Below are 93,882 nucleotides of genomic sequence, written 5' to 3' on the forward strand. Positions count from 1 at the left end.
GCCGCCATCAGCTCGTTCCTGTCGGCGAAGTAGCGGTGCAGCGTGCTGCGGCCGACCTGGGCGGCCTCGGCGATGTCGGCGAGCGTCGCCTTGCGGTCGCGGGCGAGCGTGGCGGCCGCGGCGGCCAGGATCGCGCGGCGCGTACGGCTTCGGGTGCCGGACTCCGTCCCGGAAGTACTCACTCCCAGACCCTAACATCATCGTTTGACTTTGGGACATTGACGTCTCACTCTAAAACAATGAACTCCTATTCTCTGGTCGCCGAAGGGCTGACCAAGCGCTTCGGCGACGCTGCCGCGCTCGACGGGTTCGATCTGGCCGTGCGGGAAGGGACGGTGTGCGGGCTGCTCGGACCCAACGGCGCGGGCAAGACCACGGCCGTGCGCGTCATGACCACGCTGCTGCGGGCCGACGGCGGCAGAGCCACGGTGGCCGGCTTCGACGTGGCCGCCCAGCCCGCGCAGGTCCGCCGGGTCATCGGCCTGGCCTCCCAGGAGCCCGCCGTCGACGAGATCCTCACCGGCAGGGAGAACCTGGTGATGTGGGGCAGGCTCTATCACCTCGACGCCAGGCGGGCCCGGCGCAGGGCAGACGAGCTGCTGGAGCAGTTCGGGCTCGCCGAGGCCGCGGACAAGCGGATCAAGCACTACTCCGGCGGGATGCGCCGCCGCCTCGACCTGGCCGCCACGTTCATCCAGGCGCCCCGGGTCCTCTTTCTCGACGAGCCGACGACCGGGCTCGACCCGCGCAACCGCACCGAGGTGTGGCAGGCCGTGCGCACCATGGTCGCGGACGGCTGCACGGTGCTGCTCACCACCCAGTACCTGGACGAGGCCGACCAGCTCGCCGACCAGATCGCGGTGCTGCGCGGGGGACGGGTGATCGCCGACGACACGCCCGACCGGCTGAAGTCCTCGATCGGCGGCGACCAGCTCGACCTGGTGCTGCGTGATGCGCGGGACCTGCCGGAGGCCTGTGACGTCCTGGCCGCCTTCGGCCCTCCCGCGGCCGACCCCGACACCCGCAGGCTGACCGCGCCCGTGACCGACCGCATGCACGCCCTCGGCGAGGTCATGCGCGCCCTGGCGGCCAAGGGGATCGAGGTCGAGGACGTGGCCCTGCGCCGACCCACGCTGGACGAGGTGTTCCTGAAGGTGACGGCATGACACACGCGCTCACCGACGGCTGGGTGATCGCCAGGGCGTACCTGCTGCACTGGGTGCGCAACCCCGCCGCCATCCTGTCCCAGCTGCTGTACCCGATCGTGATGGTGCTGCTGTTCGGCTACGTCTTCGGCAGCGCGATGGCCGTCGCGGGCACGGACGGCGACTACCGCGAGTACCTGATGCCCGGCATGTTCGGCCAGACGATGGCCGTCGGCGTCACCAGCACGCTGATCACCATGACCACCCAGGTCTCCAGGGGCGTCACCGACAGGTACCGCTCGATGCCGGTCTCGCAGACGGGCGTGGTGCTCGGCCGGGCCCTGTCGGACATGGTGAGCTCGGCGCTGGAGCTGGCCGTGCTCATCGCGTGCGGCGTGGCGGTCGGCTGGCGCTGGCACAACGGGCCGACGGCCGCGCTGGCCGCCGTCGGCCTGCTGCTGCTCCTGCGCTTCTCGCTCATCTGGGTGGGCATCTTCGCCGGGCTGAAACTGACCCCCGAGGCGGCGGGCGCGTCCTGGATGCTCATGCTGCCGCTCACCATGGTGGCCAACACGTTCGTCTCCCCCGCGCAGATGCCGGGGTGGCTGGGCTTCCTGGCCGAGTGGAACCCGCTCTCGGCGACGGTCGCCGCCTGCCGGCGGCTGTTCGGCAATCCGGGGTTCGCGGGTGAGTCGTGGGCGGCGGAGCACGCGCTGCTGCTGGCCGTCGCCTGGCCGGTGGCCATCACGCTGGTGTTCCTGCCGCTGTCGGCACGCGCCTACCGGCGACTGAGCCGGTGACCGTGGGCCGTGCCGTACCGCGCGCAGGTCGCGGTACGGCACGGCCGGCTCAGGGGGGGCTCAGGGGGGCTCAGGGGTGATGGCTCAGCCGGTACGGCATGGCCGCCGGCTCAGGCGTTCTCCTCCTCCCGCTGCCGCTGGCGGCGGGTGAAGGCCCAGTTGACCAGCCACAGCAGCACGCCGATGCCGAGCAGGACGCCCGCCGTGACGTACACGGTGCCCGGCCGCCCGGTCAGCGGGCTGGCCAGCACGGCCGCCATGACCGCGCCGATCACCGGCAGCGCGGTCGGCGCCCGGTAGTGGGCGTGCTCGACCTGCTCTCTGCGCAGCACCAGCACCGCGACGTTCACCACGGCGAAGACGCACAGCAGCAGGAACGCCGTGGTCTCGCCGAGCCCCGCGATCTCACCGGTGGAGATGAGACCGATGGCCAGCGCGGTGGTGAACAGGATCCCGACGACGGGGGTACGGCGGCGCGGGTCCACCATGCCGAGCCGGGCCGGGATGACCCGCTCGTTGGCCAGGCCGTACACCAGGCGTGAGGCCATCATCATGTTGATCAGCGCCGAGTTGGCCACGGCGAAGATCGCGATCGCGGCGAACAGCTGCGGCGGGAAGCCGAGCCCGCCCGCCTTGACCACCTCGAGCAGCGGCCCGTCCGACTCCTTCAGGACGCTGGCGTCGACCAGCAGCGAGGACGTCAGCGCGACCAGGATGTAGATGGTGCTGGTGATGGCCACGCCCAGGAAGATCGCGCGCGGGAAGTTGCGCGCGGGGTCCTGGGTCTCCTCCGCCATGTTCACCGAGTCCTCGAACCCGACGAAGGCGAAGAAGGCCAGCGCCGTGCTGCCCAGCAGCGCCAGCAGCAGCCCGCCGGAGTCCTCGGCGCTGATCTGCACCAGGCGCGACGGCTCTCCCGCGCCCGTCGCGACCGCGTAGACGCCGATCAGGATGATGATGATGAGGCCGGTCAGCTCGATCAGGGTGAAGACGATGTTGGTCTTGACCGACTCCGACACGCCCCGGTAGTTCAGCGCCGCGACGGCGACGATGAAGATGATGCCCACCACGACCGACGGCAGGGTGACGAACTGCTGCAGGTACCTGCCGCCGATGGCCCGCGCGGCGGCGCTGGCCGAGGTGAGGCCCGAGCACATGACCGCGAAGGCCACCATGAACGTCAGGAACGGCTTTCTGAAGGCGAGCTGGGTGTAGAGGGCGGCGCCCGCCGCTCTGGGGTACTTGGTGACGAGTTCGACGTAGGACATGGCCGTGAACAGCGCGATCACGAAGCCGATGAGGAACGGGATCCACAGCGCTCCGCCGACCCTGCCCGCGACCGTCCCGGTGAGGGCGTAGACGCCCGTGCCGAGGATGTCGCCGACGATGAATAAGACCAGCAGTTTCGGTCCGATGGCGCGCTTGAGAGACACCTGGGCTGGGGGTGTTGTCATGTGGATGCCCTGCCCGGCTCCGGTGATGTTGACACCCGCCAGTAATGTTGATACATCAACAACCATGGAATTCGGCCTCAACATCCCCGCCGACGCTCACCCGGGCGACGACCCCGTGCGCGCCGCCGTGCGCGCCGAGGAGCTCGGCTTCGACTTCGTCTCCACCAGCGACCACCCGTGCGGCGCCGCCCCCAGCTTCGAGACCTGGACGCTGCTGTCGTGGATCGCCGCCTCGACCTCGCGGATCCGCATCGCGACCAGAGTGCTCGGCGTGCCGTACCGGCCGCCGGCGATGGTGGCCAAGATGGCCGAGACGTTCGACCGGCTGTCGGGCGGCCGGCTGATCCTCGGCCTCGGCGGCGGGCACTCCGACGAGGAGTTCCGGGCGTTCGGGCTGCGGGTGCCCACCACCAGGGAGAAGATCGACGGCCTGGAGGAGGCGATCCACATCACCAGGGGGCTGTGGGAGCGGCCCGCCTTCACCTTCGCGGGCAGGCTCTTCCACACCGACGCCGCCGACCTGGAGCCCAAGCCGTCGCGGCGGATCCCGATCTGGCTGGGCACGTTCGGGCCGCGGGCACTGGAGCTGACCGGACGGCTGGCCGACGGGTGGATCCCCTCGCTGGGGTTCGCGCCGCCCGAGCAGGCCGTCGTCATGCGGGAGAAGGTGCTGGCCGCCGCCGAACGGGCCGGACGGCCGGCCCCCACGTGCGCCTACCACGTCGTCGTGCACGTCGGCGAGGATCTCGGGCGGCCCGGCATGGTCTCGGGCCCCGCCGAGGCGGTCGCCGAACGGCTGGCGGGCTTCGCCGCGATGGGGTTCAGCACGCTCAGCCTCGCCCCTACCGGCCCGGGGGATCAGGCCGGACTGCTGGCCGGCGAGGTCATCCCGCTGGTGCGCAAAGCCGTGCGCTGACGGTCCACGGTCACCCGGCCGGCGCGAGAAGCCGCGTCCCGCTCATCCCGCTGGTACGCGAAGCCGTGCGCTTCCGCCGCGCTCACCTGGCCGGCGCGACAAGCCGTGTCCCGCTCATCCCGCTGGTACGCGAAGCCGTGCGCTTCCGCCGCGCTCACCTGGCCGGCGCGACAAGCCGTGTCCCGCTCATCCCGCGGGGGTGGCGAGCCAGGCCGCGATCCCCTGCAGCAGCTCGGCCTTCAGGGCCTCGGGCGCGAAGGAGGCGGCGACGGTGGCCGCGGCCAGCTCGGCGAGCGTCTCGTCGCTGTCGCGGGCGTCGGCGTACTCCCGCAGCAGCGAGGTCTCCCCGTCGGTGTTGAGGGTGACGACCAGGCCGGCCTCGCGCAGGCGGGGCAGCGGGTGCTCGGCGCGCGAGGGCACGATGCCGAGCAGCACGTTCGAGAACGGGCACACCTCCAGCGGCACGCGACGCTCGCGCAGCTCGGCCACCAGGTCGGGGTCCTCGAGCACGCGGATGCCGTGGCCGATCCGCTCGGCGTGACCCACGTCGAGCGCCTCGCGCAGGCTGTCGGGCCCGGCGGTCTCGCCCGCGTGGTGCACCAGGTGCAGCCCCGCCTCCCTGGCCACCTCCAGCACGTCGGCGAAGGGCGCCAGCGGGAAGCTCTCGTCGCCGGCCAGGCCGATGGCGATGACCTCGTCGTGGGCGGTGGCCAGCTTGAGCGTCTGCCACAGGCGTTCCGCGGGGCGCCGCCGGGAGTGGTCGAGGATGAGCCGGCAGGTGATGCCGTGCTCGGCCTCGCCCTCGGCCAGCCCTTCGAGCACGGCCAGCAGCGGCATCTCCAGGTCGCCGAGCCGTTCGCCGTGGGCGGCGGCGGTGAAGGTGACCTCGGCGTAGCGGGTGCCCTGGGCGGCCTCGTCGGCGCAGAACTCGCGGGCGATCCTGCGGAAGTGGTCGGGGGTTCGCAGGGCGCCGCGCACCTGGGCGTTGAAGTCGGCGAACGGCCGGAAACCGGCGAAGACATCCGGGCGCCGCGCCTGGACCCCGAGCTCTCGCAGCGTGGCAGGGCGGACCGTGCTCTCCAGGTGGACGTGCAGATGGGCCTTGGGCAGCAGCGCGATGTCTCTTACCGGGTCTCTTGCTGGGTCTCTTACCGGGTCTCTTGCTGGGTCTCTCACTGGTGTGATCCTACGGAGCCCTCCTCAAGGCGCACACCTGCTTTTCCGGCGGTACGGCGGGACGTCAGCCGACGTAGTCGCGCAACGCCTCGGCGCGAGAGGGGTGGCGCAGCTTGGACATCGTCTTGGCCTCGATCTGCCTGATGCGCTCGCGCGTCACGCCGTACACCTTGCCGATCTCGTCCAGCGTCATCGGACGGCCGTCGGCCAGGCCGTACCGCATCGAGATCACCCCGGCCTCCCGCTCGGACAGGCTGCCGAGGATCTGCAGCAGCTGGCGCCGCATCAGCGTGTAGGAGACCTGCTCGACCGGGCCGGGCGCCTCCGAGTCCTCGATCAGGTCACCGAGCTCGGCGTCGCCCTCCTCCCCGAGCGGGGTGTGCAGGGAGATCGGCTCGCGGGCGTAGCGCTGCGCCTCCACCACCTTGTCGGGCTCCATCTCGACCTCGGCGGCGATCTCCTCCGGCGTCGGCTCGCGGCCGAGGTCGGCCAGCAGCCGCCGCTGCGCGGAGGCCACCTTGTTGATCACCTCGACCATGTGCACGGGGATGCGGATGGTGCGCGACTGGTCGGCCATCGCGCGGGTGATGGCCTGCTTGATCCACCAGGTCGCATAGGTGGAGAACTTGAATCCGAGCGTGTAGTCGAACTTCTCGATGGTGCGGATCAGACCCAGGTTGCCCTCCTGGATCAGGTCGAGGAAGAGCATGCCGCGCCCGGTGTAGCGCTTGGCGATCGAGACGACCAGCCGCAGGTTGGCCTCCAGCATGCGCTGCTTGGCCCACCCGCCGTCCTCGGCGATCCACTCCAGGTCGGCCCGCAGCTCGGCGGGCAGGCCCGGCTCGGTGTCGAGCCGCTCGCGGGCGAACAGGCCGGCCTCGATCCGCTTGGCCAGGTCGATCTCCTGCTCGGCGGTGAGCAGCGGGACCTTGCCGATCTGCTTGAGATAGTCCTTCACGGTGTCGCGGCTGGCTACGGCCTCGGCCGTCAGGGTCGCGGTCATGCGTTCCTTTCCAAACTTAGTATGGACATAAGATTAGGGTCAACCATAGATAGTGTCAACCTAAAATGATGTCGGACCTAAAAATTTGTGAGAGGGTGGTGCCCATGAGCACCGACGCGCTGGGTTTGAGGGAACAGAAGAAGCGAGAGACCAGGCAGGCCATCTCCGACCACGCTACCCGCCTGTTCGTGGAGCGCGGCTTCGAGCGGACCACGATTTCCGACATCGCCGCCGCCGCCAGGGTCGCGAAGATGACGGTCACCAACTACTTCTCCCGCAAGGAGGACATGGCGCTCGACCACCACGAGGAGTTCGTGGCCTCGCTGGCGGCGACGGTCAGGGGGCGGGCGGCCGGGCAGTCGGCGCTGGCGGCGCTGCGCGAGGCGTTCCTGGCGGCGGTCGAGCGGCGCGACCCGGTGATCGGGTTCGCGGGCGAGCCGTTCACCCGCATGATCGCCGACAGCCCCACCCTGGTGGCCCGCCTGCGCGAGCTGCACGAACAGCGGGAGGAGGCGCTGGCGGCCGAGCTGGGCGGCGACCTGGACGCCCGGGTCGCCGCCTCGGCGCTCGCCGGTGTCCACCGGGTGCTGTTCGCCGACCTGACGCGGCGCACGCTGGCGCACGAGGACCCCGACGCCGTCGCCGCCGCGCTGAAGGAGGCGGCCACGACCGCGTTCGGCCTGCTGGAGTCGTCGTTCGGCGGGTACGCCGTACGGGCGGTCTGAACGCCCGCCGCCGGCCGGGGCTTGCGGCGTGCCGACCGGCAGGAGGAGAAAGCTCCAGGTCAGCCGGGGTACCGTCCCATATGTAAGGATCCGGCGCCTCGGGGGTGGTGACTTTGGTGGGACGGTTCCCCCCTTCCGACGCTGTCGACGCCTTCGACGACGGACACGGCCACGACGGCCACGACAGCCACGACGACCACGACCTGATGGCCAGGGGCCTGACCGAGATGCTGGAGACGATCGGCGCCCACACCGGCGCGGTCTACCGTCTGTCTCCCGACGGCCAGGTGCTGGAACTACGGGTGATGCTGGGGCTGCCCCGGGAGTTCGTCCAGCCGTGGGAGCGGGTGAGCCGGTCCGCGCCGGTCCCGGTGGCCGACGCGCTGCGCGAGCGGCGCCTGGTGTGGGTGGGCAGCGCCCGCGACATGGTGCGCTGCTATCCGTCGATCGCCGTGGCCCTCCCCTACGACTACTCCCTGGCCGCCCTCCCGCTGTCGACCTCGGCGGGCGACTGGGGGGCGATGTTCATCGTGTGGTCGGGCTCCTATCCGCCACCACCGGCGCACATGCGCGACCGGCTCACGGCCGCCGCGGACACGCTGGCCCGCCGTCTGGAGACGGTCACCGCCGGCGGCCCCTCCCTGGAACGGGGCACCGGCTCGCTCGACGCGGCGCGCGCCGACCCGGCCGTCGCGCTCGGGGCGATGGTGGCCCGGCTGCCCGAGGGACTGTGCACCCTGGACGTCAACGGCCGCGTCACCTACGTCAGCCCGAAGGGGTCCGCCCTGCTCGGCGAGTCGCCGCTGCGGCTGATCGGCGCCCGGCCCTGGGTCGTGCTGCCGTGGCTGGACGATCCGGTCTACGAGGACCACTACCGCCGGGCGATGATCAGCCAGCGGCCGTCCTCGTTCGTGGCGCTGCGCCCGCCGGACCGGTGGCTGGCCTTCGACCTGTATCCCTCGATCTCCGGCATCACCGCGCGCATCACCCCGGCGCCTGCGGAGGCGCAGGCCGTCCCGGCCGCCACGCAGCCGATCGACGTGGCGCTGCCCGCCCGGGCTGGAGCGATCTACCACATCCTCCATCTGGCGAGCACGCTGACGCAGGCCGCCGGGGTGCAGGACGTGCTGGACCTGGTCGCCGACCAGATCATGCCCGCGTTCGGCGCCCAGGCGGTGGCCCTGCTGACGGCCGAGGACGGACGGGTGCGGGTCGTCGGCCACCGGGGGTTCCCGCCGCACATCATCGAGCAGTACGGCAGGCTGTCCCAGACCGCGCCCACCCCGAGCGTGCGCGCGATGGTCACCGGGGTGCCCAACTTCTTCGAGTCGCACGAGGCGCTGTACCGGGTCTACCCGATGGCCGTCGCGCCGGACGACGGCATGGCCGCCTGGGCGCTCATGCCGCTGATCGCCTCCGGCCGGCCCATCGGCACCTGCGTGCTCGCCTTCAGGGAGCCCCACCGCTTCACCATCGAGGAGCGCGCCGTCCTCACCTCGCTGGGCGGCCTGATCGCCCAGGCGCTGGAGCGTGCCCGGCTGTACGACGCCAAGGTGGAGCTGGCCCACGGCCTGCAGCAGGCCCTGCTGCCGCACGCCCTCCCCCACGTGCCAGGGCTGGCCGCGGCCGCCCGCTACCTGCCCGGCACCGAGGGCATGGACATCGGGGGCGACTTCTACGACGTCATCCGCCTGCCCGGCGACGCCGCCGCGGCCGTCATCGGCGACGTGCAGGGGCACAACGTCACCGCCGCCGCCCTCATGGGCCAGCTCCGCACCGCGGTGCGCGCCTACGCCGCGGCCGGCGCCGATCCGGGCGAGGTCATGACCCGCACCAACCAGTTGCTCACCGACCTCGACCCCGGCCTGTTCGCCAGTTGCGCCTACGTCCATCTCGACCTGCGGCTCCGGGTGGCGCGCCTGGCCCGCGCCGGTCACCCCGAACCTCTCGTCCGGCATCCCGACGGCCGCGTGGAGGTGATCCACGTGCCGGGAGGGCTCCTGCTGGGCGTCGACCACGAGGCGGAGTTCCCGTGCACCGAGATCGCCCTGGAGGCCGGCAGTCTCCTGTCGCTCTACACCGACGGCCTGATCGAGGTGCCGGGGCTCGACCTCGACGACGGCCTGGCCGCTCTCGGCGCCGAGCTCGGGCGTTCCGGCGACCTGCCGCTGACCGAACTGGCCGACATCCTGATGGGCGGCGCGCGCGGCGCCAACCGGCGCAGCGACGACGTCGCGCTGCTCCTGCTGCGCCTCACGGCCGAGCCGGCCTCCTAGCGCGCGACGGCGCCCTCCGCGGTGACCCTGATCTCCGCCTCCGGCCGTCCCGCGAAGGCGAGCATCCGGCCGGCCTCGGCCATGACCTCGGCCATGACCGCGGCGGGCAGCTCGCGGAAGGGCCGGATCTCCAGGCCCTCGCCGGTCAGCCACCACATGCCCGCGACGAACCCGTCGACCAGGATGACGGGGTTGGTGACCGCGCCGACGCACACCACCTTGCGGTGCTCGTCGGTCATCATGCGGGAGCGGTCGTCGTAGGCGAGGACCAGGTTGTCGAACCAGGGCAGGAACCGTACGGGGGCCGGGGCGTCCTCGGGGACCAGCTCGGCCTCGGGCAGGTCGTAGAGGGGGCGGCCGTTCTCGTCGGTGTAGCGGCGCAGCGGCATCCGCTCGACGACCTCGCGCAGCCTGGTCAGCCCCGACCAGACCTGGATGTCCTTCACGCCGGCCGGTCCGAACGCGGCCAGGTACCGCTCGATCATCCGCTCCACCGCGAGCTCGGCGGCCAGGGGGGCGCCGATCCACTCCTCGGCGAGCGTGAACGGCGTGGCGCCGCCCGTGCCCCAGATGCCGTTGGGCGGGGTGTGCACCAGGGGCAGCAGCGCCTGGGCCGACCAGCCGAGGGCCAGCGGCTGCACCTCGGGCCAGCGGGCGGCCAGCAGGTCGCGCAGCTGGGGGCGGGTCAGGGTCCGGCCGGTGAGCAGTTCCCTGGCCAGGGCGGCCAGCTCCTCCAGGTCGACGCCGCCGGTGGCCTTGCCGAAGGCGGCCTGGCGGGTGCGGGAGAGCGTGGCCTGCATGAGCGGGCGCAGCCACAGGTAGTCGGCGGCGGCGGTCAGGTGCTGGGTGCCGCGCAGCAGCGAGCCGCGCACGACCTGCCGGCCGTACAGCAGGCCGGACAGGTCGTCCTGGGTGAAGCCGGCCAGGCGCGACCACAGGCCGAAATAGGGGGCGTCGATCTCCTGTCCCTGCACCGCCACGAGCCGGCGGACCGCCTCGAGCGGCGTCGTCTGCGCGCGGCGCAGCAGGAGCTGGCGGTCGAGGGCGGTCCGGTTGAGTGTCCTGCGCGTCAGCTTCATACCGGTGACGCTAGGGCCTCTTGCGGAAGACTTCGTTCCTCAATTCGGCGAGCGCGTCCCTGAGACTGTCGGTGATCTCCCAGGCGTCGGGGATCATGTCGCGGTCGGTGACCACGCCGATGTTCAGGGCGCCGTCGTAGGAGAAGCAGGTGATGTTGACGCCGCCGCTGACGTCGGTGATCACGGAGACGGGGTAGAAGGTCAGCAGCCTGGCCCCGCACACGTACAGGGGGAACTGCGGCCCCGGCACGTTGGAGATCGTCACGTTGATCGGCGGCGCGGTGTGCCCGACGAGCTGGAAGGCCGAGCGGGCGGCCAGGCCCATGAGGGCGGCGGGCATGGACTCGCTGAACTCCCTCAGCCAGCGCGCCGGGGACAGGGAGAAGCGCTCCTTGATCCGGCCCATCGCCGCCTGGACCTGTTCCAGCCGCGCCACGGGATCCTCGACATGGACGGCCAGCGGCGCGGTCATGATCGTCACCTGGTTGCCCGGGCCGCGCTCGTGCAGCGAGAACGGCACGCCCGCCACCAGCGGCCGGTCGGGCACCCCGCCGTGCGCGGCCAGCCACGCGCGCAGCCCGCCGGCGCACACCGCCATCACCACGTCGTTGACCGTCACGCCGAACGCCTTGCGCACCTCCTTGATCTCCTCCAGCGGCAGCGACACGAACGCGACGCGCCGGTGCGCGGAGATCGGGCCGCTGAACGGGGTGCGCGGCGCGGGCAGGGCGGGCAGGGCCGGCGCGTCTCCGGTGCCCGCGAGCGTGCGGGCCAGGCCCGAGACCAGTTCCACGCCGGGCACCTTCGACACGACGGGGATCTCGTCCAGGTGCGGCACCGCCCGGGCGGCGAACTTCACCGCCTGCGCGGGGTTGGCGGCCAGCCTGGTCAGCGCCCTGCCGACCATCTCGAGGGGGCTCGGCGCCGGCTCGTCAGGCTCGGGCTCGACCTCGGGCGGCGGCGCCGGGACGGGGGTGAGGTCGAGCAGGACGGCCAGCACGTCCGCGCCGCCGACGCCGTCGACCGCCGCGTGATGGATCTTGGTGTAGAGGCCCGTACGGCCGCCGGCCAGGCCGTGGATCAGGTAGATCTCCCACAGCGGGCGGTTGCGGTCGAGCCTGCGGGCGTGCAGGCGGGAGACCTGCTCGGCCAGCTGCCTGTCGTCACCCGGCGGGGGCAGCCCGATCTCCCTGACGTGGTAGTCGAGGTCGAGGTCGTCCTCGTGCACCCAGTAGGGGTGGTCGAGACCGAACGGCACCGGCACCAGCTTGCGCCGCATCGCCGCCACGTGCGGGAGCCGCTGCGTGAGCAGGTCCTGCAGGTCGCGTCTGAGGAGGGGACCGTCGAGGACGGCCAGTCCCGCGATGTTGGCCACATTCGTGGCGGTCTCGAAGTTGAGGAACTGCGCGTCGAGAGCGGACAGTTGCGCCATACCAGGAAATTTACCGAGAATCGGCATTGCTGCAGAGACCATGACAAGCACTGCCGCCAGGTTGCTGGTCCGGGCGCTGGAGGCGGAGGGCGTGCGGTACGTCTTCGGCATCCCGGGTGAGGAAAACATCCATTTCGTCGACGCGTTGAACGATTCTTCGATCCGCTACGTCCTGGTCCGCCACGAGCAGGGCGCTGCCTTCATGGCGGAGATCTACGGCAGGCTGACGGGCAAGGCCGGGGTCGCCTCGGCGACGCTCGGCCCCGGTGCGATCAACCTCCAGCTGGGCGTCGCCGACGCCACCACCAACAGCACTCCCGTGGTCGCCGTGTCCGCGCAGGTGGGCCTGGACCGCATCTACAAGGAGTCGCACCAGATCGTGGACCTGGTGTCGCTGTTCAGGCCGATCACCAAGTGGTCGGAGCTGGTGCCGACCGCCGCCGCCGTTCCCGAGATGGTGCGCAAGGCGTTCAAGACCGCGCAGACCGAGCGGCCCGGAGCGGTGTATCTGGCGATCCCCGAGGACGTGGAGAAGGCGGAGGTCCCCGACGGGGTCGGGCCGCTGCCGGTGAACGTGGTGCGCCCGGTGGACCCGTCGGCCGCGCAGATCGCCCGTGCCGCCGACCTGCTGGCCACGGCCGCCCGCCCGGTGATCCTGGCCGGCCACGGCGCCACCAGGGCCGGCGCCCGCGACGCGCTCGTCCGCTTCTCCGAACGGCTCGGCCTGCCGGTGGCGACCACCTTCAACGGCAAGGGCGTCTTCCCCGACGATCACCGGCACGCGCTGGGGGCGTTCGGCTTCATGCGCCACGACCACGTGAACTTCGCCTTCGACGAGGCCGACGTGCTGATCAGCGTGGGCTACGAGCTCCAGGAGTTCGACCCGGTGAAGATCAACCCCGACCGGTCGAAGAAGATCATCCACATGCACCAGTTCCCCGCCGAGGTCGACGACCACTACCCGGTCGCGGTCGGCATCCAGGGCGACATCTCCAGGTCGCTGCACGCCCTCGGCGAGGCGGTGCACCGCCGCTTCACGCCCAGCCCGACGGTGGAGAAGGTGCGCCGGCTGGTCAGGGAGGAGTTCGAGCAGGGGCGACACGAGGACGGCTTCCCGCTCACGCCGCGCCGGATCGTCGCCGACATCCGGCAGGCGATGGGACGCGACGACATCGTGCTGGCCGACACGGGCGCGGTGAAGATGTGGATGTCGCGCATGTACCCCACCTACGAGCCCAACACGATGCTGGTCTCCAACGGGCTGTCGTCCATGGGGTTCGCGGTGCCCGGCGCGATCGCGGCCAAGCTCGCCTTCCCCTCGCGCAGGGTGCTGGCCGCCACGGGTGACGGCGCGTTCCTGATGAACTCCCAGGAGCTGGAGACCGCCGTGCGCGAGCGCGTGCCGATCACGGTGCTCATCTGGGAGGACGACGCCTACGGGCTCATCGACTGGAAGATGGGCCTCGAGCTGGGCCGCAGCTCCAACATCGCCTTCGGCAACCCCGACTTCGTGAAGTACGCCGAGAGCTTCGGGGCCAGGGGCTACCGGGTGCGCTCGGCCGCCGAACTGCTGCCGACGCTGCGCGAGGCGCTGGACGGCGACGGCGTGTCGGTGATCGCCGTCCCCGTCGACTACTCGGCCAACCTGGCGCTCACCGAGTCGCTCGCGGGCCTGGGGGTGACGCCCCCGGCCGGCGACGCGTGAGCCCGCGCGAGCGCGCCCTCCGGGAACCGCACCCTCTAAGATCGGGCCGATGGACGCGCCCGCCGTAGTCACCGATGGCCCGCGGCCGCCCGCCCCTGCCGTACGGCCGGCGGGCGACCCCTACCACGTCTACCTCGACTCCCTGGCCAGCGCCGAGTCGAGGAGGACGATGCGGGGCTGCCTCGACCGCATCGCGCGGGTGCTGACGGGCGACGAGGCGGTGACGGGCGCCGGGATGCCGTGGCACCTGCTGCGCTACGAGCACACCGTGCGGATCAGGACCGTGCTCACCGAGCAGGGCTGGTCGCCCGCCTACGTCAACAAGCACCTGGTGGCGCTGCGGCGGGTGCTGAAGGAGGCCTGGCGGCTCGGGCAGACCAGCGCCGAGGACTACGCCAGGGCCGCCGACCTGGCTCCCGTCACGCACACGCGGCTGCCCGCCGGCCAGCACGTGCCGCCGGAGGTGGTGGGGGCGGCGCTGGCGGCCTGCGACGACGCGCCCGCCGGGCGGCGCGACGCCGCGCTCATCGCCGCCCTGTACTCCACCGGCTGCCGGCGGGCCGAGATCGCCGGGCTCACGCTGGCCGACTACGAGCCGGCCGCCCGCTCGCTGCGGGTGCGCGGCAAGCGCGACAAGGAGCGGCTGGTCTACCTGACGGGCGACGCGATCGGCCTGCTGGAGCGGTGGCTGGCCGTACGCGGGCGGGCGGCGGGGGCGCTGTTCTGCCCGATCAGCCGGTCAGGACGGCTGCGGACGCGGGACGAGCGGCCGGTCGCGCTGACCGGGCAGGGCATCGCCGACATCCTGGCGCGGCGGCTCGGCGAGGCGGGAGCCGGCAGGCGGACCGCGCACGACTTCCGCAGGACGTTCATCGGCGAGCTGCTCGACGCGGGGGTGGACCTGGCCACCGCGCAGGCGCTGGTGGGCCACTCCTCCCCCGCCACCACCGCGCGCTACGACCGGCGGCCCGAGAACACCCGCCGCGAGGCCGTCGACCGGCTCCGGCTGCCGCAGGCCCGCCCCCTCCCCTGACGGTGGCGCGCCGCCTTCGAGCTCCCTGGCCGCCGCGCCGCGCCTGGCCGCGGGGATCTCACAGGCCGCGCACGGCGGCGATGGTGAAGGGCCGCTGCGGCGTCCCCTCGCCGAGCGGACCGCCCTTGTCGAACTGGGAGCGGACCACGTAGAGCGTTCCCCTGCTGCGCACCAGCGTGGTCGGGAACTGCAGCGCGTCGTCGGTCACCCGCCGCTCCAGACGGGCGGACGTGCCGTCGGCGGCGACGTGCCACCGGCTGACGGTGCAGGTGACGTTGTGGGCCACCCACAGCGTGCCGTTCCGCAGGTCCAGCCCGTCGGCGTACCTCATGTCCCCCCCGTTCAGGGCGGCCCTGCCGATCGCGCCCGAGGCGAGATCGAGGCGGTAGAGGTGGCCTCCGGCCATGTCAGCGGTCAGCAGGAAGCGCCCGGAGGGGTCGGCGACGATGCCGTTGAGCGTGTAGGCGCCCGGCTCGTGCGGTGCCAGCGCGTCCTTGAGGTCGAAGCGGGGCTCGAGCTTCCCCGGCCTGTCGTCGGCCGCGGCCAGCTGGGCGGGCGTGACGCGATAGACCACCGCGCGGACGCTGTCGGTGAGATAGGCGGTGCCGTCGGGGGCGATCGCGACGTCGTTGACGAAGCGGGGCTCGCGCCCCTCGACCGTGAAGGCGGCCAGCAGGCGGCGGCTGCGGGTGTCGTAGACGGACACGCCCGTCGTGGAGTCGGTCACCCACAGGCGGCCGAGGCGGTCCACCTTCAGCCCGTTGGCGGTGTCGCGCCCGTCCGCCCCCGCCGGCAGGAAGATCGTGGCGGTGCGCCGGCCTGGCGTCATCTTGAAGATCGTGCCGTCGGTGTACGAGCCGGCGTAGAGGTCTCCGGTGCGAGGGTCGGCGGCGATTCCCTCGGGGTAGACCCGCTCGCCGGGCAGCTCGTAGGCGGGGGAGATCCGCGCGTGCGCCGCGGCGTGGGCGGGTACGGCGGCGCCGGCCGTACCGGCCTGCGCGGGGGCCGCGCAGGTCAGGAGGGCGAGGGCCGCGGCCGCGACGGCCTGACGGAAGGGGGGCATGCGACTGCTCCTCAGATTGATAGGTCTCTATCGTTTGGATGAATACACACGATAATTAGAGTTCTAATGCTCGTCAACAGGCGAATACACAGGGCCGCTACCATGCGGAGATGACCTCGATGCCGGTTCCCGAGCGCCTCGGCAGCCATCTCAAGCGCGCCGAACAGGCGCTCATCGCGGCCAAGCACGCCGCGCTCAAGGGGGCCGGCCTGACGGTGCCGCAGTACGCGGCGCTGCTTCACCTGTCCGACAACCCCGGCATCTCCGCCGCGGCGCTGGCACGGGCCTGCGCGGTCACCGCGCCCACCATGAACACCGTGCTCAGGAACCTCCAGGACAACGGCCTCATCGAGCGCACCCCGCACGCGTGGCACAAGAACATCCTGGAGACCCGGCTCACCGAGAAGGGCGAGAGGGTGCTGGCCGAGGCCGACCCCCGCGCCGTGCGGGTCGAGCGCGAACTGGCCGCCGCGTTCAGCGAGGAGGAGCGGCAGACGCTCATCGCCCTGCTCGGCCGGTGCATCGACCACCTGCGGTCGCACGGGTGAGATCCCAGGGCGGAAGCCGCCGCCGCCGCTGAACGCGCCGAGCAGGGCAGGCCGCCCGGAGCCGAACCGGGCCGTCTTACAGATCAACAGCGCAGATGCGCTTATGCACCGCAGATATACCCTCAGTGTATAGTCGGCGGCCATGAGCGTCCCTCTTGCGCTGCTCGGTCTCCTTGAGCGGGAGCCGAGCCACGGATACGACCTGAAACACGACTACGACACCTACTTCGGCAGGGGCAAGCCGCTGCCGTTCGGCCAGGTGTACTCCACGCTCGCCCGCCTGGCCCGGGACGGCAAGGTCACCGCCGGGCAGAGCGAGCCGGGCGACGGACCGGACCGCAAGCGCTACGCCATCACCCCGATCGGCAGGAGCGAGGTCGAGTCGTGGCTGGCCGAGCCGGTCGCGGCTGAGCCGTACCTGCAGACCGTGCTGTTCACCAAGGTCGTGCTGGCGCTGATGCTGGGCCGCGACGCGGCGGGTTACCTGGATGCCCAGCGCGCGGCTCACCTGCGACGCATGCGGGAGCTGACCGAGATCAGGCGCGAAGGCGCGCTGATCGACGTGCTTCTCGCCGACCACGCCCTGTTCCGTCTGGAGGCCGACCTGCGGTGGATCGATGTCACCCAGGCCCGGCTGGGGGCGCTGGCGGAGACGGTGCGCGGCCGATGATCGTCAACGCACTGCTGCGGGCCGAGAAGGTCAGCCGCTCCTACGGCAACACGGCCGCGCTGGTGGAGGCCGACCTTTCGGTGACCGCGAGCGAGGTCGTGGCCATCATGGGGCCCAGCGGTTCCGGCAAGTCGACGCTGCTGCACCTACTCGCCGGGATCTTCACACCGGACAGCGGCGAGGTGTGGTTCGACGGGCGGCGGCTCGACACGCTGGACGACAGCCGCCGCAGCGAGCTGCGACGCACCGCCTTCGGTTTCGTCTTCCAGTTCGGTCAGCTCGTGCCCGAGCTGACCGTGGCCGACAACGTGGCGCTGCCGCTGCTGCTCGGCCGTACAAGACGCAAGGACGCCTACGCGCGGGCCGTCTCCTGGCTGGAGCGGCTGGAGCTGGCGGACCTGGGCGGCCGGCGCACCGGGGAGCTGTCGGGCGGGCAGACACAGCGGGTGGCCATCGCCAGGGCGCTGGTGACGCGGCCGAGGGTCGTCTTCGCCGACGAGCCGACCGGTGCGCTCGACTCGCTCACCGGCGAGCACGTGATGGACCTGCTGGTGGGCCTGGCCCGCGAGGAGGGCACCACCGTGATCGTGGTGACGCACGACGTCCGGGTCGCCGCCTGCGCCGACCGGGAGATCATCGTGCGCGACGGCAGGGTGACCGACCCGTACGCCGGCGGGGTCGTCCGATGATCCTCCTGGGCCTGCGGCTGTCGCTGCGCAGCGGCAGGGAGACGGCGGCCCGGCTGGCGCTGATCGTGGCAGGGGTGGCGGTCGGCGTGGCCGTGCTGCTGGCCACGCTGTCGCTCTTCAACGCCTTCCAGGCCACCAACGACCGCCCCTGCTGGGAGTGCACGCGCGGCACGCCGCCCAGCGGCTGGGTCCTGGACGCCACCGCCGACGGCGCGCTGTGGAACCTCCGCGAGGACTACTACGCGGGCCAGACGATCAAGAGGCTGGACGCGGCGGCGCTCGGCGCCCGGGCGCCGGTCATCCCCGGGCTGTTCCGCATGCCCCGCCCCGGCCAGTACTACGCCTCGCCCGCGCTGGCCAGGCTGATGGACTCGGCGCCGCGCGAGCAGCTCGCCGGCCGCTTCCCCGGCACGCGGGCGGGCCTGATCGGCCAGGCCGGGCTGTCCGGGCCCGACGAACTGGCCATCGTGGTGGGGCGGACGCCGCAGCAGGTCGCCGCCATGACCGGCACCCGGCAGGTCGACGCGGTCGCCACCGACCCCGCGGCCGATGGGAGCGCGGACGTCTACCGGTTCGGGTTCGGTATCGCCGCGATCGGGCTGATCGTCCCGCTGCTGGTGCTGGTGGGCACCGCCACCCGGCTTGCCGCCGCCCGCCGCGAGACCCGCTTCGCGGCGATCAGGCTGGTCGGCGCGACCTCCCGGCAGGTCAACGTCCTCGCCGCGGTCGACGCCGCGGTGGGCGCGCTGCTCGGCGCACTGGCCGGCGTCGCGCTCTTCCATCTGGTACGGCCGGCCGTGGCCGGCGTGCGGATCACCGGTTCGCGCTTCTTCCCCGAGACGGCCGTCCCGAGCCCCTGGCAGTACGTGACCGTGCTGGCCTGCGTGCCGCTCGTCGCGGCCGGCGCCGCTCTGTGGTCGCTGCGCCGGGTGCGGATCTCGCCGCTCGGTGTGGCAAGGAAAGCCGCCCCGCCACCGCCGCGGGCCTGGCGGGTGGTCCCGCTGCTGGCCGGCCTGGGGCTCTTCGCGGGCCCGGCGTTCACGAACGGCAAACCCAATGCCCTGTGGGCCGACGCCGGGATCGCGCTCATCATGGTCGGGCTGGTGCTGGCCGGGCCGTGGCTGACGATGCTGGCCGCGCGCCTGACGGCCCGGCTGACCCGCGGCGCGGCGACGCTGCTGGCCGCGCAGCGTCTGGCCGCCGACCCGAAGGCCGCGTTCAGGTCGGTCAGCGGGCTGGTGCTGGCGGTGTTCATCGGGACGACGATCGCGGCCCTGGTACCGGCGGTGGTCGCGGGCCAGCAGGCCGTGGCAGGCGGCGCGCTCAACAACGTCCTGGGCGCCTCGCTCTCCCGGCCGGGCGTCCCCGGCCTGCCCTCACGGGCGTCGGCGGACCTGCTCGCCCGGCTGCGCGCCCATCCCGGCGCGGACGTGCTGCCGATCTACGCCAGGGCGGACCTGGGGACCATCCGCCCGCCGTTGGACGGCCCGCCACCCGCGACATCCGTCGTCGAGTGCTCGAGCCTGGCACGCTTCCCCATGCTCGGTCGCTGCCCCGCGGGTGCGCAGGCCGTGATGGGCAACTTCGCCCGCATCGTCGGCGCCGACAACCCCCTCACCGTCGACAAGCTCCTTCCGCTGGCGGGGCCGGCCAGCGAGTCCGCCTCCGCAGCCGGGCTCGAACTGGAGGCTGTCATGATCGGCACGGGCGACGCGGCGACGCTGGAGCGGCTGCGCACCCTGCTGGCGGACTACACCGCCGAGGCGCCGATGACCTTCGCCGAGATCGCCCAGGCCAGAGCGGACCTGTACATCCGAGCGGAAAACGTGGCCCTGGTCATGGTCGCCCTCACCCTGGTCGCCGGCGGCTGCAGCCTCGTGGTGGCGGTCGGCGGCGGCCTGGTGGAGCGCAGGCAGCCGTTCACCCTGCTGCGGCTGGCCGGCACGCCCACGCGCACCCTGGCCACGGTGGTGCTGCTGGAGTCGGCGGTGCCGCTCGTGCTGGCCGCCGTGCTCGCCGCCGGAGCCGGTTTCGGCGTGGCCGAACCGGTCATCGACCAACTCGCGATGAAGGGCGCGTCCCTGGCGATGCCCGGGCCGGTCTACTTCGCGGCCGTCGGCGGCGGCCTGGCCGCGTCCCTCCTGGTGATCCTCACGGCCATCCCGCTGCTCAGGCGCATGACCGCGCCCGACAACGCGCGTTTCGAATAGGAGTCCCATGACGCTCATGCTGAGACTGGCAGGGTTGATCGCGCTGTCCCTGGTCACCGCGGTCGTGGTGGCAGTGCCCACCAGCGCGGCGGACTCCCGCTACTCCGCGCAGATCCGGCGCACCGAGTACGGTCTCCCGCACGTGTCCGCCAAGGACTATGGCGGGCTCGGCTTCGGGTACGGCTACGCCTTCGCGCAGGACAACCTGTGCGTGCTGGCCTCCTGGGTGGTGACGCTGCGGGGTGAACGATCCAGGCACTTCGGCCCCCAGGCGAAGTCCGACGACCCGGTCCGCCCGGTCGCCAACCTGGTCAGCGACGTCTACTACAAGAGCGTCGCCGACTCAGGCGTCGTGCGACGGCTGCTGGCCCAGCCGCCACCGGTGGGCCCGAGCGACGAGCTGCGCCGGCTCGTCGACGGCTACGCCGCCGGGTACAACCGCTACCTGGAGGAGACCGGGGTGGCGAACCTGCCGGATCCCACCTGCCGAGGCAAGGCCTGGGTCGGCCGGATCACCGCCACCGACATCTGGAACAACCTGCTCGACCTCGGTCGCATGGTCAGCAGCTCCCAGTTCAAGGAGCACATCGTCGGAGGAGCCGCGGCCGAGGGGCCGCAGCGGCGGCCCGCCGCGGGCAGCAACGCCTGGGCACTCGGCCGCCGGGCCACCCGCGACGGCCACGGCATGCTGCTGGCCGACCCGCACTTCCCGTGGAACGGCATCCGGCGCTTCTACCAGGTGCACCTCACCATCCCCGGCGTGCTCGACGTCTCCGGCGCCAGCCTGTACGGCACGCCGGTCGTCCAGATCGGCCACAACGCGGCTGTGGCCTGGACCCACACCGTCTCCCACGCCCAGCGCTTCAGCCTCTACCAGCTCGACCTCGTGGACCCCACCAGCTACCTGGTGGACGGCCACGCCGAGCCGATGAGCCGCCAGGAGGTGCGGGTCACCCTGCAGGACGGCACCACGGTGGCCCACACGCTCCACACCTCGCGCTACGGCCCGGTGCTGGCCGCCGGGCAGACCGACAAGGTCGCCTACGCGCTGGCCGACGCCAACGCCGCCAACCTGCGGGCGGCCGACGAGTGGCTGGCGATGGCCAGGGCGAGGAACCTCACCCAGCTCCGTGCGGCCCAGACCGCGCATCAGGGCATGCCGTTCGTCCACACGCTCGCCACCGACGCCGGTGGGACCGCCTTCTTCGCCGACACCTCGGTCGTCCCCCACGTCACCGACGCCCAGGCGGACCGCTGTGCCAAGCCCTCGCCCATGCCGGGCCTGGAGGCGTACGTCCTGGACGGCTCGACCTCCGCGTGCCTGTGGGGCAAGGACCGCGACGCCGTCGTGCCGGGCATCTTCGGGCCGGCCAGTCAGCCGAAGCTGACCCGCGCCGATTACGTGGCCAACTCCAACAACACCGCCTGGATGACCAACCCGTCGGCGCCGCTGACCGGCTACCCGCGCGTGTGGGGCGAGGCGCGTACCGAGCTGGAGCCGCGCCCCCGTGTCAGCCTGGACATGATCGCCCAGCGGCTGTCGGGGACCGACGGGCTCGGCGATCCGGGCTTCACCCTGCAAACACTCCAGGCCACCGCGCAGGGCAAGCGCAACCACACCTTCGAGCTCATGCGCTCGGACCTGCTGAAGCTGTGCCGTACCCACCCCGAGCTGACCACGTCCGCCGGCAGGCAGGTGAACGTGCGCGCGGCCTGCCGGACGCTGCGTGCTTGGGACGGGCGCGCCACCCTGGACGGCCAGGGGGCCGTCCTGTGGCGAGAATTCTTCGCTCGGCTGGAGCGTCCCACCAGGCCGGGGGACCCCGTTTTCACCCCCTGGCGGGTGCCGTTCGATCCCGCGCATCCGCTGACCACCCCTCGGGGGCTCAAACGCGACGACCCGGTGGTACGGCAGGCCCTGGCCGATGCCGTGCTCTACTTCCAGACCAACCGCATCCCCCTGGCTCTCACCCCCGGCCAGGCGCAGCACTACTCCTCGATCCCGGTTCCCGGCTGCACGGAAGGGGAGGGCTGCTTCGACAGGGTGCGCATGCGCGGCCGGCTCGGCACCGACGGGCGTTACCCGGAGGTGGACACCGGTTCCAGCTTCATGATGGCCGTCGAGCTCACCCGCGCCGGGCCCCGTACCCGCACCATCCTGACCTATTCGCTCTCCACCAACCCCGACTCGCCCCACCACACCGACCAGACCGTCCTGTTCTCGCGCGGCCAGTGGGTCAGCGAGCGCTTCACCGAAGCCGAGATCGCCGCCGACCCGCATCTGCGGACGACCACGGTGCGCGGGTGAGGCAGGCGCTCCCTACGAGAAGGCCCATACGGTGGAGCGGATCGCCGGCTGTCACGACCCGGGGCGCCGGCGAGCCCGGCGCGGATTTCCTTCCCGTTGCACAAAAGCCGACCAGAGCGCCGTGACCTGCGCTTTTGCCGTTTCTCATGGGTCCGGTGAGGCAAGTGCTGACCCAGTCTTGGGGCAGGATGGAATAGCGACCGCCGGATGTCCGTTAGAGTCGACAAGGCCGCTGTGGTCTGTGTCCCCCGGGCCGCAAATTACCGCCTTCACGGAATACCGTTCGGCTGGAGCCGTGTTGTGCATCTCGCCGAGGAGGCGACCGCCACAGCGGCCTTGAACGTGGAGACGGCGCCCCACCCCTCACGGGTGGGGCGCCGTGCCGCGTTGGGACGTGGGCCGGCGCCGGGCCCACTAGGGTGGGCTTCGCCGTCCCACGACCCAGGAGAGCCGTTGCTGTACCAGATGGTGAAGTTCGTCGCCGCGCCGATGGCGCACGTGATGTGGCGCCCGCACATCTCCGGCGCCTACCACGTCCCGGCCAAGGGACCCGCCATCCTGGCGGCCAACCATCTGGCGGTCATCGACTCCTTCCTGCTTCCCGCTCTCCTGCCCCGCCACGTGACCTTCGCCGCCAAGAGCGAGTACTTCAGCGGCAACCCCGTCTCGCAGTGGTTCATGCGCCTGGGCGGCAGCCTGCCGGCCGACCGCGAGACGGCCACCGCCGCCCAGGCTCTGCTCGACAGCGCGGCCGACCTGCTCGAGCGGGGCGAGCTGTTCGGCATCCACCCCGAGGGCACCCGCTCCCCCGACGGCCGCCTGTACCGCGGCAAGATCGGCGTGGCGTGGCTGGCGCTGAAGACGGGCGCGCCGGTCCTGCCCGTGGCGCTGTCGGGCACGGAGAACGTCATGCCGCCGGGAGCCAAGGTGCCGCGCTTCACCAGGATCGGCATCAAGATCGGCGCTCCGCTGACCTTCGAGGGCGACCACAGGAACGCCCGCGACAGGCGCAGGGTCACCGACGAGATCATGGCCGAGATCCAGAAGCTGTCGGGCCAGGAGTACGTGGCCACCTACGCCGCCAGCGTGAAGGCTGGCCGGTCGTGATCGGCCGACGCTAAGCTCGTGAGCCGTTCGAGGACATGGGGGTGACTCGTGGCGCGTGGCCGGACGATCGCGATCGTGTCGGGAGCCACCGTGCTGGCGGTGGGGGCCGCCGCGGGCGGTGCCTACTGGCTGCTGCACACCCGCGGCTCGCCGGAGGAGACCGCCCGGCGCTTCGCGGCGGCCTGGCAGGCGGGCGACACGCCGAAGATGACGGCCGAGCTGGTGGCGCCCCAGTCGCTGGCCGCCTACGACCAGCAGCGTAAGGGCCTCGACGTCGAGCGGATGGCGATCACCGTGGGCCGGGTCGTCGACCACGGCGACGACACCGCCACCGCCCCCTACACCGCCACGCTCACGCTCAGGCACATCGGCGAGTGGTCCTACACCGGTCAGATCGATCTCAAGGTCGCCGAGCGCGCGTGGAAGGTCGCCTGGTCGCCCGGCACGCTCCACCCGTCGCTGACGGGCGGCGCCGCCTTCAAGCTCAAGACCGACTGGCCGCGGCGCGGCGCCATCACCGACGCCTCGGGCGAGCGCATCGACACCGGCCAGGTCGGTGGGTCGGTGCAGCAACTGGTCGGTTTCCTCGACAAGGCCACCGCCAAGGACGTCGCCAAGCTCGGCCCCTCCTACCGTGTCGGCGACGCGATCGGCCGCGGCGGCCTGCAGGAGAACTTCCAGAAGCGGCTGGCGGGCACCCCCGCCACCGAGATCATGCTCGGCGACAAGGTGCTCGGCAGGATCGACGGCAGCAAGGGCAAGCCGCTGGAGACCACGCTCGACCCGCGGGTGCAGACCGCGGCCGTCACCGCGGTCCGCGACCTGCCCAAACCCACGTCCCTGGTCGCCGTACGGCACGCCACGGGCGAGATCCTCGCCGTCGTCAACAACCGCGGCGGCTTCAACCGGGCGCTCGACGGCCGCTACCCGCCGGGCTCGACCTTCAAGGCCGTCACCGCGCTCGGCCTGCTGGCCGAGGGCGTCTCCCCCGCCCAGCGGGTGACCTGCCCCAAGTACGCCACCATCGGCGGCCTGAAGGTGCGCAACTCCGAGCACGCCGAGTACGGCTCGCTCACCTTCTCCGACTCCTTCGCCTACTCCTGCAACACGACCATCGCCCCGATGGCCGCCGAACGGCTGGGCTCCGACAAGCTGCTGAAGGCCGCCGAGATGGTCGGCTTCAACCAGCCGCTGGCCGTCGGCGTCCCCGCGGCCAAGGCCAGCTTCCCCAGGACCCAGTCCGACGCCGAGCTCGCCGCCGCGTCCTTCGGCCAGGCCAGGATCACCGCCAGCCCGCTGACCATGGCCTCGGTCGCGGCCGCGCTGGCCGACGGCACCTGGCGCCCGCCGACGCTGGTGTCCGGCCTGAAGCAGAAGGCGGCGGAGGTGAAGCTGCCCGAGGACGTGGCCGAAGACCTGCGGTCGATGATGGCGGCCGTGGTCACCAAGGGCACCGCCAAGGCGGCGGGTCTGCCCGAGGGCACGCGCGGCAAGACCGGCACCGCCGAGTACGGCACCGGCCCCGAGCTTCCGTCCCACGCGTGGTTCATGGGCTACCGGGGCGACGTGGCCTTCGCGGTCGTCGTCGAGGGCGGTGGCGGTGGCGGCAAGGTGGCCGCGCCCGTCGCGGCGGCCTTCCTGCGCGGCCTGGCCGCTTCGCTGCCCTAGAAGCCGCGAAGCGGCGCCGGGCGCCGGCACGCGTCCACGAGCGCGGCCGGCCCCACCACCGCCCCGCGGACAGCTGCGCTGCGATCATGGGACGCATGCTGTCCCCGTCGATGAATGACGCCGCAGCCGACATGCTCCGGGTATTGGGCGGGCTGGCGGGCGTCGAGCCACCAGGCGGCCTTGCCGCGAGCCTTCGCGAGCGCGTCGCGGAAGGCATCGTCCGCCGCGGCGAGGTGCTCATCTGGGCGTCCTCGACGGGACATGCCGAAGGCTTGCCCTCCTTCCACGACCTCACCGGCTGGGAGTGCTCCGACAGTTCCTTCCACCTGGAGGACCACGTCCCGATCGACATCGTCAGCGTCGATGGCGCACCCATGATCAGCGACGATGACCAGCGGATCCTTCTCATGAACGGCGTCGCGTTCGCCCTGGAGTTCAGCCGGCTGGTCTACGCCCTCGACCCGCCCACCTCCGTGCGCTGCATCGTGAACGCCAATGAGACCAACGCGACTTTCAGGTTCCACCAGATCAGGCCTGGTGAGACCTGGAACGCCGCCGACCTCGACAGCTTCCGTCCCGACAAGATGATCGTGATCGACATCAAGCCCGCAAGGACCTGACGAATCACGCCGGCCGCGATCCTCGCCGGCGCGGAGAGGATCCAGCTGGTCGACGGCGAGGCGGGCTTCCCCGTCCGGGAGGTAGTCTCAGCGGGTCGGGCGAGGTTCGGCGCCCGCCGCCGGCGAGATCTTCGCACCCCGCCGAAGGCGAGCGCCGCCGCTGCCAGGCCCCCGTGTCCTACTCGCCGCCGGCCACGAGATCGGCCGGCGGGATCGGCGCGATCTCCTCCAGGTACTGGTTCGCCAGCAGCCAGCTCACCGGAACTTCCTGGCTGGTCTGCGGAGCCTCGGGAATGTACTTGCTGAGCACGTGGTACTGCGTGCCGCCGCCCGGCTGCTGGAAGGCGGGGGCGGCCGGGCCCACGTCGACACGGAAGGGCTTGAGCACCCGGAAGGCGTGGTAATTACATGGGTGCTCGGGATCCTGCGCGTTGGTGTTGAGGTTGCGCGGCGGCAGCCCGCGCCTGATGAAAAGGTCGCCCATCGGCGCCAGGTATGCGCCCCCGTAGCCGCCGAAGCGGTCGAGCCTCATGCCGATCTGCAGAATCGTCGTCTTGACCAGCAGCCTGCCGTTGGGGTAATTGCCGGACTGGGCGAATCCGGCGTTGGGCGGGTAGCGGTAGTCGTTCGTGGTGTAGTCCCAGTAGCGCGACAGGAAATGCTGCGGGCTGAGAGTGCCCAGCGGCACGTAGCCGCGCAGGAGCGCACCGAGATAGCCGGTCCGCGGCAGGAAGACCGGTCCGAGGTCCGGGTCGCCGGTCACGTACGGCGGTCCGCAGACCAGTTGGCCGCCTGGCGTGCTCCTGCTGTCGCTCTCGCCTTTACCGGGCGGCGGCGTCGGACCGAGATCCGCCGTATGAACGAGCCGGGTTTCGGACTGCAGAACGCTGTCGGCGTGCGCGGCCACCCCGCCCATGGCGCTGGCCATCGCGTATATCGCAGCGACCAGCATGGCGCTTCGTCGATAGAATCGCATGACTTTCCCGTCAATTGTGGACGACAAATACATGAAGGTTGACCACAAGCGATTCAGCGACGTACGCACCCGATCGCACCGCGACTTCTACCGGATCAGCCGCTTCGGCATTTCTCGTTCGAGAAGGGCGCTCCTCTGAGTGCATGCGGACATGAGTGCATTACGCACATGAATAATGTGATCGATCTCTACATTCCCGGCACCACTGGAACCAGATCACATCAACCGCAAGAGAAGAGCAAAGAATAGAGCAATGAACGCGGCAGTGCGCTATTTTCTGAATTTCCCCGCACATGCAATTTTGTATCGCCATGTCGGATATATGCGCCGATTGCACACTTTCCGGAGAATCCGCCGGCCGTGCTCGACGACGCGGCCACGCCGTCCGGCGGACCTTCCAGGGACGGCGCCGGTCATGGGCGACACGGCTCGAGGTGTGCGGGAGGCGGTTGCCTGGCGTGTCGTGCGTGCGTCGGCGGCGAGGTAGCGGTCATGATGGAGCATGAGTCGCGCCGACTCCATGTGACACGTTGAGAAGAGGGCCCCGGCATGTCGCCGGGGCCCTCGACGTTCGTCGGCCGCCGCATGTCCCGAAGGGGACCGCGCCACCGGAGCCGCGCCACCCGGGCCGCGCCACCGCAACCCCGCCCGGGCCCTGCCCGCTTCGCCCACCCGGTCGAGCGTGCCGCCTGGCGCCGGAACGGCCGGCGGCCCGGACAGGCGGGAGGCCGGCCTCAGCCGTTGGGCGGACCGTGGCGGCGGCCACGTGGACGGGTGTCCTCCACGGCCCCGGTGTCAGGATCGGCGGCCTCGTCGGCACCTGGCTCGTCGGCGTTCCCGATGGCGTCGGCGTCGGAGTCGGCCTCACGTGCGCTGTCGCCGTCGTCGGGTGCGGACTCCGACGCGGGACGGCAGTGCCCGGAGCAGCCCTCGAAGCGCTCCGCGTTCAGGGGCGTGAACCGCGTCGGCGGCACGCCCGTGAGTGCGCCGATCATCGTGTCCTTCCAGATCGGCCCGGGCAGGGTGGCCCCCTCCACCGTTCCGTAGTAGCGCCCGCCGATCGTCACCCCGGTCAGCTTGTACCGCTGGGAGCCGCGCGGGTCGCCGATGCTGACCGCCGACGCCAGATCCGGAGTGAATCCGGCGAACCAGGCGGTCGCGTAGCCGTCGGTGGTGCCCGTCTTGCCCGCCGCGGGGCGCCCGATGCCCCCGACGCCGCGCATCGTGCCCTTGGTGAACACGCCGGACAGCACCTCCGCCGTCGCGTCGGCGATCTCGGGGTCGAGTGCCTGGCGGCATTTGGGCCGGTACCGGGTGACCTTGCCGTCCCGGTCGGTGATCTGCGTGATCGCCATCGGCGCGCAGTACCGGCCGCGCGCCGCGATGGCCGCGTACGCGTTGGCCACCGTCACCGGATCCATCTCGTTGACGCCGAGCGTGAACGTCTCGACCTCGCGCAGCTTGCGACCGTCGGCACGCCGGACGCCCAGCGACTGGGCCGTGGTGACCGTGCTGCAGAGCCCTACCCGCTGCTGGAGTTCCATGAAGAAGGTGTTCACCGAACTCCAGGTGCCGGTTCGCAGCGTCTTCCACCCGGGCGAGCCCTCGTCGTTGGTGACCGTGTGCCGGGGGTCGCCGACCTTGCCGCCCGCGCAGGTCCTGAACGTGGCGAAGTCCGGCGCCCGGTAGCCGGCGCCGGCGCTCAGGCCGTCGTCGAGCTTCATGCCCCGCTGCAGCGCGCTGATCAGGGTGAAGGTCTTGAACGTGGAGCCCGCTTGGAACCCGATCCCGCCGCCGTGCGCGGCGTCCGCGACGACGTTGTAGGAGATCTCGTTCCTGGACTTGCGGGGGCCGTACGGCCGGCTCGCGGCCATGGCCCTGATCGCTCCAGTGCCCGGCTGGACCAGGGCCTCGGCGGCGAGGGGGCCGTCGGAGGCGCGCACGTACCGTCTGATGGCCCGGTCGGCGGCGGCCTGCATGGCCGGGTTGATCGTGGTCTTGATGGTCAGCCCGCCGCGGTTGAGCATCTTGAGGCGCTCGTCGGCGGTCTTGCCGAAGTCGGGGTTGCTCAGGATCTCGTGTCGGACATACAGACAGAAGTAGGTGTATTTGGTGGACTCGCAGCCGCCGGGGAGCTTCGTGCCTTTGTAGCCGAGCTTGGTGGCCTTCGCCGCCGCGGCCGCCGCCGGGGTGATCGCGCCCAGCTCGGCCATCCGGTCGAGCACCACGTCACGGCGCTTGCGCAGCCGCTCGCGGTACTTGCCGCCCAGGTTCGGGTCGGTGGCGTTCGGATCCTGTACGGCTCCCGCCAGCGTCGCCGCCTGCGCGAGTGTGAGCTTGCCGGCCCGGACGCCGAAGAACCGCTTGGCCGCCGCTTCGACGCCGTAGGCGCCGGCGCCGAAGTAGGCGATGTTCAGGTACTTCTCGAGGATCTGGTCCTTGGTGTAGGCCTTCTCGACCCCCATGGCGTACCGCAGCTCTTTCAGCTTGCGCGCGTAGCTGGCCTCGAGGGCGGCGTTCTGCTCGGCCTGCGTGTCGGCGGAGTTGAGCAGCACCTGCTTGACGTACTGCTGGGTGATGCTCGACCCGCCCTGGCTGACCTGGCCCGCCCGCAGGTTCGTGGCGAGCGCCCGCACCGTGCCCTCGAGGTCGATGGCGCCGTGCTCGTAGAAGCGGTAGTCCTCGATCGAGACGATCGCCTTCTTCATGACCTCGGCGATCTCGTCGAAGCCGACGGCCTCCCGGTACTGCTCGTAGAAGCGCGCGATCTCGTTGCCCTTGGCGTCCTGCACGGTCGTGACCTCGGCCAGCGGCGGTTCGGCGAGGGCGACCGGCCTGAGGTCGACCTGTCCCACCGCCGACATGAGCCCCAGACCCGCGCCCCCCGTGGCGGGGAAGGCGATCCCCGCCACGACCACGCCGGCCGCCACGCTCGCGGCGGCCAGCCGGACGACCTTCGCTGTCCGTCGCGCCATCAGAGCTTGCCGAGCCCACGCGCCAGGATGGCGGCGGTCTTGGCGATGACCGTGTTGTCGACGGCGGGCGTGCCGCGGTTGGTGTAGACGGCCATGATGATGGGCGCCGCCGCCTTGCCCGGCCAGATGACGGCGAGGTCGTTGCCCGCGCCGATCTCGGTGTTCGTGCCGGTCTTGTCGCCGATGGTCCACGTCTTGGGCAGGCCGGCACGGATGCGCTCGTCGCCGGTCTCGCTCGCGATGAGCCAGGCGTTGAGCCGTGCCCGGTCCTTGGGGTGCAGCGCGTTCCCGGTCGTGATCAGGCGCAGGTCGCGGGAGATGGCCGCGGGCGTGGTGGTGTCGCGGTTGTCCTTGGGGGTCCAGTCGTTGAGCTCGGTCTCCCAGCGGTCCAGGCGGGAGATCGGGTCCTTCAGCGAGCGGAAGTACCTCGTCAGCCCGGCCGGCCCGCCGATCTGCTTGAGCACCATGTTGCCCGCGGTGTTGTCGCTCAGGGTGATGGTCGCCTCGCACAGCTGGGCGACCGTCAGGCCGTCCTCGACGTGCTTCTCGGTGGTCGGCGAGTTGGGCTTGAGGTCGGCGGCCGTCCACGTGACAACCTTCTCCATCAGGCCGGGCTCGGAGGTGCGGGCCTTGTGCAGCGCGGCCGCACACAAGGGCGCCTTGAACGTCGACAGCAACGGGAAACGCTCGCCCGCCCGGTATGTCACGGTCCTGCCGGTCGCGGTGTCCACAGCGTACGCGCCGATGCGGCCGTCGAAGGACGCCTCGAGCTCGCGCAGTTCCTTCCCGACCTGGGCCTGCGCCGAGAGCGGCCGCGCCGCCGTCACGGTGGCGGCCGAGGCCGTGGCGATGCCGGGGGCGGCCCCGGACAGGAGGGAGATCGCCAGAGCGGTCGCGGGCAGCGCGGCCGAGAGCCGGCGGGCGCGCGGGTTTCGCATGTCACATCCTTGCGTCGGCTGTCAGAAGCAAGGAGCAAAGCAGGCCCGGCCCGGTGCAGTCCAATAGCGATATGGGCGATCAACCAATATCAGTTTCGATATGAGAACTGGTGATGTCGCGTGTCGCAGGCCGGTGCCAGACGGAGGGGCGGGCCCGCCGCATCAGGAAACGTGATCTTTCCGTGCCATGACCAGCCCTGTCGCACCGCCGGCGGAGCGGGGACGCCGCGCGGCGCTCAGCGTTTTCGTAGCTTTTGACCGGCACTTTCCTCGCTCGGGAGACTCCGGCGTGGCGTGTCGTCACAAGACAACCCGCGACGACTGTAAGCATCCTCATTGTTACGTTGAGTCACTCAACGGACGAGCGTCGGCCGTCATCCGGCCAGCGAGTCAGTCGCGGCCCCGCCGCGATCCGAGAGGGAACGGATTTTCTCTATGTTCACGAGTCCCCGAACAGACACCACACCGACACCGCCGGCGCGGCACAAGCCACTGAGGAGGGTGGCGACGCTGACGCTGGCGGGATCCGTCTCCATGGCGCTCGGCGCCAGCCTGTGCTCACCGGCCATCGCGTCCCCGACCGTGGGGAGCGGGGCCTCCGCAGGGGTCGCGGCTTCGGATCCCCGTCCCAACGGTCGCCCCACGCTGGCTGAGGAGGCCAGGAGGAAGTGCAGGCCCAGGAGCTTCTTCCGGTTCCACAACTTCGAGCCGAGGAACTTCTTCATCCCGCGTAGCCGCTTCATCGACGGCCCCGGCGGCGAGATCACGGCGACCGTCAGGCGCCAGCACCGCGTGTACTGGGAAGTCGAGATCGAGCGCGAGAAGGGCAGCGAGATCCAGATGCCCTTCAACCAGGACTCTCTGATCCGCAGGCTGCGCAACAACGTGAACCCGCTGCTCGCCGAGGAGAACGTCGTCGAGGCGGGCCACGAGTACACCCACACCATCAGCAAGAACATGTACGGCAACCTGTGGTACCGCGTCTTCGGCTACCGCATCGGCTTCTCGGCCTGGCGGCAGTTCCCGAACTGCGACGTCCACCCGGTCGCCAGCGGCTTCGCCAACGTCCCGTCGAGGGTCGAGGGCTGGAGGTACTGGGAGACCAAGCGCCCCATCTTCAGGGGACGCGTCCTGTCGGCCAAGTAGCACATCGACGGTGACCGTATCGCGTAGGCGCCCGCCTGCACCCACGGTGACCGAGTATCCGGCGGCCCGGGATCCGGGCCGTGCCCGCACGGTCGGGGATGCCGTGGGACGTGCGGGAGCGGCTGCCGGCGGCCGAGCTCCACGAGCTCCCGCCGGCGGCGGCGCACCCTGAGGGCCGTCGCGACGATGCGGCCGCCGGGGCGGCCTAGAAGGCCAGCGCGGCGGCCTCCTGGCGGAGGACCAGCACCAGCAACGTCGCCACCAGCGTGGCGATCAGCACCCAGCTGATCACGATGATGACCGTCGAGCGGCGGAGGTGGCGCCTGGCGGGCTGCTCGCCGTTGGCTCTGGCCGTCCTGCGGCGCTCGGACTCCTCGCTGCGCCGTACGCGATCGTTGAACGACTCCAGCCGCGCGACGAGTCGCGGATCATCGTCGACGAGGTGGCGCTCGATCTGTGCCAGCATCCGCTCCTCGTCCTGCGACCAGGCCATCGTGCACCTCCGAACGCAAGCTCTGTGCACCGTTTCCTGCCCAACCGTGAAGATCATTATCCGTTCCTAGGGCAGCGAATTGCAGAGTCTTTCCTGTTGCGATCATTGTCGAACCTGCGTTCTAATCATGTCATGCGCTGGGACAACCTGCGTCTGACCGACGCCGGCGGCGACGATTCGGCGCTGCCGCTGTTCGCCCGTGGCGCGGTGACCCGCACCTTCGACACCCCCGAGTTCCGGGGGATGACCTTCTACGAGATCCACGCTAGATCGATCATCAACAAGGTGCCGGCCGCCAGTCGCGTGCCGTTCTCCTACACCATCAACCCCTACCGGGGGTGCGGCCACTCGTGCGTCTACTGCTTCGCCCGCAAGACGCACGAGTATCTCGACCTCGACGCCGGCCACGACTTCGACTCCAGGATCGTGGTGAAGGTCAACGCCGCGGAGCTCGCCCGCAAGGAGCTCGCCGCGCCGCGCTGGGGCGGCGAGCACGTCGCGATGGGCACCAACGTCGACTGCTACCAGCGCGCCGAGGGCCGCTACCGGCTGATGCCCGGCATCCTGCGGGCGCTGGGCGAGGCCGCCAACCCTTTCTCGATCCTCACCAAGGGCACGCTCATCCTGCGCGACCTGCCGCTGCTGGTGTCGGCGGCGCGGGTGACGGAGGTGAGCACGGCGGTGTCGGTGGGCTTCCTCGACGCCGAGCTGTGGCGGGCGGTGGAGCCGGGCACCCCCCATCCGCGGCGGCGGCTCGAGGTCTGCCGGCGGCTCAACGACAGCGGCATCGCCTGCGGCGTGCTGATGGCGCCGATCCTGCCCTACCTGTCCGACTCCCCCCGGCAGCTGGAGGCGACGGTCGGGCAGATCGCGGCGGCCGGCGCCACGCACGTCACGCCGATCGTGCTCCACCTGCGGCCCGGGGCGCGCGAATGGTTCCTCGGCTGGCTCTCACGCGAGCATCCGCGGCTGGTGCCGCGCTACCTGGAGCTGTACGGCAGGGGCGCCTACGCGCCGAAGGCCTACCAGGATCAGGTGACGGCCCACGTCAGGCGGCTGGCCGAGCATGCCGGGATCGGCCGCTCGCGTTCGTGGCGCATCAGACCGGAGCAAGCCGCCAAGCCGGAACAGTTGTCCCTTTTGTGAGGCGAAGTATCCATTTGGGTATTAACGGGGTTGATGCCCGAATAGCGGGCCGACACATCGGGGGGAACCACCAATGCCAGAACCGCAGAAGAAACCCGCCAAGTCCGGTAAGGCCAAGAAGGCGAGCATCAAGGCGACAAGAGCCTCCAAGAACGCCAAACGCGAGGCCGGCAAGAAACCGGAAGGCGAGTAGGTTCCCCTCACCGCGACGGTGCGATCATGATCAGGCAGCCGGGCGCCCGTCCGGCTGCCTGATCACGGAGCGGCCAATGACGGCATACCTGCGCTTCCCAGCGATCTTCAAAGACGTCGTCGTCTTCGCGGCGGAGGACGATCTCTGGATGGTCCCCGCGCAGGGCGGGCGCGCCTTCCGGTTGACCGCGGGGCTGGCCGAGGCCGCCTACCCGCGGTTCTCGCCGCGCGGCGACCAGCTCGCCTTCGTCGGCAGGGAGGAGGGTCCCGAGGAGGTCTACGTCATGCCCGCGGGGGGCGGGGCGGCCAGGCGCGTGACCTTCCACGGTGCCCGGTGCACCGTCACCGGCTGGGACCCGCACGACAGGGTGCTGTACGCCAGCGACGCGCAGCAGCCGTTCGAGGGGCAGAAGTGGCTGCACCGGGTGCGGCCCGGTGGGGTGCCCGAGCGCCTGCCGTACGGGCCGGCCACGAGCATCAGCCACGGACCGCGGGACATGATCGTGCTGGGCCGCAACACCGCCGACCCCGCCCGGTGGAAGCGCTACCGGGGCGGCACCGCCGGCGATCTGTGGATCGACCCGGCCGGTCAGGGCGACTGGCGGCGGCTGATCAGCCTGCCGGGCAACCTCGCCTCGCCGTGCTGGAGCGGTGACCGGGTCTGCTTCCTGTCCGACCACGAGGGCACCGGCAACGTCTACTCGTGCGCGCCCGACGGTTCGGACCTGCGCAAGCACACCCATCACCGCGACTACTACGCCCGCAACCTCTCCAGCGACGGCCACACGCTCGTCTACCACGCGGCGGGAGACCTCTACGTCCTCGAACCGGACAGCGAGACCAGGCGGGTGGAGGTGCTGCTGGCCAGCTCCCGCACCCAGCGCAACCGGCGCTTCGTCGACGCCTCCGACTACCTCGACAACGCCACGCCCAGCCCCGACGGCAGCGCGGTGGCGATCACGACCCGTGGCAGGGCCTACACCTTCGCCGGCTGGGAGGGGCCCGTCCACCAGCACGGGGAGGTCGACGGCGTCCGCTACCGCTTCCTCACCTGGACCGGCGGGGGCGGTCTGGTGGCCGCCGCCAGCGACGCCGGCGACCGCGAGGTCTTGGTGCTGCTCGACGGCAGGAGCCAGACACGCCTCGACCACCTCGACACCGGACGGGTCACCGACCTGGTCGCCGCGCCCGCCGGTGACCTGATCGCCGTGACCAACCACCGCCACGAGCTCCACGTCGTCGACCTCGCCAGGCGCACCGCCACCCTGGTCGAGGCCAACCCGCACGCCGCGGTCGAGGACCCCGCCTGGTCGCCCGACGGCCGCTGGCTCGCCTACGCCTCGCCCACCAGCGCCCAGCACACCGCCATCAAGATGCACCACGTGCCCTCCGGCCGTACGGTGACCGCCACCCATCCGGTGCTCAAGGACTACCGCCCCGCCTTCGATCCTGAGGGCGACTACCTCTACTTCATCGGCCAGCGCGTCTTCGACCCCGTCTACGACGCCCTGCAGTTCGATCTCGGCTTCCCGCTGGGCACCAGGCCCTACGCCATCGCCCTGCGCGAGGACGTGCCCTCCCCGTTCGTACCCCGGCCGCGGCCGCTCGCCGCCAAGAACGACGACGAGGACGACGACGAGGACGACGGCAGGGACGAGGCGGAGGAAGGGGAGGACGAGGGCGACGAGCCGGGTGAGCCGGGTGAGCCGGCCGTCGACGTCGAGCGCCTGCCGTACCGGATCACCGCCTTCCCGCTGCCCGAGGGACGCTACGAGCGGCTGGCGGGGCTCAAGGGCAAGGTGCTGATCCTGTCCCATCCGATCGAGGCCGACGAGGGCACGCTGCACCTGTTCGACTTCGACAAGCAGAAGGACGAGACCTTCGCCACCGACGTCACCGACTTCGTGCTGGCCGCCGACCACCGGAGCCTGCTCTACCGGGCGGGAGATCGCCTGCGGCTGCTCAAGGCCGGCGAGGTCCCCGACGTGGACGACGAGACGCCCGGCCGGCAGAGCGGATGGCTCGACCTGTCCCGTGTCAAGGTGTCTCTCAGCCCCGAGGCGGAGTGGCAGCAGATGTTCCGCGAGGCGTGGCGGCTGCAGCGGGAGAACTTCTGGTCGGCCGACATGGCCGGGCTCGACTGGCAGGCCGTCTACGAGCGCTACCTGCCGTTGCTGGACCGCGTCACCACCCGCGGAGAGTTCTCCGACCTACTGTGGGAGCTGCAGGGCGAGCTCGGCACCAGCCACGCCTACGAGATCGGCGGCGAGTACCGGCCCGGCCCCGACTACACCCAGGGCAAGCTCGGCGTCGACTGGGAGTACAGGGACGGCGCCTACGTGATCGGCCGCGTCGTCCAGGGCGACCCGTGGGATCCGGAGGCCACCTCACCGCTCAACCGGCTCGGCGTCCACGTACGGCAGGGCGACGCGCTGCTGGCCGTCAACGGCATCCCCGTCGGCGCGACCACCACGCCCAACCAGGCGCTGGTCAACCAGGCCGGGCAGGAGGTCGAGCTGGCCCTGTCCAGGCAGGGGCGCACGTTCACCGTGACCGTCCGCGCCATCGCCGACGAGCAGCCCGCCCGCTACCGCGACTGGGTCAACCTCAACCGCGCCCGCTGCCACCAGCGCAGCGGCGGCCGCGTCGGCTACGTCCACATCCCCGACATGGGCACCGCCGGGTTCGGCGAGTTCCACCGCGGCTACCTGTCCGAGTACGACCGCGAGGCGCTCATCGTGGACGTCAGGTTCAACACCGGAGGCAACATCTCCGCGCTCCTGCTCGACAAGCTCGCCCGCCGCCGCGTCGGCTACGAGCATCCGCGTCGCGGCGACGCCGAGCCGTACCCGCCGGAGTCGCCGCGCGGCCCGCTGGTGGCCGTCACCAACGAGTGGGCGGGCTCCGACGGCGACATCTTCAGCCACACCTTCAAGCTGCTCGGACTCGGCCCGCTGGTCGGCAAGCGCACGTGGGGCGGTGTCATCGGCATCTGGCCACGTCACCGGCTGGCCGACGGCACGCTCACCACCCAACCGGAATATTCCTTCACCTTTGTCGAAGGTGACCGGCGAGTAGAGAATTATGGGACAGACCCGGACTTTGAGGTTGATATCACACCTCAGGACTACGCCCGAGGGATCGACACGCAACTCGAGAAAGCCATCGATCTCGCGATAGAACGGATCTTTCACAGCTAATGCTCAGACTTTGCAACCTTCTCCATCATTGGAGCGTCTAAAGGGCGAAAGCGGGGGAACGCGCCACGGGGACAGGCAAGCGCGTGAACCCGGAAGCTTCCGAGAAGGGGACCCCCACAGGTGCGTGCACTGGCAGGCAAGGGCAAGGCGGCCGTCTACCGGCTGTTCGAGGCCAACAACCGCAGGCGCGGACGAGCCGCGCCACCTCCGTCCACGCACCAGATCAAGATCCTTCTTCTGCATGCCTACGGCATGGGCGGCACCATCAGGACGGTCTTCAACCTGGCCGGATACCTGGCCGCCACCGGCCGCGACGTGGAGATCGTCTCCATCCTCAAGGAGGCCGAGGAGCCGTTCTTCCCCCTCGATCCGCGGGTGAAGGTCCGCTTCCTCGACGACCGGCTCGTCCCGAGGACCGGCCTGCGCGGCCGGCTGTCGAAGATGCCGAGCAGGCTCATCCCCCCGCAGGAGGCGGCCTACCACCGCTTCAACCTGTGGACCGACCTGCAGCTGGCCAGGTGGATCCGCTCGATCGACACCGGGGTCATCATGGCCACCAGGCCCGGCCTCAACCTGGCCCTGGCCCAGCTGGCGCTGCCGAGCGTCATCACCATCGGCCAGGAGCACGTGGCCCTGCAGGGACAGCCGCAGGAGGTGCAGGAGCTCATCAAGCGCCGCTACCGCAGCTTCGACGCGCTGGTCACCCTCACCAAGGCCGATCTGCGCGACTACCGCGAGACGCTGCGGCGCAAGCCGAAGAAGCTGGCCCGCATCCCCAACGCGGTGCCGCCCATGACGGGCGAGGTCTCCAAGCTCGAGAACAAGGTCGTGGTCGCCGTCGGCCGCATGACCAGGCTCAAGGGCTTCCACCGCCTCATCACCGCCTGGGAGACCGTGGCGGCCGCTCACCCCGACTGGACCCTGCGCATCTTCGGCGCGGGACCGCAGGAGGACAACCTGCGGGCCCAGGTGGCCGAGGCCGGGCTGCAGGACAGGATCGAGCTGCCGGGGCCCACCACCGATGTCGGCGCCGAGCTGGAGAAGGCCTCGATCTTCGCGCTCAGCTCGCGTCACGAGGGCTTCCCCATGACGATCCTGGAGGCGATGGCCAAGGGGCTGGCGGTGGTGAGCTTCAACAGCCCGCACGGCCCCAAGGAGATGATCACCAACGAGGTCGACGGCCTGCTGGTCAAGCCGCGCACCAACGCCAACCTGGCCGCCGCCCTCATCCGCGTCATCGAGGACGAGGAGCTGCGCCACCGGCTGGCCGAGGGCGCGCTGGCCACCGCCGCCACCTACGACGTTGAGTCCGTCGGCGCCAAGTGGGACGCCCTGCTGGAGGAGCTGCTGGCCCGCCGCAACGGCACCTACGTCAAGCCCGTCCCCGCCGCCGCGCCGGCCGCGCCCGAGCCGCCCGCGCTCACACCGTCTCCAGCTCCACCGGCTCAGCGATGACGTCCACGAGCGCGCCGTTGCGGAACACCGTGATCGGCAACGGCCGCCCGATCGCCTCGGCGAACATCAGCCGCTGAAGGCTCTGCGCGTCGCCCACGGGGTTGCGTCCGGCGCTCAGCACCAGGTCGCCCGCCCGCAGCCCCGCCCGCGCCGCCGGGGAGCCCGGCACCACCTCCATCACCCGCAGCGCCTGCCGCTGCCCGGTCCGCGCCCGCAGCGCCTCGGGCAGCGGCGCGGGCGAGGTCACCAGGCCGAGGAAGGCCCGGCGCACCCTGCCGTCCCTGATCAGCGCGGCGATGATGGAGCGCGTGGTGGAGTTCACGGGCACCGCCAGGCCCACCCCGACCCCCGCCACGGCGGTGTTGATGCCCACCACCCTGGCGCGCGCGTCGGCCAGCGCCCCTCCGGAGTTTCCGGGATTGAGCGCCGCGTCGGTCTGGATGACGTCCTCGATGAGCCGCCCGCCCACGGGCAGCGAGCGGCCCAGCCCTGACACCACGCCCGCCGTCACCGAACCGGCCAGGCCCAGCGGGTTGCCGACCGCCACCACCAGCTGACCCACCACCAGGCCGTCGCTGTCGCCCAGCACCGCCGGAGCGGGCGTCGCGCCCTCGGCCCTGATCACGGCCAGATCCGACAGCGGATCCCGGCCCACCAGCACGAAGTCGCTCGCCGACCCGTCGGCGAAGGCCACCGTCCCCGACCGGGACGAGCCGACCACGTGCGCGTTCGTCAGCAGGAAGCCGTCGGTGGTGAACACCACGGCCGAACCGCTGCCCCTGTCCGCGCGCACGCTGGCCACCTTCGGCATCAGCTCGGCGGCGACCGAGGACACGGTGCTGGAGTAGGCGTCGAGGGGATCGGACATGCGAGACCTCCCGTGTCGATTACACGATTACACGGTAACTCGCCCAGCACGTGATGGCGATCGTCAGCGCGCCGGACCACCTCCTCCGTCACACCTTCCTCACCTGAGCCGAGCATGCCGTGTCGAACCCCGGGGAAGCGGGAATCTACTCGGCCTGTGCCCATGAATGGCCGGGAGGCGCCACTTGAGCACTCGGGACGCGGTCGCCGTGCTGGCCGCCGCCGTACTCCTCGCCGGCCTCCTCGGACGGCACCCCGGCCAGCCGGCCACCGCCGCGGCCACCCCGCTCGACAACCCCCACGGCACCCGCCCCGGGCTGGCCCCCATCACCAGCGCGGACGACAGGTCCGCCGCGCGCGACCTCATCGGCGGGTTACGCGTGCGGGGCATGGGGCCCAAGACCGGCTACAGCCGCGCCCGCTACGGCGAGAACTGGGCCGACACCGCCACCGACCTGCCGTACGCGGGCAACGGCTGCCGCACCCGCGACGACCTGCTGGCCCGCGACGGCCACGACCTGTCCTACCGCAGGGGCTCCTCCTGCGACGTCGTCGCGCTCAGCCTCGACGACCCCTACACCGGGCGCACCATCGCCTGGCGCAAGAGACGCGCCGACGACATCCAGGTCGACCACGTCGTCCCGCTGTCCTACAGCTGGCGCATGGGCGCCACCCGCTGGCCCGCCGCCAAGCGACTGCGCTTCGCCAACGACCCGCTCAACCTGCTGCCCGTCGACGGCGACACCAACGAGGCCAAGGGCGGCTCCGGCCCGGCCGCGTGGCTGCCGCCCCAGCGCCGCGTCCGCTGCGCCTACGCCGTCCGTTTCGCCCAGGTCGCGCTGAAGTACGGCATGGCCGTCACCAGGGCCGACAAGGCCACCATGCTCAGAGTGTGTCGGTAGGCCAGTCGAACCCCTTCTCGAACGTGATGCCGGCCAGCGCCCGCTGGCCGTCGGCGTTCGGATGGAAGTAGTCCCACTTGCTCACCAGGTCCAGCGAGAACGGATAGGAGAACACCGCGCCTCCGTCGGTACGGCACCGCGGCCCGTAGGCAGCGCACGCCCGTTCCCACTCCCTGTTGAAGGCCATCACCCTGGCCCGCACCCTGGCCCGCCGCCGCACGTCGGCCCGCTTCGTCGAGGTGGGGTTGGCCAGCATCGTCTGGCAGATCCTGCCCAGCCCCCAGAACGTCCGCGCGATCACGTCGTCCTTGCCGACCTTCCACAACCTGCGCAGGTCGGGGATGCTGGCCACGAACACCCGCGCCTGCGGCAGATCGGCGCGCAGCCGGTCCATCGCCTCCCGCACCCGCTGCCCGAACACCTCGACGGGCGTCATCGCCGCCTCGGTGCGCACGCACGCGTCCTGCGCGCCCAGCATGATCGTCACGTACTCCGCCTTGACCGCGACCGCCTTGTCCACCTGGCCCATCAGGTCGGCGCTGGTCGCCCCCGGCACGGCGAAGTTGCGGTTGTTGCCCCGCAGCTCGGGCTCCCGCTCGGCCAGTCTGAGATAGTGGCTGCGCACGTGCGCGTTGTCGCCCGCCGACCAGGAGCGCGACGTGCACGAGACGTACCAGCCGCAGGCGTTGAACCCCGCGCTCACCGAATCGCCCAGCGCCGCCATCACCCCGGGCACCGGTTCGGTCTCGACGGCGCCCGACCCGGAGACCAGAATCACAGCGGTGAGCACGCGAAGGATCATGGCCCCCAAGGTAGAGACGGCCGCGAGGGCAGGCCACGACAAGGACCCACTTCCTATCGACGCTTGACACAACCGGGTTGAGCCCTATACCACCTGGTGTCCGGATTTTCCCCTAAGGTAGGGCTTGGCGGGGGGCCTGAATCGAACACGTTCAGTTCCGGCATAGCATGTCTTGAGTGAGTGTCGCGCTCGGAACAACCCGCCCTCTGCCGGTTCGTACCGTCCCGATCGGGGACCCCGGCAACCTGCTCGCCAGCCTGCCCTCCACCGCTCCCTACGCGTGGATCCGGCACGGCGAGGGCCTCGCCGGATGGGGCGAAGCCGCCAAGGTCACCGTGCCCTCGGGCCCCGGCCGCTTCGCCTGGGCCCGCCAGTGGCTCTCCTCCGCCTTCGCCGACGCCCACACCCACGACGGCATCGGGCCCGTCGCCTTCGGCACCTTCACCTTCGACGAGAACTCACCCGGCTCCACCCTCGTCATCCCCAGGACCGTCCTGACCCGCCGCGACGGGCAGACCTGGATGACCACCATCGGCGATCCCGCCCCCGCCGGACCGCCGGCCCCCATCACCGATCCCGGGCGCATCAGCTACGGCGACGGCAGCCTCACCGCCCCCGCATGGGAAGGCATCGTCGCCCGCGCCTCCCGGCGCATCCGCGAAGGCGAGCTCGAGAAGGTCGTGCTCGCCCGCGACCTCACCGCCACCGCGCAGCGCCCCATCGACACCCGCCTCCTGCTCACCCGCCTGGCCGAGCGCTATCCCGAGTGCTACACCTTCTCGGTCGCCGGGCTCGTCGGCGCCACCCCTGAGTTGCTCATCCGCCGCACGGGCCAGCAGATCGAATCCCTCGTGCTGGCCGGCACCACCGCACGCGGCACCAACCCCGCCGACGACATCGCCCGCGGCGCGGCCCTGTTCGCCTCCACCAAGGACCGCCACGAGCACGAGTGCGCCATCGCCTCCGTCCGCGAGGCGCTCACCCCGCTGGCGGCCAGGCTCAGCGTGCCCGACGAGCCCGAGCTCCTCGTCCTGCCCAACCTGCAGCACCTGGCCAGCCACGTCACCGGCACCCTCGCCGACGGCGCCTCCGTCCTCGACGTCGTCGCCGCCATGCACCCCACCGCCGCCGTCGGCGGCACCCCCACCGACACCGCCATCCGGCTCATCCGCGAGCTCGAAGGCATGGACCGGGCAGGCTACGCCGGCCCCGTCGGCTGGATCGACGCCCACGGCGACGGCGAGTGGGGCATCGCGCTGCGCTCGGGCATCGTCAAGGGCCGCCGCGCCCGGCTGTTCGCCGGCTGCGGCATCATGGGCGACTCCGACCCGGCCTGCGAGCTGGCCGAGGCGCAGACCAAGTTCCGCGTCATGCAGTACGCGCTGGAGGGCTGAGCCCGTCACGCCTCGGGGAGGTGGACCTCCGCCTCCACGGCCACCGCCGCCCTGCCCGCCGTCAGCGTGGCCACCCAGGCGGTGAAGACGTCCACCTGGTCCTGCCCCACCGCCACCGCGAAGGACGCCTCGGCCCCGTAGCCGGCTTCGCGCACCGGATAGGCCGACGCGCGAAGGGCGTTCTCCACCCGGCCGGCCAGCTCGTGCCCGACCGAGACCCGCACCAGCCTGGCGGGCACCATGCGGACCGGCTCCACCCGGTCGAGGGTCTCGGTCACGGCCGAGCCGTATGCCCTGACCAGGCCGCCCGCGCCGAGCAGCACGCCGCCGAAGTAACGTGTCACGACCGCGACCACGTCGTTGAAGCCGCGGCCCACCAGCGCCTGCACCATCGGCGTGCCGGCGGTGCCACCCGGCTCGCCGTCGTCGTCGCCCTTCTGCAGGCGCTGACCGATGACGTAGGCGGTGCAGTTGTGGGTGGCACCGGGGTGCAGCCTGCGCCGCTCGGCAATGAACGCTGTGGCCGCCTCGACGCTCTCGGCGGGGGCGATCGCGCAGATGAAGCGGGACCTCTTGACCTCGGTCTCGTGCTCGGCGGGGGCTTTCAGGGTGAGGTAAGGGGTCACCTGGCCAGGCTACCGCCTTTACAAAGTAGATCAATGTACCGCGCCGTCGCCGCCCCCGCGCGCGAAGCCGGTGACGGGCGCCCGCCCGGGCGGTGTCCCGGGCCGGCGGTGACCCGGACAGGCGGTGACGACCTGCCGGAGGGTCAGGCAGGCGGGAGACTGATGCCGAGCATGCGGGCGCCGGTCTCGGTGCGCGGCCGGTGGGTGCTGCCCGGACCGAAGACCACGTAGCTGCCCGGGCCGAGACGGTGGCCGTTGTCGATGAACTCGCCCGACACCACGTAGTAGCGCTCCTCCCCGTCGTGCCGGTCGACCTCGGGCCACTCGGCGCCGGGGGCGAAGTCGTACATCCAGCCGCGCGCCCGGTCCGTCGCCGTCAGCCGCCGCCTGACGATGCCCGGGACCACCTCGACGGCCTCCACCTCGTCAACGTGCAGCACGTTCATGTCGTTGTTCTGGTGATTCATGCCGGCCATCCTGCTCGGCCGCCGCTCCCCCGGCACAGTGTCTGGATTGACATCTTGAGATACTTTCCTGCCATGGGCGTTCACCGGGTCGTCGCGCTCGTCCTGCCGCCGCAGTCCACGTTCGAGCTGGCCTGCGCGGCCGAGGTGTTCGGCGTGCGCCGGCCGGGGCTGCCGGTCCACTACGACTTCGGCGTCTGCGCCGAGCGTCCGGGGCCGGTGCCGACGCTGGCCGGCTACGACATGCACGTGCGGGACGGCCTGCCCGCGCTCGACACCGCGGACACGGTCGTCGTGCCCGGCTGGCAGCGGCCCGGCGAGCGGGCCTCCGCGGCCGTCGTCGACGCCCTCGTCCGGGCGCACGGGCGCGGGGCGCGCATCGTCTCGATCTGCTCGGGCGCCTTCCTGCTGGCGCAGGCCGGGCTGCTCGACCACCGCAGGGCCACCACCCACTGGCGCATGGCCGCCGAGCTCGCCGCCCGCTTCCCGCTGGTCCAGGTGGACCCGGACATCCTGTACGCCGACCTGGGCGACGTCGCCACCAGCGCGGGCACCGCGGCGGGCATCGACCTGTGCCTGCAACTGGTCCGCGCCGACCACGGGGCGGCCTACGCCGCGCAGGTGGCCAGGCACATGATCATGCCGCCGCACCGGGAGGGCGGGCAGCTGCAGTACGCCGCCACGCCGGTCACCGCGAAGATCGCCGACTCGCTGGCGCCCGTCCTGGACTGGGCCGCCGAGCGGCTGCACGAGCCCTTGACCGTGGAGGACCTCGCGGCCAGGGCGGGGATCTCGCCACGCACGCTGGCCAGGAGGTTCGCCGAGCAGCTCGGCGCCAGCCCAGGCCGGTGGCTGCTCGGCCGGCGGGTGGCGGCGGCGCAGGCGCTGCTGGAGGAGACCGATCTTCCGGTCGAGACCATCGCGGCCAGGGTCGGGCTGTCGTCGGCGGCCAACCTGCGCAGGCGCTTCCACGACGCCCTGCGGACCACGCCCGCCGCCTACCGCCGGTCCTTCCGCTGGTAGCCGCGGCGGCGACCGGCCCCGGCAGTAAGCTCGACGGCGTGAAGTACGTGCTCATGATCGCTTCCGACGCCTCGGTGCCGCGCGAGGTGGTCGACGCCCAGATCCAGGCGGGTTGCGGCGGCTGGAGCGAGGAGATGGAGGCGCGCGGCGTGGTGCGCGGCGGGGCGGGGCTGCGGCCCAGCTCGGAGGCCACCACCGTGCGCGTGCGCGAGGGCCGGGTGCTGCGGTCGGACGGGCCGTTCGCGGAGACCAAGGAGCAGATCGGCGGATTCGTCCTCATCGAGTGCGCCGACCTGGAGGAGGCCGTCGAGATCGCCGCCAGGCATCCGTCGGCCGGCTACGGCCAGATCGAGATCAGGCCCGTCTGGGAGCCATGACCGGGCCACCGGACCGGCAGGCGCTGATCGAGGGCGTCTTCCGCGCCGAATGGGGTCAGGTCGTGGCCACCCTCATCCGCGTCACCGGCGACTGGGACCTGGCCGAGGAGTGCGCCCAGGACGCCTTCGCCACGGCCATGGAGCGCTGGCCGCGCGAGGGCGTCCCCGACCGGCCGGGCGCGTGGCTGACGGTGACCGCCCGCAACCGGGCCACCGACCGGCTGCGCAGGCAGGCGGCCGGGGCCGCCAAGCTCCGCGAGCTGGCCGCGCACCCGCCGGGACCGCAGCCGGAGGTCGACGGCTTCCCCGACGACCGGCTGCGGCTGATGTTCACCTGCTGCCATCCCGCGCTGCCCTTCGAGGCGCAGGTCGCGCTCACCCTGCGCAGCCTGGCGGGGCTCGGCACCGGCGAGATCGCCCGCGCCTTCCTGGTGCCCGAGTCCACGATGTCCCAGCGGCTGGTCAGGGCCAAGCGCAGGATCCGCGAGGCGGCGATCCCGTTCGCCGTGCCGCCGCCCGAGCTGCTGCCCGAACGGCTCGAGGCCGTCCTGGGCGTCCTGTACCTGCTGTTCAACCAGGGCTACAGCGCGCACGGCCTGTGCGGCGAGGCCATCAGGCTGGCCAGGCTCGCGGCCGGCCTGATGCCCGACGAGCCGGAGGCCGGCGGGCTGCTGGCGTTGATGCTCCTGCACGATGCCAGGCGGGCGGCCAGGCTCGACGACGAGGGCGTGCTCGTCACCCTCGACCGCCAGGACCGCGCCCGGTGGGACCGCGCCCAGATCGACGAGGGCCTCGCCGTCCTCGACGCGAACCTGGCGCGCGGCCGTCCCGGGCCCTACCAGGTGCAGGCCGCCATCGCGGCCTGCCACGCGACCGCCGCCCGCGCGGACGACACCGACTGGCGGCAGATCCTCCTGCTGTACGGCACGCTGGCGCGCATGCTGCCCTCCCCCGTGGTCGAGCTCAACAGGGCGGTGGCCCTCGCGATGGTGGCGGGACCGCAGGCCGGGCTCGACCGGGTCGACACGCTGGCCGGCCTGGACGGCTACCACCTGCTCCCCGCCACCCGCGCCGACCTGCTGCGCCGCCTCGGCCGCCGGACCGAGGCGGCCGAGGCCTACCGGCGGGCGATCGAACTGGCGGACGAGCAGGCCGATCGCCGCTACCTGCGCAAACGCCTGTCGGAGCTCTCCTAGCCCCCGGCCGGGCGCAGGGCCGGGGCGTGGCCTCACGCTAGGCTGAAGGGGTGCGGGGGCGTGCCAGGCCGGCCCCGGCCGTGACAGCTCGTCCCGCATCCCGCGGGTACGCCACGCGCATGGACAGGCATGCGTCCTGATCAGGTGAGGTTCGCGGCAGTGACCGATCCCGTCGACCGCGATGTCGACCGCGATGTCGACCTCGTCGATGCCCGCCGGCGCCGGCAGGCGCGCCGCGCGCAGTACCGCGTGGTGGCGGTGATCGCCGCCGGTGGCGCGGCCGGCGCGGGCGCCCGCTACGGTGCCGCGCTGCTATGGCCGACCCCGGCCGTCTCCTTCCCGTGGACCACGCTGGGTGTCAACGCCTCGGGCTGCCTGCTGATCGGGGTCCTGCTGGTGGCGGTGACCGAGGCGTGGACGGCGCCGGCATGGGTGCGGCCGTTCTTCGCCACCGGCGTGCTGGGCGGCTTCACCACCTTCTCCACCTACTGCGCCGACATCGAACGGCTGGTGAGCGGCGGCCGGGCCGGACCGGCCCTCGGCTACCTCGCGGCGACGGTCGTCGTGGCCATGGCCGCGGTGACGGCCGGCGCCTGGACCACCCGCCGGCTGCTGCGGCCGAAGACGGAAGGCGGCACGCGATGACCCTGTCCGGACGGGCGCTGCGGCTGACGGTTCTCGTCGACGACACCGACACCTGGCACCACCGCCCGCTGTACACCGAGATCGTGCACCGGGCCCACGCCGCCGGGCTGGCCGGGGCGTCGGTCTTCCGCGGCATGGAGGGCTTCGGCGCCGGCAACGTCGTGCACACCACCCGGCTGCTGTCGATGGCCGACGACCTGCCGGTGGCCGTCGTCATCGTCGACGCCGAAGAGAAGATCCGCGCCTTCCTCCCCCAGCTGGACGAACTACGCATCGAGGGCCTGGCCGTCCTGGAGGAGGTCGAGGTCGTGCACTACCGCGGCCGGCAGGCGACGGCATGAACTGGCTGCTGGTCCTGCTCGGCGGCGCGGTCGGCGCGCCGCTGCGGTATCTGACCGACCGGGCCGTGCAGGCCCGCCACGACACCGTCTTCCCCTGGGGGACCTTCGCCGTCAACGTGACCGGCTCCCTGTTCCTCGGGGTGCTGACCGGGGCGGTGCTGGCGGGGGCTGCGGGTCACGACGTGCAACTGCTGGTGGGCACCGGCTTCTGCGGGGCGCTGACCACGTACTCGACGTTCTCGTGGGAGACGCTGCGCCTGGCCGAGTCCGGCGCGGGCCTGCTGGCCGCCGCCAACATCCTCGCCTCGGTGGTGGCCGGTCTGGGCGCGCTGTTCGTCGGCCTCACGATCGCCCAGGCGGTCTTCGGCACATGAATGACCGGCTGTCGTCCGGCACCGCCTTCGCCGGCTGCGCGCTGGTACTCCCGGCTGACTCGCACCCCGCAGGTGCGAGCCGCCCGGTCCATGTGATTCCACAAATCCCGTCATATGCCAGCAACCGCCATGGTTGATCCACTAGATATATGACCATGCACAATTTCACACTTCACGCATCCGGGACAGCAGCCGAAAGGCGGACATGGGGATGCTGAGCAGGCGGAGATTCCTCCAGGCCGGCGCCGCGACGGTGCCGGCCATCGCATTGGGCGGCATTGCTCCCCGCGCGGCCCTCGCCGCGACCGTGGAGACCTCGGGGATCGCGCCCGCCGCGCTCGCCGGGTTCGACAGGGTGCTGAAGACCTATATCGTCGAACGCGGCATTTCCTGCGCCCAGCTGGCCATCTCCAAGAACGGCAAGCTCGTGCTCGCCAGGGGCTACCGCTACTCCGACGACGGCAGATCCCTTCCCGCGGTGACGCCCACCTCGCTGTTCCGCATCGCCAGCCTGAGCAAGCACATCACCGCCACGGCGATCATGCGGCTGGCGCAGGACGGCAAGCTCAGCCTGACGGCGTCGGTCGCCACCCTGCTGGGTCTGCCGACCGAGACCGACGCCCGGCTGGCGCAGGTGACGGTGTGGCGGCTGCTGCAGCACACCGGAGGCTGGGACCGCGAAATCTCCGGCGACTACCTCTACATGGACCATCCCATCTCCAAGGCGCTCGGCGTGCCGCTGCCGATCACCCAGGACCACATCATCCGGTACGCCAACAGCCGTCCGCTCGACTTCGCGCCCGGCACGAGGTACGGCTACAGCAACTACGGCTACATGCTGCTCGGGCGGATCATCGAGAAGGCCTCGGGGATGAGCTACGAGTCCTACGTCAGGCAGCGGATCCTTGGGCCCGTCGGCATCACCCGCCTCCGGCTCGGCCGTACCCTCCGATCAGAGGCCGCGCCCGGCGAGGTGATCTACGAGTCCGATGCCACCGCCACGACCGTCGTGGACGCGTCAGGCGCGGTGGTGCCGCGGCCGTACGGCGGGTTCAGCATGACCAACCGCGGGCCCGGCGGCGGATGGCTGGCCTCGGCGGTCGACCTGGTGCGGTTCGCGAAGGTGCTCGACGCGCCTGGAGCGGTGCTGAACGCGACCTCCATCAACAGGATGCTCGCCAAGCCGGAGACCGGCCCCACCCCTGACGGGGCCTGGTACGGCGCCGGGTGGTGGGTGCGCGAGGTGCCCGGTCACCTCAACACCTGGCACAACGGATCGCTGCCCGGCACCTACACCTACCTCGCCCGGCTGCAGAACGGCTTCACCTACGCCGCCCTGTTCAACAGGGGCGAGGAGAGCGGGTCACTCGACTTCGACGTGCTCAGCCCGCGGATCAACGCCGAAATCGGCAAGGTGACCAGCTGGCCGACCACGGACCTCAGCTCCCGCTACTTCTAGCGTCGCGTGGACGCGGCCGGCGGCGGAAGCCACGCGGACATCGGCCGCAGCCGCTCCTCGGCGGCCCGGTGCCGCCGAGGAGCGCGCGCCCTCAGTGGACGCCGTCAGTGCACGTCGCCAGGTCCAGGCCGGAACCTCCGACCTGGCGGCGGCGTAGACCAGCGGTCTCCACGACGGGCCGGCCGCGGACGGTCGGTACGAGGTTCGCGGGATGCTGCTCCGTCGCTACCGGGACCCGTTCAGGACGGGTCGGCGGGCGGCTCGATCCTGGCCAGGTGGCCGGTCTCCAGTGCCGCCCACAGGAAGCCGTCGGGTCCCGCGGCGATGCCGTGCGGCTCGGAGGCGGGCGTCGGCAGGTCGTAGGTGGTGATGCGGCCCGCGGCGGTGATGCGGCCGACGCGGTTGCCGCCCCACTCGGTGAACCAGCAGGCGCCGTCGGGGCCCAGCGTGATCGCGTGGGGGCGGGCCGCCCGGTCCGGCAGCGGGAACTCGGCGATGTCGCCGTCGACGGTGATCCTGCCGATCTGCCCGGCGCCGATCTCGACGAACCACAGCGCCCCGTCGCCTCCCCGGGTGATGCCGACGGGCGCCGCCGCTGCTGTGGGCAGCTCGTGGACGGTGATGCCCCCGTCCATCGTGACGCGGCCGACGGCGTTGGCCTGGTTCATCGCGAACCACATCGCGCCGTCAGGCCCCGCGGTGATCGCCGAGGGGAAGGCCCCGGCCACCGGCAGCGGGTACTCGGTGACCGTGCCGTCGGTCGTGATCCGCCCGACCAGGCCGGCGTTGGTGCCGGTGAACCACAGCGCGCCGTCGGGCCCCTGCGCGATCCCGAACGGCCCCGCCTGCCCGGTGGGCAGCGCGAAGGAGCGGGCGTGGCCGTCGACGGTGATCCGGCCGATCGCGTGTCCCTGGTACTCGGTGAACCACAGCGCGCCGTCCGGGCCTGGGGTGATCACGGTGGGGCCGGCACCGACCGGATGGGTCGTGAGTGAACCGTCCGCCCCTCTGCGGCCGACGGCGCCCTCGCCGACGAGCGTGTACCAGAGCGCGCCGTCGGGTCCCGCGGTGATCGCGTAGGGGCCCGCGCCCCGCACGGCGAACTCCCTGACCGGATCGTCGATCCACGCGGCCGCCGCGGCGAGCAGGGCGGCGCGGTCGTGGTGGACGTCCACGCGGACGCTGCCGCCCGCGTTCCGCACCGTCTCGGCCGTCGCCGCGGCCTGGTCGGCGGCGGCCACGAGGACCAGCAGGGGTGGCATGCCGTACGGCGGCGCGGACACCGGCGGCGGCGACAGCAGAATCACGCCCGCCGGAGGCGTTCCGAGCAGCGGCAGCGCCTCCAGCGCGACGGTCGCACCGGCCTCCTCCCCCGCCAGGACGATCCTCGAGGCGGGCGTGCCCTCGCCGAGCAGCGCCCGGTAGGCGGCGGCCACGTCGGCAGGCGCGGCGGCGTGCACCTCCACCACGCGTCCGGCCAGGCCGCCGGTGGGCCGCGCGTCGTGCCCGTGGACATAGACGACAGTTCGCACTCTTCCCCCTGTTTCCCATCAAAGACCGAAATGCTACTTGACCACTTGAACCGTATGACGTACGGTACGCCGTACCGAACACTGGAGGAGAACGTCTTGCGAGACAACGACATCCGGCCCTTCCGCCTCGAGATCGCCCAGGCCGATCTGGACGACCTGTGCGAGCGGCTCGACAGGGTCCGCTGGCCCGACGAGGTCCCCGGGCTCGGCTGGCAGTACGGCGTGCCCCTCGACCACCTGCGCGGCCTCGTCGACCACTGGCGCACCGGCTACTCCTGGCGCGCCGCCGAGGCAGAACTGAACGCCCACCCGCAGTTCACCACCGAGATCGACGGCCAGACCATCCACTTCCTCCACGTCCAGTCCGCCGCCCCTGACGCGCTGCCGCTGCTCATCACGCACGGCTGGCCCAGCTCGCCGGTGGAGTACCTGGATGTGATCGAGCGCCTGTCGGCCGACTTCACGCTGGTGATCCCCTCGCTGCCCGGCTACGGCCTGTCCGGACAGACCACGGAGATCGGCTGGGGCTCCACCCGCATCGCCAAGGCGTGGCTGGAGCTGATGACCAGGCTCGGCCACGAGCGGTTCGGCGTGCAGGGCGGCGACTGGGGCAGCTGGATCTCCCGCGAGGTCGGCGTCCTGGCCCCCGAACGCGTCGTGGGCATGCACGGCAACGGCCTCATCTGCTTCCCGCTGGGCCTGCCGGGCGAGCTCGACGACCTCACCGAGGTCGAGCAGGAGCGGATGGACTTCCGCCAGAGGTACATGAGCGAGCAGTACGCCTACAAGCTGATCCAGTCGGCGCGCCCGCAGACCTTCGCCTACGGCATGGCCGACTCCCCCGTCGCCCTGCTGGCCTGGTTCGCGAGCGTCTTCCACGAGTGGAGCGACGGCGGCATCCCGCGCGACCGGCTGCTGACGACCGTCATGCTGTACTGGCTGACGAACACGGCGGGCTCGGCCGCGCGCTCGTTCGTGGAGACGCCGGACACCTCGGAGGACACCTCCGTGGAGTGGGAGCTGAAGCCGGCCACCGTCCCGACAGGCATCTCGGTGTTCCCCAAGGACATCCTCCGGCCGATCCGCCGCTTCGCCGAGCGGGACAACAACGTGGTGAGCTGGGTCGAGCACGAGCGGGGCGGCACGTTCGCCGCCATGGAGCAGCCGGACCGCTACGTCGAGGACGTCCGCGCCTTCTTCCAGGGCCGCTGACGGCCGCAGCGGTCCGGGACCGCTCACACCGCCGCCGCGGCGCACCCCGGGCAGCCGCGCTGGACGGTGCCGCGCGCTGACCAAGCAAGCACAGATGAGCCTGTCACCGCCGTCGAGCGGGGCCATGGTGGAGAGCCGCCGTCGAGCCGCCGCAGCCTGCGCCGGCTCGGCGTCGGTGGCCACGATCCGGCGTCGTCCGGGATGATCGACGGGGTGGAGGAAGCCCGCGGCGCTCTCACTCCGTCTGGTGTGACGGGGTGCTCATGCGCGGCCGGTCAGCGTGGTGGCGTGCGTGAAGGCGTCGAGCAGGCAGGCGGTGAGATCGCGCGCCGCGCTGCCGTCGGGGTCGAGGGCAGGGTTGTAGATCGTCACGTCGAGCGCGGCGGCGCGCGGGTCGGCCAGCAGCGTCCCGGCCAGCACGGCGAACTCCCGCCTGGTGAGCCCGCCGGGCAGGCGGTAGTCGACCGCCGGCATCAGCGCGTCGTCCAGCACGTCGGCGTCGACGTGGAGCAGGAACCGCTCGACGCCTGCGCCGTCCAGATGGGCGAGCGCCTGCCTGGCCGTCTCCTCCGCGCCGAGGTCGCGCGTCCGGGCGAGGGAGACGACGAGGGCGTCGGTGGCGCGCAGCGCGGCGCCGGTGTCCCGCTGCTCGTCCGGGTCGCGGTGGCCGATCAGCGCCGCGGCTCGGCTACGGACGAGGGGCGGCGCGCCGTCCATCCTCGGGAGGAGGTCGGCGCCGGGGCCGAACGCCAGGTACAACTCGGAGTCCGACGCCTCACCCGTGGGCGAGTGCTCGGGCGGGTAGAAGTCGGTGTGCGCGTCGAGGAAGACCAGCCCGTGGGATCCCGTGCGGCCGAGCGCGAGCAGGCTGCCGAAGATGACGCTGTCGTCCCCGCCGAGCATTATGGGGAACGCCCCCGCGTCCAGCACGTCCGCCACGACGCCTGCCTGGCGCAGCGCCACGTCGGCGATCGCCTCGGCGTTGAGCAGCCGACTGGGATGGATGCGCTCCCACGAGTACGGCGGCGCCTCCACCACCGGCCCGCGACGGGCGCCGAGCGCCTCGGCCAGGCCGGCGTCGAGCAGCGCGCCGCCGAGCCGCTCGACACCGGGGACCAGGCCCAGATTGGTCCGCACCTGGATGATCACCGGACGCTCCGGGCGTGCCATTCCGCCTCCCCACCGGGCCCATCTCCCGCCCATCCCCTACCCCGGCCTGCCCACCCTCTCCCCCAGCCGCCCGATCCCACCCCGACCGTCTGTCTGCTCCCGGGCCGACCGCCCTGTTATCGGTGGACACCGAGCACACGGTGCCGCCCTCGGGCACAAGGCGGACCTCGAGCACAGGTGACCGTCGAGCACAGGGTGACGTTCGAGCACACGGTGGACGGTCACCGTGACCGGGTCGAGCACCAGGTGGACGTCGAGCACAGGGTGACCGTTGGGCCGGTGGACATCGGGCTACCGGTGGCCGTCGGTCAGACGGTAGGCGCAGGGCGTCCGGTGGGCGGGCGCGCCGGAACTGGCATCTGGCCCGGAGAGTGCCGAGCCGGCCTGCGGGCGGGCCGGAGCGGCCATCCGCGCCCTGGTAAGACCGCAGGGAACCAGCCCGCGGGCATGCCGGTGCTCCGGGGCCGGGTCGCGCGAGCCCGGCCGCAGGGGTCATGCGCGCAGCGATTCCAGGAGCCTGGACAGCGCGGCCTGGGTGGCGGCGAGATCGCCCGGGTCCGCCGAGGCGGCCAGCCACAGCGCGGCCTCGTTCATCGCCCCGGACAGCAGCCTGGTCAGCGGCGCCACCGGCTGCTCGACGATCGTGCCTGCGGCCATCAGCGTGGTCAGCGCCTCGGCCAGGTGGCGGGCGGAAGTGGCCTCGTCCAGCGTCCGCCACTCGGCCCAGCCGAGGACGGCGGGCCCGTCGATGAGCATGATCTGCTGCACGTCGGGGTCGGCGCTGGCGGCCAGGAAGGCGTGGCATCCGGCCACGAGCTGCGCCCACGGGTCGTCCTGGGCGTCGGCGGTGGCGGCCACCCGTTCGCCCACCTCCTGCTGCACCTGTTCGAGCACCGCGCGGAACAGCTCGGCCTTGCTGTCGAAATGGTGGTACAGCGCGCCCTTGGTGACGCCCGCCGCGCGGACGATCTCCGCCAGGCCGACGGCGGCGTAGCCGTGGGCCGCGAACAGTCTCCGGCTCTCGCGCAGCAGCGTCCGCCTGGTCTGCTCGCGCTGTGCCGCCCTCTGGCTCCGCGTCGTCACGGCCTCGACCCCTTTGACATACCAACGGTATGCGAACTACCGTACCTCGACATACCGACGGTATGTGAAAGGGATCCGGCATGAAGGTCAGCAGTTTCTACCCGGTCATCTGCACCACCCGGGTGCAGGAGTCGCGCGACTTCTACACCCGCCTGTTCGGCTTCGAGCTCACCTTCGAGGCGGACTGGTACGTGAGCCTGCGCCGCGACAACCACGAGCTGGCGCTGCTCGACCCGGCCCACCCGACCGTCCCGGCCGGCTTCCGGGGCGTGGCGGCACGGGGCCTGCTGCTCAACGTCGAGGTCGACGACGTCGACGCCGAGTGGGAGCGGCTCGTGGTCCAGGGCGGTCTCCGGCCCGAGCTGGAGCTGCGCTCCGAGGACTTCGGGCAGCGGCACTTCATCGTCGCCGACCCCAACGGCGTGCTCATCGACGTCATCACCCCCATCCCGCCGGTGGGCGAGTACGCCGGCCAGTACGTCAGCTGAGCCGTGGCAGCAGGGCCAGCTCGGCGGCGCTCAGCTCCAGCTCGGCCGCCTGCGCCGAGTCGCGGACGGACGAGGGGCGGCTGGCACCGGGGATCGGGATCACCACCGGCGACAGGGACAGGTGCCAGGCCAGGCACACCCGTTGCGGGCTGACCCCGCGCTCCTTCGCCACGGTGTGGAACGGGGTCTCGCCGACCGGGTCCGCCTCGTCGAGCGCGCTGCGCGCGATGCCGCCCAGCGGGCTCCACGGCAGGAAGGCGATGCCGAGCTCGGCGCAGAGCCGCAGCTCGGCATCGCCGTCCAGGACGGCGGGCGAGAACCTGTTCTGGACGGAGACCAGGTGCTCGCCGAGCTCGCGGCGGGCCAGCAGGATCTGGCCGGCGTCGACGTTCGACAGCCCGGCCGCCCTGATCTTGCCCTCGTCGAGCAGGTCGCACAGGGCGCCGACGGACTCGGCGAAGGGCACCCGGGGATCCGGCTTGTGCAGCTGGTAGAGCCCGATGGCCTCGACGCCGAGCCGGTGGAGCGACGCCTCGCAGGCCCGCTTGAGATGGCGGGGATCGCCGTTGACCGTCCACGAGCCGTCGCCGGGCCGGCCGCGCCCGCCCTTGGTGGCGATGAGCACGTCCCGGCCGCGGGTGGCGCGGGCCAGCAGGCGCTCGTTGTGGCCGGCCTCGCCGGCGTGCCAGTGGTAGGAGTCGGCGGTGTCGAAGAGCGTGACGCCGGCGTCCAGGGCCGCGTGGACGGTGGCGATCGCACGTTCCTCGTCCGGACGGCCCTCGACGGACAGCGGCATCGCGCCCATGCCGACGGCGCCGACCTCGAAGTCCCCGATCAGCCGCCGGCGCATGCCGCACCCTCCTCGACGCTCGTCCTGACGGCCCGCTCTATGACGCCCGGCAGCCAGTCGGCCACCTGGGAGAAGGCGAACCCCAGGCGGGCGGCGCGGCCGGTGTCCATGGTGAAGGCCCGCTCGAAGGAGTACGGCGAGACCTCCCCGGCCGCGGCGCCGGCGACTCTGGTGAAGGCGGGGGCGGCGGAGGTGGCCGTGCCGATCGCCGCGCACAGCTCCCACACGTCCAGCTCGCCGTGCGAGGCGGCGTTGACGGGGCCGGTGAAGTCGGCGCCCGCGGCCCATGCCAGGAAACGGGCGATCTCGGCCTCGTGGACGAACGACGAGGCGCCGGGGTTCTCGTGCACGGTCACCGGCAGGCCGGCGCGGATCCGCCTGACGTAGTGCTCCAGGCGGCCGGTGAAGTCGGCGCCGCCGAGCACGTGGCCGCTGCGCACGCTGACGAAGGCGAAGTCCGGCTGCGCGGCCAGCACCGCCTCGGCCTGGCGCTTGGCGGGGCCGTACCCGGTGGCGGGTGGCCCCTGCTCGGCGAGGTCGACCGCGTCCTCGGCGAACGGCGCGCCGTCGAGGCCCGCGTAGACCTCGATGGTGGAGGTCATCACGTAGCGCGCCGTACGGCCGGCGAAGACTCGCGCGGCGATCTCCGCCTGGGCCGGCGTGTAGCAGATCTGGTCGATGACGGCCGCGAAGCTCCGGCCCGCCAGCGCGCGGCGCAGCGCCGCCTCGTCGTCCCTGTCGGCCACCAGGTGCGTCACGCCCTCGGGCGCGGGCGCCGACCCCCTGTTGACCACGGTGACGGCCACTCCCTGGGCGTGGAGGCTCTCGACCAGCCGCCTGCCGAAGTACCGGCTGCCGCCGATGACGCACAACTCGTTCATGCGAGCCAGCGTGCCCGCCCTATAGTCATCACCGGTAGTGGCGACTTGCTTAACCAGTCATAAGGAGAGCTGTTGATCGACGTGCACCGGCTCGGGATCCTGCGCGAGGTGGCGGGCCACGGCAGCTTCAACCGCGCCGCGACCGCGCTGCGCCTGACGCCCTCGGCGGTCTCCCAGCAGATCGCCGCGCTCGAACGCACGCTCGGCACCCAGGTGGTCGAGCGCAGCACCCGCGGCGTCACCCTCACCGAGCCGGGCCGCCTGCTGGTGGCGGCGGCCGAGGCCATCGCCGCCGAGCTGAGCGACGCCCAGCAGCGCATCGACCGGCTGGCGGCGGGCCGTGCCCAGCTCACGATCGCCTCCTTCGCCAGCGGCGGCCGTCCCCTGCTGCCGCCCGCGCTGGCCCGGCTGGCCGCCGACCATCCCGGCGTCGAGCTGACGATCCTCGAGCGCGAGCCGGAGGACAGCCTCCCGCTCGTCCGCCAGGGCCGCGCCGATCTGGCCCTGGCCTACCACTTCGACGGGCCGCCCCCGGCCAGGCCGGGCGACCGTTCGGGCATGGACTGGACGCCGCTGCGGCCCGATCCGTTCCGCGTGGTCCTGCCCCGCGCCCACCGCCTGGCCGGACGCGCGGCCGTGCACCTGGCCGAGCTGTCGGGCGAGCGCTGGGTGCTGGGCTGCCTGAAGACCGTGGACCTGCTGCGGCACTACAGCGAGCTGGCCGGCTTCGAGCTGCGCGTCTCGTGCAGCGCCACCGACTACTTCTTCGCCCAGTCGCTGGTCACCGCCGGGGTCGGCGTGGCCCTGATCCCCGAGATCGCGCTGCTGCCCTCGCCCGAGCTGGTGGCGATCCCGCTGGAGGCGCCCAGCCCGTCCCGTTTCATCGGCCTCGCCACCTCGCGGCGTGACCGGGGGGCGGCGCAGCCGTACGTCGACCTCCTGGTCGAGCTGCTACGCCGGCCGCCCGCCGCGACCTCGGTGCCCGCGGGCCCCGCCGCGGCGCCACGCCCCCGGGCTTCAGTCTGACCCGCCACCTGACCGCCGTGAGGTCGGGGCCGGCCTGGAGTGTCCGCGCGTCGACGTCCCCCAGGAGCAGGAACTGGACGAGGAAGCCGGGCACGATGCGCAGAAGCGTCGCGCCGACGGCCTCCGGGCCGGCGGTGGCCGGCAGGCGTCCGTGCCGCCGCATGCGCGCGGCCAGCGTCACCAGGCCGGCGCGGAGGCCGGCCATGGGACCGGGCTCAGGACGGGCGAGGGGCGCGGCGGTCCTTGCGCTGCTCGAGTTCCTCGTCGTCGACCAGGACGAGCATGGGCTTGCCGGGCTCGCACAGCATGGCGACGATGAAGCGGAGCGGGATGTCGGCGCGGTTGTTGCCGTCCTGGTAGTGGATGACGTCTCCGCCCGGCTCCCAGAACGCCTCGCCGGCGCGGACGACCCGCTCCGGCTCGCCTTCCAGTTCCAGCAGCATCTCGCCGTCCAGGACGTAGCCGAACGCGGGGCCGGGATGCCGGTGCGGCGGCGCCCCCGGGTCGCCGGGCGGGTACTCGACGATCACGGTCATCACGTTCGCCCCCTCGGGGATGAACGGCGGCTGGGCCTCCTGCAGCACGGTGAGCGCCGTCTGCCACGCGGTTGATCTCGATATGGACATGGAAGAGCCTTTCGCTGATCTACTTTCCGGTGGCGGTCCGGTCGAGCCAGTCGCGGTATCTGGTCTGACCGAGGGTGGCGCCCTCCCCTGGCACCAGCGTCCGCTCGCCCGGCACGCTGCCGAAGTAGCGCGCCTGCGGGTCGGTGACCACCTCGCGCGAGTCGCCCCAGGCGACCAGGGCCTCGCGGAAGAACTCGTCCATCCGGAACTGCTCGGGCCCGGCCACCTCCACCCTGCCGTTCAGCGGCGACCCCACCGCGACCCGGCCGACCGCCTGGGCGACGTCGTCACCCGCGATGGGCTGGAAGCGCACCGGCGCCACGTGCACCTTGCGATCGACCGTGGCCTCGTCGGCGATGCTGCGGACGAACTCGAAGAACTGCGTCGCGTGCACGAGCGAGAACGGGATCGGGGAGTTCTCGATCAGCCTCTCCTGGGCGATCTTCGCCGCGAAGTAGCCGTTGTCGGGCATCCGCTCGGTGCCCACGACCGACAACGCGACGTGGTGACCCACGCCCGCCGCCGCCTCCGCCGCGAGCAGGTTGCCAGTGGAGGTCTCGAAGAACTCCAGCACCGCGGCCCTCTCGAACGACGGCGAGTTCGACACGTCGACCACCGTGGAGGCGCCGGTCAGCACCTCGGCCAGCCCTTCGCCGGTGAGGGTGTCGACTCCGGTGTCCGGCGCGGCGGCCACCGCCTCGTGCCCGTGCTCTGCCAGCTTCGTCACGAGCTTCGAGCCGATCAGCCCGGTCCCGCCGATTACCACGATCTTCATAACGAACCTTCCCCGCCGCCGGGGCGCTCGGTCGCCCCCGGTAGCCCCGGTCACGACAGGACAGCCCCCAGGGTTTGTGACCGCTACCGCGCTGTTCAATCGGTATCGGTCAAGATCTCTTCTCTGCACGCACCCGCTGACCTGCGCGTTCGTCACGGACCAGGTCGGCGCGGCCCCACCCGGTGCGGGTTCGTGGGCGGGCCGGTCTCCGTGCGGGTCCGCCTCCTGACCTGTCGTCGAGGAGGCGGAATCCTGGGGCTACAGGTGGGAACCTTGCTCAGACGTGGCGGACACAGCGGTGATCTTGGCCGGGTTCATCATCCACAACACCTGCTCGATGCCCTGGGCCGAGGCGGTCACCGTCAGGACGGCGAACACCTGGCCGTCGCGGCTCAGCAGGGCGGAGGTCTGCCCGTTCGTGCTCGCCCACGTCACGTCGACCCCTGTCCAGAAGTGACCCGCGAACGCCCTGACGTACTTGGCCACCCGAGACGCGCCCACCACGGGGAAACGGGAGGCGCGTACGGCGCCGCCGCCGTCGGAGTAGCTGGTCACGTCCGCGGCGAAGAGCTCTTCCAACGCGGTCAGGTCGCCGGAGCGGGCGGCGGCGACGAAGGCCTTCAGCAGCCTGCGCTGCTCGCCCGTGGTCACGGGCGTGCGACGCTCGACCACCACCCGCTTGCGGGCCCTGCTGACCAGTTGGCGGACGGCCGCCTCGTTGAGCTGGACGATCTCGGCTATCTGCCGGTAGGGGTAGTCGAACGCCTCCCGCAGAACGTACGCGGCGCGTTCGGTGGGAGACAGCCGCTCCAGGAGCAGCAGGACCGCGAGCTCCAGCGCCTCGCCTCGCTCCGCGCCGAGGTGCGGGTCCGCGCCGGTGTCGACCGGCTCGGGCAGCCATGGGCCGAGGTAAGTTTCGCGGCGGACGCGTGCGGACCGGGCGGCGTTGATGGCCAGCCGCGTGGTCGTCGTGGCCAGGAACGCGGCGGGATGGCCGACCGTGGCACGGTCGTAGCTCTGCCAGCGCAGCCAGACGTCCTGCACGAGATCCTCGGCTTCGGTGACGCTGGACAGCATCCGGTACGCGATCCCGAACAGCCGTGGCCGCACACTGTCGAAGACCGCCGCGGCCTGTTCGAGATCCCATGCGTCAGCCGCTTCGCCGTCCGCCATCGCCGCTCCCCCATCCTGGACCGCCACCTGCCGCCTCTCCGTCGAGCACCCAGGACGGTTCGCCGGCGGCGCGCCTGCGAGGAACGGGGTGCGGGACGCACGGGTGCGGGGCCGTGGCCGTGCGCCTCGCACACCCGCGGCGGCCCGCCACCGCATACGGTGCCACCATGACATATCGCGTCGCCATGGACATCGGCGGCACCTTCACCGACGTGGTCTGCTACGACGAGCAGAGCGGTGCCGTGCTGGCCTCGAAGGCGCCGACCACCCCCGGAGACCTGGCCGAGGGCGTCTTCGCCGCGCTCGGCCGGGTGGTCGACGATCCGTCCCTCATCTCCTTCTTCGTGCACGGCACCACGCAGGGTCTCAACGCACTCCTCGAACGCAAGGGCGCCAGGGTGCTGCTGCTGACCGGCGAGGGCGCGCGCGACGTCTACCAGATCGCCCGCGGCAACCGCGACCGCATGTTCGAGCTGCGCTACCGCAAACCGGCCCCGCTGGTCCCCCGCGGCGACGTCATGGAGGCGGCCGGCCGGCTCGACTGGCGCGGCGAGGAACTGCAGCCGCTCGACGAGCAGGCCGTACGGCGGGCCGCCCACCGCGCGAAGGCGGAGGGGTTCGACGCGATCGCCGTCACGCTGCTGTTCTCCTACGTGAACCCGGCGCACGAGATCAGGGCGGGCGAGATCCTCCGGCAGGAACTCGGCGACGAGGTGCTGGTCGTGCTCAGCCACGAGGTGGCCAGGGAGTGGCGGGAGTACGAGCGCACCTCCTCAGCGGTCCTGGAGGCCTACACGGGGCCGGTCGTGCGCCGCTACCTGTCGCGGATCGAGCAGCGCTTCGCCGAGCGCGGGCTGGCCGTGCCGGTGCACGTGATGCAGTCGTCGGGCGGCCTGGTCAACGCCGGATACGCGATGAGACGACCGCTGCAGACCCTGCTGTCGGGGCCCGTCGGCGGCACCATGGGCGGGGTGGCCGCGGCCCGACTGCTCGGCCGCGACAATGCCATCTGCGTCGACATGGGCGGCACCTCCTTCGACGTCTCCCTCGTCGTCAACGGGCGCCCCGACGTCAGCGCCGAGGCCAGGATCGAGGGCTTCCCTGTCCTGATGCCGATCGTGAACCTGCACACCATCGGCGCGGGCGGCGGCTCGATCGCCTCCACGGAGGCGGGCGCGCTGCGCGTCGGACCGCAGTCGGCGGGAGCCGTACCGGGGCCGGCCTGCTACGGCAGGGGCGGCACGCAGCCGACGGTGACCGACGCCAACGTGGTGCTGGGCCGCGTCGACCCGGCCTGGTTCGCCGGCGGCCTGATGCGGCTGGACGTCGAGGCGGCGGGGACGGCCGTCGCCACGCTCGCCGAGACGCTCGACATGGATCCGCTGCAGCTGGCCGAGGGCATCTGCGACGTGGCCAACGCCAAGATGGCCCAGGCCATCCGCACCCTCACGGTCGAGCACGGGGTGGAGCCGCGCGAGTTCGCGCTGGTGGCCTTCGGCGGCGCGGGCGCCATGCACGCCGTCTTCATCGCGCGCGAGCTCGGCATCGGCGAGGTCGTCGTGCCGCGCTTCCCCGGCGCCTTCTCCGCGTGGGGGATGCTGGAGGCCGACGTGCGGCGCGACCTGACGCACCCGTACTTCCGCCCGCAGGACGACCTCGACGGCGGCGACATGGCCGCCCGGCTGGCCGACCTGGAACGCGACGCGCTGGCCGCCCTCGACGGCCAGGGCGTGCCGTCCGGGCGGCGGCGGGTCGAGCACGCGGTCGACATGCGCTACGAGGGCCAGGACTACACCCTCACCATCCCGCTGCGCGACGCCGCCGAGCCCGCCGCGCCCGGCTTCCTGCGGGCCGTCGCCGAGCGCTACGCCGAGGCCCACGTCAGCAGGTACGGCCACGCCACCCCCGAGGCGCCGGTCGAGTTCGTCATGCTGCGCAGCACCGGCTTCGGCACCTTCCCCAGGACGGCGACGGCGCCGCCGGCCGGCGAGACGCACCCGCCCGCCGTACGGGATGTGATCTTCGACGGCCGGGTGCACCGCACGCCCGTGCTGCGCAGGAGCGCTCTGGACGGCGAGATCGAGGGCCCCGCCATCGTGGTGGAGGAGACCGCGACCACCGTCATCCCGCCCGGCTGCCTGGCCGCCGTGGACGCCAACGGATTCCTGATCATCAAGGTGACCTCATGATCGACCCCGTGACCACAGAGATCATCCGCTGCGCGCTCCTGCAGGCGGCGGAGGACATGAACACCACGCTCATCCGCTCCTCCTACACGCCGGTCATCTACGAGGCCAAGGACTGCGCCGTCGCGCTGCTCGACCGCGACCACGACGTCCTCGGCCAGTCGAGCGGCCTGCCGATCTTCCTCGGCAACCTGGAGGTCTGCACGCGCGAGACGGAGCGCCTGCTCGGCAGGGACGTCTGGAAGGAGGGCGACGTCTGGGTGCTCAACGACTCCTACATCGGCGGCACCCACCTCAACGACGTCACCGTCTACGGCCCGATCTTCGTCGACGGGGAGCTGGCCGGGTTCGCGGCCTCCAGGGCGCACTGGCTCGACATGGGTTCCAAGGACCCCGGCGGCTCCATGGACTCCACCTCGATCTTCCAGGAGGGCCTGCGCATGGGCCCGACGAAGATCTACGACAACGGCCGGCCGTGCCGCGACCTGCACGAGGTCATCGCCCGCAACGTGCGCTTCCCGCACGCCACGCTGGGCGACATGCGCGCCCAGGTCGCCTGCGCGATGACCGGGCAGCGCCGCCTGGCCGAGATCGTCGGGCGCTGGGGCATCGAGACGGTCATGGCGGCCCGCGACGAGATCTTCGCCCAGACCGAGCGCCTCGAGCGGCAGGCCATCGCCGCCATCCCCGACGGCACCTACACCGCGGGCGGCTTCCTCGACAACGACGGCATCGACCTGGACACCCCGCTGCCGGTCAACGTCACCGTCACCGTCGAGGGCGAGCGCGTCCACGTCGACCTCACCGACTGCGCCGACCAGGCGACCGGCCCGGTCAACTGCGGGGCGGCCCAGGCCGTCGCCGCCGTCAGGGTCGCCTACAAGCTCCTCGTCAGCGCCGACGTGCCGCTCAACGGCGGCTCCTTCCGCCCACTCGACGTCGTCACCAGGCCCGGCTCCATGCTGGCCGCCCAGTCACCTGCGGCCTGCCAGTACTACTACTCCCACCTCGGCCTGCTCATCGACCTGGTCGTCAAGGCGCTGGCCCCGGTCGTGCCCGACCGGGCGGCCGCCGCCTCCTACGGCGACTCGCTCATCGTCCAGTTCACCGGCACCGACCCGCGCACCGGCAAGCTGTACGTCTCCCAGGAGGCCACCGTCGGCGGCTGGGGCGCGTGGGAGGGCGGCGACGGCGAGACGTGCCTGATCAACAACGTGAACGGCGCGCTGCGCGACATGCCGATCGAGGTGCTCGAGACGCTCTTCCCCGTCCGCGTCATCCGCTACGAGGTCCGTCCCGACACCGGCGGGCTGGGACAGTGGCGCGGCGGCAACGGCGTCGTCCGCGAGTACGAGTTCATCGGCGACACCTCTCTGTCGCTGTGGTTCGAGCGCTCCGTCACCCCCGCCTGGGGCCTGGCCGGCGGTACGGCAGGCGCGCCGCCCCGCGTCACGCTCAACCCCGGCACCCCGCGGCAGCGCGAGATGCTCAAGGTCAACGCCCTGCCGGTGCGGGCGGGCGACGTCCTGCGCTGCGAGTCGGGCGGCGGCGGCGGGTACGGCCCCGCCGAGCTGCGCGACCCCGAGGCCGCCGCCGACGACGTCGCCCAGGGCATGGTGACGCGCTAGCGAAGGGCGGCCCCGCCGCGTGGCGGGGCCGCCACCCCTACTCCTTGATCATCTCCACCAGCCGGGTGAGGCTGTCAGCGCCGTGCCCCGCCTCGACCGCCCTGTCGATCAGCCGCTGGATCGGCAGCAGCACGTCGGGGCGCAGGCCCAGCTCCTTGGCCGCCTCGACGAAGTTGGGCATGGCCAGCTGGTTCATCGCCAGCGCCGACACGTCGGTGGCGTAGTCGCCGGAGACGATCTGCTCTGCCTGCTCGGGCATGCCCTCCATCATGGCCGACAGCCACGCGCCCAGCATCGGCGCGAACCCGCGCACGTCCTCGCCGGCCGCCCGCACCATGGCGAACGCGTGGAAGACCCCGCCGAACATGCCGTACATCCCGCTGAGCAGCGCCAGGTCGTACAGCGCGGCCAGGCCCGGGTCGGTGCCCATGAACCGCGCCTGCGCCAGCGCCTCCAGCGTCGCCGCGTGCTCGTGGAAGGCTTCCGCCGAGCCGCTGTAAAGAACCAGCGCGCCGGGCCCGGCGATCATCTGCGGCACCGCCATGATGCCGCCGTCGACGTAGCGGCCGCCCAGCTCGGCCACCCTCGCCGCCACCTCGCGCGCCTGGGCGGGGGTGCCGTTGGTCAGGTTCACCAGCACCCTGCCCGCCAGCGACCCGGCCTCTTCCAGTACCTGGAGCACCGCGTCGTTGTTCACCACGCACACCACCACGAGGGGAGCCGCCGCGACCGCCGCCGCGACGTCGGTCGCGTGTTCCGCGCCGTCCACGTTCCTGCCCGCCGTACGGTTCCACACCGTCGTGCGATGCCCCGCACGCACGAAGGCGCCCGCGAGCGCCTTCCCCATCAGGCCGAGCCCGATCACCGTTACCGAAGTCATGCCTCCACCGTGCGGCACCGCCCTCTCGATCCGCTCTCGATACGGTGTCGCCATGCGCTTCGCCATCCTCGGCCCGCTGGAGGTCCGCACCGACGCCGGCGCTCCCGTCCGCGTCCGCGAGCGCAAGGTCCGCACCCTGCTGGCCGACCTGCTGGCCCACGAGGGCCGGGTCGTCCCCGCCGACCGCCTCATCGACGACCTCTGGGGCGACACTCCGCCCGCCGACGCCCACGCCGCGCTGCAGACGAGGGTCTGGCACCTGCGCCGGGCCCTGGACGGCGCCGAGCCCGGCGCCCGCGACCTGGTCGTCTCCCGGCCGCCCGGCTACCTGCTGCACGCCCCCGAGCTCGACACCACCCGCTTCCAGGACCTGCTGGCCGACGGCCGCCTCGACGAGGCGCTCGCGCTGTGGCGCGGGCCCGCGCTGGCCGACTTCGCCGACGCCGCGTTCGCCGCGGCCACGATCACCCACCTGGAGGAGCTGCGCCTCACGGCGCTCGAGGACCAGGCCGAGCGGCGCCTCCTGGAGGGCCGGCCGGTCGAGCTGGCCGCGCTGGTGGCCGCCCATCCGCTGCGCGAACGGCTGCGCGGCCTGCACATGCGCGCCCTCTACCGCGCCGGCCGCCAGAGCGCGGCGCTGGACACCTACGCCCAGGCCCGCGCCCTGCTGGCCGACGAGCTCGGCCTCGACCCGGGCCCCGAGCTGGCCGCGCTGCACGAGGCCATCCTGCGCCACGACCCCTCGCTCGACCCGCCGCCACGCGCCCACCCGCCCGTAGCCCCGTCACCGGCCCTGCCCGCCGCGCTGACCGGGCTCGTCGGTCGCGAGGCCGACCTGCGGCAGGTCCGCTCGATCCTGGAGCGGGCCAGGCTGGTCACGCTCACGGGTCCCGGCGGCGTCGGCAAGACGCGCCTGGCTCTCGAGGCGGCCGGCGACCACCCGGGCGCCCGTTTCGTCGAGCTGGCCGACAGCGACGATCCCGCCCAGGCCGTCAGCCGGGCGTTCGGCCTGCGCGACGAGAGCGACCTGGCCGCCGCGCTGCGCGCCCAGCGCGCCTCCCTGCTCGTCCTGGACAACTGCGAGCACCTCGTCGAGCCGGCCGCCGCTCTGACGGCCGCGCTGCTGCGCGAGGTCCCGGGCCTGCGCGTCCTGGCCACCAGCAGGGAGGCGCTGGCCGTGCCCGGCGAGCGCGCCTACGCCGTACCGCCGCTCGACGCCGGCGCCGCCACCCTGCTGCTGACCACGCTCGCCCCCGGCCTGACCGGCGAGGAGGCCGCCGCCCTGGTGCCGAGGCTCGAGGGCATCCCGCTGGCCATCGAACTGGCCGCCACCCGCGCGCGGGCGCTCGGTGGCCACGCCCTGGCCGAGCGCCTCGACCACCACCTGCTCACCGCCGAGCAGCGCGGCACCCCGGCGCGCCAGCGCACCCTCCGCGCGGTCATCGACTGGAGCTGGGATCTGCTCACCGCACCCGAACGCACGGTGCTGCGGCGCCTGGCCGTCCACGCCGACGGGTGCACGCTGGAGGCCGCCGAGCACACCTGCGCCGAGCCGCACATCGACGTCGCCGGCACCCTCGCCCGCCTCGTCGACCGCTCGCTGGTGACGCCCGGCCCGCGCCACCGCCTCCTCCAGACGGTCAAGACCTACGGTCTCGAACGCCTCGGGGAGGCGGGCGAGCAGGCGGCCATCAGGTCCCGTCACGCCGCCTACTACACCGCGCTCGCCGAACGGGCCGAGCCGCACCTGCGCGGCGCCGAGCAGCGCGCGTGGCTGTCCGTCCTCGACGCCGAGGCGGCCAACCTGCGGGCCGCGCTCGACCACGCGCCCGCCGGCCTCGCCCACCGGCTCGTCGACGCCCTCGCCTGGTACTGGTTCCTGCGCGGACACCTCACCGAGGCCCGCCGCCACCTGGCGCACGCGCTGCAGCGGGGCCCGGACGCGCGCACCGCCGCCTGGCAGGCCGGCTTCGCCCTCCTGGCGGGCGAACCGGCCGACCCCGGTGCCGCCCTCGCCCTCTTCCGCGACGATCCCGCCGGGCTCGCCCGCGCCCAGTGGTTCCTCGCCTCCGCCCAGCGCGGCATCGGCGAGGCCGGCCCGCTCGCCGACACCGCCCTGACGGGCTTCCGCGCGCTCGGCGACCGGTGGGGCGCCGCCGCCGCTCTCAGCACACGTGCCGGGAAGGCGCTGCTCGCCGGAGACCTCACCAGCCTCCACGACGACGCCACGGCCGGCCTCGAGGCGTTCCGAGCGCTCGGCGACCGGTGGGGCCAGTCCCGTGCCGCCGACCACCTGGCCACCCACGCCGAGATCACCGGCGACTACGCCCGCGCCACCGCGCTGCGCACCGAGGGCCTGCGCCTCATCGAGGAGCTCGGCCTCACCAGCGAGGTCTCCTGGCGCCTGTCCGGGCTCGGTCGGCTGGCCCTGCTGCGCGGCGACCACGAACGCTCCCGCGAGCTCCACACCCGCGCCAAGCAGCTGGCCGCCGAGCAGGCCAGCAAGCCGGCCGAGGAGTTCGCCCAGACCGGCCTGGCCCTCACCGCCAGGCGCCAGGGCGACCTGGACGAGGCCGAGGCCCACCTGCGCACCTGGCTCGACTGGATGCGCCTGCTCGACGCCAGACCGGGCACCGCGCTGGTCATGGCCGAGCTCGGCTTCGTCGCCGAACAGCGCGGCGACGCCGCCGGCGCCCTCGACCTGCACCTGCAGGGCCTGGCCGCCGCGCGCGCCAGCGGCGACCCCCGCGCGGTCGCGCTCGCCCTCGAGGGCCTGGCCGGCGCCCACTCGCTGGCGGGACGCCACCACCTCGCCGCCCGCCTGCTCGCCACCGCCGCCGCCACCCGCCGCGCCGTCGGCGCGCCACTGCCACCGGCCGAGCGCGGCGACGTCGACAGGATCGAGTCCCGGGTACGGCAGGCGCTGGGCGACGCGCGGGTGGAGGAGCTTCCGCTCGACGAGATGCTCATGCTCGTCAAGCAGGCGTAGCGCACCGGACCAGGCGGCGCGGCGGCCCTGGCGACACGGTGGCTCTGGTGGGGGGCTCTGGTGGGGGGCTCTGGTGGGGGGCTCTGGTGGGCGGCTCGGTCGGAGGGGTCAGGTGGCCGGCCCGGGCGGTGGCGCGGTGGAGCCGAGCACGTGGCAGGCCAGCTGCAGCGCCAGCCTCGTGGCGCGGTCGTCGAGGTCGTAACCCGCCTCCCTGATCCGGTCGAGGCGGGCCGTGACGGTGTTGCGGTGCACACCGAGGCGTTCGGCGGCCCGCACCGCGCCGCCCTCGCCCAGCACCGCGCCGAGCGTCTCCAGCAGCGTGCCGTCCCTGTCCATGGCCAGCAGCGGCTGGAGCACCACCGTCGCGGGGGCCATGAGCGCGCTGGCCGGGATGGCGGCTAGGAGCTCGGCGGGGCCCATCCGGTCGGCGCGCGCGACGCTTCCCGCCCGCGCGAGGAACGCCGCCGCCTCGGCGCCGAGCAGCGACTCCCCCATCGCCCGCAGGTCGGCGACAGGAGTGCCGACGCCTGCCGCGCACGGCCACGGCAGCGCCTGTACGGCCCGGCCGAGCCGTTCGGCCAGGTGCTCGGGAGGCAGCGCGGACCAGCCCGCCCAGCCTTCGCTTCTTGCGACGACCGGTACCTGGCCGACGGTCGCGACGATCACGGCGCGTGCCCGTTCCGCGTCGCCGGGGCCCGGCGCGCGGCCCGACGGCCTGATCATGAACGCCGCCATGGGTCCACGCACCGCCCATCCCAGCGCCACCGCCCTCGCCCACACCCCTTCACCCGCGGGCTCCTGCTGCCCTTCACCGCCGCGACCCGCGCCTCCCCGGACGGCGCCTCCCCTGCCCGTGCCTGCATGGAAGGCGCCACCCCTACCCGCGTCTCCCCTACCCGCATCTCCCCTGACCGCATCTCCGCTGACCGCGCCACCCCTGCCCGCGCCTCCCTGAAAGGCGCCACCCCTGCCCGCACCTGTCGACCAGGCGCCACCCGGGCTCTCGCCTGCCGGCCAGGCGCCACCCGGGCTCTCGCCCTTACGGATGGCACCACTCTCGCCCTTCCGGATGCCACGACCCGGGCCCGCGCCGGTCGGAGACGCACCGGCTCTGCCCGTGGCCTCCTGACGGACACCACCGGCGCCCTGTTCGTCGGGGCGGGGGGAGACCTCTTCGGCGCCTGTGGCGACACTCCCGATGCCCGTGAGGGCGGCCTCGGTTCCCGTCACTCCGGTGGCGGCCTCGGTTCCCGTCGCCGTGGTGGCGGCGTCGCTGCCCGTCGGCACGCCCTCGGCGCCCGTGAGGGCGGCCTGGGTACCCGTCGCCGTCGTGGCGGCCTCGGTGACCGCCGGCGCGCCTTCTGCGCCCGTGATGGCGGACTCAGCCAGGAGACGGTCGGCGAGGGCCGACTGGAGGGCGAAGTCGCTCGACGCCGCCAGCCGTTCGGCCGCGGCCCACGCCGTCAGCGGGGCGACGGCGAGGTCGAGCACTGCGCGCACCACCGCCGGCCACCCCGCCGACCGTGCCGGCCCGGCCGCCACCAGCCTGCCCAGCGCCGTCCCTTCAGGGCCGGTGACCTCGACCTCGACCGGCCACGGCCCCTGACCGGCCGGCGCCAGCGCGGCGGCACGCCCGGCCAGGCGCGTGCCGTACGGGTCGACGAAGGCCACGGAGGTGCCGGGCAGCTCCGCGTTGAGCACGCCCAGCACCCGGCGCGCCGAGGCACCGGCCTCGGCCAGCCTGGTCGCGCAGCGGGCGACGAGCTGGGTACGCGCGGCAGAGGGACGCGCCGCCGCCGACGCCACCTCCACGGCCGTCACCAGCGGATCAGCGGCCACGACGATCAGCGTGATGCCGAGGCGTTCGGCGAGCACCGCGCTCGATCCCATGCTCGATCCCGTCCCTGCCGCTTCGGCGGGCGCGATCACGCACGCTGCCGCCTGCTCCCACGCGCGCCGCATCGCCATCTCCACCGCCCAGCCGCCGCTGGCCGCCGCCCCGATGAGCACCACGGCCGTGTGCGGCGCCACGCTGGAGAACACCGACAGGTCGTCGACGATGCGCACCTGGTGGACGGGGTGCTCGCCGCTGCCGTACATCCGGGCACCCGCCAGCGGCCCGCCGTTGACCAGCTCGGCCACGGTGACCGGCGCCTCCCAGCCCCGCACCTCACGCCCCTGAGAGCCACTCACCTGCATCTCCCGCCTCTGCGCCAGGCCCCGTGCGCCTCGTACCCGCAGGGCCCCACTGCGCCCTTGACGACCCTGAGCACCGGCCCCGGGCACCTCGCCTTCACGACCCCGAGTACCTCCACCGGGCAGTGGGTGACGCACGCCGACGGCGTCATAGCGGGACCCCGAACGCCCGCAGCCCGCCCAGCGCGCGCCCCTCGTCGGTGTGCCAGGCAGGCGCGGCACGCAGCACCAGGACCTCCACCCGCATGCCGGGCCTGGCCTTGTCCACGTCCACCACCATCCCGTCGGCCGAGGAGATCATGCAGATCTGGTCGGGCGCCATCGCCACCGGCGCCCCGTCGGCCAGCGCGAGCACGATCTCGTTGTGCGCCTCCAGCCGTACCAGCCTGCCGAGTCCCTCGCTCTCCTCCACCACGATGCTCGACGGCAGCGACGGCATCGCCAGGTCCGCGCCATGTCCGCTGCTGCCCTCGACCGCGACGATCCGTCCCACGCACAACCGCCGCACGCCGTACGGGGCGGCGGCCGAACGCGACACTCCCGGCTGTCCCGCCGCCATCAGCATCGACACCGTGCCCGGAACCAGCACCCCGGAGAGGTCGGCGGCCCGCATCGGGTAGCAGGCGGCCAGCCCCCACCCGCCGAACGACAGCACCAGCGGCCGCAGCGTCTCCTCCACCCTGCCGGGCGCGGTCTCCAGCAGCACCAGCTCCCCGGCGGGGCCGGCCAGCGCCAGCGGGGTGGGGCTGATGCCGCCCAAGGTGTAGGTGGTCTGCTCCACCAGCGGGAACACCCTGCCGGAACCGTCGCCGTCCACCAGCGGCAGGCCGAGCGCCGCCGCCGCGATCAGCGGGAGGAGGGCGTTCTCGGCGGCCAGGTTCAGCGCCACGACGGCGCCGGCGCGGGTGCCGAGCCGGCGTTCGAGGGCCTGTACGGCTCGCGCGGGCTCACCGCCTTCGGGCAGTTGCTCCCCCATGGCCGTCGTCGAGCCGACCAGCGTGACAGCGACGCACAGGGTGTCGGGCGGCAGGTCGGTGGCCTGGACGAGCCGCACCGGCGTGTCGAGGACGGCGCCGGCCCAGTCGACGGCCAGGTGGAAGGCGGATTCGGCGGCGCCGGTGGCGAACAGCCGCGACCCGGCGGCGAACACCGGCAGCTCCGCCCGCCCGATCATGTCCGACCGCCCGATCACGGCCGCCTCCGCCGCGCGGTCCGCTGCCGACCCAAGGACTGCACGCAGGGCCGGACGTGCGAGGCGCGACCCGCCCGAGCTCGCAGCCGCCGGCCGAGGGCGGATGGCGCGGCGGTCATGGGGTGGTCCCCTCGGCGGTGACGCGCACCCGGTAGAGGCCGTCGGGCAGGTACGACAGCGGGTTCACCGTCAGTTCCTCGATCCGCGCCGAACCCGGGGCGGCCCCGGCGCTCACCACCCGTGTCAGCGCCTCGTCGCGGGCGTCGTCCACTTCCCTGTCCAGTTCGGCCCTGCCCCGTGCCCGCACGATCCGTTCCACCCCGGCCACGGGACTCGCCAGCGTCGCCCCGTAGGCCGCCGCCTCCCCTGCGGGGTCCGGAGACGGGTCACCACCGGCGGCCGTGGGCGGGGCTGGCCGGCCGCGCAGGGCGGCGGCGGTGCCGCCACGGGCGCACACCAGCGGGTAGCGGCGGAAGTAGGAGGAGGACACCAGCCCCTCTCCGGTCCGCGCCACGTACAGCGGGATGCCGGGCAGCCATGCGGCCAGCGCGTCGGCCACCCGCTCCGCCGCGGGTCGCAGCGACGCGTTGAGTATCGCCTCGCGCTCCCTCTCCCGCAGCCCCGGCCTGCCGAACTCGTACGACAGCGTGATGCGCGCTCCCGGAACCTCGGCGGCCACGAGGTCGGCGACGGCCAGCTCGTGGTCGGCGAGAGTGGGCGAGCCCGTCGCCGTCACCGCGAAGTCGAGCAGACCGCAGCCGGCGGCGAAGAGGCGGACGGCGTCGGTGTCGAGAGGGACGAGCGGGCGGCCGGTCAGGCTGTGGCCGCCGCGGACGATCGTCGCCCTGCCTCTGGGGTGAGGGACGTGCGGGCCGAGGACGGGCGGGCACGGTCCGCCGATCCTGATGGCGGCCACCGGCGCGGCCGGGACGTCGGCGAGGTCGATGGCCAGGCAGGCCGCGCGGATCTCTCCCGGTCGGATCGTGATACGGGTCTCGGGGTGGCCCGTCCGGCTTCCAGGGCGCTCGTTCCCTCGGCGCCCGCCGGGGGAGCCTCCGGCGCCGGTCGGGCCGGGCGTGGCGCGACGACCGGGTTCGCCGGCCCGGCCGGGCGTCCCCCGATCAACGGGAGCCCCTGGAAGGCCGGGCGTCCCGGGAAGACCGGGCCCGCCAGGAAGACCAGGCCCGCCGGCAAGACCGGACAGCACGAAGACGTCCGCAAGACCGGGCAGGAAGGGGCCGAACTCTTGAGAGCCGACAGCGTGAGGGTCGACAACCTGGGGGACGACAACGTGGGGGTCGACAACGCGGGGATCGGGGCCGGCCGTACCGGAGGACGACCACGAGGCGATCGGGACGCCGTCGCGGACGGCCACGACGGTGGTCGCGTGCCGTCCGAGCGCGACGCCGAGGATCATTCCAGCTCGCGCCCCTCGGTCTCCGGCAGCGGCACCGCCAGCAACGCCGTGACCACCATGAACGCGTTGATCACCAGCATCGTCGCGGTGAACCCGGTGGCGTTGGCCAGCAGCGCGCCCACCGCGGAGGGCGCCAGCGTGGTGGCGATCAGCTGGGCGGCCGTCGCCCACGAGTAGCCGGTGCCGCGCAGCGCCGTCGGGTAGAACTCGCCGTTCCAGGTGTTCCAGACGCCCCACGCGCCCAGGCTGAAGAACGACAGCACGAAGTTGCCCGCGTACAGCTCGAAGGTGGAGTCGGCCAGGGCGAACCACAGGCCGCCGAGCGCCGCCGCCACGACGTAGACGAGGAAGACCTTCTTGCGTCCGAAGCGGCCGGTCAGCAGGGAGGCGCTCACGTAGCCGGGGATCATCATCAGCGCGCTGAGCGCGGCGAAGCCGAGCGAGGCGTCGAGGGTGAGGCCCTTCTCCTGCAGCAGCGTGGGCAGCCAGGTCTGCAGGCCCCAGTAGCCCCAGTTGAAGGCGAAGTTCAGCAGCAGCATCGCCACGGTGATCTTCGTCAGCCCGCCGCGCAGCAGGTCGAGCGGGTTGCCCACGCGCCGGGCGGCGACGGTGAAGGTGGCGTCGGTGTCGGGGCTGCCGAGGGTGCGCAGCACCTGGCGGGCTTCGTGCTGGCGGCCGCGGGCGGCCAGCCAGTACGGCGACTCGGGCACCCACGCCCTGATCGCGAACGCCCACAGCCCGGCCGCCGCGCTGGCGATGACGACGACGTGCCAGCCGAGGTCGCCGAGCGCGACCGAGGCGCCGATGGCGGCGAGCATGCCGATGGGCCAGCCGATCGACAGGTAGACCGCGGCCCTGCCGCGGCTCCTGGTGGGCAGCAGTTCGAGGAAGTAGGGGAAGGTGACGGTGTAGACGCCGGCGAGGGCGAGCCCGGAGGCGACGCGCAGCGTGACGAGGGTGGCCAGGTTCGGGGCGAAGGCGGAGGCCAGGGCGATCACGCCGTAGGACAGCAGCGACCAGAAGCAGGTGGGCTTGCGGCCGATGCGGTCGGCGAGCGGACCCCACACCAGCGCGCCAGGGATCATGCCGAACGCCACGGCCGACAGGACGACGCCGACGCCCGCCTGCCCGATGCCGAACTCCTCGCCGAGGTCGCCGGAGACGTAGATGAGCGCGAGCTGTTCCCACGACTCGATGACGAAGGCGATGAACAGGGCCAGGGCGATCAGCACATGCCGTCGGGTGAACGGCATGCGGTCGAACGCGGACCCGATGGGCAGGGTCCGGGCGTCGGTGGCGGTCATGGGTGCTCCTCGGAGGAGGGGGGCGCTGCACGGATATGGCGCACCATAGGACCGCCCCCTCTCGCTCTCCGTGTGCACGACGCCCATGCGGGCGGGCGCGGCCTGTGCACCACGCCCTCGCGCTTCAGGATACGTCCAGGTCAGAGGGTGTTCTCGTGGACGTGCACGATGAGCCACTCGTCGTCGGAGCGCCGCAGCACGGTGGTCGTGCGCACGGTCTCCGACGCGCCGGTGACGTAGTCGACGCGCAGCAGGTAGCGGGCCAGCGCGGTGTCGCCCCACACGTCGACCACCTCGTCGTAGGCGGTCACGCCCGTCTCCTGGGGGCCGTCGGTGGGCCGGGCGTCGCGCACCTTTTCCAGCTGGGCCCTGCTGGTGATCAGGTCCGGCGCGGCCGAGTCGAAGATCGTCGCCTCGGGGTGCAGCAGGCGGTCGATGCCCGCCCTGTCGCCTCTGGTGTAGGCGTCGTACATGCCGGTCACAACCGCCCACACTGCCTGGCGTGTCATCGTTGGCCTCTCATTCCTGCTCGGTATCCGGTAGACCCAGACACTTTAGAGCGACCCGGGAACCGGCGGGTCACCCGCACCACAGGCGGTGGAAGACGTAGCCGCGCTCCTTCAGCGTTTTGATGATCTTGGGGAGGGCCGCGACGGTCTGCCGCCGGTCGCCGCCGCCGTCGTGCAGCAGCACGATCCCGTCCGGCTCGACCTGCTTCAACACCCGCCTGGCGATGGTCTTGGCGCCGGGCCTGGCCCAGTCCTGCGGGTCGACGGTCCACAGCCGCACCCGCTTGCCCAGCGCCGCGGCCTCCCTGCGGACCTTCTTGTTGACCGCCCCGTACGGCGGGCGCAGGCATCCCGGCGTGTAGCCGGTCTGCTTCCTGATCTCGGCGTCGGTGCGGAGCACCTGGCGTTTGAAGACGGGCCACGGCAGGAGCCGCAGGTCGGGGTGCGACCAGCTGTGGTTCTGCAGGCTGTGCCCCTCGCTGAAGATCCGCCCGGCCAGCGCCCTGTGCTCCTTGATGTTGGCGCCGAGCAGGAAGAAGGTGGCGTGCACGTCGTTGGCGCGCAGGATGTCGAGCACCTTGCCCGTGTACTCCGACGGCCCGTCGTCGAAGGTGAGGTAGACCACCTTCCGCTCCGGCGCCACCGCGGCGTGCGCGGCGGGCGCCGGGCCCAGGCCCACCGCCGGTCCCGCCGTCACCATCGTCGTCGCCATCGTCGTCATGGCCACGACCGGCACCAGCGCACGCCAGCCCACCATCGTTCCCCCTCGCCCCCGGTCACGTATCTCGCTTATCCATCCTGTCGCATACGAACGGGGCATAAGATCTCTATTACCGCATCAGGTGTATCACTCTCTGGTGAGCTCATGCTCCAGCTGCTCCAGCTCGGCCCCTCCGGCCATGAGGGAGGTCAGCTCCTGCCGGCTGATGTCGGCCTTGCCGTACTCGCCGAGGCTGGTGCCCCTGTTGAGCAGCAGGAAGCGGTCGCCGACCGGGTAGGCGTGGTGCGGGTTGTGGGTGATGAACACCACGCCGAGGCCGCGGTCACGGGCCCTGGCGATGTAGCGCAGCACCACCCCCGCCTGCTTGACGCCCAGCGCGGAGGTGGGCTCATCGAGGATGAGCACCCTGGCGCCGAAGTGGACGGCCCTGGCGATGGCCACCGACTGGCGTTCGCCGCCCGACAGGGTGCCGACCGGCTGGTCGACGTCGCGGATGTCGATGCCCATCGCCCTCAGCTCCTCGCGGGCGACGCTCCTGGCGGTGGCCACGTCGAACCTGCCCAGCGACTTGACCGGCTCGGAGCCGAGGAAGAAGTTGCGCCACACCGACATCAGGGGGATCATCGCCAGGTCCTGGTAGACGGTGGCGATGCCCCGGTCGAGGGCGTCGCGCGGGCTGGTCAGCCGCGTCTCGCGGCCGTCGATGAGCAGGATGCCCGAGTCGTGCTGGTGGACGCCCGACAGGATCTTGATGAGCGTCGACTTGCCCGCGCCGTTGTCGCCGAGCACGCACGTCACCTGTCCAGCCGTCACGCCCATCGAGACGTTCCGCAGCGCGAGCACGCTGCCGAAGCTCTTGCCGATGTCCCGCGTTTCCAGGATCAATGCTTCACCTCCTCCGCGTAGCGGCGGACCATGTTGTTGGCGAGGGTGGCCAGCAGCAGCATCGCGCCGAGGAAGAACATGAACCAGTCGGCGTCCCAGCCGAGGAAGACGATGCCCTTGTCGGCCATGCCGAAGATGACCGCGCCGATGGAGGCGCCGATCGCCGAGCCGTACCCGCCGGTGAGCAGGCAGCCGCCGATGACGGCGGCGATGATGTAGATGAACTCCTGCCCGATGCCCGCGTTGGCCTGCACGGAGGTGTACCGCAGCGCCATGATCGAGCCGACCAGCCAGGCCGCGCACGCCGTCGTCACGAACAAGGCGATCTTGGTATGGGCGGCCGGCACGCCGACGGCCCTGGCCGCCTGCTCGTTGCCGCCGACGGCGAAGATCCAGTTGCCGGCGCGGGTGCGCATCAGCACCCACGTGGCCACGATCGTGACCAGGATCCACCACAGGATCGCGACCCTGAACCCGCTGTCGCCGATGGTGCCGCCGAACACCGTCCGCGCCGACTCGTAGCCGGAGGCCCGGCGCAGGCCGCTGACCTGCACGGTACCGGTGATCATCTTGGTGACGCCCAGGTTGATGCCCTGCAGCATGAGGAACGTGCCCAGCGTGACGATGAAGCTGGGCAGCCTGGTCCTGGTGACGATGAGGCCGTTGGCGAAGCCGACGGCCAGCGCGACGACCAGGCCGGCCAGCATCGCCAGCCAGACGTTGAACCCGAAGCGGGTGGCCAGCGTGACCAGCACCAGCCCCGTGGTGCCGGTCATCACGCCCGCCGACAGGTCGAACTCGCCGCCGATCATCAGCAGCGCGATCGCCACCGCCATGATGCCGAGCGTGGCGGCCGGGTCGAGCCAGTTGGCGATGCCGCGCACCGAGCGGAAGACCGCCGACTGGCTCGCGAAGAAGGAGAAGACCACGATCGCGCCGACCACCGCGCCCAGCTCGGGCCTGATCAGCAGGCGGCGGACCCGGCCGACCTCGCCCAGCCGTTCGTCGGCGGTGACCGCACTCATCTGGTGCCGCTCTCTGCCAGCTTGGCGACCTGCGCGGCGTTGTCCTTGGTGACGAACCCCGGCCCGGTGTTGACGGGCAGGCCGCCGCCGACGGTGTTGAGGTTGGTCTTGTACAGGTACAGGAAGGTGATCGGCAGGTAGCCCTGCAGGTACTGCTGCTGGTCGACGGCGAAGAGGATCTCGCCGTCCTCGATGGCGGTCACCACGTCGCCCGACAGGTCGAAGGTGGCCAGCTTGGCCTGCGAGCCCGCGTCCTTGAGCGCGTCGCGGGCGGCGACGGCGACGCCGGGGTTCAGCGTCAGGACGCCGTTGATGGACTCGTCGGCCTGGACGCGCGCGGCCACCTTGGAGCTGACGTCGGCCTGGTTGGAGCCGTCGACCTGCAGCCGCTCGACCGAGCCGCCCAGCGTCGCCTCGGCGCCCTTGCAGCGCTGGTCGAGGCCGACGTTACCGGCCTCATGGATCACGCACAGCAGCTTGGTGACGCCCGCGGCCTTGAGCTGCTCGCCCGCGCCGCGGCCGGCCACGTCCTCCGACTGGCCGACGTGGGTGAGGGCGCCGAACTCCTTGGAGCGCTCGAGGCCGGAGTTGATGGTGATCACGGGGATCTTGGCGGCGACCGCCTTGCCGATCGACTCCTTCAGCGCGTCGGGGTTGGCCATGGAGACCACGAGCCCGTCCACCTTCTGGGAGACGGCCTGGTCGATGAGCTGCGACTGCTTGCCCGCGTCGCCGTCGCCCTGGTAGGTCACGGTGACGCCGTACTGCTTGCCGGCCGCTTCTGCGCCGTTCTTGACCACGTCCCAGAAGGCGTCGCCGGGTCCGGCGTGGGTGATGACGGCGAAGTTCATCCCGCCGGCGGGCGCGGGTGCGGTGGTCGGCGAGGCGCTCGCCGAGGCGGTGGCGGCGGCCTGGTCGCCGCCTGCCGAGCATCCCGTGAGGGTCAGCGCCCCCAGCAGGGCCAGCACTATCGGGGTCCGGTTCATGCGACACCTCCATGACCATCTGGCTCGTCCTCGATGTAACCGCCGCATTACCCCTGCGTCAACACTTTGTCGTGACATTAGGACTTATAGATGTTCTTGTTACCCCGGGTTGCCTCGGCGGCCTCGGATCGTCGTCCCCTATGTCGCCATTCTCCGCCTTGACCTGCTGCGGACCGGAGCCGCCACCGCGATCGCGGTCGCCGGCTCCGGTCCGCTGACACCTACACCGGGGTACGGATCACGTTCCCGCGGCCGACCTGGCGGCGAGCCGTTCGACCGGCACGTACGGCTCGCCGAGCCCGAACGCGGCGGGGCCGAAGCAGTCCAGCGCCGCCGGGGTGCGCATGATCTCGGGCGTGGAGATGGCGTAGACCGTCAGGCGCTGCCCGTAGGCCAGCGCCTCGGTGGTCACCGGCGCCCCGGTGTCGGTGTTGAGCGTGCAGATCAGGTCGGGGACGATGGCCACCACCTCGCCGTCGCGGCGGGCGACGAGGTGCTCGTTCTGGAAGGTGATCACCATCCGGTCGCCGGGATCGTCCAGACTGGCCAGCGTCACCTGGCCGCGGGCGAACCCGGCGACGGTCCTGCGGTCGATGTCGACGACCTTGCCGCGGAACAGGACCAGGCCATGGCTGTAGATCGTGCCGGACAGCGTCGCGGTGAGCGCCTCGAACGGGTCGTCGTGCCGGGCGCGCGCCTGCCGGAGCGCGGCGCCGATCCGTTCGGCCAGGCCGAGCGTGCCCGGTACGGCGGTGCGGCGCACGGTGGCCGCGTCCATCGGGTAGTCGCAGATGTAGGCGGCCCCGCCCATCTCGACCGTCATGACGCGGGCCAGCCGTTCCATGCGCACGTTGTCGTCGCGGGCGTCGATGATGGCGACGTCGCCGTGGTCGGAGGCGATGGACATGGGCGAGCCCGGCACGCCGTACACGGCGAAGGTCTCCATCTGCAGTTCGGGGAAGGCCCTGCCCATCCCGTCGGCGTCGATGACCGGCAGCCCGAGCTGGGCGCCCAGCAGCAGCGGCATCATGCTGTTGAGGCCGCCGCACTCGATGGGCATGGTCGCCGCGGCGGTGCGGCCGAGGTGTTTCTCCAGCGCCCGCAGCGCGGCGACGTTGCCCTGGCCTGACGGCGGCCGTTCGACGAAGACGGTGGGCGCCCCCATCATCGCCGAGGGCAGCACCAGGGCGTCGTCGGGCAGCTCGTCGACCGGGATGATCGTCACCTGGCGGCCCGCCCGCAACTGCCGCTCGACCAGCAGCCTGCCGATGTAGGGGTCGCCGCCGCCGCCCGTGCCGAGCACCGCCGCCCCCTCGGCCAGGTCCCGCAGCCCCTCCAGTGTCAGGTTCTCGCCCATCACACCCGCACCTCCTCGATGCCGGCCGGGCCGCTCAGGCGCAGCTCGCCGACCGCCTTGACCCTGACCCGTACGGCGTTGCCCGGCAGGTAGGCCACGTGGATCTCGTCGATGTCGACCACCTCGACGGTGCCGGGGTCGGCGCCCGCCGCGATCGCCCGTTCCACGGCCTCGGCGCGGGCCTGATCGAGTACGTCCGCGCGCGAGCAGGTGGCGGTGATGGCGAACAGCCGGTCGACCTCGCCGCCGATCTGGCCGGTCGCCGCGCCGATGGCGTTGGCCACCGCGTGATGCTCGGGCCGGTGGACGGCAGGCACGCCCTCCAGGCGGTCGGGCATCAGCACGCTGCCGCCGCCGACCACGACGACCGGCAGCGGGCTGGCCGAGACGCGCATCCGGTCGACCAGCTCGCTCACCCGGCCGGCCATCCAGGCCACGCCGCGCCTGACCAGCTCGCGGTCGAGGTGCCGGACAAGGGAGGGGTCGCCGATCTCGGCCATGCCCGCGGCGACCGCCAGGTCGGTGGCGGTGAGGACCCGGCCGCCGAAGACCAGCGCCTGGCCGGTCAGCTCGTAGCCGACGCTGTCGGGGCCGATCCGCAGCGCGGGCTCGGCGGTGACGCGGCTGCCGCCGCCCAGCCCGATCGACAGCACGTCCGGCATGCGGAAGTTGGTGCGCACGCCGCCGATGTCGACCTCGCCGGTGGCCTGGCGGGGGTAGCCGCCGCTGAGCACGCCGACGTCGGTGGTGGTGCCGCCGATGTCGACCACGGCGCAGTCGGCCAGGTCGGCCAGGAAGGCAGCGCCGCGCATGGAGTTGGTCGGCCCCGAGGCGAAGGTGCGCACCGGGTAGCGGCGGGTGTGCTCGGCGTCCATCAGCGTGCCGTCGTTCTGCGACAGGTAGAGGGGCGCGTGGATGCCGACGGCCCGCAGCGCCCCGGTGAAGGCGTCGACGATCTCGTCGGCCAGGTCGCGCAGGCAGGCGTTGACGACGGTGGCGTTCTCGCGCTCCAGCAACCCCACCCTGCCGATCCGGTGGGACAGGCTGATCCGCAGGTGGGGCAGCTCGGCGAGCAGGATGCCCGCCGCCGTCTCCTCGACCTCGGCGTTGACGGGCGAGAACACCGAGGTGACGGCCACGGTGTCGATCTCCTGGGCCGCCAGCTCGGCCGCGACGCGTTTGAGCTGGTCCGGGTCGAGCGGGGAGATCGGCCGGCCGTCGAACTCGTGCCCGCCGTCGCACAGGTGGACGCTGGGATCGACGGCTCGCACCAGCCGCTCGGGCCAGTCCGCCAGCGGCGGCAGCGCCGCCGTCGCCGGAAGGGCCAGCCGTACCACCGCGGTGCGGGCCAGCCGGCGCCCGGTCACCAGGGCGTTGGTGAAGTGCGTCGTGCCGATCATCACGGCGGTCACGCGGGCGCGCTCGACGCCCGAGGCGGCCAGCAGCTCGCGCAGGGCGGTGACGACGCCGCCGGTCACGTCGACGGTGGTCGCGGTCTTGATCTCGGCCAGGACGGTGGTCCCGTCCATGAGGACGGCGTCGGTGTGGGTGCCGCCCACGTCGATCCCGACACGCACAGAGGAGCTCCTGTCTACGCGGAGAGGGGTGGGAGGGGATGTCAGGCCGGGCCGGCGGTGTCCTTCGGGGCGGCGCCGGTGGGGTCCTTCGGGGCGGCACCGGTGAGGCCGAGCCTGCCCGCGATCACGTAGGCGGCGAAGGCCACCAGCAGGGCGTTGAGCGCGGGGATGCCCCACGCGACGTACTTGCCGACCAGCGCGGCGCCGAGCCAGATGGCCAGGGCGGCGGGCGCCCACCCCGGGGCGGTCTCGGGCAGCGTGCCCGCCTGCCGGGAGGCGTCCAGCACGGGACGCCAGCGGCGCACCACGAAGTACTCGGCGACCATGATGCCCGCCACCGGCGGGATGGCCACGCCGAGCAGGACGAAGAAGTCGACGAGATGGTCGAGGATGCCGGCGGCGGCCAGGCCGGTGCCGATCACGCCGAGCGCCACGGTGACCGCGGCCCTGCCGGTGCGCAGGCCGAAGGCGGTGTACAGGGTGTTGGTCATGCCGAGCGAGGCGGCGTAGAGGTTCCAGTCGTTGATCTTCAGGGTGGCGGTGACCAGGATGATCGTGCCCACCGCTCCGGACGTGCTGGTGACGATGGCGATCACGTCGCCGGTGCGCAGCGCGTGCGCGAGCAGCACGCCGACCAGGGCCACGGCGTACTCGCCCAGCGTGATGCCGAGCACGGTCTGCTTGACCACGTCGGCGGCGCTGCGGTTCCACCGGCACATGTCGGGCGAGATGACCGCGCCGACGATGAAGCCGCCCGCGACGATGGTGGCGCCCTCGGCCAGGCTCAGGGCCGGTCCCGGCGGGGCCGAGGCGACCAGCGCGCCCAGCGGCTGCTTCGACAGCTCGACCGCGATCGCCCAGCCGGCCAGGGCCAGGAAGGCCGGGACGGTGATCCACGCGGTCCAGGCCATCCCGGCGAAGCCGTGCACCACGATCGCCGTCACCGCCAGCCCTGCCATGATCGACCAGACCCACACCGGCGGCCCGCCCAGCAGCGAGGCCAGCCCCTGGGCCAGGACCGCCGACTGCACGCCGAACCAGCCGAGCAGGCAGACGGCGACGACCATGCCCACGATGCCGGCGCCGTAGCGGCCGAACCCGGCCCACCGGGCCAGCACGGTCGTCGAGAGGCCCTCGCGCATGCCCGCGATGCCGACGGCGATCGCGACGATCTCGAGGATGACGGCGCCCACGGTGATGGCCAGGACGGCGTCCCAGAAGGTCATCCCCATGCCGAGGGTGGCGCCGAGCAGGAACTGGCTCAGCGCGCTCAGCATGCCGAAGCGCTGGACCGCGACCGTCAGCCAGCCGTAGCGGGCCGAGGCGGGCACCCGCTGGAGCGCGTAGTCGTCACGTGCGAGGCCTTCGTCGGATAACGCGGGGGTGATCGCCGCATCGGACATCCAGCCGCCCCTTCCCGTCAGGCGATGTATGGGGTGTCTGCTGCGACGCTAAGGTCCCCGGCGATCATTGGGAAGAGGCTTGATCATATCTATCTAGAACGGAATTGTATGTTCCGCTATATGCTGGGGGCATGACAGCAGCACCCATGAGCGGCCGCCGTGCGCAGGCCGCGCGCAACGACGAACTGATCCTGCAGGCCGCCAGAGCCGTCTTCACCGCTGACCCCGGCGCCCCGATCGCGGCCGTGGCCGAGCGCGCGGGCGTCGGGATCAGTGCCCTCTACCGGCGCTACGGCAGCAAGGAGACGCTGCTGCAGAAGCTCTGCGGCGACGGGCTCAAGCTCTACATCGCCGCCTGCGAGAAGTCGCTGGCGATGGACGGCGACCCGTGGGAGGCCTTCGCGGCCTACATGCGCGACATCGTCGAGGCCGACAGCAGCTCGCTGACCATCGCGCTCGCGGGCACCTTCCAGCCCACCGAGGAGCTCCACCGCGACGCCGCCCGGGCCGGGGAACTGGCCACCGCGGTGCACCGCCGGGCGGTCGAGGCAGGGGTGCTGCGCCCCGACATCACCACCGCCGACATCGCGCTGCTGTTCGAGCAGCTGGCCTCGATCAAGCTGGGCGAGCAACCGCGCACGGTGGAGCTGCGCCACCGCTACCTGACGTTGATGCTCGACTCCATGCGGCTGCCGCCCGCCCACCGGCCGCTGCCCGGCCCTGCCCCTTCGGACGAGGAACTGTCGCGGCGCTGGGCCCCCCGCCCCTGACGCCCGGCGAGCGCGGACCCCGGCCCGGCGGGGCGTCAGCGGCGCGGGCCAGGGAGCGGCGGGCTGTTCAGCGGACGCGGGCCAGGACAGGACCGGGCGTCACCGGGCACGGGCCGGGGCGCGGGGGGCGTCAGCGGACGCGGGCACGGGCCGGAACGCGGCCGGGCGCCATCGGGCACGGGCCAGGGAGCGGCGGGGCGTCAGCGGGCCAGCCGGTCGGCCAGGCCGAGGGTACGGCGGGCGCGCGCCACGACCGGCGCGTCGACGAACCTGCCGTCGGGCAGCGCCACCGCGCCCACGTCGCCGGCCAGCTCGGCGGCCGCGACGATCTCCCGCGCCCTGGCCACCTCCTCCGGCGTGGGCGTGAACGCCTCGCGGATCACCGGCAGCTGCCGGGGATGGATCGCCGCCCGGCCGTACAGCCCGAGCGCCCTGCCCCGCCTGGTGGAGGCCAGCAGCCCGGCCTCGTCGGCCACATCGGCGTAGACCGACATCGCCACGGGGGGCAGCCCCGCCGCCGCCGCGGCCAGCACCGCCTGCACCCGCAGGTGGTCGAGGGCCGCCTCGTCGGTGATGGACAGCTCGGCCATCAGGTCCTGCTCCCCCAGCGCCACCCCCGCCACCCTGGGGTGGGCGGCGATGGCGGCCGCGTTCACCACGCCGGCGGCCGACTCCAGCAGGGCGTGGACAGGGACGTCGAGATCCACCAGGTCCAAGGTCGCGACCGAGTGCACCTTGGGGACCCGCACGGCGGCGAGCGGCAGGCCGGCCAGCGCCCGCAGGTCACGCCGCCCGTGGTCCGTGGCGGGGTCGTTGACCCGCACGTGCACGGACGGCCCGCCCGGATCCCAGCCGGCGCCGTCGACCCGCGCGCCCACCGCCGGCGCGCCCCGTTCCCCGGTGGAATCGCCGGCACGCGCACCGGCGCCGGGCCCGCCGCGGTCCCCGGCGGCACCGTCGGCGCGCGCCCGCGGGGACGACGGGCCGGCACGCAGGAAGTCGACGACGTTGCGCCTGGCCGCGTCCTTGCGGGAGGGCGCGACCGCGTCCTCGAGGTCGACGATGACCACGTCGGCCCCCGACGCCATGGCCTTGTCGAACCGCTCGGGCCGGTCCCCCGGCACGTACAGCCAGGTCAGCGTCACGCCACCACCCCGTTCTCGCGCAGCTTCGCGATCTCCTCGAGCGCGTAGCCGAGCTCGCCGAGCACCTCGTCGGTGTCCTGGCCGAGGCGGCGGCCCGTCCAGCGCACCTCGCCCGGCGTCTCCGACAGCCGGAACAGCACGTTCTGGACGGTGACCGAGCCGAGTTCCTCGTCGGGCAGCTCGATGAAGGTGTTCAGCGCCGCGTACTGCGGGTCCTCGGCGATGTCGCGCACGTCGTAGATCGGGGCGATCGCCGCCTGGGCCTCCTCGAAGCGGGCGACGACCTCGTCGGCGTCGCGTTCGGCGATCCAGGAGCCGACCGCCTCGTCCAGCTCCTCGACGTGCTCGACCCGGCCCGCGCCGGTGGCGAACCATGGCTGGGCCACCAGGTCGGGCCGTCCGACCAGGGTGACCACGCGCTCGGCGATGGTCTGCGCGCTGGTGGAGACGGCCAGCCAGCGCCCGTCACGGGTGCGGTAGGTGTTGCGCGGGGCGTTGCTGCTCGACCGGTTGCCCGTACGCCGGGGGACCGCGCCGAGCGCCTGGTAGGCGGTCATCTGCGGCCCGAGCAGGCCGAGGATCGGCTCGATGATGGCCATGTCGACGACCTGCCCGCGGCCGGTCCGCTCGCGGGCGTGCAGGGCGACCATGACGGCGTAGGACATGGCCAGGCCGGCGATGCCGTCGGCGAGGGCCAGCGGCGGCAGCGTCGGCGGGCCGTCGGGCTCGCCGGTCATCGCGGCGAAGCCGCTCATCGCCTCGGCCAGCGTGCCGAACCCCGGCCGCCCCGCCATCGGCCCGGCCTGCCCGAACCCCGTCATCCTGGCCACGATCAGGCGCGGGTTGAGCTCCATCAGGTGCTCGGGCCCGAGGCCCCAGCGTTCGAGCGTGCCGGGCCTGAAGTTCTCCACCAGCACGTCGGCGCCGCGCGCCAGGCGGCGCAGGATCTCCTGGCCCTCGCGCGCGGACAGGTCGACGGCGGCGGCGCGCTTGTTGCGTGACAGCGACTTCCACCACAGGCCGACGCCGTCCTTGGCGGCGCCGTGCCCGCGTGAGGGGTCGCCGCGGCGGGGATGCTCGATCTTGATGACGTCGGCGCCGAAGTCGCCCAGCATCATCGCGGCGGACGGCCCCGCGAACAACGTCGCGACGTCGATCACCCGGATATCGGCAAGACTGGTCATAAGTCCTATATCTTATAAGTTATGCGACAGCCCATGAGCAAGGCGGACTACGTCTACGAGGTCCTGCTGGACGAGATCCGCACCGGGCAGATCCCCGGCGGCACCGCCCTGCGCGCCGCCGCCGTCGCCACCAGGCTCGGGGTGTCGGTGACGCCCGTCAGGGAGGCGCTGCGCCGCCTGGAGAAGGACCGGCTGATCAGCTACGAGCCCCATCACGGGGCGACTGTGGTCGACCTCGGCGACGACGCGCTGGAGGAGTTCTACGGGGTGCGGGCCGTGGTCGAGGGCCTGGGCGCGCGTCTGGCGGCCGGGCGCATCGCCGCGGCGGAGCTGGCCGAGCTCAGGCGGCTGCACGAGTCGATGGTCGCGGACGCCGCGGCCGGGCGGCACGACCTGTTGGGCGGCCAGTCGGAGGAGTTCCACCTGCGGATCGCCGACATCGGCGGGCCCGCCTTCCTGGGCCGCCACGCCAGGGCGGTCAGGGCCAGCTTCCCCGTGCCGCCGGGGGCGTCGCTGTGGCTGGACCCGGGGGTGGCCGAGCGGCAGCTCGACGCGCACGAGCGGATCCTGCGGGCGCTGGAGCGCGGCGACGGGGAGACGGCCGAGCAGATCATGATCGAGCACGTGAAGGCGGGTGCGGCCCACCGCCGGGCCTGACGGCGGGCCCGGCGGGCGCCGCGTCGAGCGGACGGGCGGGGCCGGAGCCCGCGTGCCGAAGCGGTCGCGACTGTCCGAGAGACACGCGCCGGAGAAGACCGGCCCTGCGCGGTCAGGCGGCCACGTCGGCGAGGGCCGAGGCGGCGAGGTCGAAGCCGCCCACGTGGGCCAGGTAGTCCCCCGGCACCAGGGGGTCGCCGAGGTAGACGCCGCCCGCCTGCCGTACCAGGAGCGCCCCCGCCGCCACGTCCCACGGGTTCGACAGCCGCCCGTAGGCCACGTCCGCCCACCCGCCGGACACGTGCGCCAGCTTGAGCGCCGCGCTGCCCAGCCGCCTGACCGCGGCGAAGGAGCGGACCACCGCCGCGTAGCGGTCGAGCGCGGCCTGGCCGTCCTGGTCGAGGTCGCGCGGGGTGGGGTAGCTGCTCAGCAGCATCGCCTCACGGTCGCGCACGGCGCCGCGCGAGCGCAGCGGGACCCCGTTGCACCAGGCGCCCTCGGTGGAGGCGGTGAACTCGTCCTCCCGCACCGGGTCGTAGACGACGCCCGCGACCAGCTCGCCCTCCACCGCGGCGGCGATCGACACGCAGAAGAACGGGATGCCGGCGGCGAAGTTGGCGGTGCCGTCGATGGGGTCGACGTACCAGGTCACCTCGCCGGATCCGGTGGTGCCGCCCTCCTCGCCCACGATCACGCTGTCGGGGCGGTGCGAGAGGATCACCTCGCGGATCGTCTCCTCGGCGGCGCGGTCGTGCTCGGTCACCGGGTCGTGGAAGTCGCGCTTGGTCTCGACGGGCGGGCGGGAGCGGAACGCCTTGCGCAGCGGCCCGCCGACCGCCCTGGCCGCCTCCGACGCGATGTCCAGTAGTTCGGTCATGTCTCATATCCTTGCCGCTCGGCACGCCAGCTGCAGCGCCAGACGCTGCTGCGGGTCGTCGAGGTCGGCCTGCAGCAGCGTCTCGATGCGCCTGATGTTCCTGCTCACGGCGTTGCGGTGCATGCGCACCTCCTCTGCGGCCTTGGCCGGCGAGCCGTGGTGGTCGAGGTAGGCCCTCAGGATGTCCAGCAGCAGTCCCGCCCTCTTCTGTTCCAGTATCGGCTGCAGCAGTTCCCGCACCGCCTGCTGGGCCGCGTCGGAGGAGTACCACTCCTCCAGCATCCGGTCCAGCCCCGCCAGGTCGTAGGTGGCCAGCGCGGCCGGGCTGCGGCGCAGCGCCGTACGGGCCTCCGACGCGGAGGTGCGCAGCCCGAGCAGGCCCTGGTGGGCGGTGCTGACGCCGCAGCGCAACCGGGCACCCGCCGGCGGTACCCGCTCGAGGAGCAGCGCGGCGTCCGCGGCGGCGGCGCGCAGGCCCGCCCGCCCCTGGTCGCGGGGCGTGGTGCGGACCACGATCAGCGCGCCGTCGGCCATCGCGACGCTCCATTCGGGACCGACCAGGTCCCGCACCACGCGGCCGGCCCGCGCCGCGACGGTGTCGAGCAGCGCGTACGGCTCGGGCCCCTCCACCCGCAGCACCACGTGCCAGCCGTCGACGGGCAGGCCGAGCGTCCGCGCCCTGGGGGCCAGCTCCTGGGCCTGCTTCTCCGGGGCGATCAGCAGCTCCGTCAGCACCTGGGCACGCGAGCGGGCGGGCGGCTCCTCGGCCGGTCCGGCGGCGGCGGCCAGCTCGGCCAGCCGCAGCACGATCCTGGTCGCCCGCCCGAGGTGGTCGTCCCGTTCGGGCGCGGAGAAGTCGGCTCCCACCTCGACGCCGAGCGCCGCCCCCGCCGCCTCGGCCATCCGGGCGGGCACGCCGCCCGCGCCGAGCACGCCGCGCACCGCCTTGTCGGCCCGGACCAGCGCGTCGGCGGCGTCGCCCGCGATGGCCCTGTCGAGGGCGACCACCAGCTCGGCCAGGTCGCCCTCCGCCGCCAGCAGGGCGATCCCGGCCCGTTCGGCCAGCGCGGCGGCGCCGCGTCCCACCTCCACCGGCGCCGTCAGCACGAGCGCCGCCGCGCCGGCCGCGCCCGCGTCCCGCAGCGCCACCTCCAGGCGGTATCCGGCCGCCTCGCGCGCCGCGGCCGAGGTCAGCACGAGCACGGCTCCGCCCGGCTGCGACACGATCCGCCGCAGGTCCTCCACCAGCCGGACACCGGTGGCCCGGCGGCCGCTCATCGGCCCGGCCAGATGCCGCAGGCCGTCCACCCCGTCCATCTCTGAAGTGTGCCACGAGCACACTGACCATCCAATGAGGTTCTGCCGGCACACCATGCATGACCTGGGAGTTCCTACTGTGGGGGCATGCGCATCGACACCGGGTCACTGCCCGCCTACGCCAGGGGATGCGCCGTCCTCGGCTCCGGCGGCGGCGGCCCCGTGACGATCGCCAGGGCCGCCGCGCTCCAGGCGCTGTACGACCACGGGCCGGTCCGTGTCGTCCAGCCCGGCGAGCTCGACCCCGAGCTGCTGGTGATGCCGGTCGGCAGTGCGGGCTCCTCCGCGGTGATGTCCGAGCGCGTCGGCGGCACCGACGAGCCCGTGCACCTGCGCCGGCAGATCGAGCGGCGGTACGGCACGCCCGTCGGCGCCGTACTGGCCAGCGAGATCGGCGGCGCGAACGGCTGCCTGGCGCTCGCCTGGGCCGCCCGCCTCGGCCTGCCGCTGGTCGACGCCGACGGCATGAGCCGCGCCTTCCCCCGCATGAACCAGACCGTGATGGAGCTGCGCGGCATCTCCGCCACTCCCGCGGTGATGTGCGACGGCCGGGGCAGGACCGTGGTGATCGAGCACGTGGACGGGCGCTGGCTGGAACGGCTGGTGCGCGCGGCGCTCGAGCCGTTCGGCGGCCAGGCGGCCACCACCGAGTACGTCATGCGCGGCCACCAGGTCGCGTCGGCCACCGCGCTCGGCTCGGTCACGCGCGCGCTGCGCCTGGGCACCGAGCTGCCCGCGCCCCTCGTCTCCGGGAAGATCGCCGAGACCGGCTCGATCGTCATCGAGGGCCTGGGCGCCGATCTCGGCCGGCTGGTGCGGATCGAGGCGGGCACCGAGTTCCTGGCCGTCCTGGAGGACGGCGCGCCGCTGGCGGTGGTGCCCGACGTGATCGCGCTGCTCGACGCCCGCACCGGCGAGGTCGTGGACACCGAGCACGTCAGGTACGGCCTGCGGGTGTCGGTGGTACGGGTGCCCTGCGACCCGGTCTGGTACACCGAGGAGGGGCTGCGCCTGGCCGGCCCCGAGGCCTTCGGCCTCACCGGCCTGGCCGTTCCCGCCCGCGGTCTCCCTGACACCCCCTCCGCTCCCCCTGCCGGGCCGGGCGCCGCCCCCGGAGCGCCTCGCGTCCGGGCGCGCTCGGAGGCGGGCGGCGCGCCGCCCGCCTCCGGCGGACCGCGCCGGCCGGAGGCCGGGGAGGTGGCGCGGTGAAGGCGGGCGTCGACATCGGGCCGACCAACACCGACGCCGCCCTGCTCCACGACGCGGGCGCCGTCCTGGCCACCGTCAAGGTCGCTTCCGTGCCCGGCGACCCGGTGGCCAGCGTCACCGCCGCCCTCGGCCGGCTGGCCGCCCCGCCGCTCGTCCAGGTGGCCGTCGGCCTGCACGGCGCCGCCTCGGCCGTCGCCGGCAGGCGCGGCCTGTGCAGGGTGGCGGCGCTGCGGATCGGCGGCCAGGAGGCGCAGGCGATCAGGCCGCTGTTCGGCTGGCCTGACGACCTGCGCCGCGCCGTCGAGGCGGGCAGCGCGGTCGTCGACGGGGGCGGCGGCCTCGACCGCGCCGACTGGACCCCGCTCGACCGCGACGCCGTCGCCCGCTTCGCCGCCTCGGTCGCGGGCCGGGCGCAGGCGGTCGCCGTCACCGGCCTGTTCTCGCCGCTCGACGCCGAGCAGGAGCAGGAGGCGGCCGAGATCGTCCGCGCCGAGCTCGGCGACCTGCCGATCGCGCTGTCGGCCGACCTCGGCAGCCTCGGGCTGCTCGAACGCGAGAACGCCACCGTCCTCGACGCCGCCCTGTCCGGTTTCGCCGCGGACATGGCCGCGCGCCTCGCCTCGGCGCTGGCCCCTGTCACCGCCGTCCACGTCACCCGCGGGGACGGCACGCTGATGAGCCTGGAACACCTGGCCCGGCATCCGGGGCTCAGCCTCGGCAGCGGGCCGGCCAGCATGCTGCGCGGCGCGGGCGCGCTGACCGGGCTGGCCGACGCCGTCGTCGCGGATGTCGGCGCCCGCCGCGTCAGGGTGGGCGCGCTGGCCGGCGGCTTCCCCGAGGAGGCCGTCGCGGGCGCCCGCATCGGCGGCGTGCCCGTCGGGCTGCGCATCCCCGAGCTGGTCAGGGTGGCCAGGCCGGTCGAGCCCGCCGAACTGGCCGAGGCCGTCGACCGGATGCAGCCCGGGGCGGGACGGCTGCCGCTGGTCGTCGTGGGCGGCGGGGCGCATGCCGTACCGGACGGGCTGCATCCCGAGCACGCGACCGCGGCCGGCGCGATCGGCGCGGCCACCAGCCCCGTGGGCGGCCAGTACGAGCGCATCGTGCGCCTGGCCGGCCGCGCGGACCTGCCGGCGGCGATGGAGGCGGTGGTCGAGCAGGCCAGGGCCAGCGCCGTCCGTGCCGGGGCCGACCCCCTCCACGTGCGGATCGTCGAGGCCGCCGACACCCCGCTGGACTACCTGCCCGGCCCCTTCGTACGGCTGCGCGCCAGGGCCGCCGGCCCGCCCGCGCGGCTGTGATCCTGTGACCCCCTCTGCCCCTGTGACCCCCCTGTGAAAGGCGTCTTCCCCATGGCAACGACGACGACGGATGAGGACTACCCGCTGGAGCGGGTGCCACCGGGCGCCCGCTACCCCTGGTTCAACGTGGCGGTGCAGCGCTTCGGCCAGCTGTCGGACCTGACGCAGTTCCTGCTCGGCGCCACGCTGGGCGCGGGGCTGTCCTTCTGGGACGCCTTCTGGGCCTTCACACTCGGCTCGGTGATCCTGGAGATCGTCTGCATCTTCGTCGGCATCGCCGGCATGCGCGAGGGCCTGTCGACCTCGATGCTGGCCCGGTGGACCGGCTTCGGCCGCTACGGCGCGACGCTGATCGGCGTGATCATCACCCTCAGCCTGTTCGGCTGGTTCGGCGTGCAGACCGCGGTGTTCGCCGCCGGGCTGCACTCGATCATGAGCTGGCTGCCGCTGTGGGCCTGGTCGTTGATCGCGGGTCTGGGCGTGACCGCGCTGGTCGTCCGCGGTTTCAAGGCCATGGGGCTGACCGCGTTCATCACCGTGCCCGCCTTCCTCGGCCTGGCCGGATGGGCGATGTGGGTGGAGATCTCCCGCCACGACCTGGGCACCCTCGTCGCGTCGCCGCCCTTCGGCGAACCGATCTCGATCGCCACCGGCGCCACGATCGTGGCCGGCTCCTACATCGTCGGCGCCGTCACCACGCCCGACATGACGCGCTTCAACCGCAATACTGGCGATGTGATCAAGCAGACGCTGGTGGGCATCTCGCTCGGCGAGTACGTGCTCGGCCTGGCCGGCGTGCTGCTGGCCTACGCGGTGAAGTCGTCCGACGTGATCGCCATCATCACCGCCTCCTCCGGCGTGATCGGCGTGATCGTGCTCATCTCCGCCACCGTGAAGATCAACAACTGGAACCTGTACTCCTCGGCGCTGGGCCTGCTCAGCGCCGTCGAGTCCACCGTCGGTGTCAAGCTCAACCGGGTCGCCGTGACCGTCGGCATCGGCGTGCTCGGCAGCGTCCTGGCCGCCATGGGCATCCTGGAGCGCTTCACCGACTTCCTGCTCGTCCTCGGCGTCATCACCCCGCCGATCGCGGGGATCATGGTGGCCGAGTACTTCGTCGTCAAGCGCTGGCGGCCGGCGCTCGACGCCTCGCGGGACGAGGGCGCGCTGCCGGCGACCGAACCGACCTGGGTGCCGGCGACGCTGGTCATCTGGGCGGCGGCGGCGCTGGTCGGCTGGCTGAGCGAGCAGCACCAGTGGATCGGCATCCCCGCGCTCAACTCCCTCCTGCTGGCCGGTCTGGCCTACATCGTCGCGGGCAAGCTCGGCCTGGTCCGGGGCACCCGCGAACTCCTCACCGTCTGAAGGAATCCCACTCCATGCGCATCGGCATCGACGTCGGCGGCACCAACACCGACGCCGCCCTCATCGGAGACGGCGGCGACGTGCTGGCCACCGTCAAGTCCCCCACCACCGAGGACGTCACCGGCGGGGTCGCCGCGGCCCTCGCGGGCCTCGGCGCCACCCAGGTGTCCGCGGTCATGATCGGCACGACTCACTTCGTCAACGCGCTGGTCGAGGGCGCCCGCCTGGAACCGGTCGCCGCCGTACGGCTGGGCCTGCCCGCCACGGCCGCGCTGCCGCCGATGGTCGACTGGCCGTCGCGCCTGCGCAAGGTCGTCGAGGGCGCGGTCTACCTGTGCCATGGCGGCCACGAGTACGACGGCAGCCCGATCTCCGCCCTCGACCCGGCCGAGCTGGAGCGGGTCGCGGCCGACATCAGGCGCAGGGGCCTGCGCTCGGTGGCGATCTCCTCGGTCTTCTCCCCCGTCAGCGACTCCTCCGAGCGGGCCGCGGCCGACATCCTGGCCGCCGAGCTCGGCCCCGGCGTCCACCTCTCGCTGTCCAGCGAGATCGGCCGCGTGGGCATGCTGGCCAGGGAGAACGCCACCATCGTCAACGCCGCCCTGCGCCCGCTCGCCGAGCGGACGGTGGCCGCCTTCGGGCAGGCGCTGCGGGTGGCGGGCATCGAGGCGCCGCTGTTCCTGTCGCAGAACGACGGCACGCTCATGGACGTCTCCCGGGCGCTGCGCTACCCGGTGGCCACCTTCGCCTCCGGGCCGACCAACTCGATGCGTGGCGCCGCGTACCTGTCGGGACTGAGCGACTGCGCGGTCGTCGACATCGGCGGCACCACCACCGACATCGGCATCCTGGTCGGCGGCTTCCCCCGCGAGGCCGCAGGAGAGGCGATGGTCGGCGAGGTCCGCACGAACTTCCGCATCCCCGACGTGCTGTCGATCGGCATCGGCGGTGGCTCCGTCGTCGCCGGGGACGGTTCCGTCGGCCCGCGCAGCGTCGGCTTCCGGCTGCCGGAGGAGGCGCTGGTGTTCGGCGGCGGCACGCTGACCGCCACCGACCTGGCCGTCGCCGCCGGGTACGCCGACATCGGCGACCCCTCGCTGGTGGCCGGCGTCGATCCGGCCAGGTCGCTGAAGGTCATCGCGGAACGGGTGGCCGACGCCGTCGACCGGATGCGCACCTCCCCCGCGCCGCTGCCGGTCGTGCTGGTCGGCGGCGGCAGCGTCCTGATCTCCGACCTGCCGGGCTTCGACGACGTGCGCAGGCCTGACCACTTCGCCGTGGCCAACGCCGTCGGTGCCGCCATCGCCCAGGTCGGCGGCGAGGTGGACAAGGTCTACGCGGGCCCGCGCGAGGTCGTCCTTGAAGAGGCGAAGGCCGAGGCCGTCGCCCGCGCCGAACGGGCGGGCGCGCGGACCGACAGCGTGCGCATCGCCGAGGTGGAGGAGGTCCCGCTGGCCTACCTGCCCGGCGACGCGACCCGCATCAGGGTGAAGGCCGTCGGCGACCTGGACTTGGAGAAGATCAATGCGTGAGATCGGCATCGAGCAGCTGGACGACATGGCCAGAGGCGCGGGCATCCTCGGCACCGGTGGCGGTGGCGACCCCTACGTCGGCAAGCTCCTGGCCAGGGAGGCGATCAGGCGCCACGGCCCGGTGACGCTCTACGACATCGACGAGGTCCCCGCCGACGCCACGGTCGTGCCCGTCTCCAGCATGGGCGCGCCCACCGTGCTGCTGGAGAAGCTGCCCGCGGGCACCGAGGAACTGGCCGCGCTACGCGCCCTCGAGGCCGTCATCGGCCGGCCCGCCACCCACATCGTGCCCATCGAGATCGGCGGCGTGAACTCGATGATCCCCGTCGCCGCGGCCGCCCAGGCCGGGCTGCCGCTGGTCGACGGCGACGCCATGGGCCGCGCCTTCCCCGAGGCGCAGATGGTGCTGCCCACCCTGATCGGCGTGTCCAACACGCCCATGGCCCTCGCCGACGACAAGGGCAACACGCTGGTGCTCGACGCCGTCTCCAACCACTGGGCCGAGCGCATCGCGCGCGCAGCCTGCGTCCAGATGGGCTGCCAGATCTCCTCCGCCGACACGGTGCTGCGCGGCGACCAGCTCGCCGACGGTCTGGTCCCCGCCACGCTGACGCTGGCGGAGGACCTCGGGCGGGCCGTACGGCGGGCGCGGGCCGCCCACACCGACCCCGTCGCGGCGGCCACGTCCACGCTCGGCGGCGTCCGGCTGTTCACCGGCAAGGTCGTGGACGTCGAGCGGCGCATGGTGACGGCGGCCAGCCGCTCGGCCCAGTACTCGCCGCGCTCGACGGTGTAGCGGGCCACCAGGCCGTCGAGGATCTCGTCCTTGTTGCGGAAGA

81 protein-coding genes and 1 pseudogene (1 of these 82 cut by a window edge) are annotated in these 93,882 nt (G+C 72.6%); 42 read left to right on the forward strand and 40 right to left on the reverse strand.

Features of this window, described 5'->3' with window-relative positions; genetic code table 11:
* Window positions 1–182, reverse strand: the beginning of a protein-coding gene (locus ABZX22_RS31850) for a TetR/AcrR family transcriptional regulator (protein WP_354916112.1). It extends 391 nt beyond the left edge of the window; only the first 182 of its 573 coding nucleotides appear in the window; it begins with the start codon at window positions 180–182; its stop codon lies off the left edge, out of view.
* Between the two features lie 57 nt (window positions 183–239).
* Here ABZX22_RS31850 and ABZX22_RS31855 point away from each other — a divergent pair, with 57 nt between their 5' ends.
* A complete protein-coding gene (locus ABZX22_RS31855) occupies window positions 240–1,166 on the forward strand; it encodes an ATP-binding cassette domain-containing protein (RefSeq protein ID WP_354916115.1) in 927 nt (308 codons plus the stop codon).
* Window positions 1,163–1,945, forward strand: a complete 783-nt coding sequence (locus ABZX22_RS31860) for an ABC transporter permease (RefSeq protein WP_354916118.1) — start codon at window positions 1,163–1,165, stop codon at window positions 1,943–1,945. The genes ABZX22_RS31855 and ABZX22_RS31860 overlap by 4 nt, the downstream gene beginning before the upstream one ends.
* A gap of 110 nt (window positions 1,946–2,055) precedes the next feature.
* On the opposite strand, the gene ABZX22_RS31865 is transcribed toward ABZX22_RS31860, so the two are convergent.
* A complete protein-coding gene (locus ABZX22_RS31865) occupies window positions 2,056–3,399 on the reverse strand; it encodes an APC family permease (RefSeq protein WP_354916120.1) in 1,344 nt (447 codons plus the stop codon).
* Window positions 3,400–3,463: 64 nt separating this feature from the next.
* Here ABZX22_RS31865 and ABZX22_RS31870 point away from each other — a divergent pair, with 64 nt between their 5' ends.
* Complete coding sequence (locus ABZX22_RS31870) at window positions 3,464–4,315, forward strand: LLM class flavin-dependent oxidoreductase (RefSeq protein WP_354916123.1); 852 nt, start codon at window positions 3,464–3,466, stop codon at window positions 4,313–4,315.
* A 186-nt stretch (window positions 4,316–4,501) separates the two neighbouring features.
* On the opposite strand, the gene add is transcribed toward ABZX22_RS31870, so the two are convergent.
* A complete protein-coding gene (add, locus tag ABZX22_RS31875) occupies window positions 4,502–5,491 on the reverse strand; it encodes an adenosine deaminase (protein WP_354916126.1) in 990 nt (329 codons plus the stop codon).
* Between the two features lie 64 nt (window positions 5,492–5,555).
* Window positions 5,556–6,488, reverse strand: a pseudogene (locus ABZX22_RS31880) (RNA polymerase sigma factor); the annotation flags it as partial.
* Between the two features lie 110 nt (window positions 6,489–6,598).
* Here ABZX22_RS31880 and ABZX22_RS31885 point away from each other — a divergent pair.
* Together ABZX22_RS31885 and ABZX22_RS31890 are read left to right on the forward strand one after the other, a co-directional pair.
* Window positions 6,599–7,219, forward strand: coding sequence for a TetR/AcrR family transcriptional regulator (locus ABZX22_RS31885; RefSeq protein ID WP_354916129.1), 621 nt, complete (start codon window positions 6,599–6,601; stop codon window positions 7,217–7,219).
* 116 nt (window positions 7,220–7,335) lie between these two features.
* Window positions 7,336–9,495: a SpoIIE family protein phosphatase gene (locus ABZX22_RS31890; RefSeq protein ID WP_354916132.1), complete on the forward strand. Its 2,160-nt coding sequence runs from the start codon at window positions 7,336–7,338 to the stop codon at window positions 9,493–9,495.
* Here ABZX22_RS31890 and ABZX22_RS31895 read toward each other — a convergent pair.
* Together ABZX22_RS31895 and ABZX22_RS31900 are read right to left on the reverse strand one after the other, a co-directional pair.
* Window positions 9,492–10,574, reverse strand: coding sequence for a winged helix DNA-binding domain-containing protein (locus tag ABZX22_RS31895; protein ID WP_354916135.1), 1,083 nt, complete (start codon window positions 10,572–10,574; stop codon window positions 9,492–9,494). The genes ABZX22_RS31890 and ABZX22_RS31895 overlap by 4 nt on opposite strands.
* A 10-nt stretch (window positions 10,575–10,584) precedes the next feature.
* Complete coding sequence (locus ABZX22_RS31900) at window positions 10,585–12,006, reverse strand: wax ester/triacylglycerol synthase family O-acyltransferase (RefSeq protein WP_354916137.1); 1,422 nt, start codon at window positions 12,004–12,006, stop codon at window positions 10,585–10,587.
* A 40-nt stretch (window positions 12,007–12,046) separates the two neighbouring features.
* Between ABZX22_RS31900 and ABZX22_RS31905 the strand changes: the two genes are divergently transcribed.
* Entirely contained in the window at window positions 12,047–13,711 is a 1,665-nt protein-coding gene (locus tag ABZX22_RS31905) for an acetolactate synthase large subunit (RefSeq protein ID WP_354916140.1), read from the forward strand.
* A gap of 49 nt (window positions 13,712–13,760) precedes the next feature.
* Window positions 13,761–14,744: a tyrosine-type recombinase/integrase gene (locus ABZX22_RS31910; RefSeq protein ID WP_354916143.1), complete on the forward strand. Its 984-nt coding sequence runs from the start codon at window positions 13,761–13,763 to the stop codon at window positions 14,742–14,744.
* Between the two features lie 58 nt (window positions 14,745–14,802).
* Here the strand turns inward: ABZX22_RS31910 and ABZX22_RS31915 are convergent, their stop codons facing one another.
* On the reverse strand, window positions 14,803–15,807 hold the full coding sequence (locus ABZX22_RS31915; protein ID WP_354916145.1) for an SMP-30/gluconolactonase/LRE family protein: 1,005 nt from the start codon (window positions 15,805–15,807) through the stop codon (window positions 14,803–14,805).
* A 110-nt stretch (window positions 15,808–15,917) separates the two neighbouring features.
* On the opposite strand from ABZX22_RS31915, the gene ABZX22_RS31920 reads away from it, so the two are divergent.
* The 8 genes from ABZX22_RS31920 to ABZX22_RS31955 all read left to right on the forward strand — a co-directional run bounded on the left by ABZX22_RS31920 (window position 15,918) and on the right by ABZX22_RS31955 (window position 25,627).
* Window positions 15,918–16,355 carry a MarR family transcriptional regulator gene (locus tag ABZX22_RS31920; protein ID WP_354916148.1) on the forward strand — a complete coding sequence of 146 codons (438 nt, stop codon included), beginning with the start codon at window positions 15,918–15,920 and terminating at the stop codon, window positions 16,353–16,355.
* A 142-nt stretch (window positions 16,356–16,497) separates the two neighbouring features.
* Window positions 16,498–17,025: a PadR family transcriptional regulator gene (locus ABZX22_RS31925; protein WP_354916151.1), complete on the forward strand. Its 528-nt coding sequence runs from the start codon at window positions 16,498–16,500 to the stop codon at window positions 17,023–17,025.
* Entirely contained in the window at window positions 17,022–17,714 is a 693-nt protein-coding gene (locus tag ABZX22_RS31930; protein ID WP_354916154.1) for an ABC transporter ATP-binding protein, read from the forward strand. The genes ABZX22_RS31925 and ABZX22_RS31930 overlap by 4 nt, the downstream gene beginning before the upstream one ends.
* Complete coding sequence (locus tag ABZX22_RS31935) at window positions 17,711–19,924, forward strand: FtsX-like permease family protein (RefSeq protein ID WP_354916157.1); 2,214 nt, start codon at window positions 17,711–17,713, stop codon at window positions 19,922–19,924. Before ABZX22_RS31930 ends, ABZX22_RS31935 begins: the two co-directional genes overlap by 4 nt.
* 7 nt (window positions 19,925–19,931) lie before the next feature.
* The gene (locus tag ABZX22_RS31940; RefSeq protein ID WP_354916160.1) at window positions 19,932–22,232 is read left to right on the forward strand and encodes a penicillin acylase family protein; all 2,301 of its coding nucleotides are present in this window, start codon (window positions 19,932–19,934) and stop codon (window positions 22,230–22,232) included.
* Between the two features lie 453 nt (window positions 22,233–22,685).
* Window positions 22,686–23,339, forward strand: coding sequence for a lysophospholipid acyltransferase family protein (locus ABZX22_RS31945; protein ID WP_354916163.1), 654 nt, complete (start codon window positions 22,686–22,688; stop codon window positions 23,337–23,339).
* A gap of 75 nt (window positions 23,340–23,414) precedes the next feature.
* Complete coding sequence (locus ABZX22_RS31950) at window positions 23,415–25,007, forward strand: penicillin-binding transpeptidase domain-containing protein (protein ID WP_354916166.1); 1,593 nt, start codon at window positions 23,415–23,417, stop codon at window positions 25,005–25,007.
* Window positions 25,008–25,117: 110 nt separating this feature from the next.
* Window positions 25,118–25,627, forward strand: coding sequence for a hypothetical protein (locus ABZX22_RS31955; protein WP_354916168.1), 510 nt, complete (start codon window positions 25,118–25,120; stop codon window positions 25,625–25,627).
* A gap of 178 nt (window positions 25,628–25,805) precedes the next feature.
* Here the strand turns inward: ABZX22_RS31955 and ABZX22_RS31960 are convergent, their stop codons facing one another.
* The 3 genes from ABZX22_RS31960 to bla form a co-directional block, all read right to left on the reverse strand.
* Window positions 25,806–26,579 carry a TNT domain-containing protein gene (locus ABZX22_RS31960; protein ID WP_354916171.1) on the reverse strand — a complete coding sequence of 258 codons (774 nt, stop codon included), beginning with the start codon at window positions 26,577–26,579 and terminating at the stop codon, window positions 25,806–25,808.
* 758 nt (window positions 26,580–27,337) lie between these two features.
* Window positions 27,338–29,578: a transglycosylase domain-containing protein gene (locus ABZX22_RS31965; RefSeq protein WP_354916173.1), complete on the reverse strand. Its 2,241-nt coding sequence runs from the start codon at window positions 29,576–29,578 to the stop codon at window positions 27,338–27,340.
* Window positions 29,578–30,516 carry a class A beta-lactamase gene (gene bla / locus ABZX22_RS31970; protein ID WP_354916176.1) on the reverse strand — a complete coding sequence of 313 codons (939 nt, stop codon included), beginning with the start codon at window positions 30,514–30,516 and terminating at the stop codon, window positions 29,578–29,580. Before bla ends, ABZX22_RS31965 begins: the two co-directional genes overlap by 1 nt.
* Window positions 30,517–31,017: 501 nt before the next feature.
* Here bla and ABZX22_RS31975 point away from each other — a divergent pair.
* The gene (locus ABZX22_RS31975; RefSeq protein ID WP_354916179.1) at window positions 31,018–31,662 is read left to right on the forward strand and encodes a hypothetical protein; all 645 of its coding nucleotides are present in this window, start codon (window positions 31,018–31,020) and stop codon (window positions 31,660–31,662) included.
* Between the two features lie 80 nt (window positions 31,663–31,742).
* A complete protein-coding gene (locus ABZX22_RS31980; RefSeq protein ID WP_354916182.1) occupies window positions 31,743–31,871 on the forward strand; it encodes a hypothetical protein in 129 nt (42 codons plus the stop codon).
* Here ABZX22_RS31980 and ABZX22_RS31985 read toward each other — a convergent pair.
* Window positions 31,868–32,155, reverse strand: a complete 288-nt coding sequence (locus ABZX22_RS31985) for a DUF3040 domain-containing protein (RefSeq protein WP_354916185.1) — start codon at window positions 32,153–32,155, stop codon at window positions 31,868–31,870. The genes ABZX22_RS31980 and ABZX22_RS31985 overlap by 4 nt on opposite strands.
* A 132-nt stretch (window positions 32,156–32,287) precedes the next feature.
* Between ABZX22_RS31985 and ABZX22_RS31990 the strand changes: the two genes are divergently transcribed.
* The 3 genes from ABZX22_RS31990 (at window position 32,288) to ABZX22_RS32000 (ending at window position 38,148) form a co-directional block, all read left to right on the forward strand.
* Window positions 32,288–33,301: an Rv2578c family radical SAM protein gene (locus tag ABZX22_RS31990; protein WP_354916188.1), complete on the forward strand. Its 1,014-nt coding sequence runs from the start codon at window positions 32,288–32,290 to the stop codon at window positions 33,299–33,301.
* A 269-nt stretch (window positions 33,302–33,570) separates the two neighbouring features.
* Window positions 33,571–36,693, forward strand: a complete 3,123-nt coding sequence (locus tag ABZX22_RS31995; protein ID WP_354916191.1) for a PDZ domain-containing protein — start codon at window positions 33,571–33,573, stop codon at window positions 36,691–36,693.
* A gap of 120 nt (window positions 36,694–36,813) precedes the next feature.
* Window positions 36,814–38,148: a glycosyltransferase family 4 protein gene (locus ABZX22_RS32000; protein ID WP_354916194.1), complete on the forward strand. Its 1,335-nt coding sequence runs from the start codon at window positions 36,814–36,816 to the stop codon at window positions 38,146–38,148.
* Here ABZX22_RS32000 and ABZX22_RS32005 read toward each other — a convergent pair.
* Window positions 38,114–39,016 (reverse strand): trypsin-like peptidase domain-containing protein, encoded by a 903-nt coding sequence (locus ABZX22_RS32005; RefSeq protein WP_354916197.1) that lies wholly within the window; start codon window positions 39,014–39,016, stop codon window positions 38,114–38,116. The two genes, ABZX22_RS32000 and ABZX22_RS32005, sit on opposite strands and share 35 nt — an antisense overlap.
* A gap of 184 nt (window positions 39,017–39,200) precedes the next feature.
* On the opposite strand from ABZX22_RS32005, the gene ABZX22_RS32010 reads away from it, so the two are divergent.
* Window positions 39,201–39,917: an HNH endonuclease family protein gene (locus tag ABZX22_RS32010; protein WP_354916200.1), complete on the forward strand. Its 717-nt coding sequence runs from the start codon at window positions 39,201–39,203 to the stop codon at window positions 39,915–39,917.
* On the opposite strand, the gene ABZX22_RS32015 is transcribed toward ABZX22_RS32010, so the two are convergent.
* Window positions 39,901–40,719, reverse strand: coding sequence for a GDSL-type esterase/lipase family protein (locus ABZX22_RS32015; RefSeq protein ID WP_354916202.1), 819 nt, complete (start codon window positions 40,717–40,719; stop codon window positions 39,901–39,903). The two genes, ABZX22_RS32010 and ABZX22_RS32015, sit on opposite strands and share 17 nt — an antisense overlap.
* A gap of 176 nt (window positions 40,720–40,895) precedes the next feature.
* Between ABZX22_RS32015 and ABZX22_RS32020 the strand changes: the two genes are divergently transcribed.
* A complete protein-coding gene (locus tag ABZX22_RS32020) occupies window positions 40,896–42,113 on the forward strand; it encodes an isochorismate synthase (protein WP_354916205.1) in 1,218 nt (405 codons plus the stop codon).
* Between the two features lie 5 nt (window positions 42,114–42,118).
* Here ABZX22_RS32020 and ABZX22_RS32025 read toward each other — a convergent pair whose 3' ends face one another.
* Both ABZX22_RS32025 and ABZX22_RS32030 read right to left on the reverse strand, forming a co-directional pair.
* The gene (locus tag ABZX22_RS32025; RefSeq protein ID WP_354916208.1) at window positions 42,119–42,739 is read right to left on the reverse strand and encodes a YigZ family protein; all 621 of its coding nucleotides are present in this window, start codon (window positions 42,737–42,739) and stop codon (window positions 42,119–42,121) included.
* A 143-nt stretch (window positions 42,740–42,882) separates the two neighbouring features.
* On the reverse strand, window positions 42,883–43,206 hold the full coding sequence (locus tag ABZX22_RS32030) for a cupin domain-containing protein (RefSeq protein WP_354916211.1): 324 nt from the start codon (window positions 43,204–43,206) through the stop codon (window positions 42,883–42,885).
* Window positions 43,207–43,278: 72 nt separating this feature from the next.
* Between ABZX22_RS32030 and ABZX22_RS32035 the strand changes: the two genes are divergently transcribed.
* The 7 genes from ABZX22_RS32035 to ABZX22_RS32065 all read left to right on the forward strand — a co-directional run bounded on the left by ABZX22_RS32035 (window position 43,279) and on the right by ABZX22_RS32065 (window position 48,618).
* Window positions 43,279–44,226, forward strand: coding sequence for a helix-turn-helix domain-containing protein (locus ABZX22_RS32035; protein WP_354916214.1), 948 nt, complete (start codon window positions 43,279–43,281; stop codon window positions 44,224–44,226).
* Window positions 44,227–44,264: 38 nt separating this feature from the next.
* Window positions 44,265–44,603, forward strand: a complete 339-nt coding sequence (locus ABZX22_RS32040; protein WP_354916217.1) for a YciI family protein — start codon at window positions 44,265–44,267, stop codon at window positions 44,601–44,603.
* Window positions 44,600–45,799 carry an RNA polymerase sigma factor gene (locus tag ABZX22_RS32045; RefSeq protein ID WP_354916220.1) on the forward strand — a complete coding sequence of 400 codons (1,200 nt, stop codon included), beginning with the start codon at window positions 44,600–44,602 and terminating at the stop codon, window positions 45,797–45,799. Before ABZX22_RS32040 ends, ABZX22_RS32045 begins: the two co-directional genes overlap by 4 nt.
* A gap of 159 nt (window positions 45,800–45,958) precedes the next feature.
* Window positions 45,959–46,444, forward strand: coding sequence for a CrcB family protein (locus ABZX22_RS32050; RefSeq protein ID WP_354916223.1), 486 nt, complete (start codon window positions 45,959–45,961; stop codon window positions 46,442–46,444).
* Window positions 46,441–46,785, forward strand: a complete 345-nt coding sequence (locus ABZX22_RS32055) for a DUF190 domain-containing protein (protein ID WP_354916226.1) — start codon at window positions 46,441–46,443, stop codon at window positions 46,783–46,785. Before ABZX22_RS32050 ends, ABZX22_RS32055 begins: the two co-directional genes overlap by 4 nt.
* Entirely contained in the window at window positions 46,782–47,159 is a 378-nt protein-coding gene (gene crcB / locus ABZX22_RS32060) for a fluoride efflux transporter CrcB (protein WP_354916229.1), read from the forward strand. The genes ABZX22_RS32055 and crcB overlap by 4 nt, the downstream gene beginning before the upstream one ends.
* A 211-nt stretch (window positions 47,160–47,370) precedes the next feature.
* On the forward strand, window positions 47,371–48,618 hold the full coding sequence (locus ABZX22_RS32065) for a serine hydrolase domain-containing protein (RefSeq protein ID WP_354916232.1): 1,248 nt from the start codon (window positions 47,371–47,373) through the stop codon (window positions 48,616–48,618).
* 239 nt (window positions 48,619–48,857) lie between these two features.
* Here the strand turns inward: ABZX22_RS32065 and ABZX22_RS32070 are convergent, their stop codons facing one another.
* Entirely contained in the window at window positions 48,858–50,150 is a 1,293-nt protein-coding gene (locus tag ABZX22_RS32070) for a hypothetical protein (protein WP_354916234.1), read from the reverse strand.
* 96 nt (window positions 50,151–50,246) lie between these two features.
* Between ABZX22_RS32070 and ABZX22_RS32075 the strand changes: the two genes are divergently transcribed.
* Window positions 50,247–51,362: an epoxide hydrolase family protein gene (locus tag ABZX22_RS32075; protein WP_354916237.1), complete on the forward strand. Its 1,116-nt coding sequence runs from the start codon at window positions 50,247–50,249 to the stop codon at window positions 51,360–51,362.
* A 261-nt stretch (window positions 51,363–51,623) separates the two neighbouring features.
* On the opposite strand, the gene ABZX22_RS32080 is transcribed toward ABZX22_RS32075, so the two are convergent.
* Window positions 51,624–52,532, reverse strand: coding sequence for an arginase family protein (locus tag ABZX22_RS32080; protein ID WP_354916240.1), 909 nt, complete (start codon window positions 52,530–52,532; stop codon window positions 51,624–51,626).
* A gap of 492 nt (window positions 52,533–53,024) precedes the next feature.
* Entirely contained in the window at window positions 53,025–53,615 is a 591-nt protein-coding gene (locus tag ABZX22_RS32085; RefSeq protein ID WP_354916243.1) for a helix-turn-helix domain-containing protein, read from the reverse strand.
* 80 nt (window positions 53,616–53,695) lie between these two features.
* Between ABZX22_RS32085 and ABZX22_RS32090 the strand changes: the two genes are divergently transcribed.
* Complete coding sequence (locus tag ABZX22_RS32090; protein ID WP_354916246.1) at window positions 53,696–54,103, forward strand: VOC family protein; 408 nt, start codon at window positions 53,696–53,698, stop codon at window positions 54,101–54,103.
* Here the strand turns inward: ABZX22_RS32090 and ABZX22_RS32095 are convergent.
* Entirely contained in the window at window positions 54,096–54,953 is an 858-nt protein-coding gene (locus ABZX22_RS32095; protein ID WP_354916249.1) for an aldo/keto reductase, read from the reverse strand. The genes ABZX22_RS32090 and ABZX22_RS32095 overlap by 8 nt on opposite strands.
* The gene (locus ABZX22_RS32100; protein ID WP_354916252.1) at window positions 54,938–55,834 is read right to left on the reverse strand and encodes an NAD-dependent epimerase/dehydratase family protein; all 897 of its coding nucleotides are present in this window, start codon (window positions 55,832–55,834) and stop codon (window positions 54,938–54,940) included. The genes ABZX22_RS32095 and ABZX22_RS32100 overlap by 16 nt, the downstream gene beginning before the upstream one ends.
* 81 nt (window positions 55,835–55,915) lie before the next feature.
* Here ABZX22_RS32100 and ABZX22_RS32105 point away from each other — a divergent pair, with 81 nt between their 5' ends.
* Window positions 55,916–56,860, forward strand: coding sequence for a LysR substrate-binding domain-containing protein (locus ABZX22_RS32105; RefSeq protein WP_354916343.1), 945 nt, complete (start codon window positions 55,916–55,918; stop codon window positions 56,858–56,860).
* 215 nt (window positions 56,861–57,075) lie between these two features.
* Here ABZX22_RS32105 and ABZX22_RS32110 read toward each other — a convergent pair whose 3' ends face one another.
* The 3 genes from ABZX22_RS32110 to ABZX22_RS32120 all read right to left on the reverse strand — a co-directional run bounded on the left by ABZX22_RS32110 (window position 57,076) and on the right by ABZX22_RS32120 (window position 59,434).
* The gene (locus ABZX22_RS32110) at window positions 57,076–57,486 is read right to left on the reverse strand and encodes a cupin domain-containing protein (protein ID WP_354916255.1); all 411 of its coding nucleotides are present in this window, start codon (window positions 57,484–57,486) and stop codon (window positions 57,076–57,078) included.
* Between the two features lie 19 nt (window positions 57,487–57,505).
* A complete protein-coding gene (locus ABZX22_RS32115; RefSeq protein ID WP_354916257.1) occupies window positions 57,506–58,261 on the reverse strand; it encodes an SDR family oxidoreductase in 756 nt (251 codons plus the stop codon).
* Window positions 58,262–58,519: 258 nt separating this feature from the next.
* Window positions 58,520–59,434, reverse strand: a complete 915-nt coding sequence (locus tag ABZX22_RS32120) for an RNA polymerase sigma-70 factor (protein ID WP_354916260.1) — start codon at window positions 59,432–59,434, stop codon at window positions 58,520–58,522.
* Between the two features lie 167 nt (window positions 59,435–59,601).
* Here ABZX22_RS32120 and ABZX22_RS32125 point away from each other — a divergent pair, with 167 nt between their 5' ends.
* Both ABZX22_RS32125 and ABZX22_RS32130 read left to right on the forward strand, forming a co-directional pair.
* On the forward strand, window positions 59,602–61,623 hold the full coding sequence (locus tag ABZX22_RS32125; protein ID WP_354916263.1) for a hydantoinase/oxoprolinase family protein: 2,022 nt from the start codon (window positions 59,602–59,604) through the stop codon (window positions 61,621–61,623).
* Complete coding sequence (locus ABZX22_RS32130) at window positions 61,620–63,248, forward strand: hydantoinase B/oxoprolinase family protein (protein WP_354916266.1); 1,629 nt, start codon at window positions 61,620–61,622, stop codon at window positions 63,246–63,248. The genes ABZX22_RS32125 and ABZX22_RS32130 overlap by 4 nt, the downstream gene beginning before the upstream one ends.
* A 37-nt stretch (window positions 63,249–63,285) precedes the next feature.
* Here ABZX22_RS32130 and ABZX22_RS32135 read toward each other — a convergent pair whose 3' ends face one another.
* Window positions 63,286–64,128, reverse strand: a complete 843-nt coding sequence (locus ABZX22_RS32135; RefSeq protein WP_354916269.1) for an NAD(P)-binding domain-containing protein — start codon at window positions 64,126–64,128, stop codon at window positions 63,286–63,288.
* A gap of 52 nt (window positions 64,129–64,180) precedes the next feature.
* Here ABZX22_RS32135 and ABZX22_RS32140 point away from each other — a divergent pair, with 52 nt between their 5' ends.
* Complete coding sequence (locus ABZX22_RS32140) at window positions 64,181–67,117, forward strand: BTAD domain-containing putative transcriptional regulator (RefSeq protein ID WP_354916272.1); 2,937 nt, start codon at window positions 64,181–64,183, stop codon at window positions 67,115–67,117.
* Between the two features lie 108 nt (window positions 67,118–67,225).
* On the opposite strand, the gene ABZX22_RS32145 is transcribed toward ABZX22_RS32140, so the two are convergent.
* The 12 genes from ABZX22_RS32145 to ABZX22_RS32200 all read right to left on the reverse strand — a co-directional run bounded on the left by ABZX22_RS32145 (window position 67,226) and on the right by ABZX22_RS32200 (window position 81,689).
* Window positions 67,226–69,310 (reverse strand): helix-turn-helix domain-containing protein, encoded by a 2,085-nt coding sequence (locus ABZX22_RS32145; RefSeq protein ID WP_354916275.1) that lies wholly within the window; start codon window positions 69,308–69,310, stop codon window positions 67,226–67,228.
* A gap of 151 nt (window positions 69,311–69,461) precedes the next feature.
* Window positions 69,462–70,505, reverse strand: a complete 1,044-nt coding sequence (locus tag ABZX22_RS32150; RefSeq protein ID WP_354916278.1) for a DUF917 domain-containing protein — start codon at window positions 70,503–70,505, stop codon at window positions 69,462–69,464.
* Window positions 70,506–70,620: 115 nt separating this feature from the next.
* Complete coding sequence (locus ABZX22_RS32155) at window positions 70,621–71,922, reverse strand: hypothetical protein (RefSeq protein WP_354916280.1); 1,302 nt, start codon at window positions 71,920–71,922, stop codon at window positions 70,621–70,623.
* Window positions 71,919–73,226 carry an MFS transporter gene (locus tag ABZX22_RS32160; protein WP_354916283.1) on the reverse strand — a complete coding sequence of 436 codons (1,308 nt, stop codon included), beginning with the start codon at window positions 73,224–73,226 and terminating at the stop codon, window positions 71,919–71,921. Before ABZX22_RS32160 ends, ABZX22_RS32155 begins: the two co-directional genes overlap by 4 nt.
* Before the next feature lie 140 nt (window positions 73,227–73,366).
* Window positions 73,367–73,735 carry a nuclear transport factor 2 family protein gene (locus ABZX22_RS32165; protein WP_354916286.1) on the reverse strand — a complete coding sequence of 123 codons (369 nt, stop codon included), beginning with the start codon at window positions 73,733–73,735 and terminating at the stop codon, window positions 73,367–73,369.
* Between the two features lie 70 nt (window positions 73,736–73,805).
* Entirely contained in the window at window positions 73,806–74,492 is a 687-nt protein-coding gene (locus ABZX22_RS32170) for a polysaccharide deacetylase family protein (RefSeq protein WP_354916289.1), read from the reverse strand.
* A 90-nt stretch (window positions 74,493–74,582) separates the two neighbouring features.
* Window positions 74,583–75,341: an ATP-binding cassette domain-containing protein gene (locus tag ABZX22_RS32175; protein WP_354916292.1), complete on the reverse strand. Its 759-nt coding sequence runs from the start codon at window positions 75,339–75,341 to the stop codon at window positions 74,583–74,585.
* Complete coding sequence (locus ABZX22_RS32180; protein ID WP_354916295.1) at window positions 75,338–76,366, reverse strand: ABC transporter permease; 1,029 nt, start codon at window positions 76,364–76,366, stop codon at window positions 75,338–75,340. The genes ABZX22_RS32175 and ABZX22_RS32180 overlap by 4 nt, the downstream gene beginning before the upstream one ends.
* Entirely contained in the window at window positions 76,363–77,352 is a 990-nt protein-coding gene (locus tag ABZX22_RS32185; RefSeq protein ID WP_354916298.1) for a sugar ABC transporter substrate-binding protein, read from the reverse strand. Before ABZX22_RS32185 ends, ABZX22_RS32180 begins: the two co-directional genes overlap by 4 nt.
* 238 nt (window positions 77,353–77,590) lie before the next feature.
* Window positions 77,591–78,709, reverse strand: a complete 1,119-nt coding sequence (locus ABZX22_RS32190) for a DUF917 domain-containing protein (protein ID WP_354916300.1) — start codon at window positions 78,707–78,709, stop codon at window positions 77,591–77,593.
* Window positions 78,709–80,286 (reverse strand): hydantoinase/oxoprolinase family protein, encoded by a 1,578-nt coding sequence (locus ABZX22_RS32195; RefSeq protein ID WP_354916303.1) that lies wholly within the window; start codon window positions 80,284–80,286, stop codon window positions 78,709–78,711. Before ABZX22_RS32195 ends, ABZX22_RS32190 begins: the two co-directional genes overlap by 1 nt.
* A gap of 41 nt (window positions 80,287–80,327) precedes the next feature.
* Complete coding sequence (locus tag ABZX22_RS32200) at window positions 80,328–81,689, reverse strand: cytosine permease (RefSeq protein WP_354916306.1); 1,362 nt, start codon at window positions 81,687–81,689, stop codon at window positions 80,328–80,330.
* A gap of 131 nt (window positions 81,690–81,820) precedes the next feature.
* Between ABZX22_RS32200 and ABZX22_RS32205 the strand changes: the two genes are divergently transcribed.
* Window positions 81,821–82,459 carry a TetR/AcrR family transcriptional regulator gene (locus ABZX22_RS32205; protein ID WP_354916309.1) on the forward strand — a complete coding sequence of 213 codons (639 nt, stop codon included), beginning with the start codon at window positions 81,821–81,823 and terminating at the stop codon, window positions 82,457–82,459.
* 200 nt (window positions 82,460–82,659) lie between these two features.
* Here the strand turns inward: ABZX22_RS32205 and ABZX22_RS32210 are convergent, their stop codons facing one another.
* Both ABZX22_RS32210 and ABZX22_RS32215 read right to left on the reverse strand, forming a co-directional pair.
* Window positions 82,660–83,604: a CoA ester lyase gene (locus ABZX22_RS32210; protein ID WP_354916311.1), complete on the reverse strand. Its 945-nt coding sequence runs from the start codon at window positions 83,602–83,604 to the stop codon at window positions 82,660–82,662.
* Window positions 83,601–84,788 (reverse strand): CoA transferase, encoded by a 1,188-nt coding sequence (locus tag ABZX22_RS32215; RefSeq protein WP_354916313.1) that lies wholly within the window; start codon window positions 84,786–84,788, stop codon window positions 83,601–83,603. The genes ABZX22_RS32210 and ABZX22_RS32215 overlap by 4 nt, the downstream gene beginning before the upstream one ends.
* Window positions 84,789–84,809: 21 nt before the next feature.
* Here ABZX22_RS32215 and ABZX22_RS32220 point away from each other — a divergent pair, with 21 nt between their 5' ends.
* Complete coding sequence (locus tag ABZX22_RS32220) at window positions 84,810–85,445, forward strand: GntR family transcriptional regulator (RefSeq protein ID WP_354916315.1); 636 nt, start codon at window positions 84,810–84,812, stop codon at window positions 85,443–85,445.
* Window positions 85,446–85,557: 112 nt separating this feature from the next.
* On the opposite strand, the gene ABZX22_RS32225 is transcribed toward ABZX22_RS32220, so the two are convergent.
* Window positions 85,558–86,322: an inositol monophosphatase family protein gene (locus ABZX22_RS32225; RefSeq protein ID WP_354916318.1), complete on the reverse strand. Its 765-nt coding sequence runs from the start codon at window positions 86,320–86,322 to the stop codon at window positions 85,558–85,560.
* A gap of 3 nt (window positions 86,323–86,325) precedes the next feature.
* Window positions 86,326–87,639 (reverse strand): helix-turn-helix domain-containing protein, encoded by a 1,314-nt coding sequence (locus ABZX22_RS32230; RefSeq protein WP_354916321.1) that lies wholly within the window; start codon window positions 87,637–87,639, stop codon window positions 86,326–86,328.
* An 87-nt stretch (window positions 87,640–87,726) separates the two neighbouring features.
* Here ABZX22_RS32230 and ABZX22_RS32235 point away from each other — a divergent pair, with 87 nt between their 5' ends.
* From ABZX22_RS32235 to ABZX22_RS32255, 5 genes are read left to right on the forward strand one after another with little or no spacing between them, the layout of a single operon-like run.
* Complete coding sequence (locus tag ABZX22_RS32235) at window positions 87,727–88,848, forward strand: DUF917 domain-containing protein (RefSeq protein ID WP_354916323.1); 1,122 nt, start codon at window positions 87,727–87,729, stop codon at window positions 88,846–88,848.
* The gene (locus tag ABZX22_RS32240; RefSeq protein WP_354916326.1) at window positions 88,845–90,146 is read left to right on the forward strand and encodes a hydantoinase/oxoprolinase N-terminal domain-containing protein; all 1,302 of its coding nucleotides are present in this window, start codon (window positions 88,845–88,847) and stop codon (window positions 90,144–90,146) included. The genes ABZX22_RS32235 and ABZX22_RS32240 overlap by 4 nt, the downstream gene beginning before the upstream one ends.
* Before the next feature lie 51 nt (window positions 90,147–90,197).
* A complete protein-coding gene (locus tag ABZX22_RS32245) occupies window positions 90,198–91,511 on the forward strand; it encodes a cytosine permease (RefSeq protein ID WP_354916329.1) in 1,314 nt (437 codons plus the stop codon).
* 14 nt (window positions 91,512–91,525) lie between these two features.
* Window positions 91,526–93,043 carry a hydantoinase/oxoprolinase family protein gene (locus tag ABZX22_RS32250; protein ID WP_354916332.1) on the forward strand — a complete coding sequence of 506 codons (1,518 nt, stop codon included), beginning with the start codon at window positions 91,526–91,528 and terminating at the stop codon, window positions 93,041–93,043.
* Entirely contained in the window at window positions 93,036–93,839 is an 804-nt protein-coding gene (locus ABZX22_RS32255; protein WP_354916334.1) for a DUF917 domain-containing protein, read from the forward strand. The genes ABZX22_RS32250 and ABZX22_RS32255 overlap by 8 nt, the downstream gene beginning before the upstream one ends.
* The last annotated feature ends 43 nt before the right edge of the window (window positions 93,840–93,882 follow it).

The sequence above is a fragment of the Nonomuraea sp. NPDC003804 genome (genome assembly GCF_040610675.1).
GTDB lineage: Bacteria > Actinomycetota > Actinomycetes > Streptosporangiales > Streptosporangiaceae > Nonomuraea.

Bases quoted from the DNA above. Each gene is read 5' to 3' on its own strand.
- ABZX22_RS31855 (WP_354916115.1), top strand. From the start codon at position 240: ATGAACTCCTATTCTCTGGTCGCCGAAGGGCTGACCAAGCGCTTCGGC.
- ABZX22_RS31860 (WP_354916118.1), top strand. From the start codon at position 1,163: ATGACACACGCGCTCACCGACGGCTGGGTGATCGCCAGGGCGTACCTG.
- ABZX22_RS31865 (WP_354916120.1), bottom strand. From the start codon at position 3,399: ATGACAACACCCCCAGCCCAGGTGTCTCTCAAGCGCGCCATCGGACCG.
- ABZX22_RS31870 (WP_354916123.1), top strand. From the start codon at position 3,464: ATGGAATTCGGCCTCAACATCCCCGCCGACGCTCACCCGGGCGACGAC.
- ABZX22_RS31885 (WP_354916129.1), top strand. From the start codon at position 6,599: ATGAGCACCGACGCGCTGGGTTTGAGGGAACAGAAGAAGCGAGAGACC.
- ABZX22_RS31895 (WP_354916135.1), bottom strand. From the start codon at position 10,574: ATGAAGCTGACGCGCAGGACACTCAACCGGACCGCCCTCGACCGCCAG.
- ABZX22_RS31900 (WP_354916137.1), bottom strand. From the start codon at position 12,006: ATGGCGCAACTGTCCGCTCTCGACGCGCAGTTCCTCAACTTCGAGACC.
- ABZX22_RS31905 (WP_354916140.1), top strand. From the start codon at position 12,047: ATGACAAGCACTGCCGCCAGGTTGCTGGTCCGGGCGCTGGAGGCGGAG.
- ABZX22_RS31910 (WP_354916143.1), top strand. From the start codon at position 13,761: ATGGACGCGCCCGCCGTAGTCACCGATGGCCCGCGGCCGCCCGCCCCT.
- ABZX22_RS31915 (WP_354916145.1), bottom strand. From the start codon at position 15,807: ATGCCCCCCTTCCGTCAGGCCGTCGCGGCCGCGGCCCTCGCCCTCCTG.
- ABZX22_RS31920 (WP_354916148.1), top strand. From the start codon at position 15,918: ATGACCTCGATGCCGGTTCCCGAGCGCCTCGGCAGCCATCTCAAGCGC.
- ABZX22_RS31925 (WP_354916151.1), top strand. From the start codon at position 16,498: ATGAGCGTCCCTCTTGCGCTGCTCGGTCTCCTTGAGCGGGAGCCGAGC.
- ABZX22_RS31930 (WP_354916154.1), top strand. From the start codon at position 17,022: ATGATCGTCAACGCACTGCTGCGGGCCGAGAAGGTCAGCCGCTCCTAC.
- ABZX22_RS31935 (WP_354916157.1), top strand. From the start codon at position 17,711: ATGATCCTCCTGGGCCTGCGGCTGTCGCTGCGCAGCGGCAGGGAGACG.
- ABZX22_RS31940 (WP_354916160.1), top strand. From the start codon at position 19,932: ATGACGCTCATGCTGAGACTGGCAGGGTTGATCGCGCTGTCCCTGGTC.
- ABZX22_RS31955 (WP_354916168.1), top strand. From the start codon at position 25,118: ATGAATGACGCCGCAGCCGACATGCTCCGGGTATTGGGCGGGCTGGCG.
- ABZX22_RS31960 (WP_354916171.1), bottom strand. From the start codon at position 26,579: ATGCTGGTCGCTGCGATATACGCGATGGCCAGCGCCATGGGCGGGGTG.
- ABZX22_RS31965 (WP_354916173.1), bottom strand. From the start codon at position 29,578: ATGGCGCGACGGACAGCGAAGGTCGTCCGGCTGGCCGCCGCGAGCGTG.
- bla (WP_354916176.1), bottom strand. From the start codon at position 30,516: ATGCGAAACCCGCGCGCCCGCCGGCTCTCGGCCGCGCTGCCCGCGACC.
- ABZX22_RS31985 (WP_354916185.1), bottom strand. From the start codon at position 32,155: ATGGCCTGGTCGCAGGACGAGGAGCGGATGCTGGCACAGATCGAGCGC.
- ABZX22_RS31990 (WP_354916188.1), top strand. From the start codon at position 32,288: ATGCGCTGGGACAACCTGCGTCTGACCGACGCCGGCGGCGACGATTCG.
- ABZX22_RS31995 (WP_354916191.1), top strand. From the start codon at position 33,571: ATGACGGCATACCTGCGCTTCCCAGCGATCTTCAAAGACGTCGTCGTC.
- ABZX22_RS32005 (WP_354916197.1), bottom strand. From the start codon at position 39,016: ATGTCCGATCCCCTCGACGCCTACTCCAGCACCGTGTCCTCGGTCGCC.
- ABZX22_RS32015 (WP_354916202.1), bottom strand. From the start codon at position 40,719: ATGATCCTTCGCGTGCTCACCGCTGTGATTCTGGTCTCCGGGTCGGGC.
- ABZX22_RS32030 (WP_354916211.1), bottom strand. From the start codon at position 43,206: ATGAATCACCAGAACAACGACATGAACGTGCTGCACGTTGACGAGGTG.
- ABZX22_RS32035 (WP_354916214.1), top strand. From the start codon at position 43,279: ATGGGCGTTCACCGGGTCGTCGCGCTCGTCCTGCCGCCGCAGTCCACG.
- ABZX22_RS32045 (WP_354916220.1), top strand. From the start codon at position 44,600: ATGACCGGGCCACCGGACCGGCAGGCGCTGATCGAGGGCGTCTTCCGC.
- ABZX22_RS32055 (WP_354916226.1), top strand. From the start codon at position 46,441: ATGACCCTGTCCGGACGGGCGCTGCGGCTGACGGTTCTCGTCGACGAC.
- crcB (WP_354916229.1), top strand. From the start codon at position 46,782: ATGAACTGGCTGCTGGTCCTGCTCGGCGGCGCGGTCGGCGCGCCGCTG.
- ABZX22_RS32065 (WP_354916232.1), top strand. From the start codon at position 47,371: ATGCTGAGCAGGCGGAGATTCCTCCAGGCCGGCGCCGCGACGGTGCCG.
- ABZX22_RS32080 (WP_354916240.1), bottom strand. From the start codon at position 52,532: ATGGCACGCCCGGAGCGTCCGGTGATCATCCAGGTGCGGACCAATCTG.
- ABZX22_RS32090 (WP_354916246.1), top strand. From the start codon at position 53,696: ATGAAGGTCAGCAGTTTCTACCCGGTCATCTGCACCACCCGGGTGCAG.
- ABZX22_RS32095 (WP_354916249.1), bottom strand. From the start codon at position 54,953: ATGCGCCGGCGGCTGATCGGGGACTTCGAGGTCGGCGCCGTCGGCATG.
- ABZX22_RS32100 (WP_354916252.1), bottom strand. From the start codon at position 55,834: ATGAACGAGTTGTGCGTCATCGGCGGCAGCCGGTACTTCGGCAGGCGG.
- ABZX22_RS32110 (WP_354916255.1), bottom strand. From the start codon at position 57,486: ATGTCCATATCGAGATCAACCGCGTGGCAGACGGCGCTCACCGTGCTG.
- ABZX22_RS32115 (WP_354916257.1), bottom strand. From the start codon at position 58,261: ATGAAGATCGTGGTAATCGGCGGGACCGGGCTGATCGGCTCGAAGCTC.
- ABZX22_RS32120 (WP_354916260.1), bottom strand. From the start codon at position 59,434: ATGGCGGACGGCGAAGCGGCTGACGCATGGGATCTCGAACAGGCCGCG.
- ABZX22_RS32125 (WP_354916263.1), top strand. From the start codon at position 59,602: ATGACATATCGCGTCGCCATGGACATCGGCGGCACCTTCACCGACGTG.
- ABZX22_RS32130 (WP_354916266.1), top strand. From the start codon at position 61,620: ATGATCGACCCCGTGACCACAGAGATCATCCGCTGCGCGCTCCTGCAG.
- ABZX22_RS32135 (WP_354916269.1), bottom strand. From the start codon at position 64,128: ATGACTTCGGTAACGGTGATCGGGCTCGGCCTGATGGGGAAGGCGCTC.
- ABZX22_RS32140 (WP_354916272.1), top strand. From the start codon at position 64,181: ATGCGCTTCGCCATCCTCGGCCCGCTGGAGGTCCGCACCGACGCCGGC.
- ABZX22_RS32155 (WP_354916280.1), bottom strand. From the start codon at position 71,922: ATGATCCTCGGCGTCGCGCTCGGACGGCACGCGACCACCGTCGTGGCC.
- ABZX22_RS32160 (WP_354916283.1), bottom strand. From the start codon at position 73,226: ATGACCGCCACCGACGCCCGGACCCTGCCCATCGGGTCCGCGTTCGAC.
- ABZX22_RS32165 (WP_354916286.1), bottom strand. From the start codon at position 73,735: ATGACACGCCAGGCAGTGTGGGCGGTTGTGACCGGCATGTACGACGCC.
- ABZX22_RS32170 (WP_354916289.1), bottom strand. From the start codon at position 74,492: ATGGTGGGCTGGCGTGCGCTGGTGCCGGTCGTGGCCATGACGACGATG.
- ABZX22_RS32180 (WP_354916295.1), bottom strand. From the start codon at position 76,366: ATGAGTGCGGTCACCGCCGACGAACGGCTGGGCGAGGTCGGCCGGGTC.
- ABZX22_RS32185 (WP_354916298.1), bottom strand. From the start codon at position 77,352: ATGAACCGGACCCCGATAGTGCTGGCCCTGCTGGGGGCGCTGACCCTC.
- ABZX22_RS32190 (WP_354916300.1), bottom strand. From the start codon at position 78,709: ATGGGCGAGAACCTGACACTGGAGGGGCTGCGGGACCTGGCCGAGGGG.
- ABZX22_RS32200 (WP_354916306.1), bottom strand. From the start codon at position 81,689: ATGTCCGATGCGGCGATCACCCCCGCGTTATCCGACGAAGGCCTCGCA.
- ABZX22_RS32205 (WP_354916309.1), top strand. From the start codon at position 81,821: ATGACAGCAGCACCCATGAGCGGCCGCCGTGCGCAGGCCGCGCGCAAC.
- ABZX22_RS32215 (WP_354916313.1), bottom strand. From the start codon at position 84,788: ATGACCAGTCTTGCCGATATCCGGGTGATCGACGTCGCGACGTTGTTC.
- ABZX22_RS32220 (WP_354916315.1), top strand. From the start codon at position 84,810: ATGCGACAGCCCATGAGCAAGGCGGACTACGTCTACGAGGTCCTGCTG.
- ABZX22_RS32225 (WP_354916318.1), bottom strand. From the start codon at position 86,322: ATGACCGAACTACTGGACATCGCGTCGGAGGCGGCCAGGGCGGTCGGC.
- ABZX22_RS32230 (WP_354916321.1), bottom strand. From the start codon at position 87,639: ATGGACGGGGTGGACGGCCTGCGGCATCTGGCCGGGCCGATGAGCGGC.
- ABZX22_RS32235 (WP_354916323.1), top strand. From the start codon at position 87,727: ATGCGCATCGACACCGGGTCACTGCCCGCCTACGCCAGGGGATGCGCC.
- ABZX22_RS32245 (WP_354916329.1), top strand. From the start codon at position 90,198: ATGGCAACGACGACGACGGATGAGGACTACCCGCTGGAGCGGGTGCCA.
- ABZX22_RS32250 (WP_354916332.1), top strand. From the start codon at position 91,526: ATGCGCATCGGCATCGACGTCGGCGGCACCAACACCGACGCCGCCCTC.
- ABZX22_RS32255 (WP_354916334.1), top strand. From the start codon at position 93,036: ATGCGTGAGATCGGCATCGAGCAGCTGGACGACATGGCCAGAGGCGCG.